This is a genomic window from Vibrio sp. 1180_3 (assembly GCF_029478545.1).
In the GTDB taxonomy this organism is placed as follows: Bacteria; Pseudomonadota; Gammaproteobacteria; order Enterobacterales; family Vibrionaceae; genus Vibrio; species Vibrio aestuarianus.
This window is the reverse complement of the sequence record NZ_SJFM01000001.1, coordinates 115344-230686: the sequence shown is the minus strand read 5'-3', so window position 1 is coordinate 230686 and position 115343 is coordinate 115344. Positions and strand designations below refer to the sequence as shown.

The window sequence follows — 115343 nt, the reverse complement described above, 5'->3', positions numbered from 1 at the left end:
CGTTCCAGCTCTTCTGGTGTGGTGCTTGGGCCGCCAGAGATAAACACATGTTCAAATTGCGGTTCAGTGCTAAGCGGGTCGGCACCGATCATTGAGTTGTCGGTAGGAAGAACACGGTAGCCAATTACTTCTAATTCTAGACGCTTAGCGTTGCGTTCTAAAATATCACGACATTGTGCGCGTTTGTGCTCATCTTTAGGAAACAGCACTACACCGACACCGTATTTTTCAAAAGAAGGCAGTTTAATACCTAGTTTAACAGCTTCTTCAAGTAAAAATTCATGAGGTTTTTGTAGCAAAATACCGGCACCGTCACCCGAGCATGGGTCACAGCCTTGTCCGCCGCGGTGTTCCATGCGAGCAAGCATGTCCAGTGCTTGAGTCACAACCGCGTGAGACTTACGGTTTTTTAAGTGAGCAACAAAACCGATACCACAAGCGTCATGCTCCAATTCAGGAGTATATAGACCTCGTGAATTCTGCTCTCTATCTACCATAGATACATCCTTCCAGTTCAATTTAGACGCACGTTGGCTAAGGCATACTTAGCGATGCGACTTGTCCTTTAATTGTTATCAATTTAAACCCACCGGTGATTGGCGAGTTCGAGTCCTTTCCGTTTCTCACAGGAAAAATATTGCGAGAAAAACATTCCTTAGTGATATTCAATTTATTAATGCCACTTTGTAGTGGTTTATATAGGTGAGTGCTGAATATCACCGATTTTTCCGCATTCATTTGTGTAATAAATATCACAAAAAATAGGGCGGTTGTGTAAGTATCCTACAATTTTGTTTATGGGAATTCCAACGAAAACTCGCTTTAGTCGCCCATTTTTTTCGTTAAAAATGCATATTTTGTTTAACAATGTCGCAACATTACGCAAATAACACTGTTTTTCTGCATGTTTATTGATTTTTATTAGGTGGCATTGTGTTTGAAAGGGGTAACCTTTGTGGATTTAATTTGCAAGGATGTAATTTAGTTACATTAATCGAATTGATATTCATTACTATCTATGAGTGGTTCTTCATCAATGCAATTGCACCAACTGGTTAATACTATTGGCCAAGATCTTCAGCGACGTTACGGCGAAAAAGTTCATAAGCTCACCTTACATGGTGGCTTTAGTTGTCCAAATAGGGACGGTACGATTGGTCGAGGAGGGTGCACATTCTGTAATGTCTCTTCTTTTGTTGATGAACAAACTCAAATCCAGAGTATTGAACAACAACTGACCGATCGGGCCGGTGAAATTAAGCGCGCCAAAAAATACTTAGCGTATTTTCAGGCTTACACTAGTACTTACGCTGAAGTTCAGGTGCTGAAAAATATGTATCAACAAGCACTTAAAGCGGCAGATATTGTGGGTTTGTGCGTAGGTACTCGTCCTGATTGTGTACCAGATGCCGTGTTGGATCTGCTTTCTGGTTACGTGCAACAAGGCTATGAGATTTGGCTTGAACTTGGGTTACAAACGGCTAATAACGACACGCTGAAACGTATCAATCGTGGTCATGATTTTGAATGTTATGCCAAGATTACTCAGCGGGCTCGTGCGCTTGGTATTAAAGTCTGCACGCATTTGATCGTTGGGTTACCTAAGGAGACCCGAGATGACAATGTAGAAACCTTACAGCGAGTGCTAGCGGTTGGAACCGATGGCATTAAGTTGCATGGGTTACATATTGTAGAAGGTAGTACTATGGCCAAAGCTTGGCGTGCTGGAAAGTTAGAAGCCCCAGCTTTGGAGGAATACGTTTCGATCGCGAGTGAACTGATTCGTATGACCCCGCCTGAAGTGGTGTATCACAGAGTCTCTTCTGCCGCCCGTCGGCCGACATTACTAGCCCCGCTTTGGTGTGAAAATCGCTGGTTAGCGATGACCGAAATTGGCCGAGCATTGGATAAAGATGGTGCTCAAGGTTCATTATTAAATAAACCGTTTATCTATTCCCTGCCAAATAGTTAAATATTTGACGTTTTAGCAAATCCCTGTGATTAACTTGGCTGACGAATTAGCGATAAACACGTTAGACTAGCCATACTGTTATCGCATGGAGCGTTTAATGAAACCCATGAAAAACCTTGCCCAGTATTATGTCGACCTGTTGGTTAAGCTGGGCATTCTTCGTTTCTCCATTCTGCTTGCTCTTGCGCTGGTTGCATTGGCGGTTGTGGTGCAAGTTGGAATCACTTTAGTTCTCAACGGTCACGTGGATGATATCGATATTGTACGTTCGGTATTCTTTGGCTTGTTGATCACGCCGTGGGCGGTTTACTTTTTGTCGGTCGTTGTTGATCAACTGGAAGAGTCACGTCAGCGTCTTTCCAAATTGGTTTCAAAATTGAAAGATATGCGTTTGCGTGACCAAGAATTGAACTACAAGCTGCAACAAAATATTGTCAAACTAAACCAAGAAATTGAGGAAAGAATCAAAGCTGAAGAAGCTCGTGAAGAGGCGATGGTAGATTTAGAAAATGAAGTCTATCAACGCGAAAAAACCCAGCTTGAACTTGCAGAGCGAACCGCCTTATTACGTTCGTTTATTGATGCCTCTCCTGACTTAATCTATTACCGCAATGCTAACGGTGTATTTTCTGGTTGTAACCGCGCTATGGAAGAGCTAACAGGTAAGCGCGAAAATCAATTGGTCGGCCTTACGCCTTGGGATGTCTACAGCAAAGAAGTTGCACAACAGATAGTCGAAACAGACGAAAGAGTGTTTGCAGACAACCAAGCTCTGACTTATGAACAGTGGCTCGAATACCCAGATGGTCGTAAGAACTATTTTGAATTACGTAAAGTGCCTTTTTACAGCAAAGATGGGCGTCATTTAGGCTTGGTCGGTTTTGGCCGTGATATTACTGAGCGTAAACGTAACCAAGAATCTTTAGAAAAGGCGAGTCGTGACAAGACCACCTTTATTTCGACCATCAGTCATGAGTTACGCACGCCGCTCAATGGCATTGTAGGGCTAAGTCGAATGCTACTTGATAGCACGTTAACTCCTGAACAACGTAAGCACATGCAAACCATCAACGTCAGTGCCATCACGTTGGGCAATATCTTTAATGACATTATAGACATGGATAAGTTTGATCGCCGCAAACTTGAGTTGCTTCCTGCGCCGTTAAATTTTGAAGAGTTTGTTGCGGAAATTGAAAGCATTTCTGCGTTGATGGCAGAGCAGAAAGGGCTAAGGTTTGATCTTGAAAGGCTCAGTGACTTACCTGTTGCGATCGAAGTTGATGCCACTCGCCTGCGCCAAGTCTTATGGAATTTAATCAGTAATGCGATGAAATTCACCAAAGAAGGTGGCGTAGTGATGACAGTAAGCGCCGATGTGGAAGATCAATTTGCCCATATTGTAATGGAAGTTGAGGATACCGGTATTGGGATTCCTGAAGCTGAACTTGATAAAATATTTGCAATGTATTACCAAGTTAAATCTGGTAAGGACAACCTACATGCAGTTGGAACGGGGATCGGTCTTGCAGTTTCTCGTCAGTTAATTAATTTAATGGATGGCGATATATCAGTAAGTAGTGAAGAAGGGTTCGGAAGTACGTTTACCGTGTCGATTCGCGTTCCTTTATCGCAAGATGCGCATTTTCAGCCACTAATTTCTGCCCCTCAAAGAAGTTTAAATATCTTTATGGTTGAAGATATAGAACTCAATGTCACCGTGGCTCGCTCACTACTTGAAAGTTTGGGTCATACGGTCTCCGTTGCAATGACTGGTGAAGAGGCCTTACAAATGTTTGTGCCCGAAGAGTACGACCTAGTCTTTTTAGATATTCAATTGCCGGATATGACGGGTTTTGATGTTGCGGCTTATTATCGAGACAAATATTCTAAATTGCCGCCATTGGTTGCACTAACGGCGAATGTACTGAAGAATAAAACGGAATACTTACAAAAAGGCATGGATGATGCGATAAGCAAACCGTTGTCTGTCTCTGCCGTTCAAATGATCATTGCAAAGTTTACAGACCGTGAGTTAGTGGCTGACTTGCCGCAACCTGAAGACAAGACGGTGGAAGATAGTAGTGAAGTAAGCACACACTTACTGGATATTGATATGCTTGAATCCTATGTTGATATCGTTGGACCAAAACCCGTTTTGGAAAGTATCCAGATGTTCGAAGAGATGATGCCCAGTTATATCGAAGTGCTTGATTCGAATATGGTCGCCAAAGATCAGGCTGGAATTGTCTCTGAAGCACACAAAATTAAAGGTGCAGCAGGCTCGATAGGCCTTAAACATATTCAAAATGTAGCTCAAAAAGCGCAATCGCCAGACTTGCCCGCGTGGTGGGAAAATATAGGTGATTGGGTTGATGAAATCAAAAATGGTTATCAGCACGATATCCAAGTATTAAAACAATGGTTAGCTCAAAGGTAATATTATGAAAAAAATCGCATTGGCTTCACTCGCTATGGCCTTGTTGGCTGGATGTAGCTCTCCACAAATCGATTGGCAACAAGATAATCTAGCGGTGGTATCAAATATCACCATTGGGCTAAAAAGTACTTTATGGATGAATCAAATGCCAGCAATCAGTGATGAAGAGACGCCGGCAGCACCAGCTTTACATGGCACTTTAAGATTAGATTCATCAGCGGTATTACCTGCTAATTTAACCGTTGATGCATTGGTTATTCAGCAAGGTAGCCGCAGTTGGATTGTGGATAGTGATTCACTGGAATTACGTACTTACAGTGAGAATCAGTGGGAAGTCGTCTTTGAACGTCAAATAGAGGCAAATACGGATGAAGCTGTCGATATCGCGTTGCAGTTGAGTGATGGCGAAAAAGCGCAGTGGTTGATTGACCGTGGCGTAATGATAGATAAAGTCTATTAAGCTTGTTGATAACAAAAAGCCCTTTAACGTGAGTTAAAGGGCTTTTTTAATCAGCATAATGAGAGGATATTAGTCCTCTAGGTCACCACAAAAGCGGTAGCCTTCGCCATGAATCGTAGCGATGATTTCAGGAGTACCTGATACTGACTCAAAATGCTTACGGATACGACGGATGGTCACATCAACAGTGCGATCATGAGGCTTAAGTTCACGACCGGTCATTTTCTTCAATAGATCAGCACGAGTTTGAATTTTACCTGGGTTCTCACAGAAGTGTAGAAGTGCACGGAATTCTGAACGTGGTAACTTGTAACCTTCGCCATCAGGATTAACTAAAGAGCGGCTGTTGATATCTAAAACCCAACCATTGAATTCGTACTTCTCAACACTACGCTTTTCTTCTTGCGTGGTATTGGCATTCATTGATCGACTTAAAAGGTTACGAGCACGAATGGTCAATTCTCGTGGGTTAAATGGCTTCGTGATGTAGTCATCCGCGCCAATTTCTAGACCAAGAATTTTATCGACTTCGTTGTCACGACCAGTCAGAAACATTAGCGCAACATTCGCTTGTTCACGAAGTTCGCGAGCTAACAGAAGGCCATTTTTACCTGGTAAGTTGATGTCCATAATTACCAAGTTTATTGAGTTATCAGACAGTGCGTGGTGCATTTCTTCACCGTTACTGGCTTCAAAAACAGCGTATCCCTCTGCTTCAAAAATACTCTTAAGAGTGTTACGAGTTACTTGCTCATCTTCAACGATAAGGATCTGCGGGGTTTGCATTGGCGGTACCTAAACTTGTGAAAAAATTGTGCTAATAGAATTAATTCTAGGCAAAAAACGTAACATACAGGTAATCTGTTGTTAAATCATAAACCAAAGTTTTGAAAAATACACTTACTTCAGTCGCCCGCCATCCATAGATATCTTTAGCATCGAGGTCTCCGTGCCCTCTACTGTTCTATTAGTTTCTGACGCGGATTCTATAATGTTAACAGCATGCTAACAATGACTGAATGTTAATTCCAATCACTTTGTTGATTTACATCAATAGTTCTAATGTAACAAATATTAATAGCCTTGCGCAGTTGTAAACTTACGGAATATTTCCCCAATACGAGATACGGGCTTTGAACATCACTCGATTTGATATTTTGTGTGAACAATAAGCACGTCAAGTCTTAACCTGCTTTTGTGATAAGGTGGAACCCGCTTGATAGATTCTTGTCAAAAAATGAGAATTGCGTAAAAAATCAACGTTTACAGATGTGAAATACGTACTATGATAAAATCCATTAGTATGAAAATCGAGTATTTTGCTGACATTTAGGTAGTAAATGTTGCCTATTCTATGCAAGTGTTGCTTTGCATCGTGTTTAGATTATTTGAGCAAAGTGTTATGCATTGTGGGAGTGAATTCCGTTCTTAGCTTTAACAAACCTTATCCACAATCGCTTGAATTCAAAATAATTAACAATAATCCAAGGAAGAATGATGATAGATATAACGCCAGATATTTGTGACAAATATGAGTCACAAGTGACTTTACTAAACTTACCTCTGCAAACGTTTGGTCTCAAAAGCGCATTTTGGGGAGAAATTGTTACCGTACGTTGTTATCACGACAACTCGAAAGTTCGTGATGTTTTGAGTCAAAATGGCAAAGGCAAAGTATTGGTTGTTGATGGCAATGGTTCTTGCCATAAGGCGTTGCTAGGTGATCAGTTAGCGATAATGGCCATAGAAAATGAGTGGGAAGGAATCATTGTGTATGGCGCTGTACGTGATGTGGGTATGCTTTCGCAAATGGACCTTGGGATTAAGGCTCTAGGTGCTTGTCCGATTAAGACTGAGAAAAAAGGAGCAGGTGAAGTAAATGTAACCCTGACTATTCTCAAACAGATGATTCAACCTGGTGATTACATTTATGCCGATTGGAATGGTGTTTTAACATCAACTCAAGCTTTGGATTGGAACTAAAAACGGAATCCGAGCCCAAACTCAACACCTTGCTGCCACTCTTGATAGTCGAGAGTGGCGTGCAAGTCGATATTTTCAGAGAGCTGCAGTCGGCTGGAAAGTTCAGCAGAAACTGCATCAGCTCGTTTATCATTTTCTGGTGTACTATTTGCTGAACGCAAGGTGCTTTTTAACGATAGCTTCGGGGTTAATTGATAACGAATGCCACTTAGAAAGCCACCACTTTCATTGTTCCCGGAATTATTGATCCTTGCTCCAACATACACATCCAAATCTTCAAATATGCTGTAAGAATAGCCACTATCAATTGTCCAGCTGTCAAAGCTTTGGCTATCATTTTCGCTTAAAACAAATAGTCGATGTGGTGACTTAACTTGCTCTGAAGGCAGTAACGGCAAGATGTTCGCCATACTAGATAAAGAGATAAAAAAAGACAAAGCAAGTGTGATCGTCAACTTCATTCATCTCTCCTTATGTTTATTATTTTTTGGTACTGCATCCACTGCACTGACCATAATTAAAGCACAAAATATCATCAATGACAGGTAGAGTTATATAGCATTTAGTTATTTGCTTATTAGATATGCTATCGAATTGGTTATGTAATAAGTTTCATTGCTGGGGTTTGGTTTTTGACTCACTACGCTGTGGCGTTAGTTAAAAAATAACAGATTTTAATTGACTAATGATCGCTAAATAAGGTAAACGTAGAGGCAAGCAAATACACGAGTATAGAAAGTTTTCCTATGTTACAGCACAGCCTAGTAGTAATGACCACCACCATTATTATTACCGACATTACACATGTTGGGGCGGGCTGCTAAGCGAAAAATTTTTTCAAAAAAGGCCTGTATCCCACCAGATACAGGCCTTTTTTTATACCAATTTAGAATGTTTTGGAGGAAGGGATGCGAGTATTAAAGTTTGGAGGTTCATCGTTAGCTGATGCTGATCGTTTTTTAAGGGCAGCTGATATCATTGCTAACAATGCGCAACAAGAAGAAGTCGCCGTGGTTTTGTCTGCACCAGGCAAAACCACCAATAAATTGGTAGCCGTTATTGAGAGTGCTTTACGTAATGGTGAGGCTGAACTGCAAATTGCAGAGCTTGAATCATCATTTCAAGCGTTATTTTCAGCCATTAAAGCACAAGTTCCCACTGTCGATGGCAGCGCATTTGATAACCAAGTAAATACATCACTCTCTCAATTGCGCCAGTTTGTGCATGGTATGAGTTTGTTGGGTATGTGCCCCGATAATGTTAATGCTCGTATTATCAGCAAAGGTGAACGAATCTCCATCCAACTGATGAAGGCTGTACTTGAAGCGAAGGGGCAAGCGGCATCGCTAATTGATCCTGTTGAGTATCTTTTTGCTCAAGGTGATCACCTTGAGGCGATGGTTGATGTTGAAATCTCTACGCAAAACTTTAAACAGAAACCTCTACCACATGATCACGTTAATATCATGCCTGGTTTTACCGCTGGTAATGAAAAAGGTGAATTAGTCTGTTTAGGTCGTAATGGTTCTGATTACTCAGCGGCAGTGCTGGCTGCTTGTTTACGCGCCGACTGCTGCGAGATTTGGACTGATGTGGATGGGGTGTATAACTGTGATCCGCGTCTAGTTGATGATGCTCGTTTACTCAAGTCGTTGAGCTACCAAGAAGCGATGGAGCTTTCTTACTTTGGTGCTTCCGTGTTGCATCCAAAAACCATTGCCCCTATTGCGCAATTCCATATCCCTTGTCTGATCAAAAACAGTTTCAATCCGCAAGGTGCTGGCACACTAATTGGCCAAGATACAGGCGAAGATAAGCTGGCGATAAAAGGTATTACCACACTTAATAACTTGACGATGGTTAACGTTTCAGGCCCAGGTATGAAAGGCATGGTCGGTATGGCTAGCCGAGTCTTTGGTGCTATGTCCGCAGCCGGTGTTTCGATTGTTTTGATCACTCAATCTTCTTCAGAGTACAGCATCAGCTTCTGTATTGAGGCGCAAGACAAAGCACTTGCGCAAAAAGCGTTGTCAGAAGCTTTTGAACTTGAGCTAAAAGATGGCTTACTGGAGCCTGTAGAGTTCATGAATGATGTAGCGATTGTAACGCTAGTGGGCGACGGTATGCGCACTTCTCGTGGTGTTGCTTCGCAGTTCTTTGCTTCGTTAGCCGAAGTTCACGTTAATATCGTGGCGATTGCTCAAGGCTCTTCTGAACGAGCCATTTCTGCTGTAATCCCTGAAGACAAAATTGCCGAAGCGATTAAAGCGTGCCATGAAAATCTCTTCAATTCTAAGCATTTCTTGGATGTGTTCGTGGTGGGTGTTGGTGGTGTTGGTGGTGAACTTGTCGACCAGATCAACCGCCAGCAAGCAACGTTGGCCGAAAAAGGCATCATTATCCGTGTGTGCGGCCTCGCTAATAGCAAAGGTTTGTTACTTGATAGTGATGGTCTTCCCCTTGAACATTGGCGAGACAGAATGTCTGCGGCGAGTGAAGAGTTTAGTCTTGCGAGGTTAATTTCTCTTGTGCAGCGCAACCATATTATTAACCCTGTGCTTGTCGATTGTACTTCTAGCGAAGTCATCGCTAATCAATATGCTGAATTTTTAGCGGCGGGTTTCCACGTCGTTACTCCGAATAAGAAAGCGAATACAGCGAGCATGGCTTATTACCATCAGTTGCGAGAGGTGGCCCGTAGCTCTCGTCGTAAATTGATGTATGAAACAACAGTTGGCGCAGGTTTACCCGTAATTGAAAACCTACAAAATCTAATTGCTGCAGGTGATGAGCTTGAAAAATTCAACGGTATTCTTTCTGGGTCGCTTTCTTTCATTTTCGGTAAGCTAGATGAAGGAATGACACTAAGCCAAGCTACTACACTGGCTAAAGATAAAGGGTTTACAGAGCCAGATCCTCGTGATGATTTGTCGGGTATGGATGTTGCGCGCAAACTGTTGATTCTCGCTCGTGAAGCGGGAATGCCTTTAGAGTTAGATGACGTACAAGTTGATCTTGCTCTACCACCAGGTTTTGATATTTCAGGAAGTGTTGAAGAGTTCATGGCTCGTTTGCCCCAAGCTGATGCGTATTTCCAAGATTTATCTTCGAAAGCGGCCGAAGAAGGTAAGGTTCTACGTTATCTAGGTGAAATCGCGGATGGGAAATGTAAAGTGCGTATTGCCGCCGTGGATGAAAATGACCCTATGTTCAAAGTCAAAGATGGTGAAAATGCTCTTGCCTTCTTCAGTCGTTATTATCAACCAATTCCACTCGTTCTGCGTGGCTATGGTGCGGGCACTGAAGTGACAGCAGCAGGCGTCTTTTCAGATGTGATGCGTACACTGGGTTGGAAATTAGGAGTTTAGTCAATGAGTTCAAGTGATATGGGAGTGGTGGTTTACGCTCCGGCTTCTATCGGTAATGTCAGTGTAGGCTTTGATGTGTTAGGTGCTGCTGTGTCACCGATTGATGGAAGCTTGCTTGGTGACCGCGTTCAGATCAAAGCGGGAAGCGAACCTTTTGTATTGAAAACTGCGGGTAGCTTCGTCGCCAAATTGCCAGAAAACCCAAAAGAAAATATTGTGTACGATTGTTGGGTCGTGTTTGCTCGAGAGCTTGAAAAGAAAGGTATTGCACTTAAGCCACTCGAAATGACGCTAGAAAAAAACATGCCGATTGGTTCAGGGCTAGGATCGAGCGCATGTTCAATTGTGGCTGCGCTCGATGCACTCAATCGTTTTCATGATTTACCTTTGAATGAAACTGAGCTTCTCGCGTTGATGGGCGAGATGGAAGGCCAAATTTCCGGTGGTGTGCATTATGATAATGTTGCGCCGTGTTATCTTGGTGGTGTGCAATTAATGCTCGAAGAACTTGGTATTATCAGCCAAGAAGTGCCTTGTTTTGATGATTGGTATTGGGTCATGGCTTACCCGGGTATTAAAGTATCTACTGCCGAAGCTCGCGCTATTTTACCTTCTCAATATCGTCGACAAGACATTATTGCTCATGGTCGTCATTTGGCTGGGTTTATCCATGCTTGCCATTCTGGACAGCCAGAACTTGCAGCGAAAATGATCAAAGACGTGATCGCCGAACCATATCGTGAGAAACTGCTTCCTGGTTTTGCTGATGCTCGCAAATATGCGATATCGGCAGGCGCATTGGCTACGGGTATCTCTGGTAGTGGCCCAACATTATTTAGTATTTGCAAAGAAAAAGATGTCGCGCAGCGTGTCGCTCGCTGGCTGGAACAAAATTACGTACAAAATGAAGAAGGATTCGTCCATATTTGTCGTTTAGACAAATATGGTTCGACCGTTACAGGAAGTTCGCTATGAAGCTCTACAACATAAAAGAAAATGATGAAAAAGTCTCTTTTGGTCAAGCTGTTCGCCAAGGTTTAGGTCGCAATCAAGGCCTGTTTTTTCCATCTGAATTACCAAAATTTGATGATATTGATGCGCTTTTAGCGGAAGACTTTATTTCCCGTAGCACTAAAATTCTATCCGCAATGATTGGTGATGAATTACCGGCAGAGCAAGTAAATGCGATGGTTGATGCTGCTTTCCAATTCCCAGCGCCAATCAAATCAGTGAAAGATGGTATTTATGCGTTAGAGCTTTTCCATGGTCCAACACTGGCGTTTAAAGATTTTGGTGGTCGTTTTATGGCGCAATCTTTAGCGGCAGTATCAAACGGCGGAAAAATTACGATTTTAACCGCTACATCTGGCGATACAGGTGCGGCTGTGGCACATGCATTCTATGGCATGGAAGATATTAATGTTGTCATTCTTTACCCGAAAGGGAAAATCAGCCCGCTACAAGAAAAACTGTTTTGTACACTTGGTAACAATATCCATACTGTTGCCATTAATGGTGACTTTGACGCGTGTCAGGCATTGGTGAAGCAAGCGTTTGATGATGCGAAGCTGCGCCAAGAAATAGGCCTTAATTCCGCTAATTCAATTAATATTAGTCGTTTAATGGCGCAAATTTGTTACTACTTTGAAGCGGCAGCGCAAATGAGCAAGTCAGAACGTGAAAACTTGGTTATTTCAGTACCAAGTGGCAACTTTGGTAACTTAACTGCCGGTCTATTAGCGAAAGCACTCGGCTTACCAATTAAACGTTTTATTGCCGCAACTAATGCTAATGATACTGTTCCTCGCTACCTAGAAACAGGCGTGTGGGATCCAAAACCAACGGTGGCAACGACTTCAAATGCGATGGATGTTAGCCAACCAAACAACTGGCCGCGTATTGAGGAGCTATGTCGACTCAAAGGTTGGGGGTTAGATACTCTTGGGAAAGGTGCGGTATCTGATGAGCAAAGTGCAGAGTCAGTACGCGAGCTTTATGAGTTGAATTACCTTTGTGAGCCACATGGTGCAATTGCTTATCGACTATTAGATCAACAATTACAAGAAGGTGAAACTGGTCTGTTCTTGTGTACTGCGCATCCAGCCAAGTTCAAAGAGGTCGTTGACGAAGTATTAGCAACAGATATTGAACTACCAGCACCATTAGCTAAACATGCTGCAATGGAGTTGTTGTCGGAAGAACTAGACAATAACTTTGATGCATTGAAAGCGGTACTCCGAAAAGTTCAGCCTTAAGGCACTACTTGATTTTCTGATGTAAAAATCAGGAAATCAAGTCCCATGCATTAGCTGTATTTTTTCTCTGATGTAAGTAATAAAAATGGCGCTCATAGAGCGCCATTTTTGTATCTAGCTAATCAATTTTATTGATTATAGAGTCTCAGTAAACGTACGAGCAATTACATCGCGTTGCTGTTCAGTTGTTAATGAGTTGAAGCGTACCGCGTAACCCGATACACGGATAGTTAGCTGTGGGTACTTTTCTGGGTGTGCAACTGCATCTTCTAGCGTTTCACGCTTAAGAACGTTCACGTTCAAGTGTTGACCACCTTCGATGCGAGGTGCAGTTTCGATCGCCACTTCACGGCTTTCGTATTCACCAAGATCGCTTAGTGCGATGATTTGATTTGCTTCGTAGCCTGCGTTTGCTGCAACACAACGAGCTTCGTTCTTTTCGTTATCAAGCAACCAGATAGAATTAAGTAGGTTGTCGTTTGCTGCTTTTGTAATTTGAATGCCTTGGATCATTACTATCTCCTAGTCCACCTTAGTGGTGTTATTGGTGTTAACTTTCGAATTTTGTTGAGCTTAGTATTATATAGCTAATATCCATAATATTAATATTGATTTAAGTCAAAAAACAACTAAAAACATTAAATTTATGGTGGTTAATTTTTTGATTTGAATCAATAAATCTTTTAAAAACAATGGTTTTAATTTTATTTTAAACTATAAAAAATATTTTAATGGTCATTTTGTTGTAATTTTACTACATAAATAGGGTGAGTTTGACCTGCTCAATGTAAAATCAGACAATTAGAAACTAATGTTGAAAGTATAAAGTGATTTAATGACAAACAGAAAACAAGGTATCGGAAATAAGTTTATTGGGGCTCATGTATCTGCCGCTGGTGGTGTCGATCAAGCCCCACTAAGAGCAAGAGAAATTGGGGCTAATGCATTTGCCTTGTTTACTAAAAATCAGCGGCAATGGGTGGCCAAGCCTTTAGAGGAGGCAACTATTCGTGCCTTTAAGGCCAATTGTTTGATGCTAGGTTTTAATTCAGAGCACATTCTGCCGCATGACTCCTATCTGATTAACTTGGGTGCTCCAGAAGCGGATAAGCTCGAAAAATCACGGCAAGCTTTTATCGATGAAATGGAGCGCTGCCAACAACTTGGACTGACGCTACTTAATTTTCACCCTGGCAGCCATCTAAAAAAAGTGTCGGAAAGCGAGTGTCTTGCCACTATTGCCGAGTCGATCAATTTGGCACATCAAGCTGTACCCGATGTGATTGCTGTTATTGAAAATACAGCTGGGCAAGGTACCAATTTAGGGTGGCGTTTTGAGCATTTGGCGCAAATCATTAAACAAGTGAATGACAAATCACGAGTTGGAGTGTGTTTGGATACTTGTCACACCTTTACTGCTGGTTATGACCTACGCACGACGGAAGCTTGTGAGGCGACGTTTGCTGAGTTTGATCGCGTCGTCGGTATGCACTATTTGCGGGCAATGCATATTAATGATTCAAAAGCAGAATTTGCTAGTCGAGTCGATCGCCATCATTCACTGGGCAAAGGGGAAATCGGTTGGGCCTGTTTTGAATATATTGCTAAAGACTCACGATTTGATGGTATCCCTTTGATTTTAGAAACGATTGATCCTGATATTTGGTCACAAGAAATTCAGAAACTAAGGCAATTTCATGTTGAATCGCTCTCTATAATTGAATCGTAACTAAAGTTGGCATCTTTCTTTCATAGTGGCTTATGCATAGCTAAGTCTGTAATGAAGGAGGATGCCACTATGTTTCATTCAATGCCACGTACTGTAAATACTCACAGACCTGTTCGACTACCAATACCTAACCGCCATGTTACGGGGCAAGGACATGCTCGAACGCCGCAACAAAAGTCTCATTAATCAGCTAAAGCTCTGTGAAGTTGACTCATGCAGTAATGAGTATTTGTGGGTACAATGTTAGCCATACTTACTTCACAGGGCTCTTTTATGACTCAATCACTGACTTGGCATGATGTTATCGGCCACGAAAAGCAACAAGACTATTTTCAGCAAACAATGGCGTTTGTAGAAAAAGAAAGGTCGTCAGGGAAAGTCATTTATCCTCCAGCTAATGATGTGTTCAACGCATTTCGTTTTACTGAATTTGATGAAGTCAAAGTGGTTATCCTAGGGCAGGATCCTTACCATGGACCAAAGCAAGCGCATGGGTTGTGCTTTTCTGTATTACCAGGGGTGAAAACGCCACCTTCTTTAGTCAATATGTATAAAGAACTGGCGCAGGATATTCCGGGTTTTCAAATTCCCTCGCATGGATATTTGAAAAGTTGGGCGCAACAAGGGGTGTTGTTACTCAATACGGTTTTGACCGTTGAGCAAGGTCAAGCTCACTCGCATGCCAATACGGGGTGGGAAACGTTCACAGATAGAGTCATAGATGCTGTTAATCAGCAGTGTGATGGAGTGGTGTTTTTATTGTGGGGAGCTCATGCCCAGAAAAAGGGCCGTATGATCGATCGCAGCAGACATCATGTATTAATGGCTCCTCATCCTTCTCCTCTATCGGCCCATCGAGGCTTCTTTGGTTGTAAACATTTCTCTCAAACGAATCAATTGCTTATCCAGCAAGATAAAGAGCCTATTAATTGGCAACCTCTGCTCGATGAATGATAATTTGATGTTTTTTCGAGCAGTGTCAAAGCGTGGAGTGCAATCCTTTTATACACTTGGCTAAAGTTATGTGTAATGGAGAAGCACAATGATGATTGAAAGGATCCGAAGAGAGCATGGCTACATGGCGCGCTTGCTTGCAATTTTGCGTAGTAAATTGCACCAACTCAAGAATGAGCAAAGTGTTAACTATGCGTTGCTCAGAGAAATTGTAGATTATCTGGGGAGCCACTCCGAAACAGTGCACCACCCGAAAGAAGACATCATTTATCACTACTATATTGAACACTATGGTCAACAAAATGAGATCGAAAATTTAGAGAAAGAACACTCGGAACTATCGGGTATAACCCATGATTTCCTAGATATTGTCGATATGATTTTGCAAGATGCAGTGGTTCCACAGCATGTATTCATTGAGCAGTTAGAAGCGTTCATCTCTTCCCAGAAGCGGCATTTAGAACTTGAAGAGCAGTCAATACTTCCATTGATTAGTCAAACCTTTACCATTGCGGATTGGCAAGCGGTAGAGGTTCAATGGAGTCAATCAGAGGATGACCCGGTATTTGGTGAAACGATTGCAGAACAGTATCAGCAACTGGCTCAGCGAGTGAGACAAACCGCTTCTGAATGCCAATAACGAGCAGTGAAAAAAGAGGCATCTACTCAAGATGCCTCTTTTTACGGTTAATTTTTGCTAAGTTCTGCTTCGAAGCAGACATCCATCTCCATCAATTCTCTTTGCAATCGTTTTTGATCTTGAATTAATTCTATTTCTCGCCACATTCGCTTTACTGGTTTAGCGCGGCTGGAGCGTATTTTCGTGATTTCCATTTCCAACATTTCGTCAAATTGCAAGCCTTCCATAAGCAACCTCTTGTTGTTGTGATTACGCCATGTCGTGCATTCTAGATAGCACATTTTCACTTAGCCTAACTATGATTTGTTTCTCATTTGTTTCCTTTTTATGAAGCTTTTATTGGATTTTGACCAGAATTTCACATTTTCAGTTGAGATGTTTGGTATGAAAAGCGAGCGATTAACCAAAGCAAACGATTTTATTCATATTTGAGAATGTTAACTAATTGTTGTTTTGAGTGTTTTGACGTGGGTGGGTGGTTTTTTTTTGAGCGCTTAACGAAAAATAATTATCTAATTATGCAAAATTCTTTAATCAATCGAATGAACCCTTGATTCTCAATGGCTGAGATTAAGTTGATGCAACTGAGTTTCTATGGTTGTTTTTTATTCTGTAATGTTGGTTTTTTGATTGTTATTTGTTTTGCTGTTGTTGGTGTTTTGATTGACTTAATGTTAATTGAAGGTGATTTTATGGTGAAAAATAACATTTTAACTAAACTTGATGCATATTGATTTTTAACCTTTCAGGTTGCATTATCCGTTCGTCAAAAAATACGCGGCCTCTGCAAAATGTGAGATCTCTCGCGTTTTGGATGAATAGAACACATCTAATAATATCGATAAAAGCATGCTCGAAAGGATGTTGAACGAGACATGTGTGTTCTTTCATTAAATTTTCTGCGGCCAGCGCTATCACTCTATGAGAGGTTCTTGTGACAGACTTAATCAATTTAATGAATGATCTACTTTGGGGATCAATTCTTGTTTATCTTTTAGTCGGTGTCGGGGTTTACTTCACCGTTCGCTTAGGGTTTATCCAGTTTCGCCACTTTGGCCACATGTTCAGTGTGCTAAAAAATAGCCGTAAAGCAGACAAAGCGGGTATCTCCTCTTTTCAAGCATTATGTACTAGCCTTGCTGCTCGTGTCGGTACCGGAAACATGGCGGGGGTTGCTGTTGCTCTAACCGCTGGTGGGCCTGGTGCTATTTTCTGGATGTGGTTAATCGCCATGTTAGGTATGGCCACTTCTTTTGCAGAAAGTACACTTGCCCAGTTGTACAAAACTCGTGACAAAGATGGTAACTATCGTGGTGGGCCAGCCTACTACATGGAAAAAGGTCTTGGCATGCGTTGGATGGGGGTCTTGTTCTCTATCTTCCTTATTATCGCTTTCGGTTTGGTGTTCAATGCCGTTCAAGCAAACTCCATTGCTGGAGCAATGAATAACGCATTTGGCTTTGAACCGCTTCATGTGGGTATTTTCATTGTTGCGATTTCAGCCTTTGTTATTTTTGGTGGTATTCGTAAAATTGCACGCACCGCTGAATTGATAGTACCTTTCATGGCATTAGCCTATCTAGCGATAGCAATGTTTGTGATGGTGACTAATATTGAAAAATTGCCAGCCGTGCTCACGTTGATTTTCAAGAGTGCATTTGGCCTGCAAGAAGCTGCTGCGGGTGGTCTGGGTTACGCAATTGCACAAGCGATGATCAACGGTATCAAGCGTGGTTTGTTCTCAAATGAAGCGGGTATGGGCTCTGCACCAAATGCCGCAGCATCTGCAACTCCCTATCCGCCGCATCCTGCTTCACAAGGTTATGTGCAAATGTTGGGTGTGTTTATCGATACTATCGTGATCTGTTCAGCGACGGTTGCCATTATCCTAATGTCTGGTGAATATGTACCACATGGTGAAATTACGGGTATTGAATTAACTCAGCGCGCGTTAAGTTCTCAAGTTGGTAGCTGGGGGAGCATCTTTGTTGCACTTGCGATTTTCTTCTTCGCCTTTACTTCCATTATTGCTAACTACTCCTATGCTGAAACCAACCTCATCTTTTTAGAGCATAACAATAAGAAAGGGTTAACAGTTTTCCGAATTGTATTCCTTTCTATGGTGATGTTTGGTTCTTTGGCTACGTTGCCAACCGTATGGGCAATGGCGGATGTTTCGATGGGCTTGATGGCGATTGTTAACTTAGTGGCGATTCTGCTGCTGTCTGGCATCGTAATTAAACTGGCGAAAGACTATAACCGCCAGTTAAAGGCAGGCAAGGTTCCAACCTTTGATGCCAATGAATATCCAGAGCTAAAATCCCAGTTAGAAGATGGTATTTGGGATAACAACAATAAATAACCATTGTTACGAACAATTGAATAGATTGGCAAAGCCATGCAGACACTGCATGGCTTTTTTTGTACTCTGTTATCCATAAGATGAATTGAAGCCGTTGACTGCTTTGATTAAATAACCTCAACTCGGGTTAAATAATAAATATAGAGGAAAGAAAGGTATGCTTATTGTTGTATCTCCAGCTAAAACGTTAGATTACGAATCCCCGCTAGTCACCAATAAATTCACTCAGCCTGAACTCGTCGATCATTCCGCGGAGCTCATTGAGGTATGTCGTCGTCTAACTCCTAGCGACATTTCTCAATTAATGAAGGTCAGTGATAAAATTGCTGGCTTGAATGTGGCACGTTTTGCTCAATGGAGTAAAACCTTCACTACAGATAATGCAAGGCCTGCTATTTTGGCTTTCAAAGGCGATGTTTATACTGGTTTTGAGGCTGAAACGTTATCAGATGCTGACTTTGATTATGCTCAACAGCATCTAAGAATGTTGTCTGGTTTGTACGGCCTGTTGAAGCCGCTTGATTTAATGCAGCCCTATCGTTTGGAAATGGGAACGAAATTGAGCAATGCGAGAGGAGCTAATTTGTATCAGTTTTGGGGAGATATCATTACTGATAAGTTGAACCAAGCTCTGCAAGAGCAGGGGGATAATGTATTGATTAATTTAGCCTCTAATGAATACTTTAAAGCCGTCAATCATAAAAAGTTAGATGGTCAGATCGTTACTCCCGTTTTTAAGGATTGTAAAAAAGGACAATATAAGGTCATCAGCTTTTATGCGAAAAAAGCGCGCGGCATGATGGCGCGTTATATCATCGATAATCAAGTGTCCTCGCTTGAGCAATTGACTCAGTTTGATCGTGCAGGTTACTACTTTGTTGAACAAGAATCTTCAGCGACTGAGCTCGTTTTCAAGCGTGAAGAGCAGTAGTGATATAGTTATACCCTTCCTACTTGAAGTTGCAGCGGTGTTGGCTACGTTCCCTCACCCCAATCACATAGTTTATCTATGCTCATGGGGATTCACTTACTTGCCGCCTACCTGCAACTTCAAGTGGTTTGGGTATAGGTGGTAATATGTGGCAGTGGTTGAAAAGGCAAATCTCACGTTATGATCGTTGGTGTGAAAGTATGGGGCTGACACCTGATAAAAAGCGCAGTTGTGTCCCTTATCGACAAGACCCGGCTACGGATAAAGAGACTAAACGTGAGCATCAGTAAGCTACGTCTGTTTGATACTCATTGCCATCTTGATTTTTCTGTTTTTTCTGAAAATGTTGACCTACACATTAAACTTGCTCAGAAATCTGGAGTTGAGAAATTATTGGTTCCAGCGATTGGTCCAAGCAATTGGCAGCGAGTTGCTCAGTTGGCGGAAAGTTATCCTGCTCTCTATTTTTCTTTAGGTTTTCATCCTTATTTTTTATCTCAATCATCACATTCTTATATAGATCAGTTTGAACAAGCGTTAGATAACAAACACGACAAGTGCCTGGCTTTAGGGGAATGTGGTCTTGATTTCGCTATAGATGTTGACTCTAAGTTGCAAGAATCGATGTTTGAAGTTCAAATTGAGTTAGCGAAAAAGACGGCTTTACCTCTTATAATACATAGCCGCAAAGCTCACAATCGTGTTCTACAGCTTTTGAAAAAACACCACTTTAACCAAGGTGGAATATTACACGCCTTTTCTGGAAGTGAGCAGCAAGCGAGGCAGTTTATTGATCTTGGTTTTAAAATTGGAGTGGGGGGAATCATCACCTATCCAAGGGCCAATAAAACTCGTTTGGCCATTTGTGCTTTGCCTATCGAAAGTTTAGTGCTCGAAACGGATGCACCAGATATGCCGTTGAATGGCTTGCAAGGTAAAGTGAATCACCCTAAATATCTGCCAATTATTATGCAAACGCTTGCTTTACTAAGGGGACAGTCAGAGCAATCGATTGCTGAAGCTTTATGGGAAAATAGCCACTCACTGCTATTTTCTTTGTGAATGAATTCGAAATGAAATGTATGGCTAGTGATTTTTGTATCAGTAAATGGTGAGTTGGCTCACATAAGCGAGTGAATGCGAGCTGAATCTTATAAGAAAGTGTGAGGCTGGCATTACTTTATCTAAGGAGGGATGAGTATAATCACCTCGCTTTATAGCTCCATTTTGTAACACGCCAATAAATAACTTATAAGGAAGTCATAAACTATGAGCCTGTTTATGAGCCTAGTCGGTATGGTAGTGCTTCTTGCTATTGCATTTGCATTCTCATCTAACCGTAAAGCTATCAATATCAGAACTGTGGGCGGCGCTTTTGCCATCCAATTTGTATTAGGTGCATTTGTTCTTTACGTACCTTGGGGCCGTGATCTTCTAAACGGTTTCTCAACTGGTGTATCTAACGTTATCAACTACGGTAACGATGGTTCATCATTCTTGTTCGGTGGTCTTGTTTCTAACAAGATGTTCGAAGTGTTCGGTGGTGGTGGTTTCATCTTCGCTTTCCGTGTTCTTCCTACACTGATCTTCTTCTCTGCACTTATTTCTGTACTTTACTACATCGGTGTTATGCAGTGGGTTATCAAGATTCTTGGTGGCGCGCTTCAAAAAGCTCTGGGTACTTCTCGTGCGGAATCAATGTCAGCTGCGGCAAACATTTTCGTAGGTCAAACTGAAGCACCACTTGTTGTTCGTCCGTTTGTACCTAAGATGACACAATCTGAACTATTCGCAGTAATGTGTGGTGGTCTTGCTTCTGTTGCTGGTGGTGTATTGGCTGGTTATGCTTCAATGGGTGTTCCTCTAGAGTACCTTGTTGCAGCATCATTTATGGCGGCACCTGGTGGTCTTTTATTTGCTAAGATTCTTCACCCAGAGACTGATAAGCCTCATGAAGATTTCGATGAAGCATTAGACGGCGGCGACGATAAGCCAGCTAACGTTATCGACGCAGCAGCGGGCGGTGCGGCATCTGGTCTACAACTAGCGCTAAACGTTGGTGCAATGTTGATTGCCTTCGTTGGTTTGATTGCTCTTGTTAACGGCATGTTGGGCGGTATCGGTGGTTGGTTCGGTATGCCTGAGCTAACTCTAGAGCTGATTCTAGGTTATGCATTCTCTCCACTAGCATTCCTTATCGGTGTGCCATGGGCTGAAGCGGTAACCGCTGGTTCATTCATCGGTCAGAAATTAGTGGTTAACGAATTCGTTGCTTACCTAAACTTCACACCTTACTTAGGTGAGAACGCGCAAGTTATTGCTGCAACTGGTCAAGTGATGTCTGAGAAGACGACTGCAATTATTTCATTCGCTCTATGTGGTTTTGCGAACCTTTCTTCTATCGCAATCCTACTTGGTGGTCTTGGTAGCCTTGCTCCAAACCGTCGTAGCGATATTGCTCGTATGGGTATTAAAGCTGTACTTGCTGGTACGTTGTCTAACCTTATGGCAGCGACAATTGCAGGCTTCTGCTTAAGCCTAGCTGCGCTATAATTTAGTTAGAAAGTAATTAATTTATAGACGCCATTTAATATCGCCCCGTAGCAAGAAATTGCTGCGGGGCTTTTTTGTTTCTGGGTTTAATTTCATTATTGAGCCATGCAAAAAAAGAGAGATAGTCTAAGGTTATTTAGACTCTTTTTGAGATACAAACCGTTTGCTCTATGAATGGTGCTACAGTTTTGTAGCGAAAATCTATACTGTATCGGTGAGATTAATTTTCAATGGAATATTGAAAGTTTTTAGCTAGCACTAATCAATACATGGAGTATGATCTGGAGCTAGGGCAACTGTGTTGCCTTGATATACGTTAGACACAGCAATAAAAGCTCAATATTGGAGCAACATTGTTTGTGCCATAGGCCAAATTGGTACTGTGCGGTGACAGGGATAGCAATTGGAATGTTCAACATTCCGAGTCTTCAGGGAACCAAGTCCGTTCATTTGTGGCTACTGGGAAAAAGCGCACCAACAACTCGCGTGCCAGTAGTGAACTATTTGAATATATTGATCGGAGATAGAAATGAGCGATTTAAAAGCAGCAGCACTTCGTGCACTAAAATTGATGGATTTGACTACGCTAAACGATGATGACACAGACGCGAAAGTGATCGCCCTTTGTCATGATGCGAAAACAGCAGTAGGCAATACAGCTGCAATTTGTATTTACCCTCGCTTTATTCCTATTGCTAAGAAGACACTTCGTGAGCAAGGCACACCAGAGATTCGTATTGCGACAGTAACGAACTTCCCTCATGGTAATGATGATATTGAAATCGCAGTGGCTGAAACAAAAGCAGCTGTTGCGTATGGTGCTGATGAAGTCGATGTTGTTTTCCCTTACCGTGCATTAATCGCAGGTAACGAACAAGTCGGTTTTGAGCTTGTTAAGCAATGTAAAGAAGCATGTGGCGATATCCTTTTGAAAGTGATTATCGAAACAGGTGAATTGAAAGAAGAAGCATTGATCAAAAAAGCGTCGCAAATTTGTATTGAAGCTGGTGCTGACTTTATCAAAACTTCAACCGGTAAAGTGCCAGTGAATGCTACGCCAGAATACGCACGTATGATGTTAGAAGTGATTCGTGATATGGGCGTTGCTAAAAGCGTTGGCTTTAAACCAGCTGGTGGTGTTCGTACTGCAGAAGATGCGGCATTGTACCTCGCTATGGCTGATGAGCTATTAGGTGCCGACTGGGCCGATAACATGCATTACCGTTTTGGTGCATCAAGTCTACTGACTAACCTTTTAAATACATTAGAAGTAACAGACCAAACAGCAGATCCTGCCGCGTACTAATCGTAGGTTACATCTGAACTGATAACAATAAGTCTGATTTGTGGGGCTGTTTTTATGGCTCCGCATTACCTCTTTACCCTACTGACCAAAGCGTATTGCTTGGGAGGATCTAATGTATTTACCACAAGAAATCATTCGTAAAAAACGTGACGGCGAAATACTTACCGCTGACGAAATTAACTTCTTTATTCAAGGCGTAGCAAAAAATACGGTATCTGAAGGTCAGATAGCTGCTTTTGCTATGACTATTTTCTTTAATGAAATGACCATGCCAGAGCGCATTGCATTGACTTGTGCGATGCGCGATTCAGGCATGGTGATCGATTGGGACTACATGAACTTTGATGGCCCTATAGTCGATAAGCATTCAACTGGTGGTGTGGGTGATGTAACCTCACTAATGCTTGGCCCAATGGTAGCTGCTTGTGGCGGTTTTGTGCCGATGATTTCAGGCCGAGGGCTTGGCCACACCGGTGGAACACTGGATAAATTGGAATCTATTCCTGGCTATAACATCACACCAACTAACGATGTTTTTGGTCAAGTGACGAAAGAGGCTGGGGTGGCGATCATTGGTCAAACGGGTGATCTTGCTCCTGCGGATAAACGTGTGTATGCCACGCGTGATATTACGGCAACGGTGGACAATATTTCACTGATCACAGCCTCTATTCTCTCGAAAAAACTGGCAGCAGGTTTAGATTCTCTAGTGATGGATGTCAAAGTGGGTTCGGGCGCTTTCATGCCAACCTACGAAGCTTCTGAAGAGTTAGCGAAATCGATCGTTGCGGTAGCAAATGGTGCTGGCACCAAAACTACGGCTATTTTAACGGACATGAACCAAGTGTTAGCCTCTTCTGCGGGGAATGCAGTTGAAGTGCGTGAAGCAGTTCGTTTCTTAACTGGAGAGTACCGTAACCCTCGCTTACTTGAAATTACCTTGGCTTCTTGTGCTGAAATGCTGGTACTCGGTCACTTAGCGAAAGATAGCGATGAAGCACGCACTAAACTGATGGCGGTGCTCGATAACGGTAAAGCTGCGCAGTGCTTTGGCAAAATGGTCAAAGGTTTAGGCGGTCCTGCTGATTTCGTCGAAAATTATGATCATTACCTTGATAAAGCCGAGATCATTAAACCTGTTTACGCACTAGAAAGTGGTGTGGTATCGGCAATGGATACTCGTGCAATTGGTATGGCTGTTGTGGGCATGGGTGGCGGACGCCGCGTTGCAACAGACAGCATTGATTACGCGGTGGGTTTTGACCAATTTATCCGTTTAGGCGAAGTCGCTGATAGCAACAAACCACTGGCTATGATTCATGCGCGTAACGAAGAGCAGTGGCAAGAAGCGGCAAAAGCCTTACAAAACGCCATTAAAGTGGGCGGAGAATATACACCAACACCAGATGTTTACCGTCAAATTCGTGCAGAAGACGTGTAACACGCTGGTTGGAGAGAGCAATGAAAAGAGCATTTATTTTAGTATTAGATTCATTTGGTATTGGCGAAGCGGCAGACGCAGAAAAGTTCGGTGATGTCGGTTCAGATACGCTTGGTCACATTGCAGAGCAATGTGCAAAAGGCGATGCAGATAATGCAGACCGTAAAGGGGCGTTAACCTTACCAAACTTATCCAAATTAGGTTTGGCGATGGCTCACAAAGAGTCAACTGGGCATTTTGCTCCAGGGTTGGATGCCAACGCTGAGATTATTGGTGCCTATGGTCATGCGGCAGAGTTGTCATCAGGTAAAGATACGCCATCAGGTCACTGGGAAATTGCCGGCGTGCCTGTGCTGTTTGAATGGGGCTACTTTAGCGATAAGCAAAACAGCTTCCCCAAAGAGCTTACCGACCGAATTCTAAAGCGTGCTAACCTTCCTGGCTTTTTGGGTAACTGCCATGCTTCTGGTACGCAAGTATTAGATGATTTAGGCGAAGAACACATGAAGACGGGTATGCCGATTTTCTATACGTCTGCTGATTCAGTATTCCAAATTGCTTGTCATGAAGAAACGTTTGGTCTTGATCGTTTACTTGAACTTTGCCAAATCGCTCGTGAAGAATTGGAAGATTACAACATTGGTCGTGTTATCGCTCGTCCATTCATTGGCCCTAAAGCGGGAGAGTTCGCGCGTACCGGTAACCGTCGTGATCTTTCTTTAGAGCCACCTGCGGCTACTGTGTTGCAAAAATTGGTTGATGAGAAACAAGGCAACGTCGTTTCTATTGGTAAAATTGCCGATATCTATGCCAACTGCGGTATTACGAAAAAAGTAAAAGCAACAGGTATTCCTGCGTTGTTTGATGCAACTTTAGAGCAAATTAAAGTTGCGAAAGATAACACCATTGTCTTTACTAACTTTGTTGATTTCGACTCAGCTTATGGCCACCGTCGCGATGTGGCAGGTTATGCGGCTGCACTTGAATATTTTGATAATCGTCTGCCAGAAGTATTGGCGCTTATGGAAGAAGACGACATCCTCATCCTAACGGCGGATCACGGTTGTGACCCAACTTGGCCGGGTACGGATCATACTCGTGAGCACATTCCTGTATTAGTGTATGGCCAAAAAGTGGCTGCAGGATCGTTGGGCTGTCGTGATACCTTCGCAGACATCGGTCAATCTATCGCGCAGTACTTTGGTACTTCGGCAATGGATTATGGTAAGAACTTTCTTTAAGTGCTCATTGCATTTTTGAATATGAATAGAGAGGGTACTCTCTATTCTTTCGTCAATTTTAGATAAAGGATATTTTCAATGGCAACTCCACATATTAACGCGGAAATGGGTGCATTCGCTGACGTCGTTTTAATGCCTGGTGACCCACTTCGTGCAAAATACATTGCAGAAACTTTCCTCGATGATGTCCTTCAAGTGTGCGATGTTCGTAACATGTTTGGTTACACTGGTACTTATAAAGGCCGTAAAATTTCAGTAATGGGACATGGTATGGGTATTCCATCATGTTCTATCTATGTGACCGAGCTGATTAAAGACTTTGGTGTGAAAAAGATTATCCGTGTTGGTAGCTGTGGCGCAGTAAGTGAAGACATCAAAGTACGTGATGTTGTGATCGGCATGGGCGCATGTACGGATTCAAAAGTGAACCGTATTCGCTTCAAAGATCACGATTTCGCTGCAATAGCCGATTACAAAATGGTAAAGGCGGCTGAAGAAGCAGCAACGGCTCGTGGCATTGATGTCAAAGTAGGCAACCTATTTTCAGCTGAGCTTTTCTACACACCTGATCCAGAAATGTTTGATGTAATGGATAAGTACGGTATCGTTGGTGTGGAAATGGAAGCGGCAGGTATTTATGGTGTTGCTGCTGAATACGGCGCAAAAGCATTGACGATTTGTACCGTATCTGATCATATCAAAACAGGTGAGCAAACGACTTCAGAGGAGCGTCAAAACACCTTTAATGAGATGATTGAAATAGCCTTAGATTCAGTATTAATTGGTGATGCACAGTAATTAATGTGCTCTGATTAAGATCTTTAATCATTAGCTCAAATAAAAAACCTCAGCGTTAACACTGAGGTTTTTTTATCGCTACATATTGATGGTTAAGAGAGGTCATCAACATTTTGTAGTAACAGGTTTTCGCCTTTATTTTTCGGTTTACGACGTAGTACTAACGTCAGTAACACTCCGCTGACAAAACTGGTTAGCAGCATCAGATACATATAGCGATCGCTTTTTCTGTAGTGGTGGTCCGAAATAGCAGTAACCTTGCCAGTTTCAAAGGTTATACGGACAAAACCAATAATGCTACCGTCGTGGTAAACGGGCTCTACAAGTTGCTGACGGCCGATGCGAGCGGTTTCCAGCGGTGTATCTAACCCTAACACTTCCCTAACGCTTAGCGCACTTTCGCTGGCTGCGAGCTTGATACCTTCTGCATCATAAATGGTGGCATCAAACACTAAGCTGTCTTGCGCCAACTGGTTGGTTAATGCAAGTAAGCGCTCTTGGTCTTGTTCGGCAATCATGTTACCTGCTGATAGCGAGGCTTGTGAAATGAGCACATTAGTGAGCGTCTCTAGCTGGTTGGCTTGAATTCGTTCATTTCCTTTGCTGATCACGACACTGTTTTGTACGGTAAAGAAAAACATCCCGGCTAAGAAAACAACCGTGATCACGCGGATTGCGACACGAAATGAAAATAATGAGCCATCCATAATCAACCTAACGGAATTAATTGAAACTTTGCCCATATTGATACTTGCGTTTTTAAATTGCAATAGGGTAACGTCTTGCTAATAGAGCCTGATGAGAGATACTCGAAATAAAATAAAGTGGCGATCAATTTTTTTGATGACACCTTGTTCATTGAGGCTGAAAGCATTAACTAAGGAATGATAAACATGGATGCGCTAAAAACCTTGCCAATTAAAAGGCATACCACACTACTTAACCGTTTACCTGAGACTCGTTTCTCTTCTCAATTAGATAAGTCTAAAGCGAGCTGGATTATTTTCGCACCGTATTTATCGACCCAATGTTTTGATGATATTGACTTCTTTACCGGATATTACAATCCGGTGCTTGATATGTGGAAGGTCGGTCACTACGAAGTCGCGTTAATGGCGGGGAAGTTCACTAATGAACATGAAAAGGTTTTACAAGGTCTTGAAATCGACTATGCGCGCTTAAATGAAGTGCCTGACTTATCGAAACCGGGTCTTATTGTGATGGATATGGATTCAACGGCTATTCAAATTGAATGTATTGATGAGATTGCCAAGTTAGCCGGGGTTGGAGACGAGGTTGCTGAAGTGACAGAGCGAGCGATGCAGGGGGAGTTAGATTTTGAGCAAAGCCTGCGCCAGCGGGTAGCTAAGCTCGCCGGAGCGGATGAATCGATTCTTGAAAGTGTACGCTCCACATTGCCTTACATGCCAGATCTCAAAGAATTTGTTGCCACTTTAAATGCATTGGGCTGGAAAACGGCGATAGCATCGGGCGGTTTTACCTATTTCTCGGACTATTTAAAAGAGGTTTTACAGCTCGATCATGCTCAATCAAATACGCTTGAAATTATAGACGGCAAGCTAACGGGCAAGGTGTTAGGCGATGTTGTCTCTGCTCAAACCAAGGCTGATATATTGCATGAACTCGCCGAAAAATATGATATTGAAGTGCACAATACGGTGGCAGTCGGTGATGGTGCCAATGACTTAGTAATGATGTCAGCCGCTGGGTTGGGGGTGGCTTATCATGCAAAACCGAAAGTAGAAGCACAAGCGCAAAGCGCAGTGCGTTATGCTGGTTTGGGGGGCGTGTTGTGTATTCTTTCTGCTGAACTGGTCAAAAAACAAAAAATCAGTTGGCAAGCGAAGCCTTAGTCTGTTGCTGTCACTAATGATGAAAAGAGCGCAGAAAACAGCGCTCTTTTTAAAGAGTTAGTTCTAAACGAATTAATATTTCATCAGTAATATCAACAAGTTCCCCATATCCGACAATGGCAGTGATCTCTTTTTCTAAAGCTCGGGCGTGGTGAATGCTGATTTGTGCAAGCTCATTAAGATCACTGCGCAGTAGTGTTGTTATGGGGTCAAATACTGGTGCACTGCAAATACGCAACACGTAGATTTCCCCCATCAGCTGCGCTTTTTGAATGAAGGCAATGCGTTCTTTGGTGCTTTCAAAATCACTCAACAGCTTAGATTGGATTGATTGAATACGCCCGCCAAATTTGATCGCCGCGATATACACTTCATTATATTGAGGTGTTGCCCCCTCGATACGCTTCATAGGTTTGGCTAGCAATGTATTGGTGTGGTTTTTAAAAATCGGTTCCAATGAAATTCGATGCTCTTGTCCAAGTTTAGCAAGCAATACCAAATGCGGGGGAAGCGGGTAGTTAACGCCGATTACTTTCGGTCGGAGGTTCACCCCATGTTTATCAATAAATATCGGGGTGCTGATCATCTTATCCAATAAAATATTGTGTAGCCCTTCCAAAAGCTGGTGGCTTGGCAAAACTTCTTCTTTGGCTGGTAGTTTGTCTTGATTATTTTCAATAAGACTATTGAAAAAAGCGATCGTTTTGGTTGTTTGAGTATTGTCTTCGATCATCAATTGCAAACGACGGCCTTCAGGACCAATGCGCACTACGCTGTAAGGAACACGATTGAGTGGTAATTTTTTATCATAGAGTTGCAGCTCGCGGAAATTGACGCTGACTGTATCTCCAGCCTTCACTGTTAGCGGCGTATCTACAATTAAGCTTAGCCCTCGCTTTGATAAGTCGACAGTATAACCTTCAGCCGTAGCATCCCCTTTGCTTGATATAATGAGAGGTGATTTGAGACTATAGCGGGGTTCTTTTCTACGCGAGCGAGCATCGAAATAAATACCGGTTGGTTCACCAATGATTTTTCTTGAGTGTCTGAACGCATTGAGTTCGCTATTCGCTAACTTAGGCTTGTCGATCAGTAGATAATCTTTGGCGGACTGTTCATCACCAATTTCTTGCAATATCCCGCAGTGGGTCAGCTCACTGGAGCGATCTGATAGTTCACTGGCATGATTAGCAAGTTCTTTGCGTTCTTCATCTGAAAGCTCAAAGACGAATAAACGAAATGCTTTCCAGCTGTCGCGACGAGCTCCGACATGCCAGAACATTTTACGTTGTTCACGACTTGCTTCTGGCATCATCATTGAGAAGAACAGCGTCTTACCTTGATGCTCATGCTTGAATGAATACATCACGTTATTACTACCGCGAACTCCCGGTTTAGTCAGTTGCTGCATGCGCTCTTTTTTAAATAAAGAACCGAGAGCCTGCTGATTGCGCTCATCATGCCAATATTGCCAGATTGGTTGATTATTCTCTGTCAGCAATACGAGTTTTAGTTCATCACCGCTAAAAAAGACGGGTAGGTTACAGGTATGTTTAAGATAAGTATGTTCGTAACCACGGGTGCGAGCTCTAATTAACTTGTCTTGGTTATCATGACGCGCTTTTTGCGAATTATTCTGAAGAGCTTCGTCGATAACCTTTTCGATGACATCGGTGTCAGAAAGCTTCAAGGTTCGTAAAAACTTAACCGCATCGTTATCGTAGGACTCTTCAATCCCAAGGATGCGATATTCAATGGTATTGTGTAGGCCAACTACTTCAGACGATTTATTAAGCTCTGAAAAATGAACCTTAATAACTTCGCCCAATTTGTAGTCGAATGCAGCCGGAACTTTGAACTTTGCACCTGAAGCTGAGAGATCAACACTTAAACCATTCACTAGCTGCTTATTTTGTAAGTGGATTTCAACTTGAGATGTCACTCTTAAGCGATTTTCTTGACGTTTAAGGTCATAACCAAGTTTGACGGGCTCTGCTTCAAAGAGGGAATTCGCATTGGCTGATTTTTGTGGATTGTTAGTGCCGCGCTGCTGCATGACTCGAAAGTTATTACGAGTATTATTTAACGCTTCCCATACACCATCGGTATAAGAACCAAATTTTTTAATGCTCTTATGATAGGCATTGAATGCAACATCATCTAACCAATGCTTACGACCATCTAATAAGTATTCTCGGCACTCGCCCTGCACTCGTCCTCGTAAGTCGATACTTCTAATACAAGGAGCCATAAGGCGGTTGAGTTCCATCTTTACCAATAATTTGACCGACGGCGGCTCATCTTCTGTCATTTGTAACAAAAGGTATTCAAAATCGGTGGAACCATAAGCCGGAATCAAACGCTCGGCGATTGATAGAATTTCAGATTGCTGCATACTTTTCTGCTAAAGTGTTGCTCTCATAGGTTAATCGGCACAGTTATCATAATCTTTAGTTATCTGTAGCGAAGGTTCAACCTTTATTTAAACAGAAATTAACCTGCATCACTGCAATATATTTTATTGGCTTACTATTTGAGCCAATTGATTATAAATGAACGGCAATAAATCAGAATGGTTGAGGGCACATGGCAAAAGTAAAACGCGCATATGTTTGTAATGATTGCGGAGCCGATTTCCCGCGTTGGCAAGGTCAATGTGGCGCATGTGGTGCTTGGAACACCATCTCTGAGGTTCGTTTGGCAGCATCTCCCCAAGTTGCGCGTAATGAGCGTTTAAGTGGTTATGCCGGCGCGGTGTCTGAATCGCAAGTACAAGTGCTTTCGGAGATCAACTTACAGGAAGTGCCTCGCTTCTCCAGCGGCTTTAAAGAGCTTGATCGCGTATTGGGTGGTGGTGTCGTTCCTGGTGCCGCGATACTGATTGGTGGTAATCCAGGAGCAGGTAAATCAACCCTGTTACTGCAAACCATGTGTCAGCTTTCAGCTTCAATGCCAACCTTATATGTGACCGGTGAAGAGTCGTTGCAGCAAGTTGCGATGCGCGCTTCAAGGCTAGGACTGCCCAAAGATAATCTGAAAATGTTGTCTGAAACTAACGTTGACCGCATTTGCCAAATAGCAGAAAAAGAACAACCGCGAATTATGGTGATAGATTCTATTCAGGTTATGCATGTCGCTGATGTTCAATCATCACCGGGTACGGTTGCTCAAGTTAGAGAGTCTGCAACAGCGCTCACTCGTTATGCTAAGCAAAATAACGTAGCAGTGTTTTTAGTCGGACACGTAACCAAAGATGGAACGTTAGCTGGACCGAAAGTTCTGGAACACATTATTGATTGCTCGGTATTGCTTGATGGTGGAACCGATACTCGTTTTCGAACCTTGCGTAGCCATAAAAATCGATTTGGTGCGGTTAATGAACTCGGTGTGTTTGCGATGACTGGTCAAGGTTTACGTGAGGTAAGTAACCCTTCTGCTATTTTCCTATCACGCGGTGAAGAAGATACATCCGGCAGTTCTGTGATGGTGGTGTGGGAAGGAACTCGCCCATTACTGGTTGAAATCCAAGCACTGGTCGATTACTCCCAACTTGCTAATCCAAGACGAGTCGCGGTTGGTTTGGAGCAAAACCGTTTGTCATTATTGCTTGCGGTGCTGCATAAGCATGGCGGTTTACAAATGGCAGACCAAGATGTATTTGTGAATGTCGTTGGTGGAGTGAAAGTAACGGAAACGAGCGCCGATTTAGCATTATTAATGGCCCTGCTTTCTAGTTTTCGCGATAAACCGCTGCCCAAAGATGTGGTCGTATTCGGTGAGGTAGGGTTGGCTGGCGAGATTCGGCCGGTGCCTAGTGGTCAAGAGCGTCTCAATGAAGCATTTAAACATGGTTTCAAAAGGGCAGTAGTACCTATGGCAAATATGCCTAAAGGTGGCATTGCTGGCATGCAAATACACGGAGTGAAAAAATTGTCAGAAGCAATAGAAGCGTTTGATGAGTTGTAATTTCGTATGAGCTTTAGTTTTAAATGCAGCAAATGATGTGAATTTAGCTATCCTTCTTAGGTAGTGAAATACGCTGAAATTACGTAAATCAGATAAATTGATATCGTTTGATTTTGGCATGCAGTAACATAGACAAGTTTTTTTTCTTCTAGAGCACGCAGAGCTATCAGTCTTGACAGATTGTGGTATACTCTGCGCGCAATTTATATCCTATTAACAGAGTAAGACAATGGCAGATTTATCGAAATACAGAAACATTGGTATTTTCGCGCACGTTGATGCGGGTAAAACAACTACCACTGAGCGTATCCTTAAGCTAACTGGTCAAATCCACAAAACTGGTGAAGTACATGATGGCGAATCGACCACTGACTTCATGGAACAGGAAGCTGAGCGCGGTATTACAATCCAGTCAGCAGCTGTAAGTTGTTTCTGGAAAGGCCACCGTTTCAACGTTATCGACACCCCGGGACACGTTGACTTCACTGTTGAAGTTTATCGTTCTCTTAAAGTGCTTGATGGCGGTATCGGTGTATTCTGTGGTTCAGGCGGTGTTGAACCTCAGTCTGAAACTAACTGGCGTTACGCGAACGATTCAGAAGTATCTCGTCTGATCTTCGTTAACAAACTAGACCGTATGGGTGCAGACTTCTACCGCGTTGTTGAGCAAGTTAAAAAGGTTCTTGGCGCTCGTCCACTAGTGATGACTCTACCAATCGGTATCGAAGACAACTTCGTCGGTGTGGTTGATATCCTAACTCGTCAAGCTTACGTTTGGGATGAAACAGGTCTTCCTGAAAACTACACAATTCAAGATATCCCAGCGGATATGGTTGATGACGTTGAAGCTTACCGCGAAGAGATGGTTGAAACGGCTGTAGAGCAAGACGACGATCTTATGGAAGCTTACATGGAAGGTGAAGAGCCTTCTATCGAAGATATCAAACGTTGTATCCGTAAAGGTACTCGTGATCTAGCATTCTTCCCAACATTCTGTGGTTCTGCATTTAAGAACAAAGGTATGCAACTAGTACTTGATGCTGTGGTTGATTACCTACCAGCTCCAACAGAAGTTGATCCACAACCTTTGATGGACGAAGAAGGCAACGAAACTGGCCGTCACGCTATCGTTTCTGCTGATGAAACTTTCAAAGCACTAGCATTTAAGATCATGGACGACCGTTTCGGCGCCCTAACTTTCGTTCGTATTTACTCAGGTAAACTGAACAAAGGTGACACCATCCTTAACTCGTTCACTGGTAAAACAGAACGTGTTGGCCGTATGGTTGAGATGCAAGCGAATGATCGTAATGAACTGACTTCTGCACAAGCGGGTGACATCATCGCTATCGTGGGCATGAAAAACGTTCAAACTGGTCACACGCTATGTGATCCAAAAGACGAAGTTACTCTAGAGCCTATGGTGTTCCCTGCACCTGTAATCTCTATCGCAGTACAGCCTAAAGATAAAGGCGGTTCTGAGAAAATGGGTATCGCGATCGGTAAAATGGTTGCAGAAGATCCAACGTTCCAAGTTGAAACTGACGAAGATTCAGGCGAAACCATCCTTAAAGGTATGGGCGAACTTCACCTAGACATCAAAGTAGATATCTTGAAGCGTACTTACGGCGTTGACCTAATCGTAGGTAAACCACAAGTAGCTTACCGTGAAACTATCACTCAAGCAGTTGAAGATAGCTACACGCATAAGAAACAGTCTGGTGGTTCTGGTCAATTCGGTAAGATCGACTACCGTATCAAACCTGGTGAAGTGAACACTGGCTTTACGTTCAAATCAACAGTTGTTGGTGGTAACGTACCTAAAGAATTCTGGCCTGCAGTTGAGAAAGGCTTCAAGTCAATGATGAACGAAGGTGTTCTAGCTGGCTTCCCAGTTCTTGACGTTGAAGTTGAACTGTTCGACGGTGGTTTCCACGCAGTTGACTCATCAGCTATCGCATTTGAAATCGCAGCGAAAGGCGCATTCCGCCAGTCTATGCCTAAAGCAGGTGCACAACTTCTTGAGCCTATCATGAAAGTTGACGTGTTCACTCCAGACGATCACGTTGGTGATGTTATCGGTGACCTTAACCGTCGCCGTGGTATGATCAAAGACCAAGAAGCTGGTGTAACTGGCGTTCGCGTTAAAGCTGACGTACCACTATCAGAAATGTTTGGCTACATCGGTACACTACGTACTATGACATCAGGCCGTGGTCAGTTCTCTATGGAGTTCTCACACTACTCTGCATGTCCTGCTAACGTTTCTGAGCAAGTAATTGCTGAAGTGAAAGCACGTAAAGAAGCTGAGAAGAAGTAATTCTTTAAATAAGCTAATACGTAAAAACCCCGCAAGCGAAAGCTTGCGGGGTTTTATTTTTTATAACAGTGAATTAGTGTTGATTTAAACAAAGGAATGACGTTTCTGAATTGATACCAATCGTAGTAAATAACGGTGCAACCTAGTTTACTTAGCCTTTTAGATTGACATAAATCTCTTCTACTTTAACGCGTGCCCATTCCGTTTTCCGTAAGAACTTAAGGCTAGACTTAATGCTAGGGTCTTTTTTAAAACAGTTGATGTTGACCATATAGCTGAGTTCTTCCCAACCGTAATGTTCAACCAGTTCTGTCAGTAGCTTTTCCAAAGTAATGCCGTGTAGCGGATTGTTGGTTTGTGTCATGGGATATCTTTTCTGTTTGATTTTTTCTCAGTATAACAGCCAAGGTTATGCTATCTAGAGTAGAAAAGCTTCTCGAATCGAAAAATGGGTAAATACGCTTTAAAACAAGCATAGAAAAAAGGCTAATAAAATTATTAGCCTTTACTTGTAGCCTGTTAGATATGGTTATTCTTCCCACACAATAAGTTGACCTTTCGGCCAGTTATGGCCAATCTCATGATATTTCTGCTCCAATACATGACGTTTGATTTTTAATGTTGGAGTAAGGACGCCGTTTTCTATCGACCATGGATCTTTGATCATTAGGACTCCTTTAATTTGCTCATGAGATTCCAGCTCTGAATTCATGCGAGTAATGACTTTCTTCGTAGTTCGCTCATATCGGGCGCGATCGAAATGAGGAAAATTATGTGGAACGACAAGTAAGATAGGTGCGGGAAGCCCTAAACCTATCAAGCACATCATTTCAACTCGACTGTATTCAAATAACTTATTTTCAATTGGGACAGGGGCAACAAACTTACCTTTGGCGGTTTTGAAGGTGTCTTTTTTACGACCCTGAATGGTTAGATAACCTTCTGCGTCAATAAAACCAATATCTCCAGTGTGTAGCCAACCTTCTTTATCAAATGACTCTTGGGTTGCAATGTCATTTTTGTAGTAACCAGAAAATAAGCCGTTACCACGAACCATGATTTCATTGTCACTAGCAATCTTTAGTTCAATACCTGGGCCTGCTTGTCCAACGGAACCAATTTTATCGGCTCTAAATGGGTAGTTGAGGGTGCTATAGGCAAATGACTCTGTCATCCCCCACGCTTCGGTAATATTTAATCCAATACTGTGGTACCACTCTAACAGTGATGGCGATACCGGAGCACTACCGCAGCCTAAAACACGTGCATGATTTAATCCTAAACCCTCGGCTAGTTTCTTTTTGATCAGTGAGTTTACAAAAGGAATTTTAAGCAGAAAATTGAGCTTTTTCTGGGGCAGCTTATCTTGAATGCGTTGTTGGAACAGTGTCCATAAACGAGGCACTGAAATAAACAGAGTAGGACGCTGCATTTTTACATCTTCAATAAAGGTGTCCAATGACTCTGGAAATGCAGTAGGAACCCCGCCCATAATTGATGACCCAAAGATATAAACCCGTTCAGTGATGTGTGCCAATGGTAAATAAGAAAAAAGGCGATCATCTTCTTGGATACCAATGTGATTAATCAATTGTTGGGCTGACCAGCAAAAGGCACCATATGTCAGCATAGCACCTTTTGGTAAACCAGAAGTTCCAGAGGTATAGACTATCGACATCAGCTTGTTGTCGTGATGTTGAGGTCGTAATTGACTTGGTTGATGCTGTTCCATGAGTGAAGTGAATTGATATTTGCACTTTGGCGCAGAATCGTAGGGCAAAGCGATACTGATGAGATCAGGCATGTCTTGTAAAACCTGACTTGTCGCCTTGGCATCATCAAGCTTTCCCGCGAGCAAAATTTTACTTTCACTGTGCGTGATACAATACTCGATGGTATCGGCCCCAGCGGTTGGGAAGATAGGAACGCTGATAAAGTCACCGAGCATCATTGCCAAATCACAAATAAACCATTCGGCGCAGTTTTTTGAAATTAAGGCGATTTTATCTTGCGGCTTGGCCCCCAGTTCTTGTAGCGCAGACACCAGCGTAAGGGCTTTGTCGGCCACTTCGGCATAGGTGTATTCAACAAATTTCCGGTTGATAATTTGTTTTAGATAAACCTGATTTGGGCGTTCCTGTGCCCATTTTAAGATCATCTCATTGGGTGGTGGGAGAGAGCAGGTTTGTTTGCTTAACTCGTTAGGCTGAATCATTCTCTAACTCCATGTTATTGGCAAAATCATTATTGTTGTTATGTTAATTTCTTGTTAACTCTATCATGCTGAAATGATTGAGTGAAAGGAGATTTTCTCTTTGTTTGTCGGAATTTTGACCAAGGTAAAATTTAATGAAATGAATGTGTTTGTCGAAACACACCTGGGCTAACCCCTGTTTTTTTCTTAAACATTCGTGAAAAATAGGACACATCTTTGTAGCCACATTGGTAAGCAATATATTCAATTTTACAGTTAGGCTCACTGATCAATAAACGCTTTGCATTAGCAATTCTTTTAAAAGTTAGATAATCAATAAAACTTCTTCCCGTATATTTGTGAAATATTTTCGAAAAATAAGTGACTGAATAGTGACAATGATCAGCAATGTCTTTTTCTTGTATAGGGTTAGCTATGTGTTGTTCAATGTATTGAATGGCTTTGACTAAATCGTCACTAACTCGGTTATTTAGTGTTTGGTTATGATCATTTAATCTTGCTTTGACTTTATCAAAATCATAAATTAGGTAACTTTGAATCCTATCTAGCTCTAAATTATAATCTAATTGATTTGTTTTTATTTTTTCGAAAATAAAATCGCTATTCGTTATTTTACATTCACCATGGTGTACAATAACTAATTTGCGATTTAAATTTTTACACAAATTAATAGCAGAATTAAGTAACTCACGGTTTATATCTTGGTTATAAAAAAAGAAACATAGCCTTACCTTAGGATTACTGAGAACAGAAACATCGTCACCACACTCAATAAAGGTGAATCTTTCATTTAGGACTCTAAATATTCGTTTTGGCAGCAGAGCCAGTGGCTGTCCTATCCAATAGAGTGTATTGTCTGCCATCATGCATTATCCATCGCATCATACTAACTTCAAACTACTCCTTTTAGGTTAGATGTAGCTTAAGAAAGTACAAGTCATACCAGCAAAATGCCATAGATAATTATCTTAAAAAGTAAGTTGTATTGGATTTTTTGTAAGATTTCATTGAGTAAATTTCTTTTTATATCAATGAAATGGTTAATTTTATGGTAATGGAAGTAGTTGCCTAAACGTTTGTGTTGCTTTATGGCAATAAAGTACCAAAACTAGACATAAATATCATAACTGATAGTTTTATTTTTAACTAACGTTGTTAGTAGCAATCAATTTGTTGTATTGCAGTTTGGAAGGAGACCGAGCGATGAAACGATTTTATGAGCAAGTAAAGACCTTTATGCAAGATGAAGAAGGCCTTTCTGTTGTCGAGTATGTGGTAGGTGCCGCATTGTTGGTTGGTGCTTTGAGTGCAGTCTTCAGCACTTTAGGTACGAGCTTAACAAGTAGCTTATCAAGTAGCTTAAGTAGCATTGGTAGTTCTGGTTCATAGCTTGTTGAATATTAAAGACTCTTAATGTGGTGTTTAACTTTTTTTGACCAAAGAAGGGAATTTATTTCCTTCTTTGCTAATCAGCTAATTAATCGAGGTTAAATATGTCATTTTTGCGTAAGCTATACTTTTTCCTCGAAGATGAATCGGGTTTGTCAGTTGTGGAGTATGTTGTAGGTGCGGCATTATTGGTTGGCGTTTTGACCGCGTTTTTCAGTTTTCAAGGTGATCTACTTAACCAGACTCTGGCTGGTGTTTTTAACTAAGGTAACTGATTGGCTAAATTTATCATTATCTATTAGATTTTAACTATTAATTATTTATCCCTAAGGTATTTGCTATGAATACTTACATGATGTTGGTTATATGGGGATTACTTATTGTTATTGCTATCTTTGACTTAAAAGAGAATCGTATTCCAAATAAATATTTATTACTGATTATTTTTTTTACGTCTATGCTTAAATTAACGAATCAAGAAGTCATATCAACCTCTTTTATTAATGGTTTTCTCGGTGCGAGTATAATGTTTTTTGGCGCATTAATTTTACACTTGATTAAAGCGTTAGCGCCTGGTGACGTCAAACTTTTAGGTTGTATTGGCTATTTAGTCGGATGGGGGAATTTAGCCACTACCAGTTACTGGTTAGTTATTGCTAGTGGAATGATTGCTGCTCTTTTTGGTCTTTTTATGGTTGCCGGTGAGGGTGCCATCATTCGCAGCAAAAAAAATCACTATCTCTCTCTTTTTTTAGGTGGCCGTTTTAATTTTTTTCATGGTGATACCGGTGGGAAATTACGTATGCCATTAGCACCTTCTGTGGTTGTCGGCCTAGCGCTTAGCCACTATTTTTGATTGTTATCTGGGGGCACTATGGAAAGTCATGCCAATAGCCAGCATAGGGAAATCTTAATTCCGCAGACCGAACCACCGAAAGTGCCCACCGCGTTTGATGAACTAAAGATACCTAAAGTTGTACTAGAAAACCTGCTGATCAAACACTTGGCCGCTTATCCAAAATCAGACCTGTTAGCTTTAACAAAGCTGATGGCGATTAGTAGCTATATGATCGAAGATCTACTCGCGAGTCTAAGAAAAAAATCACTGGTTGAAGTTTTCCAGCCGGATATTGGAAGTTTTGCGGCTCAATCTACAGGGCAAGTGCGTTATGGTTTGTCAGAAATGGGTAGCCAAGAGGCGGATGCCGCCTTCATCAAGGATGCCTATCTAGGTCCCGCTCCAATATGCCTTGCTGATTACCATGATATGGTTGAAGCGCAGGATGTGAGAAAAAATCCGATAACAAGGCCGGATGTGGAATACGCACTTAAAGATGTTTTAGGTGTGCAACGAATGATTTCAGTTCTAGGGCCTGCGATAAATTCAGGTCGAGCGTTACTTTTATACGGTGGTGCTGGGACAGGTAAAACATTTGTTGCAACACGCATTCTCAATTCATTAAATACTTCGGTTTACATTCCTTATGCTGTATATGCGGCAGGGAACATCATCAAAGTTTTTTCCTCTCAGCACCATCACAAAGTTTCTCAACAAGACAGCCAATCTATTGCTTACAAAGAACAGTATGATCGGCGCTGGGTTTTGTGTGAAAGACCCAGCGTACAAGTAGGTGGAGAGCTGACCATGGAGATGCTTGAAGTCAATCATACGGAACATAATCGTGTATGGATGGCTCCACTGCAAATGATGGCAAATAATGGCATTTTGATTATTGACGATTTAGGTCGTCAGCCGATGCCTGTGGATACTCTATTGAATCGCTGGATAGTGCCGATGGAGTATTTTTACGATTACTTATCACTACCCAATGGTCAACAAATATCCATTCCATTTATTTTGACACTCGCATTTTCAACCAATTTGGATCCTGAAAAGATCAGTGATCCTGCATTTCTAAGACGGTTGGGTTACAAGATTCAGTTCCAGCCGTTACCTCAAGAAAGTTACATCGAGCTTTGGCAGCGAGTATCGAAAAGTCGTTCGCTAGCCATTAATGATGCAGTTCTTGATGCGGTACTTAATCTTCATAAAAATCATAACATCGGCTATTTCCCATGTTTACCTAAAGATCTGATCGGTATTTGCAGAGACATTATTGTGTTTGAAGCCTCTGAACTGGTGTTAACGCCAGATCTCGTCCAACAAGCTTGGGAAGTGTATTTCACAGCCGATGGCAACGGAGGTGGTGCAAGATGACTAGAAAACAAGTGATAATATTGTTTTTATTGTCGATTTTATTTGGTCTTGGCGCTGTGTTCTTTGCCAAGAAATGGATGGAAGGACAGGCGCAACCTCAAGTTGAGGTCGAAGTTGTTGAACGTGAACCTGTCGTTATTGCAGCTCAAGATATTGAGGCAGGAGCCGTAATTGAAGAGCAACATGTGATGACTAAATTATTGGAGAAAAGTTGGCGCAATGACGATCAATTTACCTCTAGTGAATTGCTGGTTGGCAAAGTAGTTGCCACAACGATATATCAAGGTGAAATATTGTCATCGTTAAGGCTTAGCACGCCAGGTGAAGGGTCAACACTAGCAGCATTAATTCCAGAAAATAAAAGAGCGGTAACCATCCGTGTAAATGACGTTATCGGTGTGGCGGGTTTTCTATTGCCAGGTAACCGAGTCGATATTCTTAATACTATGAAGTATGGCGCTAATTCTGCAACCACACTGACTGTGCTTAAGGACATTAAAGTGTTGGCGGTTGACCAAACAGCGAAAACCAAAGAGAACAAGCCAATCATTGTTCGGGCTGTGACTTTGGAAGTGACCCCTAAAGAAGCGGAAAAATTATTGTCAGCTCAGAGTAAAGGGCTAATACAGCTTGCATTACGAAACCCTCACGAGCCTGAAGAAAAAGTGGTGAAGCGCTACATTCCACCGCCAAGCGTTACCATTATCAAAGGGACTAATTCTTCAAATATTAAAGTCAAGGATTGAGGTGGAATATGAAAATTATCACAACAGTATTATTGACCACCTTATTTATCTGCACTTCAGCTTTCGCTGTGTCACAAGTCGGTAAGGTGGTTAGTGTACCGCATCACAAATCCACTTATGTGAAACTCCCCGCCAAAGCTAGTAGGGTTTCTTTAGGTGACCCTGAAGTGCTGGATATTGTGATGCTCAAATCGAATGAGCTCTTTTTGATCGGTAAAAAACTCGGGTCAACAAACCTAATGGCTTGGAATCGAAGTGGTGAGTTAATTGAGTCGATTGATATAGAGGTGACACATGATTTGAATAGTTTGAAAGCCAAGCTATACGAATTTTTACCCGACGAGAAAATAGAGGTGCACAGTACTCAGAATCGCCTTATTTTAAGCGGTCAAATTAGCTCTCAAGCACAAATGAATATTGCATTAAGAGTCGCAGAAACGTACACCTCAGGTCAGTCTATTGATAAGGAAGGAGAGTCACTCAGCCAACAGGTTGATAAAACGGGTGTGATTAACCTGATGACTATTGGTGGTGCTCAACAAGTAATGCTTGAAGTCACGGTCGCGGAGGTTCAGCGCAGTTTAGTGAGAAAATTTGATGCTAATTTTGCCTTTTTTCAATCTAGCGGTTCAAATTTCAAATGGGGGGCATCTTCGGTTGCATCTGGAATTGCAGGGGCTACGCCTATTTTTGGTGTCCCTAGTATCGGCAATTACGGGATACTAGGCTCTTTTTTGGATGAGAATACTTTTTTTTCATTTTCATTAGATATGGCGAAACAAAATGGAACCGCAAAAGTATTGGCGGAGCCGAATTTAACGGCATTAAGTGGTTCCAAGGCTGAATTTCTCGCCGGTGGTGAGTTCCCTATTCCTGTACCCAATCAAGACGGAATTACCATTGAATATAAAGAATATGGTGTGGGGCTTAAATTTATACCAACCATTTTAAGCGATAAAAAAATCAATTTATCACTGGCGGTTGATGTCAGTGAAATTGCTAACTCAAGCGCTTTAACCTTAGCGCCCGGGGAAACCAATGGGACTTACGTTATTCCTCCGATCACGCGGCGCAGTGCCTCTTCGACGCTAGAGCTTGCTGATGGACAAACTATCGGTATCGCTGGTTTGCTCAGTGAGAATGTACGGGATGTGGCCAGTAAAATGCCGGGCTTTGGTGATATTCCAGTGTTAGGGCAATTATTTAATAGCCAAGAGTTTGTTTCCGGTGAAACGGAATTAGTGATCTTGGTTACCCCAAGGCTTGCACAGCCTATTGATAGAAACCGAATCACCTTACCTACCGATGCCTATGTTGAGCCTACCGATGTGAAGTATTACTTATTAGGTCAAGGCGCCTATATTAAAGCTCCGAATGCACAGAAAACAACAAAGACAGAAGAAGCAATTGAAGGGCTTAATAGCAACCAAGGTGGTTCAGAAGGGTCATTTGGCCACAGTCTGTAGGAGCAAAATATGAAGGTTCAATTAAGAGTATTGATAACTTTATTGACTATACTATTAATATCGGGTTGCGCCAATGAAACCAAGTTGGGGCATCATGTATCGCTCGTCCGTGCTGAGCAAACTTATAATCCTAAAGCATCACAAGATAATTTAGGTGTAGTTCCTACAGGGAGCGGTGAACGAATGGAAGGGGCGTATCAAAGCTATACCGGAAAATCTGAAAGTGATTTATCCAGTAGTGAAAGTGAAAGCCAATTCCTTGATGGGTTTAGTAAATGACCCTAAGGATGCATTATGAGCCACAGAACGAGATCGACATTAGCTCATAAACAGTCGGGATTAGTGTTGGTAGTGATAACGGCAGCGATGGTTGTTTTTATCGCAATTGCCGCCTTTGCAATTGATATTACCCATGTAGTGGTTAACAAAACACGCTTGCAAAATGCTTTGGATTCAGTGGCATTAGCCGCCGCCTCTATTGCCAACTCGACTCGCTCGGAAAGTGACACACAAGCTACGGTTATTCAGGTTTATCAGAAGGTAGTCGCGGCTTCGGGTAATGGTGAACTTGCACTTTCCTCTTCGGGAGATGGTGCCACGCTCAATTTATTAGCCACTGAATACTCATCGACACCCAATAGTGGTTTTTCTGCCGCTTTTCCCCCTTCATCAGCAGAACACATTTATGTACGAGTGAGTGTGAGTGGTTTAGGCATGCCCGAATTTCTCATTCAAGCGTTTAATTTGGAAAAGAGTGTTTCAGCCAGTGCTGTTGCTGGTCCGACTTATGTTAATGATACGACCAATATATTGCCAATTGGCATGTGTGAAGGTGATGAAGCGGGGCCTTCTGGTTACAGCATTGGAACAATCTATGAAATTAAGTCAGGCAGCCAATCATCAGGCGATGGATTAGGCGCAGGAAACTACCATCTGCTTGATATGGGCAGCGGTAAAAGTGACGTCAGTGATGCATTGGTGGGTAAAAATACAACCGTTGTTACTATTGGCGAAGACCTATATACAGAGCCTGGTAATGCTGTTGGGCCAACAGGAAGTATCGACAGCCGTTTTGAAGGGGAAACCTTGGACGGGATCTACTACCCGCCAGATCTGATCATCACCGAACCTAGCACGACCATCACCTTGGATAACCTAGCCAGTTACAACGACTCGGTTGATCCAGATAAATGGTCGTTCGATAAATATCAAACTGACACGAGCGAATGCCTGCTTGATGCTAATTGCGATAAAAGCGGAGCCGTGGCATGGCGGCGCATTCTTCCCGTGCCAATTTTAGACTGTGCATCCTCGACTAAGTCGGGAGGAAAAATCGAATTTCAAGTAAGCAATATTGGTTGTTTTTTCTTGATTCAGCGTTATTCCAGTAATTCTGGTGGGGCGGGTAAACAGAGTATTTTCGGTGAATTTATTGAGCATTGTAGTGTGGTTGAAGGGGGGATTTCGGAAACCACAACCGGTGTGACGCGCATGGTTCTCTTCAAGGACCCTGTAGGGGGTGGGGTATGAGTAGCGTTTCTCAAAAAGGGTTTGCTGCCATTGAGTTATTAATCGCACTGCCGGTTTTACTTTTAATTTTGGTCGCGGTAATAGAGCTATCACGGATGATGCTTGAGCTAAACACGCTCAATAAAGCGGTTCGTATTGGCGCTCGCTATGCGTCTACTCAAACGGATGCGTCTGGCTGTGGTCCTGTCATCGCGATTACTAGCGATATTCAAAAAATGGTCGTTTATGGAACCGTTAATGGCAATAAGTCGCAGCTACGTAATTGGCAAGTCAGTGATGTAGCGGTGAGCTGTGTCGATAATCAATACGTCACGGTGACGACCAGTTATCAGTTTAAACCAAGTATTGCATCGACATTACCATTTTCAGATGCCAGTTTAACGGTGCCGATGAGCTCTTCTTCGATCATGAGGATAAGTCAATGATTAGACGAATCCAACCTATTCAAGGTATCGCGGTGATCGAATTTACCTTGGCCTCATCAGTGCTATTTGTATTGCTGTTTAGCATAATTTCTATTGGCTACTTAATGTTTTCGCTACAGGCGATAAATGATGTCACCCGAAAAGCAGCCCGTTTAGCAGCCGTTTGTCAAATCAGCCAAAGTCAGCAAATTGCATCGTCAGTGGCCGCTAGTAGCGTGATTGCAGGGATTGATGCCGATAGCATTGAAATTGAATATTTAGACCAAGATGGTGCGGTGTTGGCATCACCTACCGCGCAAAATGTGAGGTTTGTCCGAGCAAGGGTTGTCAGCTTAACCTATCAATTGCTCTCGTTATTAGATTTTTTGGGTGAGAGTGGCTTGATCGATATTCCCAGCTTTGAAACGACCATTCCTAGTGAAAGTCTAGGTATTGTTCCGAATGGAACTAACACCAATTGTTAGGAGTTATTTATGGGTGAGGCCGTCCAATTTCCTCGAAACGATAGTAACAAAATAAGATTCAAAACCAATTTATCGATTTGGGTTATCTATTCGAGTGATGTTTTTAAAGTCCATATCCAAAATGAACTTGGACAATGTAGGAACGTGAACTTTGAGCTGATATTTCTTGCCGACTTAGTGGCCGCTAATCTTAGTAAGTTTTCTTCACCAGATTTGATCTTTGTCGAGACAGGGCTTAATTGGGCTCAAAAAGTGGTGGAATTGCATAACTATGATGACAATTCGTCAGAGCAAAATCATGAGGCCGCTTTGGTTGTTTTTGGTGATGAAAGTGATAGTGCGGCATTAAAAATGGCGCTGAGAATTGGCGCGGCTGACTTTATGTCAGACCAAGCCATGCTCGATGAATTCTTGCCGCTGTTAACAAATATCGCGGATGAAAAAGTGATGAATCGGCATTTTGGTGAGCTGTTCATCTTCTTAAATACCAAAGGAGGATCGGGCGCATCAACATTATCGGTCAATACCGCTGTCGACATCGCTCATCGCTATCCAGGCAAAGTGCTGCTATTGGATCTCGATTTGCAGTTTGGAACTATTGACGATTACTTGAACCTGATCCCTAGTTATGGGTTGTCAGATGTCATTGCCAGTGTCGCTGATCTTGATGAAGTCTCGCTTAATAGCCTAGTAACAAAACACTCCAGTGGACTGCACGTACTGAGTTTTAAACATGGAAATAGTCACGATAATTACGATAAAGCCAAAGATATCAGCAAACTTCTTCCTCTATTAAGAGAGATCTATCCCTTCGTTATTATTGATCTTTCGCGAGGGGTCGATCGTCTATTTTCATCGGTTATTTCTCCTGCCACGAAAATATTTCTCGTTACGCAACAAAATCTTGCGGCACTAAAAAATACTAGCCGTATCGCTAAGTCACTGGTGTTTGATTTTGGTTTATCAAAAGAGCAGATGGCGATTTTGGTCAATCGTTATGAAAAACGCCAATCTATCAAGCTCAAAGATGTTCAGGAAACGATTGAAGGGATCGATGTGCAAGTTTTTCCGAACGATTTTAAAGTTGCTGTTGAGGGGGCGAACTTAGGCCGTCCATTCGTCGAAACGAAGAAAGGTAGCCCATTATCCAAATCCGTTATCCAATTTGTATGTAGTCAGCTACCGGATGTTGAGGTTAAGCAAGGATGGTTTAAACGCATTTTCTCTTAGCAGAGCAAGGAGGCACTATGTTTTTCAAACGAAAAAATATAAGCACAGAACTTCAAGAAAAACTCGCAGCGGCAGAACGGCTAGAAGCTCAAGAGGTCAAGCCGAGTGTGGATGAAGGGGAAAATAGGGACCTTTTGCGACATGAAAAAAAGCAACAAGAATCAGAGGCAAAAGATCGCGCAGTCGATGAGGCGAAAAAACAGCTTAGCCAAGAATTAGAAACCAAACATTATTACCATCAAAAGCTGTTGGAGACGTTAGATCTAGGGTTGTTATCAAGCTTAGAAAAAGGCCGAGCAAGAAAAGACCTCCATGATGCAATAGTACAGTTAATGGCCGATGATCAGGCTCATGCTCTGAGTGCCGAAGGGCGTAAAAGGGTGATTAAGCAGATTGAAGATGAAGTGTTTGGTTTAGGGCCTTTAGAGCCACTGCTCAATGACCAAACGGTTTCCGATATTTTAGTTAACGGCCCCAAAAATGTGTTTGTTGAAAGAAAAGGCAAACTTGAAAGAACACCCTACACATTTTTAGATGAGCGCCACCTAAGAAACATCATTGACCGAATTGTCAGCCAGGTTGGACGCCGGATTGATGAGGCATCTCCAATGGTAGATGCCCGCTTATTAGATGGCTCTCGTGTCAATGCGATTATACCGCCTCTCGCCTTGGATGGTTCGTCCATTTCTATTCGCCGTTTTGCTGTCGATCGGCTGACGATGGATAACTTACTTTCGTTTGATTCACTCTCAAAGCAAATGGCCACCTTCGTTGAAGCTGCAGTGAAAGGGGAGCTCAACATCTTAATTTCTGGTGGTACAGGGTCAGGAAAAACTACCACTTTGAATATCTTTTCAGGGTTCATTCCACGCGATCAACGAATTATTACAATTGAAGACTCCGCCGAACTGCAACTTCAACAACCTCATGTTGTGCGTCTAGAAACCAGACCGGCTAACTTAGAAGGCAAGGGTGAAATTAGCCAGCGAGAGTTGGTGAAAAACTCATTACGTATGCGGCCTGATCGCATTGTGCTTGGCGAGGTTCGTGGTAGTGAAGCCGTCGATATGCTGGCGGCAATGAATACTGGGCATGATGGTTCCTTGGCGACCATACATGCTAACACACCAAGAGATGCACTCAGCCGTGTTGAAAATATGTTCTCAATGGCTGGGTGGAATATTTCGACTAAAAACTTACGCTCTCAAATTGCATCGGCTATCCACCTTGTTGTGCAGATGGAACGTCAAGAAGATGGTAAGCGTCGGATGGTGAGTATTTGTGAGATCAATGGCATGGAAGGTGAAGTGATTACCATGTCAGAGCTGTTCAAATTTAAGCGACAAGGTCTTGATGAAGACGGGAACGTGATCGGCTACTACACTTCAACTGGTGTGGTACCAAGCTGTCATGATCAGCTCTCTAAACGTGGCTTTCATCTGCCCTTTGAGATCTTTAATGAAGATTTCCCACAGGAGAGATAACCATGGCAACTGATGATATTACTTTTTTCTTGGTGTTGTTGTTTTTCGCGGTGGTGTTTATTTCTCAAGCATTAATCCTTCCCGCCGCAGGTTCTAAAGCCAAGCATAAAGAGCTGGCTAATCGTCTCAAAGCCACACACTCCAATTTGGATGAAGAAACGCAGACGTTACTTAAAGAGCACTATTTAAAAAGTTTGTCACCGATTGATCGAAAATTGGTGTCGATAAAAATACTGTCTGAATTTAGAAAGTCAGTTGAATTGTCAGGCTTGCATTGGACGTTAGCGCAAACTTTAGGGATAACTACGTTGATGGGCTTTGTGTTAGCGCTGGTGGTTTTGATTATTGGTCAGCCATGGTTTGTCGCTGTTGCCACATTTATCGGTTCTTTCGTCGTGGTTCACTTTTATATCCAGAAAAAAATATCCGACCGACTAGCAAAGTTTGAATCACAATTACCAGAGGCTCTTGATGTTATTCGACGCATGCTACAAGCCGGACAGCCGGTGACACAAGCGTTCAGTGAAGTCGGCAATGAAATGCCTGATCCTGTCGGTGTTGAATTCAAGAATACCTTCAATTTGCTTAATTATGGCTACGATATGCGCTTGGCGATCATGCAAATGGCGGATCGTACCCCGACGGTATCGATGCTCGCCTTTGCCAGTGCAGTATTGCTGCAAAAAGAGACTGGGGGCAATCTCTCTGAAAATTTAGACAAAGTAGGGGCTGTATTACGCTCGCGTTTTAAGTTAGCCAGAAAAATCAAAACCATCTCCGCCGAGAGTCGCATTTCTGCTTGGATATTGGTGCTATCGCCCTTTGCTCTCTTTGTTGGTTTAGCCATTTTTAACCCAACCTATGTTGAACCTCTGTATATGGATCCTCGAGGGATGAAAATCGTCAGTATCGGGGTGGTGAGTCTTGCGATTGGCGCAGTGTGGATCCGTAACATTATCAATTTTGAGGTGTAATGATGGATAACATACTCAACATTCTCTCTAGTTTTAACTTGGATGAACAGACCATGATTCTGAGCCTCATTCTTGTTTCCGTATCTATGCTGGTTTTAACGGCGGGTTTTATTGTTATTGGTTCTAAATCGCCGCTTAAACGTAAACTTCATTCACTGCGAGAAAGTAATTCGTCAGGAACATTAAGAAAATCAGAGCGGTTTGGTAACACATTGGAATCGCTGGTGCCCATTGTGGCGCCTAAAAGTGGCCGTGAACGGGAATCGATTCGTCAAAAGTTGATGCATGCGGGCTTCCACGACAGCTCTACTCTTACCTTTTTTTATGCGGTAAAAGTGATGACATCAGCGGTTGGTGTCGGACTTGCTGGTGGGGTGTTTTTTTTCCAGCCTGATCTCGCTCATCGTGATTTATTGATGATAATTCTAGTCGCTTTGGGTCTATTTGCCCCTAACTTTGTGTTGGGGCGTATGGTCACCAAACGGCAAAGAAGAGTGAGAGCAGGGGTCCCGGATGCCTTAGATTTACTCGTGGTTTGTACAGAATCGGGGCTTGGGTTTAAGGCCGCACTAAGACGTGTTGGTGATGAAATGCTGATTTCTCACCCGGATTTTGCCGATGAATTGCTGACAGTATGTGCCAAAATTAAAGCGGGTGTCGAAATGTCTGATGCCTTTCAAGAGTTGATTCAACGTACTGGTGTGACGGAAATTCAAGGGCTAGTCAGTATGTTGGCTCATGCTTCTCGCATTGGTGGTAGTTTATCTAAAACATTAAGGGATTACACCGAAGATTTTCGTGATAAACGTAACCAAGAAGTGGAAGAAATTGCAGCGAAGATACCCACTAAAATGATATTTCCATTGCTTATGTTTATTTGGCCATGTTTCTTCATTGTTGCTGTGGGACCCGCCATCATAAAATTGCTAGACGCATTAAGCTAATGGAGTGGCTATGAATATCAATAAATCAAATTACATTGTTGGATTATTAATATCGCAACTGTTATACGGATGCGCTTCACAACCCAAAAATTCAGACTTTAACGAAGCTCTATACAGTGGAAAGCCGATTGATACCTTGACCTCTGAGGCGATGCCGTTGAATGAGAAAGAGGCAATAATGCGCGGTGATCTCGCCTTGCAGAATAACAATGTTGATTTAGCCTTGTATGAATATATTCGCTCACTGACCTTTCCCCAAACACAGTTTAAAGATAAAACGCTCTACAATATTGGACAGATACACAATTCGAAAGGTAACCAAGAGCTTGCTGAACGAGCCTACCTATTAGCGCTTGATGATAATGCCAATAATATAAAAGTATTGGAGCAGCTTGGGATGATTTATATGAAATCTGGAAGCGTTGAGTCTGGTTCGACCTATTTTTATCGTGCGCTTAATGCTGATCAGGTTCGTTTAAATAGTGGTAAGAGTATTAGTGCGAATCAAGAACTAACGGTAGAAGAAGTGTCAGCGTTGTCAATTGACAACTATTCACCAGCTAAAGCGTATATGGGTATTGGCATATTGGCGGATATAAAAACGCATCATAAATTGGCGCAAGCTTTTTATAATAAAGTTCTGCAAATCGAACCAAAATCAGTCGATGCCTTGCTCAATACTGGTTACTCATATTACATGGCAGGAGATTACAAAACGGCTCAACGTTTTACCGTTCTCGCGTTAGAGAAAGAACCCGATAATGAAAAAGCGCAAAATAATTTGGCTCTTATTTATTTGGCCAAAGGTGAAGAAACTCGTGCTGTTAACGTATTTATGCGTCATATGGATGCCGCCGAGGCTTTGAATAACGTCGGTTATTTCTTGATTTTGCAGGGCGAATCAGAAAAAGCTATTCCTTACTTACAGCAAGCGATTAATAAGAAAGCATCCTATTACGCGATTGCGAACCAAAACTTAGAAAGAGCGTTGGCTGAAGTGAGAGCCAAAACAGATAATAAGCCAACAGAATAACAGTTGTGGTCGTTGTTAATGCTTTATGGCCGCTAAGTAATCCTAGTCATGATAGGCATTTATAAAAGGCGGCTGAAGGCTTTGAGGGCAATTTAAGCCTAACCAAAATTTGGGCTTTAATTGCTCATTCACAGTCAGAATCTCATACCTATCCCAGCGGGTATACATCTGTTCTGCGACAAAATAGACGCTACAAATACAGATCAATATGATGATTTGATGCGGAACAGTACGCCACTTGCAGCATGAAGTCTTGCCCATTTTTTTGTATGAACACCAAAACAGAGCTAATGCGATGATGGCCATTAACTGACTGAGAGCATTATCTAAGACTGATGAAACCAAACTATAAGCTATGCCGACAAGAAGGTTGATACCCATCATTCTTTGAAAGCGTTTTTTCGTTTTAATCACACTCAGCAGTAGATAGATTGATATACCGATAAAGCCAAGGCTAGGAATGAGGCCCCAATTGACGAGCAGCAGTAAAACTGAATTGTGTGGCCCGTAATACCCTGTAGATTTACAAATATAGCCGTCGCCCCCCAATCCCCAAAAGCTTGATAGTCTCAATACTTCTTGCCAAATATCCCACCTTCCTGAAGAAGAAGTCCGAATTGAACCAAGCTCAAATGCTTGGTCTGAAAATAACATGGAGGGAATAGGGTACAAAAAGAGTAGTTTGATTGCATAGCCGATCAAGATAGCTTGCATTACGATAGTTAATATCTGTTGGCGTTTTTTCGGTTCTAACCATATTAACAAGACAATACCGCCAGTTAATGCAATTGCCGCCCCTCTCACATCGGTAATGATCAATAATGCCGCATCAATCGATAAGACAATTTTGAGTAGAGTTCGAGCTTTGGGCGTACGTGCAATCAGGTAAAGATACAGCGCCGGAATAATTAACCAAATATGCAGGCGATTAAGAAAGCGAATGTTCGCAAAACCAAATACGGAATGTACGCTAAGTGGGTATGTGAAGTAGACCTGTAACCAGATCATAAGTGCAATAGAAAGCATCAATAATAAGCTTATCCATACTAATGAGACCAGTAATTGACTTTTATGGTCAGAGATATAAATCATTAGTATGGGGGCGGTAAGCAGCAGCGTTAAAGTAAAGAAGAAATCAAGATGAGCAAGCCAAAAATAGTCACTAACAATGTTAGATATACTGGCAAAAAGAAAAATGGCACTGATTAATAATTGAATGTTTTTCGGAATGCTTGAGAGTGTTGCTATCACATTTGCTCGCACAGCTGCGCTAAATATGAGTAATAGAGAGCTGAAGATAACGATTGAACAGACAAAATATCGTTTGGAGTCATACAGCAGCACTAGGTTATTTCTTGGCATGAAAATATTGAAGCTGAAAAGAAATAGACCTAATAACACGTAAATATAGAGGGATTTTGATAATTGCTTTTCAATATTCAAATTTCATGATCCATTTATTATCCCCTTCCTACTTGAAGTCGCAGCGGTGTTGGCTACATTCGCTCACCCCAATCACATAGTTTATCTATGCTCATGGGGATGAACTCACTTGCCGCCTACCTGTAACTTCAAGCTGTTTGGGTATATTTCATTATTTATTCAGGCACTATTAATTTATCCTATCTTTGGGGTCCATTTCAGGGTGGGCGGCTATGACTTGTTTAAGATAGTCTTGATGGTAGCGCAGCGCATTAACACAATGCCTATCCAGTTTTCCATCGACAACCATCTTTTCTAGCTCTAACAGTGCAAACGGTACAGACCATGCTTGTTTATACGGTCGATGACTGGTGAGCGCGTCAAATACATTGGCTACAGCGATGATACGAGCTGAAACCGGAATATCATCTTTACTTAAACCGTAGGGGTAGCCACTACCATCTAAAAATTCATGGTGATAAGCGACAATCTCTTTCAGTACTGATACGCAAGGGTGATGAGGTGAACCCACGTCATCAATAATATGGTTAATGATATCAATCCCTTTTTCGATGTGGCCATAGAGTTGTTGGCGTTCGTTGGCCCCAAAGGTTTCCGTTTTCAATAACATCGAAAGTGGTAACGAGAGTTTTCCTATATCGTGATATCGAGAAAACTGCGTAATGTTGTCAATCATCTCATCATCTAGCTGATAAATATCGGCAACCTCAGTAGCAATCACTTTGGCATAGCTGCTGATCCTTACTTGATGTTCTAGGCTTTCTTGTAAGTGCTTAGGTGAGCGCTGCTGGGTATGACGCGCCGTTTCTAAAATCGTATGGATTAAATGATACTCAGAGCAGACAGCAAAGCGCACCATGTCAATAAAGGGCTCTAATGTTTCTTGGAGAGATTCACTAAAATATTGTGCTTGTTTAGAATTGAGGAAGATGAAACCGATAAAACAACCATCGTGATAAGTTGGTATCGCCATTGAGGAGATAAAACCTTGTTTAATCAACCACTTTGTGTGAGGGTGATTTGGCTTTAGTTGACTCGGTATATTGCCAATGCTACGAATTTTTTCGGTTGTTGAGCACTCTTTTAAGGCCGGTAAATCAGCAAGGGGAAATTCATAATGCTGTAGCTCATAAGCGTTGTATGTGCTGTCTGCGTAAGTTTTAAGATGCTCGGAGTCTGGGTCGTACAATGCAAAAGAAATACGATCAATATGAGGGACACTGACACGCAATCGGTCATGAAGGTCGGACAGTTGCTTATTGAGTGTACCGACATGTTGAAAAAATGAATGATCACCATTTTTGCTGTGCGTGTCCATTGCTCGTTCCTCTACCCTTTATTCGCCAGCTTATGGGGCTGAAAATTTTTATGCCTAATGAATAAGTTTAGGATAGAGAAGCGAGGTTTGTGGGAAATTACTCAAATAATTTCCCTTTGATTGATCTAGATTAGCTCAACAGCGATGCCACCCAACATAAAAAAGATGACCATCCAAATAATCGGCAATTTAAGCTGTCTTAGCAAATAAAAACCGATCAGAATAAGTGCCATATCTACGCTAGCTGACACGGCACTGCTAAATACAGGTTGATAAAGGGCTGCTGCCAATAACCCGACTACGGCAGCGTTCACTCCATTGATTGCGCCAGCGATTTTGGGTTGATTCGCCAATGCTTGCCAGTTTTTTAACACACCTAAGAGCAACAGAAACCCCGGCAGAAAAACCGCTAGGGTGGCGAGTATCGCTCCAAGAATAGGCGAGTGTGGTAAAAGTTCGTAGCCAATATAAGTGGCGAAAGTGAACATTGGCCCTGGTACAGCTTGCGCCGCAGCATAACCGGTTAAAAATACATCTGAAGAGAGTTGGTCGCCGACTAAGTTTTGTAACAAAGGAAGTACGACATGACCACCGCCAAAGACTAAACTACCCGCTTGATAGAAATGGTTAAACAGCGCGAGTTCAGGCATAAAATGAGCGACTAGAGGCAAGCCGAACAGTAAACCGACAAATAGAATTAATGGTAACACTGAAGGGGAGAATGATTTTGTCGGGAGTAAATCCTGGCTCGGTAGCCATCTTGCGCCAATGAGAGCTGCGACAATCAACACACCGATTTGAGTACTAATACTGGGCGCAATCAGCAACATCACCGCTGTTGCAACGCACAAAGCAACGGCAATGCGATGGCTACAGAAATTTTTGTACATTCCCCAAGTCGCATCAGCGACTACCACTACGGCAAGCAGTTTTAGGCCGTGAACAATATGCTGGAACAGCGGCATTTCAGTCAATTGGCTACTGACCATCGCCAACAACACCATGATGATCACTGAAGGCAGAGTAAAGCCAATAAAGGCCGAACATGCTCCGAGTAAGCCGCCACGTTGATAGCCGACCGCAAAACCAACTTGGCTTGAGCCAGGTCCCGGCAGGAACTGACTTAAAGCAACGAGCTGGGCGTACTCTTTATCTTCGAGCCACTTTAGCTTGTCGACGAACGTGTTACGAAAATAGCCAATATGCGCCGCAGGGCCACCAAAGCTAATCCATCCAAGCCAAAAGAAGGTTTTGAAAATCGTGAACATGGGTGAAAGTACTCAAAGTTTGGTATAGAACTACTTTAAAGGCTCGATTTTACAGATTCAAATTTATTGATTAAGCAATTGTAAATCAAACCACTTTAAAAGAAGGATGATTAACTGAGCTTAAACTTGGTCCATGCTTTAGATCGCCAACGTTTGCACATGATAACGCCACGAAACCATTCGTCTACGGAAATCGCGACCCACGCTCCCACCACGCCCCATCCCCAATGCAAACCGAATAAATAGGTCAAACCAGCACCAAAGATCCACATGCTCAATATGCCCATTTGTACCGGAAAACGAATGTCACCAGCACCTTTTAAGGCTGCGATAAAAATCAGGTTAAATGCTCGTCCTGCTTCCATCACAATCGACCCTGTAATCAACATGGCAACTAACAGTGTGATTTCTGGATCGGAAGTGAAAAGGGCAATAATATCAAAACGCAACAGGTAAATAGAGACGGTTAACGCCGTTGAAACCAGAAAACCGACCACGAAGTACTTCTGCACTTTAGTCAGAATTTCATCCACCCAACCTTTACCGATATAATAGCTAGTTTGAATTTGCCCTGCTTGCCCTAGTGCTACTGAAAATGCAAACGCAATGCGGGCAATATTTTGTGCATAGGTAAATGCTGCCAGTGAAGCCGTGCCCATTTTCACCACGAAGAAAATCACCGTCAGTTGCATCATATTGTAAGAGAGGATCTCGCCAGCATTCATCATGCCGATTTTAATGATCTTCTGGTAAAGTTTTTTCGGGATGATGTTCCATTCTGAAAATGGCAAAGCAATGTGATAGTGCTTTGCAGTGAAGTACAGCAATATGGTGCTGACTATTTGGCTAAATACCGTTGAAATGGCTACCCCTTCCACCCCATAAACTGGTAAGCCAAACGGTTGGAAAATAGCAATATAGTTACCAATGACGTTGAGCAAGCCCGCAAATAAGTTAATAAACATCGGAGCTTTAGAGTAGCCATTACTGCGTAAGATTGTCGCAAACACGATGCCAATGGTAACGTTTACCGTAAAGCTGCCACTGATGATGAGATACTCATACCCGTATTGGGCTACTTGTGCTTCGAGTCCATAGGCGTTCATCACCGCATTAGCACTTAAAAATGAAGCTAAACTCAAAGCACTGCCAATAGCCAGCCCCAATAATAAGCTTGCGATATTAACATGTGCCGATTCACTTTGGCGGCCAGAGCCATTGTACTGACCAATCAGAATGCCCGTGCCGCTGCTAACCATCATCGATACAATCAAAAGAAAGAAATTGATTTGAGTAATTACCCCAACCGCAGAGACAGCCTTGTCTGAATAGCTACTAAGCATAAAGACATCGCTAGTGTTAATTGCGGTGCGCAATAAAATTTCGATGAAAATTGGCCAAGTTAAGGTGACGATATTCATTCGAGTATTAAGATCGATACTGCTTTTTGTCATGGGTTATAGCTCAAAAGAGAAATCAAATATGGTCAGGAATGACCACAAATTTTTTGGTGGCGAAGGATTGCACAGAATTTATCCTATTGTGTTAATTAACGGAAAGGAATTCGCTTTGAAACGGCGATACGATGTACTTACCCCTAAGCTTCGATTTATGTATCTTCTGTTCAAAGTCAATAAAGCAGTATCCATGATTTCAGGCTATGATTTGTATGATGATGCTTCTTCTTTTTTTTAAAAAAAAAGCGCCATTTATAGGCGCTTTAGTCGAGAATAATTAGTGAGTGTCAGTAAAGAAATCGTTGTAAAGCATGTACAAGTGAGCCGCACTCCAAGAGAAGTTTGGTGCACCTTGCTGTTTACCGTTTAGTGGGTTGTAGTTCTCACGGATAGGGCCGTCTTGTACTAAACCATCGGCGTGGTCAAAGAACGCGCTTGCCATTTCAATCGCATCGTCACGGTAACCGTAGCTGTCCATACCTTTTAGGCCGAAGTAGAATTGGTCTACCCATACGCGTCCACGCCAGTAAATATCTGGGCCGAATGCTGGGCTAGAAAGCGCCGCTGTGCCCAGTGGAACGTAGGTGTTGAACTCAGATGTATCTTTCATCACAGAGACAACCGCATCAGCGTGCTCTTGAGTTGCCACGCCGTTGAATAGTGGTGACCAACCTTCAGGGCCTTTGCCACGTTCTACAATCGGTTTACCTGCACAGCCATTGGCGAGTGGTTTGTCTTCGATGCGAATGTCGTAAAAGAAGTTAGTGCCTTCGTCGAACATACAAGTGTTGATGTAGTTCGATAGGTGCTCCGCTTTTTCGCGGAACTCTTTCGCTTCAGCCTTTTTACCTAGAATGTCAGCCATTTCTGCTAGGTACTTGTTATCGCTGTACATGTAGCTGGCTTGGTCAACAGACTCTTGCAGTAGTGAATAGCCTAGCAATGTGCCGTCTTCAGCGCGGTTTTGAGCGAACTCAACGTCCCAATCGCTGCGCTTGCCGCCGTTAGCAACGTATGCGTCTAGCTGATCTTTATCGATGAAACCAAATGCTGCGGCATCGTCACGACCAGACTCCCAAGAAGCGGCTGTTTGAGCTGGGCTTTCGATGCGATCGTAATCACCTTTAGCCATCACTTCATTTAGTGCTTTTTGGCCAATGATGGTCTCGTGTTTATCGCCACGAACTACGGTGAAGTACATTTCGCCTTCAGGTGTGTTGTGTGCTTTGTCGCGCGCTGCACCATATTCAGGTACACCGTTGCCGTTGTGATCACGGTTACGTAGCCACCAATCATGGTACGCGACTAGCTTTGGATACATTTCTTCCAACCAAGCTTTATTGCTGGTGGTCTTGTAGACTTCCATTACCGCCCAAGCAGCAAGGCTAGGCTTAGTGTTACGCTCGTTCCAGTTGCCACCGTCACCGCCACGTTCAGGGCTTAGGTTGTAAGCGAGTAGATCTGGTACGTAACCTTCATCCCAAGGACGAACCGCATCGTCTGCTTGGATTTGGTAAGCGAACATCGCGCGGATGTTGTCTTTTGCTACGTCTGGGTTGAAGTGAGCCATTGCGTAAGCTTGCTTCCATGTGTCCCACGGCCAAGTTTGGTTGCCTGAAAACCAACGCGCCGTTACTGATGGGGTCACAGAATCAAACTTCATTGCACCTGCTGCGCCACGCCAGTTACCGTTTAGGGTTTCCATCGCTTTAACCGCAACACGCTCTTGTTCTGGCGTTGCATTCGGGTTGGTCAGACCCATCTCTAGGTAACCTTCCCAACGTGCTTCAGATGCGGCTAAGAAGTCGGTAGGGTTTGCCATGATCTTTTTGATTTTAGGTTGTTCCGCTTGCGCTTCTTTTGCGGTTAGCACATGCGAGTATGTGGTGTAGATGGTCGTTGATTGTTCAATGCTTGCGGTTGAAGTAAACGCTAGGCCATCCACCTTGGTTTGGGTTGGAATCGATTTATGAACTTGGTACTCAGACTCACCTGAGGTCAGTAGATCCCACGTTGAACGTACTTTACCGAACGTTACCTTTAGGCCATCATCTGTTGCAATGATTTGACGGTCGTACTCAGGGTAAGTCTCTGCAATGGTTTTATCGGTTTGCGCTACGCCTTCTTTCGCGTGTGTTTTTTCAAGCAGTTCTCCATCCCACACTAACTCAACAGGAGAGTCTGTGGTGACTTTAGTCTCTAGCAGAGAGGTACGGTTAGAAGCAAAACGCATCGTCAACTCGACCGTTACGTCATCTGATTTGAGTATCTGAACCAATGCGCCCGGTAAGCTGTAAGCTTCCATGGTGAACGCGACTTTTTTGCCATCTTTGAACACGCTTAGGCGGTCAAAGTTATCAGCCATGAAGTTGATGTACTCTTCGGTAAGCAGTGCAGTCCCTGGGAAGCCCCCCATGCCCTCTGCTGTGTCTGGTAACAAGTGACCGTGCCATGCTCCTAGGTCGAAGAACGGGTTGAAGCGTTGATGGTCATCGAAGTCGTAGTCACGCATGTATTCAGGTGAGCCAGTACGGTCGATAACGTTCTTAAATTGGTTTGCTTGAAGCTCTTCAGAGCCTGTATTTGACGCGCAACCAGTAACAACAAGTGCTGCACCAATAGCGATAGCTGCGAATGATTTGTTCAGTTTCATAGTGAGTTCCTGTTATTACCAGTAGAAGTATTGCATTGCGAACACTTGCGCGTCGCCAATTTCAGTGTCGCTGCCGACGCCAAAGCGGCTATCGAAAGCAGTCGCAAACGCGCCGTTTCCGTATTCGTACCAAACACCGGCATTGATGTAAGAGGTGATCTCTTTGTCGCCATTGTCGCCATCAAAGTTTGCGTAGTTGTAAGCGGCTGATAGGTAAACGCCCTGAGCGGCTTCGTACCAAGCACTGGTTTGAAAGCCTGATTCACTACCGAACGATTCTTGGTTGCCTTTGTCTGTGTCGTGCCATACGCGGGCTGCCACATTTTTGTATTCCACCCCCAATAATAGAAGTTCACCGCCATCGTTATTACGAACTTCACCGCCGCCCATTAGGGTTAAGCCGTCAGTAAGGTCGTATTGAAGATAGCCATTGACCATGGCGTTCTTATCTTTCCATTGGTCTGCGAATCTGTCGTATTTACCGAAGTGAATCAGAGCATCATCTTCAGAGAAGTCAGATTCTGGTGCGAAAGAAACGCTGTAGCGAAGCTTGCCTTCTAGGTTTTGAATTTTTATACCTACGTTTACATCACGGGTGTTTGAGATCGTATAGCCATACTCAACTGTTGCATCTCCCCACCATTGAACATCATCCAATGAGGAGTCCATACGACCTACGATGAATTCAGTTTTACCATCGGTGCGGTAGCCCGCGTAAAAGCGGTTAAAACCACCTTCAAAGCCACCCCAACTATGGCCTGTAGCCCATGGATTCCCTTCATTGTCGACTTGTACTGTCCACCCTTCTAGGTAAGCAAGACCAAACCAGTTACCATTGTCGATGGCTAAACCTGCTTCTATGTAAGTTCCATCGGCATAACGACCTTTGTCATCACCTTCTAGTGCAACATGACCACCAAGGCCAAGTTCACCATAAAAGTTAAATAGGGTTTCAGTTTCTGTTTTAGGCGGCTGAGTATCACTGTGGTTTGCTGCGGACTCTTCCGCGTGAGTAGTGGTGCTTAAGGCAGCAAGAATACAGCTTGTAATAAGAGTGGTTTTAGTAAAACTACTTTTCATTTTAATCACTTCTGTGTCGGGGCTATGAATGAAGGTTCGCAAGCAGTTCTGACTTCTAATATGGGGTGCTCTTCAGGCGTATTGGTCAGGTTACTTACGATCGCAAAACCGATATTAATGATAATTTTGATGTTTAAAATTAATTTAGTTTAAAAGTGTGATCTATTTTTAGTAAATATTTACCTTATTTTTGTTTTGACTTTAAGTTGAATGTGTAGAGGTATGACTGGGTGGGGTAGCTATTCGAGAGGTGAGTCATTTTATAGGCGGTTCGATTGTTGACTCGAATATCTTCTTGCTTGAATGGCTTTGATGAAATGGAGCTATTGAGTGGAAGTGTACCGACAAATAAAAAGGCACTCACTAAATGGGAGTGCCTTAAATATTCAATCAGAGTGCAGGGTTAAACTAAGCGTTCGCCGGTTCAGGTTTTGCTTCTAGTTTTTTCTCTTCTGGAGATAAGCTTTTTTCATATTTGCCGTACTTCCACCACGCGTAGCCAAGGAAGATAATAATCCCGCCCATGTTGTAGAAGATGATTGTCATGATGTCTGCACCTGTTGGGAAGGTCGATGCAAAGAAGCCAACCGTAAAGATACCGATAAGAATCGACACTGCTGTAATACCGACCGTACGGGAGCCCATGCGGAAATCACGTGGAAGATGGTCGAGTTTCACGCGCAAGTGAAGGTAAGCGATCATGATGAACAGTGGCGGTAGCATAGAAGCTGCTGCTGTCATGTTGATGATGGTGCTCATCAAGTCTTGAACGGTGTCTGACGCCAACGTTGGGATGAACATCAGTGGAATCACAATTAAGAACTGAATCCATGCTGCACGTTCAGGTACACCTTGCTTGTTAAGTGCAACGGTTTTTTCACCGAAGATACCTTTAGGGATTTCAGAGAAGAATATCTTAACCGGAGTCGCCGTCCACATCAGTAAAGAGCCTAGCATCGCCGTGAATGAAACCACGCCTACAAAGCGATTCATCAAAATTTCAGACAAGCCAAAGTGTCGTGCTAAACCTTCGAAGACCTGTACTGAGCCACCGGTAAATTTAAGTTCTTCACGAGATACAAATACGTTTGCTAGTACTGAACCAACAGAGTAAAGCGCGCCAATAAAGATACCCGCGATGATGATTACTTTAACAAAAGACTTGTGACCTCCTTTGATGTCGTTAACGTAAACCGCCACCGATTCTGCACCGCCTGCCGCCATGAAGATCCAAGTGATTACGCCAAGGAATGCCCAGTTGAAGCTTGGTGTCATTGCTTCGATGGTGATTGGGTCTGCAGGTTCAATACCACCGATTAATGCACCGCCAGAAAGCAAGATGTAAGAGAGAGTCAGTAACAACATTAACGACGATGTTAGTGAAGTGATTGGGCCTAGTAGTTTCGCGCCATTGTTTGAAATATGCGTAGCAACTGCAAATAAAATCGTGCTTAAGATCGCCGTGGTTATCGGCGTAAATATATACTCAAAACCTAAGAATGCATACGACGCGTAGGCGATGATGCGAGGTAATAGAGAAGTGAAGAAGAACAGGTTAACAAACCAGTAGGTGTAAGCTGAAATAAACGCCCAACGACCACCCAATGAACTTTTAACCCAAGAGTAAACGCCCGCCTCAGAGTCTTTATTCAATGACACAAACTCAGCAACGATCAAACAAAATGGCACAAAGTAAAAGATGGTTGCTAGAAAGAACATCGGTGCCGAGGAAAGGCCGATCTCGATGTTGTTATTAATGATATTATTGAAGCTGTATACCGCCGCGAAGGTCATAGACAGTAGGGCAAATTTGCCTATCGTACTGCGTTTATTTTCGGACATGATGTTCTCCGGTGAATCACGTTGATGATCGTTATAATTTGGTCCTAGAGAGGGAAGCTCTAGGCCGCACTTTTATTGTTATGTTGGTTTGGCAAACACCCGCTTTGTTTTGTCAGGGGGTTCATTGTTGTTTTGATAGATTTACGGTCGGACTTCTTTTTACTTTCCTTCTCTGGTGTTTCAGTAAAGTTATTACCAAAACAAAGAGTTAAAGATTAAGACGTTCGTTGAAGAGGTTGCTTGTTTCATGAACGACTATTTATAAGGCTTGTAGGGGCTTTGTGTCGCTTTTTTATATTAGTCAGTTTGTCTCTTCAGCAAGAAGATTAAAGATTAAGCGGCGGGAAGTTAATCTAAATTGATCAAATATGTGACCTTGGGTAAATAAATTTAGTTAATGTTTTACCTTTATTTTTATTCGAGTTTTATTACCTATTAATTGGTGTTTTTCGTGAAGTGAAACCTTGACGGAACAACGTTTTTATTTCTCTATTTCATATTTAATTGTTTGATTTAAAACAAAAAAGCGCCCTCATAGGCGCTTTGGGATTTGAGCTAATACGGAGTGTTACGATTGCTTAGCCGTTTCTAGCTTTGCGTCTTTACCTGCCTGCTTTTTTTCAAAACGGGAGATCCACCACCAAGCAATACCAGAGAATACCGCTGTCATGAATACGTTGATAAAGAAGGCTTGAACTAGGTCAACACCTGTTGGGAATGCCGATGCAGTCATGCTCACAACGAAGATACCAATAAGTACAGATACAACAGCCATACCTTGAACTCGAGTACCCATGCGGAAATCACGCGGTGTATCGTCATGCTTCAAGCGGAATACAAAGTACGCCACCATGATGAAGATAGGCGGTAACATTGCAGTACCTGCTGTCAGGTTGATTGCAGTGTTCATCATGTCTTGTACTGATTCAGAGCCGAAGCCGTTAACTACAAGCATCACGAATACGAACGCAAACTGCCACCATGCTGCACGAACTGGAACACCGTGTTCGTTAAGCTCTGTCGTTTTCTCACCGTAAACGCCTTTAGGAATCTCAGAAAAGTGGATTTTTACAGGCGCTGCCGTCCACATCATCATCGAGCCAAACATAGCAACGAACAGTACGATACCAACGAAACGGCCAACGAGAGATTCAGAGATATTGAAGAATTGCGCCATACCAGTAAAGATTTCAACCATACCACCGGCGTAAGTTAAGTCTTCACGAGCAACGAACACGTTTACCAGTAGCGAACCTACGGCGTACATTGAACCGATAGCGATGCCCGCACCGATAATTACTTTGATGAAAGACTTGTGACCGCCTTTTACATCGTTTAGGTATGCCGCTGCAGTTTCTGCCCCCCCGGCTGCTTGGAAGATCCAGCACATGATACCTAGTGTTGCCCAGTTAATGGTCGGTGTCATTGCCTGAAGTGTGATTGGTTCTACTGGTTCATGGTTGCCGCCCAGTGCCATTAGTGCACCAATAACGTAGATCGCGAACAGTGCGAATACACCGTAAGCCACTATTTCAGAGATCTTACCTAGCCAGCTCGCCCCCTTGGTTGAGATGTGTGTTGCTGCTGCAAACAGAACAATCGAGATCACTGATGTGACAAATGGAGAGAAGGCGTATTCGTAGCCAAGCATCGCGTAAGACGCATAAGCGATAACATTAGGTAGCAGAGATACAAACCAGAATAGGTTTACGAACCAGTACAAAAATGAGCCCAAGTATGCAGCTTTAGAACCCAGTGGCTTTTTAAGCCAGTCGTACATGCCTGACTCTGAATTTTTATTTGCTGATACGAATTCTGCAATGATGAACACAAACGGAATGAAGTAAATAAGGGTCGCAAGCAAAAAGATAGGAGCAGAACTTAATCCCAATTCGATGTTGTTGTTTACGATGTTGCGAACGTTAAATACCGCTGCGAATGTCATGGAAAGCAAGGCAAATTTGCCTAACTTACCGCGCACAGATTCAGACATAGTGTCCTCCAAGGAATCACGTAATTATAGTCGTCATTTCTCTATGCTTCCTTGTAGGGAAGAAGCATAAAGGCGTTTGCAGTGTGACTGAGCCTTGAACGGCAAGCCTCAGTCACACTGTGAATAGATCTTGTTGTTGCTACTTTCGGCTGTTTGGCTTCAGTAACTTAATGTCGGTTATTTATTGAGGAAGTAACCGTCTTCGATAGTCACTTTCAGCACCACTTTGCGAACTCGGTTGTCACCGTGAAAGCGGTAGGCTTTGCTGTTATCAAAGATCGCCACTTGGCCTTCAACTAACTCGCAAGTCTCGCCGTTACCCATGAGATGTTCACGGTCGGTTTCATCGCTGTAAGCTTGGGTCTGTTCAAGCTGAGACTTATCTGCGAACTCAACCGTTTCACGACCTTCTAGGTAGTAATGCACGTCGAAGTAACGACGGTTACCAGTGAAGCTTTCTGTGTTTCGAGCCACACCGTCTTCAATCATGTAAGCCAGTGAGTCACCAATGGAATACATCACGCCATCTTTGATGTTGCCAATGTTTTCAATCGCTTCTATACAGCGTTGCCATTTACGACCGTCGCGGTAAACGACTTTAAATTGCTCTAGGTTGTCTAAAACGATCATCGCTTATGCCTCGTTTTGTTGTGGTTGAGTTTTTGGCGTATTCACCGTGAAGAACTCGTCACCAAAGTTGTGATTGATTAGGTGTTGCGCGCCGCAATCGCCTGCTTGGAATGGAATTAGCGTTAAGCCGTAACGGAACTCATCCATGTACACGCGGTAAGAATCCAACACTTCACTGCCCCAAGAGTTTGAACCTAATCCCATCACTTGGTGGTCTAGATTTAGCGTGATGTAACCGCTCTTCTCTAGCTCAATCGTGTGTTGTGCTTGATGCAAGTTTTGGTTGGTGTAGAACCACGCGCTGAAGTTGATTTCTTGTTGTGGTTTCACCGCAATACCATTGCCAGCACGGCTTGAAAGCGCAGCCCAACGAACGTGTTGGCGGTTGCCGTTGTTTTGTGGGAACGGGTAGTTCTCAAACATATCTGCAACCGTTGATTGGTATACATCAATCATGTTGGCTTGCTTGCTGTCTTGGTAGTTTTCTTCTGGGCCGCGGCCATAGTATTGAACTTGGTCGAAGTCGCCATTGATGCCCATATCGAAACCAATTACTGGAATCACGTGCGGGTACTCACCGTAGCGTTCGCCACTCAGTTCCACGTTCAGGTGGCCTTCAGTATTGATTTGGTAACGGTATTCACAACGCATACCGAAATCGAAGACTGGCGGAGCAATGATGCTTGTTGTGGTGATTTCAATCTTGCCGTTAACCTGTTCAACATCCAGTGTGCGGAAGTGCTCCTGCATGATCTGTAGGTGTGCAGGTTGCCAGTAACCATCGTGCTCTTGCTTGTGGTTATCGATCATTGGCTTGAAGAAGTTGATTCGTGGTTCAGACTTAATCATCTCTTCGCCATTGACTAACCATGACGTCAGCTTGCCGTTCACTTTCGAGAAGTTCAGCACAAAGTTGTGACCTTTGATTAAGTAAGCGAGACGAGACTCTTCAACATTCAGTACTGTTGCATTGTTATTGGTGAACGCATCTAGTTGTGCTGTGTTCTCTTTCACTTGGAATTGGTAAACAGCGATGTCGTGGTTCGCTTCGCTGTATGAAGTCCGGGAATTCTTACGAACCGTAAAGTTCACAAACACTTCTCGCTCATCAAGCTCTGGCAAGTTTAAAGTCAGTTCGCGGCTAGAGTTTTCAGCGAGATCTTCAACCTTGATGTGTTGTACCACAATGGTTTCACCCTCAGCACGGATCTCCGCTGTGATGGTGTAGTCATCGATATTTGAGAACCAAAATTTGTTATCGACGGTGAAGGTGCCCGTTTGTGCATCAAAATCGCGAATCTTCACTGGGGCAATAACTTGCTTGTACTCTTTCAAGCCTGGGCTTGGAGTTTGGTCTGAGTAGATCAAACCATCCATACAGAAGTTGTAGTTGTTCGGGTAGTCACCGTAGTCCCCCCCATACTTGTAGAATTCAGTGCCCGCTTCATCACGCGCTAGAATGCCGTGGTCACACCATTCCCAAACATAGTGGCCTTGAATCGCATCATGCTTGTAGAACACGTTTTGGTATTCGGTTAGCCCGCCTGGGCCGTTACCCATTGCGTGTGCGTATTCACAGATGATGCGTGGTTTTTCGTGAGGGAATTCACCGAAGGCATTCATCAGTTGAGCACGTGAGTACATGGTTGAAATGATGTCGACTACTTCAGCATCACGGTCTTCTTCGTAGTGAACCAGACGCGTGTCATCAATTGCTTTTGCCGCATCGTACATAGCACGGATGTTGCAGCCGTAACCCGACTCGTTGCCCAGTGACCACATGATGATTGAAGGGTGGTTCTTTTGAGCGTGGATGTGACGTTCGATACGTTCGACAAACACCGCTTCCCATGCTGCATCGTTAGTGATGCGGCTTAGGTCGCCAACGTTAGCAAAGCCGTGTGTTTCGACATCGGTTTCGCCCATCACGAATAGGCCGTAGATGTCACACAGTTCGTAGAAGCGTGGGTCGTTCGGGTAGTGCGCAGTGCGTACTGAGTTGATGTTGTGCTGTTTCATCAATATCAAGTCTTTCTCTACGCGATCCATGCCGACAGCACGACCTTTTAAATGGTCGTTGTCGTGACGGTTCACGCCGTGCAGCATCACGTATTTGTTATTGATGTAGAACAGACCATCGCGAACTTTAATGTCACGGAAACCAACGCGTTGTGGAATCACTTCCAGCACCTTACCGTCAGCGTCTTTCAGCGTCAGTAGCAGTTGGTACAGGTAAGGGTTTTCAGCGTTCCATTGAACCGGGTTAACCACATCAATAGAGAATTGAGTATTCGCACTGCCGTCGACGGTGAGGTTATCTACTGAGCCTTGCGAGATAACTTGATTGCCATCAAGCAATGCGTACTCAAGGGTTGCGTTTGTCGCTGCGGCTAAGTTTTCTAGTTCCACTTTGCACGATAGGGTAGCGCTTTGGTAAGCATCGTCGAAGTCAGTGCGAACTGTAACGTCTTGAATGTGCAGTTGTTCTTTACCTACAAGGTAAACGTCACGGAATATACCGCCCGTCCACCACATGTCTTGGTCTTCAATGTAGGTTGAATCGGCCCACTGCATTACACGAATAGAAAGTAGGTTGTTGCCTGCTTTTACGTGACTAGAGATATCGAACTCGGCGGTTAGGCGGCTGCCTTTGCTGAAACCTACGTACTCACCGTTTACGTAAACTTCGAAGTAAGTCTCAACGCCATCAAATTTGATGATGGTTTGCTTCTTGTCCCAGCTTTCGCCAAGGAAGAAAGAGCGTTGGTAAGCGCCTGTTGGGTTGTCTGATGGTACGAAAGGTACATCAATTGGGAATGGGAAACCTTCATCTGTGTATTGAAGATCGCCGTGGCCTTCCATTTGCCACATGTTTGGAACCGTAATGTGGCCCCAGTCTTTCATTTCTTGAGAGTAGAACTCTTCAGGAACCAATAGTGGATTGGTGAAATAGCTGAAATTCCATTGGCCACTCAATAGTTGGAAGTGGCTGCTAAGTTCACGCTGAAACGTTTTTGCATTCTTTTCTGATGCGTATGAGAAGAAGTATGCACGCGGTGCCATACGGTTCTCATGTAAGTTCAGGAAGTTTTCCCAGTTGTTCACGTTGCCTCTCTCTCGGCCTAAATGCAATTTGCTGACCGACGTTCTTATGCGTAATTGGGTCGTAGTGAATACGATCATGTTGGACTGGGGTAATTATTAGTAAAAGTTTTACTAAATAAAATTAGTGAAAACGTTTTACTTTAACTCCATCACGTTTTTTATGGTTTTTTTGTGGTGCTGTGTGATCCACTTAAAAGAATGCTATTGACTGTTTTATGAAGCAGGTTAAAGAGGGGGGGGAGTGTGTACATTGATGTATGTGATGGGCACAAAAAAGGCCACCTTTAATAAAGGTAGCCTTGGCTTATCTATTTGATATATTTAGTTATTTTGTTGTGTCTCGCAGCTTGAGTTTGCTTGGTACATAGACGCGTAATGGGATGGTACGGCCGTCGCGCGCTTTCTCTATCAGAAGGTTAACACCTTGAATTCCCATCAGTTCAGAGTGGATACGAACTGTTGATAAAGATGGGAAGGTAAACTTAGCGGTTGGGATGTCGTTTACACTGATCAGCGCAATGTCTTCAGGAATGTGCAATCCGTGTTCATGAATCGCTCGTAAAACGCCAATTGCGATGGAATCTGACGCAATAAACATGGCTTTCGGGTAGTCGCCCGTCGCGAGCATCTGTTTTGCAAGCTTGTAACCTGAAGAGCTAGAGAAGTCACCACGATAGATATCTTGTTCACTGACAACGTTCTTGAGGCTGCCATATTCAGCAAAGGCGACTTCACGAATGTCAGGGGTGTTGACGTCGTCTTGTCCACCAATAAAGCCGATGCGCTCATAGCCTTGGTTGATAAAGAAGTTGGTGATCTCTTTGCTGATCAAAGCCAAGTCGATATCGACAGAGTCATAAGGTTCTGAATGATCAGTAAAATCGACATAACAGATATTATCGCTCAGCTTTTTGGCTTGCTCGATAACCTCTGGTGTCATTCTGCCTACCAGAAGTACACCGGTGATAGGGCTTGAGTTGATGTGTAGTTTACTTTCATAACAGTTGGTTAGCTTAACTTCCATTTTTTCACACTGAGTTTCAATCCCGTGGCGAATCGATAGGTAATAAGGGTCGTTAACCTCAGCTTCTTGTTTGTAGTTATACAAGGCAAGGAAGTGGTGATTTTGTTTTTTATTGCTAACTGCTTTTCGTGAGCTGCTGGTTTTGTATTCCAACTTCTCTGCAATTTCAAAGATACGCCTTTTAGTCTCTTCCTTGACGTTTAATGTAGGATCTTCATTGAGAACCCTTGAAACTGTAGCCAATGATACATTCGCTTCAGTCGCGATATCTTTTAATGTTGCCATATTCACTTCCTGTTATTGGAACATTGCGTTGCTTTGAAATTGGTATTTAGTAAAAAAGCAATGTACCTCTTTATTCTGCAGACCTATTGTAATCAAACTGAAAGTCATTGCATTAACTTTTAGTAAAATAAATGCTTAACTCCTCTATGATGTCCAAAATCTAACCATCTATAATTATCTTATTAAAATTCAATAGATTAGCTTTAATTTAACCTGGATTATCTCTATGCCATGTTCAATTACAATGATGAAAGTTAGTGTAAACGTTTACACTTCGTGGTTTTGATCACAGAATTATAGTCAAAATGGCTGCTACTATTTCTGATATACGGTGCTACTGAGCTGAATATCAGTTCGAGTTAGCCCACGAATGACGACAAAGAGAGGTTGATTGTGAAAGTACTGGTTACAGGCGGCATGGGTTACATCGGAAGTCATACATGCATTCAAATGATACAGGCAGGTATGGAGCCAATCATTGTTGATAACCTTTGCAATAGCAAAGAGCTAGTGCTGGAACGAATCGAATCCTTAACTGGCAAGCGGCCAACTTTTTATCTTGGCGATATTCGTGACCAATCTTTTCTAGATAGCGTGTTCTTAGAAAACGATATCCAATCTGTTATTCATTTCGCAGGCTTAAAAGCAGTCGGTGAATCGGTTGTTAAACCACTGGAATATTACGATAACAACGTCAATGGCTCATTGGTGTTAGCTCGAAGCATGAAGAAAGCGGGTGTGAAAAGTATCGTATTTAGTTCTTCTGCTACCGTTTACGGTGACCCAGAAGTGGTGCCCATTACCGAGAACTCACCAACTGGCGCAACAACCAACCCGTATGGTCGCAGCAAATATATGGTGGAAGAGTGCTTAAGCGATCTGTTCAACGCGGAGAAGGATTGGAGCGTGACTTTACTGCGTTATTTCAACCCAGTCGGAGCACACCCATCAGGCACAATGGGCGAAGATCCTCAAGGTATTCCCAATAACCTGATGCCGTTTATTGCTCAGGTTGCAGTTGGCCGCAGAGAGAAGCTTTCTATATTTGGAAACGATTACCCAACGATTGATGGTACTGGTGTTCGTGACTACATCCACGTGATGGATTTAGCCGATGGTCACGTTGCAGCACTAAAAGCGGTTGGTGAGAAAGCGGGGTTGCATATTTACAACCTAGGTACAGGCAAGGGGTCGAGTGTGCTTGAGATGGTTGACGCCTTCGCACAAGCATCAGGTAAGCCCGTACCTTATGAACTTTGCCCACGCCGCGCTGGTGATATTGCAGAATGTTGGGCAAGTACAGAAAAAGCAGAGCGCGAGTTAGGTTGGAAAGCGACTCGCAGCGTGATGGAGATGACGGCGGATACGTGGAATTGGCAGTCGAATAACCCGAACGGCTATTCCCCTTCGTAATTGAAGCCGCAGCGTTGTTAGCTGCGCTTACCAATTCCAATCACATAGAAGATCTATGCTCATGGATATTGGAAATCTTGCTGCCTAGCTGCAACTCCAATTTCTTTGGGGAATACAGATGAAGAGAGATTCCAGATATCTCGAACCTCGATTCTGGAATGACGAATTTTAAAACTACGATTTCTGAACGTCATTCCCTACAGCGAGGGACGAGCGTGATAGGGAATCTACTTGTAGAAGAATTATTCATCTTGGTGAATTGACCAAGACACAAAATTTGAGAGCAATCTAAACATGTCAAAAGTTGAATTTAACCCAGTAGACCATCCACACCGTCGTTATAACCCATTAACGGATCAGTGGATCTTAGTATCGCCGCACCGTGCGAAACGTCCGTGGAGTGGCCAAGATGAAAAGCCATCGACCGCGCAGCTTCCTGTGTACGAGAAAGAGTGTTTCTTGTGCCCAACCAATACGCGTATCTCGGGTGATGAAAACCCAGATTACGACGGTACTTATGTATTCAATAATGATTTCGCGGCGCTGATGCCTGATTCACCTGACGCTCCAGAGTCTGATAACCCTCTATTCAAGACTCAAGGTGTACGTGGGTTGAGCCGCGTGATCTGTTTCTCTCCGGACCACAGCAAAACGCTGCCAGAGTTACCGGTAAACAAGATTCGCGGTGTGATTGATACGTGGAATGAACAGATTGAAGAGCTGGGTAAGGATTATCTGTGGGTTCAAGCTTTTGAAAACAAAGGCGAGACAATGGGCTGCTCTCAGCCACATCCACATGGTCAAATTTGGGCAAATAGCTTTTTACCCAATGAAATTGAACGCAAAGAAAAATTGCTAAAAGAGTACTTTGAACAACAAGGTTCTAATCTATTAGTGGATTACGTTGCAGCTGAAATGAAAGACGGCTCTCGTACGGTGGTTGAAACTGAACATTGGATTGCTGTGGTTCCTTACTGGGCTGCGTGGCCATTTGAAACCATGTTGCTACCAAAAACACATATTCGCCGTATGAGTGAGCTCACCGATGAGCAGCGTGATGATTTAGCGGTTGCGATTAAGAAGCTAACCAGCCGTTACGACAACTTGTTTCAATGTTCATTCCCATATTCCATGGGCTGGCACTATGCGCCATTTTTCGAAGAAGGCACTGATATCGATCACTGGCAGTTGCATGCGCTGTTCTACCCGCCACTGTTACGTAGCGCCTCCGTTCGTAAGTTCATGGTCGGTTATGAAATGCTAGCAGAAAGTCAACGTGATCTTACCGCGGAACAAGCGGCGCAGCGTCTGCGTGAACTGAGTGATATTCACTATAAAGAACAATAAAGAACAATATTTAGAGTCACTTCAATAAGGCTCAATGAAGTGGCTCGCCATAATTAAGTACGAAGAGAGAACACTACTATGTCTGACCTAATCCAAAATGTGAAAGCATCTTTTGAGCAAGTCCTTGGTTACCAAGCGACCCATATTATCCAAGCTCCAGGCCGTGTGAACCTGATCGGTGAGCACACTGACTACAACGATGGTTTTGTTCTACCGTGTGCCATTAACTACCAAACGGTAGTCGCAGCGGCTAAACGTGACGACAACATTGTACGTGTAGTATCGGTGGACTACGGTAATGCAGTCGATGAGTTCGACCTAACTCAAGAGATCACCTTCCAACAAGACAAGATGTGGGCTAATTACATTCGTGGTGTGGTGAAGTGCTTAAAAGGTCGCGGCTTCGAATTTACAGGTGCAGATATCTCTGTAACGGGCAACGTTCCTCAAGGTGCGGGTTTAAGTTCTTCTGCGGCACTGGAAGTGGTTATTGGTCAGACATTCAAGGTGCTTTATAACCTAGAGATCAGCCAAGCTGAAGTGGCGCTTAATGGTCAGCAAGCCGAAAACGAATTCGTCGGCTGTAACTGCGGGATCATGGACCAAATGATCTCTGCAGAAGGTCGCGCAAACCACGCGATGCTTTTGGATTGTCGTAGCCTAGAAACAACGGCAGTCTCTATGCCCGAAGATATGGCGGTGGTGATCATCAACTCAAACAAGAAACGTGGTTTGGTTGACAGTGAATACAACACGCGTCGTGAGCAGTGTGAAGAAGCCGCGCGCATTTTTGGTGTTCCAGCACTTCGTGATGTGACTATTGAACAGTTTAAAGCGAAAGAGTCTGAGTTAGATGAAATGGTCGCGAAACGCGCTCGTCACGTGATTAGTGAAAATGACCGTACGGTTGAAGCGGCTCAAGCTCTGCGAACTCATGACATGAAACGGATGGGCGAGTTGATGGCTGAATCGCATGCTTCAATGCGTGATGATTTTGAAATCACGGTTAAAGAGATTGATACGCTGGTTGATATGGTCAAAGACGTGATCGGCGAGCAAGGTGGCGTGCGTATGACTGGTGGCGGTTTTGGTGGTTGTATTGTGGCCTTGGTGCCACCAGCCTTGGTTGATGAAATCAAAACAACCGTTGAGCAGAAATATCAAGCAGCGACTGGCTTAAAAGAATCGATTTATGTTTGCCAAGCGAAAGAAGGTGCAGGCTTGGTTGAGGTTTTATAAGTGATGTCTGACTATTTTTCACAGCTAGAAGAAGCGATGGCGAGTGCGCCATCGTTTGATGGCATGCCAGCTCGCTTGGTTCATTTGACCAATGCTAATGGTATGAGTGTTTCATTGATGGATATTGGCGCGACTTGGCTTAGCTGTGTGTTGCCTGTGAAAGGTAAACCGCGTGAGGTACTGCTGCGTTCACCGGATATGTGCGAACACATGAAGCAGGGCGCGTATTTTGGTTCTATTGTCGGTCGCTATGCTAACCGTATCGCAAAAGGGCAGTTCACCATCGGCGATCATACCTATCAAGTGGGGGTCAATAACGGCTCTAACTCACTGCATGGTGGGCTGATTGGTTTTGATAAGCGCCGTTGGGTGATTGAGTCTCAACAACACAACAGAGCGATTTTTTTATTGCATTCCGCTGATGGTGACCAAGGCTACCCGGGGAATCTAGATATTAAAGTGTGTTATACGCTTACTGACGATAATGCACTCCACATTGATTATTACGCAGAAGCTGATCAAATCACTCCTGTGAATCTAACAAACCACGCTTATTTTAATTTGGCTGGGGAAAACTCGGATGCGAAGAGTATCGATCATTGTTTGCATATGGATGCTGATCGCTATTTGCCAACCAGTGACGATTTAATACCAACCGGTGAGTTACGTGCTGTTGCTGGTACGAGTTTTGATTTCACCCAGAGTAAAGTTATTGGCCGTGATTTTTTATCGGATGATGATCAGAACATGGCCGGAGGCTATGACCATGCTTTTATTTTTTCTGACGGTAAAAATGATGGCAAAGAAACCGTGGTGACTCTGATCTCTCCGAGTAAAGACGTGGTAATGAAAGTTAAAACTACCAAGCCTGCGATACAGTTTTATTCGGGTAACTTTCTTGCAGAAACGCCTGGGGCATCTAAGTTATACCAACGTTATGACGGCTTAGCGTTAGAGACCCAATATTTCCCTGATGGGCCGAATCACCCCGAGTGGGGAAAAAATAACGGGCTACTCAATTGCGGGGAGCACTATCAACATCAAACGACTTATCTGTTTGAGTTTTAATGAAGTTAAGAGGCAATGATTGTACTGAGAGGGAGCGCAATCATCGCTCAAATGGTGTTGATGGCCTATTTGGCGAGCTAAATTAGCTCGCCTTTTTTGTTGAAGAGTGGCGAATAATAAGTTCGCCCTCGACTTTTAGCCTCATTGATAATAGTGGTTGTTTCTCTATTAGCGTCATTAATGATTCTATCGATTTTTTGCCCATGTCGGAGTAGGGCAAGTCTACCGAGGTTAAAGAAGGGAAGCTCTCTGAGGCAATCTGCTGGTTGTCATAACCGACCACAGCAACGTCTTGTGGAATATGTAAACCCAATTCAGCGATAGCTTGGTAGCACCCCATCGCCATGTAGTCACTGCTGCAGAAAATAGCATCTGGTGGTGTTGGCATAGCCAGTAATCTAAGCGTTTGTTGGTGTGCTTCTTTGAGTGACCAGTTTGCTTCTAATACATACTGTTCATTGGGGATTAAATCAGCATCAAGTAATGCTTGTCGGTAACCCTCTACACGTTGCACCGTAGCTTGCATCCAGCTTTCACCAGTCAGCATCGCAATTTTACGATATCCCTGAGCGGTTAGGTGTGTCACGGCTTTGTAAGCTCCCACCATGTCGGCAGGCAAGATGCTAGGTGCGGACGACTTGTCATTCGTACAATTGAGCAGTACGGTCGGTAGCTCAGTATTGACTCGTTGTTGTTCGAGTTCCCGAGTCATACTCGATGCATAAACTAACCCTGTGTAGTCGCCCCCATTGATTTCAGTTTCAATCTTACTGGCTAAGATTGGGTCATGGCTGTAGTTGAAGGTGACAAGAATATGGTCATTAGCCCACGCTTCTTCACGTGCAGCATTGAGTGCGTCAATAAATGGGTCGTAGCTTGCTAGACCATTAATTACCATTGCTATTTTCTTCGGCCGTCCTAATGCGTGAGCAACTTTTTTGTTGTGATAACCAAGTTCTTGTGCAGTATCGAGCACTTTTTTCTGAGTAGTTTCGGCTATTTTTACTGATGTTGAACCATTGAGTACCAAAGACACCGTTGACTGAGATACCCCAGCAGCTGAGGCGATGTCACTCATCGTTACTTTTTTCATTTTATTCATTGCAATGAGTCATCACTAATTTACATAGCTAAAGATATTAGCTAATTCATTTCTTAAGATCATTATCAAAAGACAAAGATCACAAAATTTCTTGATCTAGAAAAGAATGGTGTGATTGCTGACACGTTTATATCATCTTATTCTGGCTATTAAAATATTAATAAACACATTAGCTAATAATATTAGTTAATGTGTTTTTTATGGTGAGTAAGATGAAAAAATGGTCAGAAGAGAAAGCGTGGCAGTGGCAGAAAGAGCATGGTTGGTTACGTGGCTTTAATTACCTTCCTCGCACCGCTGTGAATTGGAATGAGATGTGGCAAGCGGAATCCTTTGCACCTGAAGTTATGGAGCAGGAATTGGCGTGGGTGAATGAAGTCGGCTACAACACGGTACGCACCAACTTACCATTTATCGTTTGGCAAGCTGATCGTGAAGGTTTACATCAACGCATTGAGCGCTTTCTTGATATTTGTGAACGTAACCAGCTCAAAGTCATGATGACTCCGATGGGTGACTGTGGGTTTTCTGGTGATCACCCTTACCTTGGTGAGCAGAAAGCGCCAACGCCAGATCTTCACAACAGCCAAGCGGCAGCAAGTCCTGGCCGTAATATAGTTATGGACCAATCACAATGGGGGGATGTTGAAGCTTACGTTAGAGATATTATTTCAACCTACAAAAATGACTCACGTATTGTGATTTGGGATCTCTACAACGAACCAACGAATCGTATGATTTTCACCACAAGTGGTGAATTAGCTTATGATCAAGTGATGGAAGGTTTTAGCCATCAATTGATGGAAAAAGCGTTTGAGTGGGCTAGAGATGAAAACCCAACGCAGCCACTAACGGTGGGTGCTTGGCATGCTCCAAGTATTTTAGATCGTTCTTTGCCTATGTATGAACACCCGACAGATCGTCGTGCATTAGAGCTTTCGGACATCATTACCTTCCATGCCTATCTACCTCTGGATCTATTTGCTAAGGCTCTTGAGATTATCGAAGCTTATAACCGTCCTGCGATGTGCACCGAGTGGCTAGCGCGTCATGCTGAATCGCATTTACATGAGCAACTGCCTATTTTCAAGCAAAAACAAATTGGATGTTATCAGTGGGGTTTAGTCAAAGGCAAAACTCAGACCCATCTCCCTTGGCCGGAAATCAAACGCAATGATGCGGACTACGCGAGTCGATGGTTCCATGATCTGCTCGATGAACAGGGGCAGCCATACGATCCAGCCGAAGTGCAGTTAATCAAAACACTCGCAGAAGTGGATTAGCAGCCTGTGAGCCGATTCTAGGAAATGAATCGGCTACCAAACTACAATTAACTCAATTGGAACGTGAATATGACTACTCTACACAACAAATTATCCAACAAAGAGCTGATGTCTTACTTTGGCTACGGTATCGGTCAATGCTTCAGCTTTGGTCTGGTTGGTTCTTTCATTCTCTATTTCTATACCGATATTTTGGGCATTTCACCATTAGCGGCTAGTTCTATTTTCTTGATTGCACGTGTATGGGATGCCGTAAACGACCCATTGATTGCAGGGTATATGGATACTTTAGAGTCTCGCTTCGGTAAATTCCGTCCCTATATGCTGTTTACCCCATTTTTGATTGTGTTGGTCACGATCGCTTCGTTTTACAATATTGATGCAGATACTTCGACTAAGGTGATGTATGCCGGTATTACCTACCTATTATGGGGAACCCTATACACCATTTCAGATGTGCCATTTTGGTCAATGTCTTCAGTGATGACAGATGAACCCCAAGAGCGAGCAAAAGCTGCAACATGCGCAATGCTTGGAGTGAATGCCGGTATTGGTGCAACCCTTGTTATCTTTCCTAAGTTAAGTGCTTTTTTTGCTGATGGTCGTACCGATCAAGGTTATTTACCAGCGGTGATTGTGCTGATGATTGCTGGATTACTGTTCATGTTAAATGGCTTTTATAACACTAAAGAACGAATCTCGACGGCAAACTGTGAGAAAGTGACATTAAAAGACACCTTCCAGGCGGTACGAAAAAATAAACCACTATTTTTTATTCTGGCTGCATTCTTTATGAATGTATTCTTCAACTTAGTGAATGGCTTATATATTTTCTTCTTTACTTACAATATGGGCGATGTCAGCTTAGTTTCGTTGATTGGTACGATCACTCTCGTCAGTGCGATTGCTTGTTTAGCCACTCCTATATTAACTAAGCGTTTTAAAAAGCGAGATATTTTTATCACTTTGTGTGTGCTTGAAATTATTGCTCGTATTGGTTTTTATATGACAGGTTATGATAACCCAACCGTTGTAATGAGTTGGTTGGCAGTGGTTACTGGTATCTTTATGATGACTAACCCTTTGATATCAGCAATGATAGCCGACACGGTTGAATACTCTTATTACCATAGTGGTAAACGTACAGCGGCAATTACTTTTTCTGGACAAACGTTTACCGGCAAACTATCGGTAGCCGTTGCTGGTGGATTAACCGGTGTTATTCTAACCATGATCGGCTATGTGCCAAATGTAGAGCAAACAGAGACTGCACTTAATGGTATGTTTTTCTGCGTGGCATTACTTCCTGCCCTTGGTGCATTGGTGCGAATTTTTATTATGTCTCGCTATACATTTACTGAAGACCAACATGCTATTTTACGCGAAAAGCTCAGTCGTGGTGAGTTTGCTGAAGGGGTTGAGAGGGCGATGCCTGAAGTTCGAGAAGCAAGTATCTAAAGATTATTGACTCCTAAAAACAAGCCTGATCATTGCGTCAGGCTTGTTTTCTTTATTGGTCACATTTCTCTACAGAGTTACGTCTGACTAGAGTAGGGGAAAAGATCATCGGCTCTTTTTCTATCACATCGCCACGAGCTAAATGTAATGCCAATTTGGCAGCTTTTTCTGCCATCATCTCAATTGGGTAACGAATGGTGGTTAGCCTTGGGCGCACATAGCGCGCAATTAAAGCATCATCAAAGCCGATCACTGAAATCTCTTCAGGGCTTTTGACGCCATTTTCTTCTAGGATATTTAATGCACCAGCAGCCATATTGTCGTTGTAGGCAACGATGGCGGTGATATCGAGTGATTTGATCAGTAAGTTGGTCATCGCTTGTTCACCGCCTTCACTATTAGGGTCTGACGACTCGATATAACTCGCGGTCAGCTCAATAGCGTGATCTTTCAATGCAGCTTTGTAGCCTGTGCAGCGGTCAGTCGCATCTTCAATGTTATGTGAAGAGCCTATGTAGGCGATCTTGCGGTGTCCGTGGCGTATCAGATATTCGGTTGCCAAGTAAGCACCTTTGGCATTATCAAGTGAGATACAGCGCTCTGCTAATTCAGGGATATATCGATTGATTAGCACCATTGATTTCACTTCCGTTGCATAAGCAACCAATTCTTGATCGGATAAGCCTTTGGAATGAATAACGAACGCATCACAGCGGCTGTTGATTAATAGTTCAATAGCTTGGCGTTCTTCTTCTGCGCGGTGGTAGCCGTTACCAATCAGCAGATGTTTGCCATTATCGTGAGCTACGTTATCGACCGCTTTGACTAAAGTGCCAAAAAATGGGTCTGAAACATCACTGACCAATACACCGATGGTATCAGTACTTTGACTTACCAAAGCTCGAGCGGCCGCATTAGGGCGATAACCTAATTTACTCATTGCCGCCGTCACTGAATCAATCGATGTTTGACTCGCTTTTGGAGATTTATTGATCACACGTGAAACTGTTGCTACTGAAACTCCAGCTTCACGAGCCACATCTTTAATCGTCGCCATGTTGTGCCTCTCTATTTTATGTAGGCATTTAACAATGGCTGTGAAAATAACGCAAATGAACAATGCACTCATATTGATATTTGCGATCTCAAACACTGATGGAATCGGGCTTAGTTGTAGTGTAAACGTTTCTAAAAATGCCGTTATCTTTTAGTGGGAAGCCTGTTTTAGTCCTCGTGTGTAGGTTGGTGCACTGTTAACGAACTTTGGCAATTAAATCATCGATAATAGAGTGGTGACTAGGTTGTACACCTGCAAGGTTGCCGTATTTAGGATCATGACGGTCATTCTCTAAAGGATGTTGCCAACCAAGGGTATGCTCGACAAAGTGATGGGCAAATGATTCTGAGAACTCTAAGCATCCGGCTAAAACCGTATCGACATAAGTTTGTACTATCGGGTTGTGTACACATGGTGGTTGTGGCGAATCTTTGACATAAACCCAAATCGGAAGTTGTGGATTAAATGCATGCTCGGTCTCTATTTGATTGGCAGAAATGGATATTCGCTCGTAACCACGCTCACGGTGATCAAATTCTGCTAAGGCGAATTCATCTATTTCTAGTAGCACCCCATTTACTTTTCCTTGGCCTATATTGACCACTAGCGGTGATAATACATAGCTGTCATCAATTTTCCCCCAGCAACGCACGAGACCATGAGCAACGACTGGAATCGCTTGCCCAGTTTGCCCTGTTAGTTGGCGAGAAGCGGAATTGATTAAACTACCGTAGCCAAAAATATACATACCGACCCTCGAGAGTGGTTAATCTTTATTAAAAAAACGCAAACGGTGAAGAATCCAAAACTCCACCGCAAATATGCCCACTAACGCTGCACAAAACAGACCAAAGGCAACGGGGGATTCAGTTCCCGGAATACCACCTACATTGACTCCGAGTAAGCCAGTTAAGAAACTAGTGGGTAGGAAAATAGCCGCAATAACCGAGAACAAATAGGTATTTTGGTTCATCTTTTCGGCGTGATATTGGCGCAATTCACCTTTGATGATTTCCAGTTCACCAAGAAAGAAGTCGAGTGTTTCATTGATACGAGTAATGGTGTTAACGCTGTGCCGTAGGCGCAAATTTTTGCTATTGGCTAGCGCAACGTCTGAGTTGCAGTAGTCATCAATTGCGTACAGCTGTGGCTTAATAAAGCGTTTAATTTTGAGCAATGCTTTATGGGTTTGCATTAGATCTTCGCTCAACTCTATTTCGGTATCGTATTGAGTGATTTTTTCTTCAATGCTGCTTAAGTAGTGATCAATATTTTTATTCAGGCCATCGATCACTTGTACAATAACCTCAGATAAGGTTTGAGGTCCTTGCCCTGCCAGTAGAGCTTCTCGAATAGCATTGATGGCTTTGGATGGAATTTTACGTGTGGAAAAGAGCGCACCATTGAAATAAAGAATCCGCACACTGAGCATGTCTTCAGGGTTTGCGTTGTCGTTCATGTTGACACCACGCAAGATCAACAAAAAATTGTCATCCTCATATTGCTCGAACAACGGCCGCGTATCTTCAGCTAATAAGCTATCGACTATCGTGCTGGGAATTTGATACTCCAATAGCCACTCACGTAGCCCTTGCTTATCTCGTTGACAGTGATACCAGTTATTCGGTTCTATAGTTGAAGCGTTATTTGTGTGTTGTATTGGCGGAGAAGAAGAAAAGCGCCAATGATCAATCAAGAATTCCATATTTATCCTTAATTAATGCTCCTCAAAACTTGCTGTTTTGAGGAGCATTTCCGTTATGTTTGATGGTTAGAAGCCACGCATTTGAATGCGGCGCAAGAACTCCGTCATCACTCGGTCATAAAGTAGATCACCTAAGAATGCATCTTCAACTTGGTGGTCAATACTTGGGTTGTCGTTGACTTCAATCACATATACTTGGCCATCAATTTCTTTTAAGTCAACGCCGTATAACCCTCCACCAATAAGGTTAGCCGCTTTTACTGCTACATCGACCACATTTTTAGGTACTTGTTTGAGATCCAAAGTTTCAAAGCCGCCAGATGAAACTCGACCACTGTTATGGTGTTGGTAGATCTGCCAGTGACCACGGCTCATCATATATTTACAAGCGTAGATCGCTTGGCGGTTCATGACTCCGATACGCCAGTCAAAATCGGTTGGCATAAACGCTTGCGCGAGAATCAAGGCACTTTTTTCAAACAATACGCCAGCTTCGCGTTCAAGCTCTTCTTGGTTGCGCACTTTTACGACACCGCGAGAAAATGCACCATCAGGAATTTTTAACACCATTGGAAAACTCAGTTCTTCCATAACGTGCATTTTCCAGTTCTCATCAAAGCTTTGTAATATTACGCCTTTTGGTGCAGGCACATTATTGCGTTGCAAAAGCTCGGTTAAGAAAACCTTGTTGGTGCATTTCATGATCGATTCAGAATCATCCATCACCACTAAGCCCATTTTTTCTGCGGTTTTAGCAAAGCGATAGGTGTAGTTACTGATGTTGGTCGTGGCGCGAATAAATAAACCATCAAACTCGCCTAAACGGGAAAGATCATCCGATGAAATCGTTTCAAGGTTGACGCCTAATCGGTTTGCTGCACGGCGAAAACGCTTCAGTGCCGATGCATCAGATGGCGGCATTTTCTCTTCTTCATCCACTAGCATGGCGATGTCGTAGCGATATTTCTTTTCTTGTTTAGGTTTGCGCCATACTTTGGTGGAGAACAGCTCAAGTGACTCAACAAAGAAGTCTTGTTCGTGGTCGTTCAGATCTTGGAATGGGAATGGTCCAATTTTACTGATTTGCCACTGACCTTGGTGCTTATTCATCTCAAGCTCAATCACCGGCACCATAAACTGCTCGAACAGATGCCGTGCCAGTTTATCTAACCCTTTTTCTTCGGTACGGCCAAAATAAATTTTGCATTGAATATGGTCAGTTTCGGTACACAGCTTATTGAGTTTTAATAAGCCCGATGACAACAAAAATGGTTGGTTAATATCATTGATAGCCATGACCCGTGGGATCACGCGGTGACCACGAGCTTCTGCCATCAACGAGCAGTAATAGCCACTGCTCATGTAGCTATAATCGCGACATAGATTCACCACTTGTAAACTGCGGTGAGTCTGTTTCCAATCGGTGTTGAGGTATTGATCGACACTCACCACTTGCTCAGAAGGGAAATATTGTTGCCAGTCACTTGACTGGTCAGTCACGATCAAAAGGTTTGCCATTGCTATTCTTTTCCTTAATCAATAGGAATAATATTGAGCTGCAATCTTGCCAACCACTTAGGGACGTCGTATGGACTTTCGTCTTGCGAAAAGTGCTGATCTCACTGCTCTTAATGCGCTAGAACAACAGCTGTTTGAGGGAGATAAAATTTCTCCGCGCCAAATGAAGCGTTTTTTACATTCCAACCAAGCCGTGTTCTTTGTGGCTGATGCCGGAACAGAACTGGCGGGTTATGCATTGCTACTATTTCATCAAGGTACACAGCTATCAAGGTTGTATTCGATTGCCGTAAAACCTGATTTCAGAGGCCGAAGGATTGCTCAAAATTTAGTTGAGCAATGCGAGCGTGCTGCTCTTGATCAAGGCGCGACTACATTACGATTAGAAGTGCGTGAAGACAATACGGCAGCGATAAATTTATATGAAAAAATGGGCTATAAAACCCTTAAATTATTAATCCATTATTACGATGACCTATGTAATGGGAGGCGGATGCAAAAACGCCTGTCACCGCAAGGGCCAAAAGTGCAATTGCCGATGCCACTTTACGTGCAAACCACCCCGTTTACTTGTGGTGCCGCTTGTTTATTGATGAGCTTTTCCTGCTTATCGACATCGTTTGAACCAAGCCGCACTGAAGAGCTACAACTGTGGCGCGAAGCAACCACCATATTTATGGCAGCAGGTCACGGAGGATGCAGTGGTCATGGGCTGGCATTGGCCGCGACAAGGCGTGGTTATCACGTTGAGTTGTGGAGTCAGTCGAAGAGCACACCATTTATTGATAGCGTGCGTGACCTAAATAAAAAGCAAGTGATTGAATTGGTTCATCAAGATTTTTGTGAACAACTGACTCATGAGGATGTGACGATGATTGATGCACCACCCACTCAAGAGCAGCTTGAGCAATGGGTCAATCAAGGTGCATGTGTTTTACTCTTGATTAGTACTTATCGATTTGACGGTAAAAAAGAGCCACATTGGATTGTGCTCAGTGGTATGAGTGAAAAGTTCTTCTTCATTCACGATCCACATGCTGAAACAGAAGCTGACGCTATGGCTTCAGCATTCATTCCTGTGGGTAAAAAAGCATTGTCGCAAATTATCGGGTTTGGCAAGCAAAAACAGACTGCTTGTGTGGTGATTAGTAAGAGTAAGTCATAAAAACCCAAAGGAGTCTTTATGACTTCATTTGATTGTGTCGCTTTAACTCTTTTGTTTGGTGGGTTTTTGTTATCCCATTGTTTTTATTAATTATTAATGTTGGCGTGGTTCATGCTTTCTAAGAGTGAATAAGCCGCACTCTATTTAATTAGAACAATGAGGATTCATCGTGCTCAATATCACTGATAAAAAAGTCGAAGAACGTATTCCTGCATGGTTACGTCTTGGTTTTCGACCTTTCTTTTTACTGGGCAGTCTCTATGCCATTATTGCTATTTCATTATGGGTGTGGATGTTTCAAACAGGCCAGCCGTCAATGCTGCAAGTTCCTGCGTTGTGGTGGCATGTGCATGAAATGCTGTTCGGTTTTGCTATGGCGATTGTGGTCGGTTTTTTACTTACCGCGGTGCAAAATTGGACGGGTATAAACGGCACTAAACATTACCGTTTGTTGCTGCTAGTGGCGTTATGGTTAGCGCCTAGAGTGCTACTGTGGACACCAGTACCATTGTGGTTAACTTCATCTATCGAAGCGTTATTTTTAGCGTTGGCCGCGTATGAAATTGGGAGCCGAGTCGTCAAAGCAAAAGGGTGGAAGAATCTCTTTTTTGTGCCGCTATTTGTGCTAGCCATTGCCGCGAATTTTGCCAGTTACGCTACCATTAAAGGCATGCCACCGTTTAGCTCCGCAGCGGTCTGGCAAGCCATGCTGTGGTGGTTCACGTTGTTATTGTCAGTAATGGGCGCGCGCGTGATTCCTTTTTTCACCGCTAGACGTTTTAATTTTGAAAAAGCACAGCCTTTGCAGTGGCTTGATTGGTTAGCGAATGCACCCATAGCAGCACTATTCATTTTGAGCTTTTTCCCAATGACGATGGATCAACTAGGGCAACCTTTAATGATTGTGGCTGGTGTTGCTCAATTAGCTCGCTTTATTCGTTGGAAACCGTGGTTAACATTAAGTGAACCGTTAGTTTGGTCTTTGCATGCCGCTTATGTTTGTTTGCCGTTGAGCTTGTTACTTCGTGGTTTGATGGATAATACTTATGTCGCACACAACTTAATTCATCTATTTGCGATTGGTGCTTTGGCTGGGGTGATTTTAGCGATGATCACGCGCGTTACTATGGGCCATACTGGACGCGCTATATATCAAGGACCAAATATGAGTGTGGCCTTTTTTGCTTTAGTCATTGCTGCCTTTATTCGCAGTTTTGGTGTGGCATTTTTTCCAGCTCAACTGTTTATGATGGTTAACATTAGCGGCGCATTATGGGTACTAGTTTTCAGCCTATTTGTTTGGAAATTCGGCTCGATGTTAATCACCCCAAGAGTAGACGGGCACCCAGGTTAGGCATTTTTAGAGGCAGTGCAAATAAAGCGCGCAGAAAAAAGGCTTGGTGATGTGCCAAGCCTTTTTCATTATTTGTTATGGGGAATTGATCAGTTATTGCTGTGTAGCATGCTGTTGAGTTCAACGGCAGATTTATTCGCAAGACACTCAATTTGACCCGTAATAGAGTTACGACGGAACAGCAAATCAGACACACCAGCAAGGTCACGTGCTTTAATGATTTCTACTTCGTTCCCTTGGTTATCGAGCATGCGCACTTTCGTTCCAGCCGTCACGTATAGGCCTGATTCAACTGTACAACGATCACCTAGCGGGAAGCCCAAACCTGCATTTGCGCCAAGCAGAGAGTTTTCACCGATAGAAACCACCACTTTACCGCCACCAGAAAGCGTTCCCATAATCGATGCGCCGCCGCCGATGTCAGAACCGTTACCAACTACTACGCCAGCAGAGATACGACCTTCAACCATGCTCACTCCAGTGGTACCTGCGTTGAAGTTAATGAAACCTTCGTGCATCACGGTCGTGCCTTCACCCACGTGTGCGCCAAGGCGAACGCGTGATGTATCAGCAATACGAATGCCAGTTGGAACCACGTAGTCCACCATTTTAGGGAACTTGTCTACGCAATCTACGGTTAATGCACGACCTGCAAGGCGAGCTTCGATTTGACGATCTGCTAGCTCTGGTAGGTCGATAGGGCCTTCATTAGTCCATGCGATGTTGTGCAGTAGACCGAAGATGCCGTCCAGTACTGTGCCGTGTGGCTGAACTAAACGGTGAGAGATAAGTTGCAGTTTCAAGAAGCCTTCAGCAACCGATTGAGGTTGAGCATCAGCGGCTAAAATCACAAGTACCAATGGTTGTTCTGAGTTTGCAGCTTTATCGGCAAACGCCGCATTTTTGCTATCGCCGTTGTCGGCAAAAGCAGTTGCGAGTTGTGCGCTTTGTGTCGCTGAAATTTCAATGGCTTGGTTGCCTTCACTGTAACCAGCGATTTGCGCAAGTGCGCTAACGAACTCATCACTTGGGTTTAGAACTGGGGCTGGGAAAAATGCTTCAATGATTTTTCCATCACGGTTTTTCGTTGCTGTACCAAAGGCAAGTGCAAAGTAAGCCATCTTGTATCTCCATGTTGCAATTATAGGAGCGCAGTATGTTGATGAGTTGAGCATCATCACTACGCTGTCAATTCACTTGTCAAATATCATAAAGAGTGGGGAAGAGGGTGGAAAGGGCAAAAGGGGAGAAAGTCCGTAAAACGATACGTTTTGTCTTTTTACCGATATATTTCTTTAGATGGAAATAAAAAACCGCTGGTCGTCCAGCGGTTTGAGCAAAGATAAAGAGAGTTAAGCTGCGTCTTCTTCAGGCGTTTCGTTTTTCGCTGCCTTCACCGCTTTTGGTTTTGCTGGTGCAGGTTTACGTTTTGCACCCAATGCATAAAGCACTTCTTCTTTGTTGTGTGCTAGGAACATGGCAAGTTCTTCTTGCTTCGCTTCATCTTCTAGCAGTTCACTTTTACCCAGCAGTTCGAAAAGCTCATCTGCCATATCGAGCATTTTGTCATAAGCGTCAGCGTCTGCTTTAGAGGTAAAAGTCATCTTTTCTTCTCCGTTGCGTTCCACCACGTACTTGACGATTACAGCCATGGTTAATCCTCTAACTTAGTCGTAAATTCTACTGGCTGTTTATACAGCTTTTAATCACTGAAGTCTAGGCGATGAGAGAAAAGTGAGAGGTGGATGGTCACTATCTACTCCGCCTTAACTAATGGTGGAAGTTTTGAGTATGGCAAAATTCGATGAAGCGTTTTAACAGCGGACTTTGGTATTTTTCTTTATGCACTAAAAGCCAGAAACGGCGCTTCATATCCAGTGGTACCTTGAGCATTTTTACTCGCCCATGTTGCACTGCTGAATGGGCTGCTAGTGTCGATAAACACCCTAAGCCAAGGCCTGCAGATACACTGTTGATCAAGGCTTCTGTTGTATTGAGTTCAAATGCTTCATGCCACTGTTCCAGTCGGGGCGCGACGGTACGTAAGAAAAATTCTCTGGAACCAGAACCAGCTTCACGCAGAACCCATTCGCTATGTTCAAAATCACTTAACGTTATTTTAGTTTTTTGCACCAGTGGATGATCAGTGGCGCAGATGATGCACATTTTGTCTTGGCTAAACTGAGTTGACATTAATTCAGGATGCAAGGTTTTTCCTTCGATCAATGCAATGTCCAGTTCATAGTCAACTAACTTTTGGCAAATCAAAGCCGAATTAGAGATAAACAAACTTTGTGATAAATGCTCCGTTTCTGCTCGAAAAGCACTGAGCAAATAAGGCGCAACATGGTTGCCAATCGTATCACTTGCGCCAATACGAAGTTTGCCTGATAGGGCTTGTTCACCATCAAATAATTGTTGGATGTTATTGGCTCGGTTGAGTAATTCATCCGCTAGCGGTAGTAATTTTTGCCCCTCTTGATTAAGGATTAGGCGGTTATTGACCCGGTCGAACAGCGCATGCCCGAGCTGCTTTTCCAATTCAGATAGCGCCATGCTGACCGCAGCTTTCGATAAAAAAAGTGCATTGGCAGCCTCAGTTAACGTTTTATGCTGAGTGATAGCGGTAAAGACTTTGAGTTGTTTTAACGAGATATTAGCAGCCATAATGATCGTTTAGTTTATCTGAACGTGTGTTCCATATATTTAGATATATTAGAACAAAGTGCAAGCGTATGATGGCGACATTAAGTAGTAAGTTCGTCAGCGTTAATAAGAGGTCAATATGATTCAAGCAGCTAAAGCAAAAGTGATGGGAGCCCCAACACCAATGGCGGGTTTAACGCTAGGGATTGCGAGCTTAGGATGGTGCTGGGAAAACTTCACTACATTGAACGGTTACGGCCAATGGTTGGGCGCTAGTGTTGCAAGTGTTTTGATCGTAATTCTAGCGATCAAGTTTCTATTTCATCGCCACTTATTACGTCAAGATCTCGCACATCCGGTCGTCGGCAGCGTGGTTCCTACTTTCGCGATGGGGATGATGATTATCTCTAATTCACTTGGCCATTTTTACCCAATGGCGGGGGACGCATTATGGCTATTTGCAGTGGCTTTGCACATTATCTTCTTGGTGAGTTTTTTGTACCATCGCGCCAAAGTTTTTGAGCTTCACCACATGGTGCCAAGCTGGTTTGTGCCACCGGTTGGTATGGTGGTGGCTGACGTTGCTTTCTCTGGCAACCCTGCGCTTGCTCCCATTGCCCAAGGCACGTTGGTATTTGGTTTAACCGCTTATGCGGTGATGTTACCAGTCATGATTTATCGTTTTATGTTTCGTCATGAAATTCCTGATGCCGCAAAACCAACCATGGCGATATTGGCCGCACCGGCAAGTTTATCTTTAGCTGGTTATTTAACGGTCACAGCAAATCCATCGCCAGTGATCATTGCTTTGTTATTTGGCATCGCGGTATTGATGACAGCGATCATTTACTTAGCCTTTTTTAAATTACTACGTTTACCTTTCAGCCCAGGTTATGCCGCATTTACCTTCCCAATGGTGATTGGCGCAACTGCGTTGTTTAAAATGGCTCATTGGATGGAAAGCATCGGTATGAATGCTGAATATGTTCAACAAGTGCATGGTTTAGCTAACATAGAACTGATAGTAGCAACATTGGTTGTGGGTTATGTGGCGATTCGTTATTTGCATTTCTATCAACCTCATCGCGTATTGCTGAACAGCACTGATGAGTTAGATAGGTTGGATGAACACCAACTCGATTGTCAGATGAAATAGCCAGCAATTTAAGTAATCCAAAAGATAAAAATCTCAAGTATAGAATGCACTTATGCTAATCTCAGTCCTAATTACGGTGAGATTAGCGTGAGTGCATTTTGTTTACTGTTTACCATTCCAATAAAGTCGATACTTTAAAAATTTTGTTAGTGCATTTAATTAAAAATGCGCCGCTGGTTAATCCATTTGAAAAAGAGCAGATTTTGGTACAAAGCCCTGGGATGTCACAGTGGCTCAAAATGGCACTGGCTAAAGATTTAGGTGTTGCAGCTAATCTTGAGTTTCCGCTACCAGCGACTTTTATTTGGGAGATGTTTACTAAAGTACTGCCTGATGTGCCAAAGCGCAGTGCATTCAACAAAGAAGCCATGACGTGGAAGTTGATGCACTTGCTGCCAACGCAGCTCACTTACGCCGAATTTGCTCCTTTACAACGTTATCTTGACGATGATGAGGACCAATCGAAGTTGTATCAACTGGCAGAAAAAATAGCCGATATTTTTGATGGTTATTTAGTGTATCGTCCCGACTGGATTGCCAAGTGGGAAGCCGGGGAAACGGTCAGCGAGTTAGGTGATGAACACCCATGGCAACCTATGTTGTGGCAAGCCTTATACCAATACACATTAGAACAAGGTCAGTCGCACTATCACCGTGCCAATTTATATAAAAGTTTTATTGAGCAATTAGCAAGTGGTGCTTTGGATATCTCCACACTGCCTAAACGCTTGTTCATCTTTGGCATTTCTTCCCTGCCGCCGCGCTATATGGATGCGCTTAAAGCTTTAGGTGAACATATCGATGTACATCTCATGTTTACCAACCCCTGCCAACACTACTGGGGGGAAATTCGCGACCGAAAAACCCTCGCCAAACTGCAAAGTCAGCAGCGTAAACAGTTTGCCTTACAAGGCAGTGATGTTCGATTTGAAGGTGAGCGTTCGCCACTCAAAGGTGATATTGAAGCTAACCTTGTGGATGAACTGCATACTGAAGCGGCGGTGGGCAATGGCTTATTAGCGTCGATGGGCAAATTGGGACGTGATAACCTTTATTTACTGTCTCAAACTGAAAACGAAGAGCATGAATTTTTTATCGATGTGCCACGTGACAGTTTATTGCATCAATTGCACGCCGATATTTTACATTTAGAAGAACATCAAGACGATGACAGGCTTGAAAGTAGCACCCATAAGCAAGTGATTGCCCTAGGTGATCCTTCCTTAACCCTTCATGCTTGCCATAGCCCAATGCGTGAAGTAGAAGTGTTGCATGACCAACTGCTGGCGATGTTTGATAGCGATCCTGAACTGAAACCACGCGATATTATTGTGATGGTGGCGGATATCAACGCCTACAGCCCAGCCATTGCAGCGGTATTTGGTAACGCACCGGGCGAGCGCTTTATTCCTTATTCCATTTCGGATCGCAGTGCCGATCAAGAAAGCCCGATCTTGGCCGCATTCATGCAGTTAGTTAATTTGCCGCACTCACGCTGCCTAGCATCAGAGCTGCTTGAGCTATTAGAAACGCCAGCCATGATGGCAAAATTTGCGTTGGATGAACATGAATTTGCTCAAGCTAAACTGTGGGTGGAAGAGTCGGGTATTCGTTGGGGGCTTAACGCAGCCACGGCGCAACAATTTGAATTGCCACACACAGAGCAAAATACATGGCAGTTTGGCATTGAACGTATGTTGCTTGGCTACGCGATGCCAGAATCTGTAGGGCTTTTTGAGCAAGGTGAGTGTGCACTGGCGCCTTACAATGAAGTACAAGGGATGGGCGCGGAACTTGCTGGCAAACTCGCGTACTTTATTGAGCAAGTGAGCCATTATCGCGAACGACTGGCTCAAACCCAAGCAGTGGACGAGTGGCGAGCTTTACTTGGTGAGGTGCTTGAAGGCTTCTTTAGCGTTGAGTTAGAAGGTGAAATGGCGCTAAAGTCCATCCGCGATACCTTGTCGCAACTAAAAGAGCAACTGACTGATGCAGGTTATGAACAAGCTCTTGCACCCAGTATTATTACCCAATACCTGCAAAACAAGCTGTCAGGTACACGAGTCAGCCAGCGCTTTTTAGCTGGGCAAGTCAATTTCTGTACATTAATGCCAATGCGCTCTATCCCTTTTAAAACAGTTTGTTTGCTAGGGATGAATGATGGTGTTTATCCGCGCACCATGCCAGCGGAAGGATTTGATTTAATGAATGGCCGTACGCGAGCAGGCGACCGCTCGCGACGTGATGATGACCGTTATCTGTTTTTGGAAGCGATGCTCTCGGCGCAGCAGACGTTATACATCAGCTATGTGGGTCGCTCAATTCAAGATAACAGCGAGCGTGTCCCCTCGGTGTTGGTATCAGAGCTTTTAGAGTATTGCCAACAAAACTATTGTCTCGCAGGGGATCAAGAACTCGGCAGTGATCAATCTGGTCAAAGGTTAGTCGATGCGTTAATGACTACCCATGCCATGGTGCCGTTTAGCCCTAACGCTTTTTTGAGTGAAACGGGCAGCTATGCCAAAGAGTGGTTACCTGCGGCCAATCGCCAAGGGCAAGCCAGTGGTCAATTTAATCGAGCGCTCGATAATTACTTGTTAGATGCAACCTATCCATTAGAGTTGGATCTGGTTGAGCTGCAACGTTTTTGGCGCTTGCCAGTGCAGTATTTCTTTAATCGCCGCTTAAAAGTGACCTTTGAACCACCACTACCGGTGATGGAAGATGATGAGCCTTTTGTTTTAAACGGCCTTGAAAGCTATCAATTACGTGACGCCTTGCTAGAGGTACTACTTGAGCATCCAGATTCGCCACAAGCACTGGATGACTTTACTAAACAACAGCGCGCGCAAGGCAAATTACCGATTGGTGCTTTTGGGGAGTTGGAGTTTGAAACCAACCGTGTGCAAGCGCAGGACTTAGCTGAAAAAATCGCTTTCTTATGTCAATCGCCAATTGATGATCAAGAAATCGACTTACGTTTTGATGTTCTCGGTGAAGGCAAATGTGTGCATCTAACGGGGTGGTTAACCAAGTATTATCAAGCTGGCCTTGTGCGTTACCGCAGCGGTGCTATTCGTTCGCAAGATTACCTCGCAGCGTGGATTGATCACCTTGCTTTAGCTGCGATGGGCAAATGTCAGTCAACGCATGTGATTGGCTATGACCGTAAAGCGGGGGCGCAACACTTAATCTACCCACCAATGCCAGATGCCGAACGAGCTAAAAGCTTGCTCGCAGAACTGGTGCGTCTGTTTTACCAAGGCATGACTGAGCCACTAGCCTATTTCCCGAAAACTGCGTTAGCCAGCATTGAAGCGGGCTTTAATCGAGGAAAATGGATTGAGGATCAAGATAAATCGCTGAAGAAAATGGCGGAATGTTTTAATGATGGTTATATGACAACGGGTGAAGGCGGTAATGTTTATATTGCGCGAATTTGGCCGCAATGGAGTGATGAACTTGCTCAACAAGTGCACCTATTGGCAACTTTAGTGATGCAAGGTCCAAGGTTGTGGATCAAAGATGCAGCTGATGCTGAACGTGATTAGTTTTTATGACTATCGCTTTGGTGTTTGTGTTGAGTTGTGTAATGAGAAGCAAGGTGGCCGCCAGTAAATCATTATTGTGTAGGGCGTTCGCTGTACGGCCACAGGTCAGAGGGACCATTATTCGGTGGGTTAGAGTAACTCTGCAGGTTTACTCAACTCGTGGCGCGGATAGTAAAGGCTGCTGGCAAGGCGAACCGTGAGAAAGATCGCACAACTTCTTAATTAATAAAATATTTTCGATTATTCATACAATTATTCAAGCGTGATCACACTCGCTTGCGCATTCAAAGGCTAACCGTTTATGAGTATGACCTCGACAACAGTTGCAACACCACTGGAAACTATGACCTTCCCATTGCATGGGGCAAGGTTAATTGAAGCCTCGGCTGGTACGGGAAAAACCTTCACCATTGCGGGTTTGTATTTGCGCTTGCTGCTTGGACATGGGAGTGATGAATCACGCCACCAAGCACCGTTGACGGTGGATCAAATTTTAGTGGTGACTTTTACTGAAGCGGCAACTGCCGAGTTGCGTGACCGTATTCGTGCTCGTATTCATGATGCGCGAATTGCCTTTTCTCGTGGTTGTAGTGATGACCCAGTGATCCAACCGCTGCTGGAGAACATCAGCGATCATAAACAAGCGGCTCAAATTTTACTGCAAGCCGAAAGACAGATGGATGAAGCCGCTGTCTATACCATTCATGGCTTTTGCCAACGGATGTTAACCCAAAATGCTTTTGAATCGGGCAGTCGTTTTAATAATGAATTTGTCACCGATGAAAGCCATCTCAAGTCGCAAGTGGTTGCCGATTATTGGCGCCGTCAATTTTATCCGTTACCGATCAACCTGGCTGCGGAAGTTCGCCGTTTGTGGTCATCGCCAGCGGTCTTGCTTGAAAAAATAGGCGGTTACCTAACAGGTTCACCGCTTAAGTTGTCCATTGATGCCATGCAAGATGACTTGGCGGCGCTCTATCAATCGTCTCTTGCGCGCGTTGAAGCACTAAAGCAGCAATGGTTGACTGTGTGTGATGAATTTGAAGCGTGTATCAATGAGTCAGACTTACACGCTGCGACGAAAAAAGCGCTTCACAAACGACTGGTTTTCTTGGCGCAGTGGGCGAGTAATCCTAGCCATGAACTGAGCGTACCTACAGAGCTGCAAGAGTTTGCTCAAAGTGCGTTGGATGCTAAATCTAAAAAGGGCAATCCTCCACAGCATGCAATGTTTACCGCTATTGATGACTTTCTTGCAACCCCGATCAGTATAGAAGCACCGCTGCTGGCGCACGCGATTACTCATTGCCGCACGATGCTTGCCAAAGCGAAAGCACAAAAGCAATGGTTATCGTTTGATGATCTGTTGACTCAGCTTTCTGCTGCAATGGATAACGATGAACTGGGTTTGCTGGCTGAGCGCATTCGTACCCTTTACCCGGTTGCGATGATCGATGAATTCCAAGATACCGATCCACTGCAATACAGTATTTTTAGCCGTATTTATCTGCCTAAAACCGAATGTGGTTTGTTTATGATTGGTGACCCCAAGCAGGCTATTTATGCGTTTCGTGGTGCAGATATTTTTACTTATATTAAAGCGCGAAAACAAGTGAGCGCGCATTACACCTTAGGCACCAACTGGCGATCAAGCGCTGATATGGTTAAGGCGGTGAATCAAATTTTCACCACAGCCGATAGCCCATTTATTTACGACCAGGACATTCCTTTTTTGGCGGTCAACGCGAGCCCGAATGCAGAAAAGCGTCACTGGTGGCTTAATGGAAAAGCCCAACCAGCGTTAACCTATTGGTTGCAAGCTGCGGAGGATAAACCGCTACCCAAAGGCGAATACCTCAAATGCATGGCGCAAGCGTGCGCAAGTCAAATTCAAACCATTTTGACAGCAGCACAACAAAAGCAAGCGTATTTTGAAAATGGAAAAACGCAGAAAACAGTGCAGGCAGGGAATATTGCGGTATTAGTGCGAACTGGTAATGAAGGGCGAATGATCAAAGAAGCATTGGCAAAACAAGGTATTGCCAGTGTGTATTTGTCGAACCGAGACAGCGTGTTTAGCAGTGCCGTTGCGCAAGATTTACAACGCGTGCTGCAAGCGGTCCTGACGCCAGAAAACGACCGTGCTCTACGTGCCAGTTTGGCTTCGCAACTTTTTGCTTTAGATGCCGCTAGCCTTGATGATTTAAACAACGATGAAATGGTGTGGGAAAACGCGGTTAACGAATTTAAAGAATATCGCAAATTATGGATTGAGCGTGGTGTGCTGCCGATGCTGCGCAGTGTGATGAGTAAGCGCCATATTGCCGAGCGTTGGCTTGAAGAAGAGGACGGTGAACGTGCACTGACTGACTTCATGCACATTGGCGAATTGTTACAACAAGCGAGCCAAGAAATCGATAGTGACCACGGTTTACTGCGTTGGCTCGCGCAAGCCATCAGTGATGCGGAAAATGGCTTAGGTGGTGGTGATGAGCAAATTCAGCGTTTGGAATCTGAACGTAATTTGGTGCAGATTGTCACCATCCATAAATCAAAAGGTTTGGAATATGACTTGGTCTTTTTACCGTTTGTGGTCAGTTACCGAGAAGCCAGTGAGGGCAAATATTATGATGCCGCGAATGATGAAACCGTACTCGATATTACAGCCTGTGATGCCTCGATTAAGCAAGCCGATAAAGAGCGTTTAGCTGAAGATCTGCGCTTAATTTATGTGGCATTAACTCGCGCCGTCTACGGCTGTTTTATTGGCATTGCGCCGCTGCGAAATGGCCGATCAACCAAAGAGCCGACCGGCGTCCATTTAAGTGCAATAGGCTATTTACTGCAAAATGGGCAAGAGGCGGGAATTGCCCAATTGAGCTCTGCATTGAGTGCACAGGTTAATGAGCAAGTGGTGATTGAAGAGCCGCCCGCTCCACAGGATCAAATGTTTAAAGCATCCGATGGAGCAACACCGCTCTTAACGGCTAAAACTCTGCAAGCACAGATTGATCGCTTATGGCGCATTACCAGTTATTCAGGACTGGTCAAACAAGGCTCGAAACATGTTAGCCATGACGCGACCCTTGAAATCTCAGGCTTTGATATCGATTCTGCCGACGAGCAAGATGAAACCTTATTACTTGAGCCTGAACGTTCCATTTTTACCTTCCCACGCGGTGCAACGCCAGGCACTTTTTTACACTCATTATTTGAAGAGGTCGAATTTACTGAGCCTGCCAGTAGCGATGCCAATCAGCAAGTAATTATTGAGTTGATGCAACGAGAGCAAATTGATCTTGAGTGGCTACCAATATTACAAACGCTGGTGGATACAGTGTTAGATACGCCCTTAGATGGCAAAACACTTCGTTTGAACCAAAAGAGTGCCGAGCAGCGTTTGGTTGAAATGGAATTCCTTTTGCCGATTGAAGTGCTCACCGCTCCAGCGTTGAACCGTGTCATTCAGCGTCATGATCCTTTATCAGCAAAAGCGGGAGATCTCGGATTTTATAGCGTACAAGGAATGTTGAAAGGCTTTATTGATTTGGTGTTTGAGCATCAAGGTAAGTATTACGTATTGGACTGGAAATCGAATCATTTGGGCAATGAAGTAGCGGCTTATCATGGCGAGCGTCTAAAAGTGGCTATGGCCGATCATCGTTATGACCTGCAATATCAAATTTATGCGCTAGCATTGCATCGTTTCTTACGCAGTCGTTTAGCGAACTACGATTATCATAGCCATTTTGGTGGCGTCTATTATCTCTTTTTACGCGGTATGGATGGTGAGTCTGAACATGGGATTTTCTCAACCAAGCCCAGTTTTGAACTGCTCGATGAGATGGATAGATTGATTGATGGAGAGGTGATTGATGCACGTGCAACCAATGCCGGTCAAATGGAGTTAGATCTATGAAACTCACTTTGATGATGACACTTAAGCAGTTGGCAGAGAAAGGCTCACTTCGTCAATTGGATTATCAATTTGCTCGCTTTATTGAGCAAAAAAGTCGTCAACAATTCGCCACAGAGCAAAGTGAAGCGTTAGGTTTTATCGCCGCTGTAGTAAGCAGTGAATTAGCCAAAGGACATATCTGTTTGTCTTTAACGGAAACTTCCTCAGTGCAAAGCATTGACCTTGCAGCCAAGTTGGGGCTGTTTGGTGAAGCAGCAACCTTGCTGAATCAACAATTACTGACGATTGATTGGCTTGAACTGTTGAAAACGTCGTCGTTGGTAGGCGAGCGCGGTGAAGCGGTACCATTAATGTTTGATGGGCAGCGATTATACCTGCACCGTTATTGGAATTATGAAGTGACTTTGGCTGAGCGTTTAACAAGCTTTGGAACACCAATGAGCTTAAAGCCTACCGATGTACAAAAGCTCAAATCGTTGCTCGATATATTGTTTGCTCGTCAGTATCATTTCTTGTTCAACGCACTCGTGAAATTACCCGATACCAGTAATGCGGTAGTGCGTCAGCAATTGGTGTGTGATTTTCTCGATGTGATCGCAGCTGATGAGCTCGATTGGAGTGCTATTGATCGCGTTGTTAGCTCGGCTAGTAGCGTCAGTGAATTGTATTCATTGGAGGAATTAATTCCGCAGGCTTCGTGCGTTAACTGGCAAAAAGTTGCGGCCGCTGTGGCATTAACTCGTCGCTTTGCGGTCATTTCTGGCGGCCCGGGAACCGGTAAAACCACCACGGTCACCAAACTACTGGCCGCCTTGATTACTCAAGCCCAGCAACACGGTGAAACGCCAACGATTAAATTAGTGGCTCCTACCGGTAAAGCCGCTGCGCGTTTAACGGAATCGATTGGTAAAGCAGTGTCAGAACTTGCGGTCGAACCGCAGCTCAAAGCTGCGATTCCGACTGAGTCGAGTACTATTCATCGCTTACTGGGGGCGATTCCAAACAGTGTTGAATTTCGACATGATCAGCGCAACCCATTACACCTTGATATTTTGGTGGTTGATGAAGCTTCCATGGTCGATTTGCCGATGATGGTCAAATTGGTCGATGCACTACCCAAACACGCACGCTTGATTCTACTGGGGGATAAAGATCAGCTTGCTTCAGTCGAAGCCGGAGCCGTGTTGGGTGATATTTGCTCATTTTTAGACTACGGCTATAGCCGCTCACATAGCCAGCTATTATCACAGCTAACGGGATATCAACGTTTAACTTTGAATGCTCACATTCAAGAAAGTCATGTTTCAGATAGTTTGTGCATGCTGCAAAAAAGCTACCGTTTTGATGCGCGTTCCGGTATTGGTCAGCTTGCCAAAGCGATCAATGCTGGGCAACTGGCCATGGTCGATGAAGTTTTCAAACGCGATTATGCCGATATTACGCACCATTCGCTCAGTAGCGAAAACTACAACCTCATGCTGCAAACCTTAGTTAAACAATACGGTCGTTATTTGACTCGTATTGATGAGGTGGTGATTGATAGCAGCACCAAAGTACCTGAGACTCAAGCACAAAAAGCCAAAGCTGTGCTTGATTGTTTTAATCAATGTCGATTGTTATGTGCAATTCGGGAAGGTGATTTTGGGGTTACCGGGCTAAACCTACGCATTGAACGTGCATTAGCTGCGCGTAAGCTGATTAAAGCTCAAGATGAGCTGTGGTATCACGGCCGTCCTGTGATGGTGACGCGCAATGATCATGGCTTAGGGCTTTACAACGGTGACATTGGGATTTGTATGCGCGATAGCAGCGATGAGCAGCAGCGTCTAAAAGTTTATTTTGAATTACCTGACGGCAGTGTAAAAGCGATTTTACCAAGCCGAGTGCCCGAACATGAAACGGCCTACGCAATGACCATTCATAAATCACAAGGCAGTGAATTTGATTTAACCTTGATGATCCTACCGCCTGACTTTAGCCCGATCCTAACCAGAGAGCTTATTTATACAGGGATCACACGGGCTAAGAAACAATTGATGTTATTTGCTGATATGGCAACCATGAAGCGAGGGATCAAAGTCAAAACTGAGCGCGCGAGTGGCTTAGTGGCAAGGCTAAAGAATTAATTGAAGTTAATATACCCTTCCCACTTGAAGCTACAGCGGTGTTGGTTACATTCGTTCACCCCAATTACATAGTTTATCTATGCTCATTGGGATGCACTCATTTGCCGCCTACCTGCAACTTCAAATAGTTTGGGTATAGCACCAGATAATGCTTACTGCATTTTCTGGTGCGTGAATCTGCTATTTTTCGAGCGCTAATTTACGCAAAGGCATGAGTGAATGAGATACTCTTTATCTTGTAGCGGTCTTGAGAGCTGAGAATAAAGCCTCGTAGTTTGTTGTTTGCTGGGAATACGCAGTGGACATTGTGTCCTTCGAGAAACTGGTGGTCTCCCATATCCCAAAAGCTTTGTAGTGAGTTACAAATGATCGTTTTCATAGAGTTTTGCTCTTAAGTACGTGAGTAGTAAAAGCAATCCGTGCAAGCCATTTAGTCTCTTGTTCGTTAAAACCTCTGTATAAGTCAGCGCATGATCGTGCGGGCTAACAGCGGTTATAATTTATTGAGATCTACATATGAAGCCAAGTTCCTGAGCTATTCATTAAATGTACACATCTAATGATGTCGGCGGATTCTACACACAATAACAAGGTAAATAAAGCGATTATTTTATGAACAAAACAATGAAATCGTTTGCATTAAATTATATGTGTTTATTTAACAGTATACTGACCGATTATCCCCTTCCTACTTGAAGTTGCAGCGGTGTTGACTACGTTTGCTCACCCCAATCACATAGTTTATCTATGATCATGGGGATGCACTCATTTGCCGCTTACCTGCAACTCCAAGTAGTTTGGGTATAGTAGATAAAACTGACGTTAAAGGTGCAGGACTAAAATTTTTGAACGACGCTGATAGTTGTATAAACTTTGCTTAGCAATTGGCAATGATTCCACACCAACCTCATTAAAACCTTGCTCTCTAAACCAGTGTAAACTGTGTGTCGTCAGTACAAAAAGCCTATCTAGACCCATGTTCTTTGCCTGTTGCTTCATGTGGTTAAGCAATAATAGTCCACGGTTGCCATCTCGATATTCCGTATGAATTGCCACGCAAGCCATTTCTGCCATCCCCTCTTCTGGGTACGGATAAAGCGCAGCGCAACCAATCAGCAAGCCATCTTTATCGATGATGGTGAATTTATGGATCTCTTGCTCTAGTTGTTCACGAGAACGACGTACTAAGATGCCTTGTTCTTCTAGAGGACGAATGAGATCGAAAATTCCTCCGATATCGTCTATTTGTGCCAAGCGCACTTGTTCAGCGCTCGCCATAACAATTTGTGTACCAATACCATCAAAAGAGAACAGTTCTTGAATCAAAGCCCCATCTTCTTTGTAGCTAATTAAGTGACTGCGCGGTACACCAGCTCGACATGCAGAGACAGATGCCCTTAAAAAACGCAGCGTGCCAGAGCTGCTGTCTTGAGAGTGGTCAATGTCGGTTTCCAAACGTTGTAGCAGTTGTTCAACGTCTGCGGGAAACAGTTCGGCAATCGCATTACCTTGTTCATCGATGATCCCTTGTTCTGAACAAAAGCCAATCAGTTTTTCTGCTTTTAGTCGTATAGCGACTTGAGTCGCGACTTCTTCGGAAAGTAAGTTGAAACATTCCCCTGTGACTGAGCTAGCGATAGGACCAAGTAACACAATAGAGCCTTGGTCTAGCATGCGATTAATGCCTTCAATATCAATACGGCGAATACGGCCACTGTGGCAATAGTCGACACCATCATCTATACCTAAAGGTTGAGAGATGACAAAATTGCCACTAACGACGTTAAGTTGAGTGCCAGCCATTGGTGTGTTGTTTAGGCTCATTGATAAGCGCGCTGTGATGGCATGCTGTAATTGACCAGCAGCCTGCATAACTAAACTTAATGCGTCTTCATCGGTGACTCGAATACCTTTATGATAAGGCGTGGTATAGTTGTTTTTCGCCAAAATATGATTGATCTGTGGGCGAGCGCCATGGACCAATACAATTTTTACCCCTAGGCTGTGAAGAAGAGCTAGGTCGCTGATTATATTTGTAAAATTCTTGTCTGCGATCGCCTCTCCGCCTAACATGACAACCATGATCTTACCTCTATGGGCATTAACATAAGGTGCGGATTGTCTAAAACCTTTAACGAGAGCAGTACTACGAATTTTCACGATGGGAACACTCTTTTTGTTTAATTATGCTTTTATAGTGACTTTTTATTCCTTTGTCGGCAAGTGGTTTTTTGAGTTTGCTGCAATTATTTGAGACATAATTTTTTCTGTCATAATGAATAGGTTAGAGTACTTGCAGTACAAAGGCTTAACGTGGCCAAAATAAGATTTCGAACCGAGATAAGATGATAGAAGATCAAACCATAGAGCTGGTCACGCAGGGAACTCATTTGCGTAGAAGAAAAGTAATAGAACGAGTATTAATGGCATTAGCATTGGTGGGAACGCTTTCCGTTTTCTCTTTATATGGTGATATTTTTTCTCGTATCTCAGATTATTTAACCCCCAAAGAGCAGGTGTATGGTGTTTGGGTTGAGCAAAATGTCGCCCCCTATGCGGCCAAACATATTGAGCTGAGTAAACAAGGCGTAATGAGTGGTGGGCGAGTCTTAGCTACTTCTTTTGATTTTGATGGCCATTATATTGAGTATCAAATTGGCGATGAACACTATCGCTACAAAATGCTCAATGAAAGGTACTCTGAAATGACGCTTGTATCGTCAGAGCACTACAATCCTACTTTCCAATTGTCAGAAAAACACAAAAAAAACCTTCGCTAACAATTCGCTAATTGCGGTTTGGGTGGGAGTTTGTCATGCTTCCAGTTAATGAAAAATAATGGATGACTCCTGTGATTAAACCCATTCTCCCTTTTGTCGTTATTGCGCTTTTAGCCGGTTGTGCTCAACCAACCGATCGCGCGCAACAATATAATGATGGTGAATTTCCGCAAATACTCAATAAGACGACGGTTATTGATTCGAATACGCCTCGTGATTTCACCGAGTTTTCTAAGCAAAGTGAGCAAGTGATCAGCAACTCACCGTCGATGGCTGCAATTTATCAACCTTTATACGAGCAGATCAGTGAGTGGGCACTGCAAAGTGGTGAGCCTAAAGATCTTGCCAATTTTGGTATTCAAGCGGCGCAATTAGGTGGTGGTGACAAACAAGGTAATGTGCTTTTTACTGGCTATTTTTCTCCTGTAATGGAGCTTCGTCACTACCCTGACGCGACCTTTAAATATCCAGTCTACTCTTTGCCGCAATGCGATATTGATTGTCCAACGCGAGCACAGATTTATGATGGTGCTTTGGCTGGCAAAGGGTTGGAATTAGGGTATGCCGCGAACTTGATTGACCCATTTATTATGGAAGTTCAAGGCAGTGGTTTTGTGCATTTTGAAGATGACGATAGCTTAGAATACTTCGCTTACGGCGGCAAAAATAATAAAGCTTATGTCAGTATTGGGCGTGTGTTGATTGATCGTGGTTTAGTGCCACGAGAAAAAATGTCCCTCAAAGCCATAAAAGAATGGGTACTTGCTAACGATGAGGTGACAGTGAAAGAGTTGCTTGAGCAAAACCCATCGTTTGTCTTTTTTGAACCACGAGCCGCAGCGCCTGTGACTGGCTCGGCTGGTATCCCATTATTACCGATGGCGTCAGTGGCGGGGGACCGTTCTATTTTCCCAATGGGTACGCCAATTTTAGCCGAAGTGCCACTATTGAATGCCGACGGTACTTGGAGTGGAGCGCATCAATTGCGTATTCTTATTGTGTTAGATACTGGTGGTGCGGTGAAGCAAAACCACCTAGATTTGTATCATGGCATGGGGGAACGCGCTGGAACTGAAGCTGGGCACTACAAACATTTTGGCCGCGTTTGGAAGCTCGGATTAGAAAATTCACCGACACAAGCTCCTTGGGCATTACCACCAGAAAAGCTACAATAGCGGCGTGACTACCTTATGATGATTTGAAGCTACAACGTTGTTAACGGATGATTCAAGTCACTAACAGGGAAGCTAGACTTTTAAATAAAGAGTGCGTATAAATCGCACTCTTTGTGTTTTTATCGATTTAATCGGACTTCTATTTATGCGCGAACTCGATACCCCAGCTTCTGATAACTACAACCAACGCTTTGGCGGAACGCGTCGCCTATATGGCAATCACGAGGTGGATATTCTACGCGCCGCTCATGTGTGTGTGATTGGTATTGGTGGCGTTGGGTCATGGGCTGTCGAGGCGTTAGCCCGTACTGGTATTGGTGAGTTAACTTTGATCGATATGGATGACGTTTGCGTGACCAATATCAACCGTCAAATTCATGCAATGAGCGGTACGGTTGGGCAAAGTAAAATTGAAGTGATGGCTGAGCGAGTAAAGCTGATTAACCCAGAGTGCGTGGTGAACTTAATCGATGACTTTATTACTCCAGATAATCAACATCAATACTTGAGTAAAGAGTTTGACTATGTGCTTGATGCCATTGATAGCCTGAAGGCGAAAGCTTCACTGCTTGCTTATTGCCGTAGTAATAAAATCAAAGTGATTACGGTTGGGGGCGCTGGTGGTCAGGTTGACCCGACACAGATCAAAGTGGCAGATTTAACGAAGACGATTCAAGATCCGCTAGCTAAAAAATTAAAAGATACGTTGCGTCGTCAGCACAATTTCCCGGTTAACCCTGCGCGTAAATTTGGTATAGATTGTGTTTTCTCCACTGAGCACCTTAAATATCCGCAAGCCGATGGTAGCGTTTGTGCGGTGAAATCAACCGCGGAAGGACCGAAACGGATGGATTGTGCTAGTGGTTTTGGCGCGGCAACGGTCGTGACGGCAACTTTTGGTTTTGTTGCAGTGGGACGAATTGTTGAAAAGCTAATTCAGAAACATAAGGTGTAACGGTCATGAGTACTTTCCCTAACTCTCCCTTTGGTTGTGATATAAATGCCGATGATATTGTCGCCACTATGCAAAACTTCAAAGGTTGGGAAGACCGCTATCGTCAAGTGATCCAGTGGGGGAAATTGCTTCCTCAAATGCCTGAAGCGTTGAAATCTCAACAAGTGACGGTTGCGGGCTGTGAAAGCCAAGTTTGGCTAGTTGGCGAAGAAATCGATGGAGTTTGGTTTTTCTGCGCCGATTCAGATGCCCGTATCGTGAGAGGTTTAATTGCACTCGTGATGGCTGCTTATAACGGTAAGCGTTCTGAGCAAATTCAATCATTTGATATTGATGGCTATTTCGACAAGCTCGGTTTGATCGCTCACTTAAGCCCTTCACGTGGCAATGGTTTGAAGGCGATTATCGAGAAGATAAAAAGTGTCGCTTAGTACTATCTATTTAACAGTACTATCTATTTAAAAGTATTCCCTATCTAAAAATACTCCCCTAATAAAGGGGAGTGCATTACAGTATATCGACCGCTTTGGTGAGCGCAGCGATCAATTTTTCTACATCTTGCTCGTTGTTGTAAACACCGAACGAAATTCTTACTGTTCCCGTTAAACCTAGTGCATCCATTAGCGGATGAGCACAATGATGTCCCGCTCGAAGTGCGATACCTTGTTGATCAAGTAGGGTGGCAATATCTTGATGGTGAACGCCTTCCATCACAAAACTAATCACACTGGCGTGGGGTTGATAACCAACGACGCGAATATCATCGAGCTGTTGCAGCGCTTGGTAAGTGAGTGCTTGTAAATGATGCAGGTGCGCTTCAACCGCTTCTCGATCACAGCCTTGATACCATTCAATCGCTTTAGCCAGTGCAATGGCTCCGGCTACATTCGGTGTGCCTGCCTCAAATTTGCCGGGAAGATCGGAGTAAGTGGTACCGTCAAAGGAAACTTTCTCGACCATTTTGCCACCGCCATGCCATGGTGGCATGGATTCAAGCAGAGATAATTTTCCGTAAAGCACACCAATACCCGCTGGAGCATAAAGCTTATGCCCGGAGAATACATAAAAGTCAGCCTGTAATTGCGCCATATTGACTGACTCATGAACAATGCCTTGTGCGCCATCAACCACTACAATGGCACTCACTTGATGCGCCTGTTCAATCACCGCTTCGATCGGTTGGTACGTGCCAGTTACGTTGGTGACTTGAGCGATTGCCACAATTTTCGTTTTGTTCGTGAGTAGTTTATTGAAAGCGTGTTGATCAAAGTGACAGTCTGCTGTCATTGGGACTTTAACGACTTTAGCCCCAGTCTGCTGCGCGACAATTTGCCAAGGAACAATATTGGCGTGATGTTCCATCTCACTGACTAAGATTTCATCACCTACTTGCAGGGTATTACGTGCATAAGTTTGCGCGATGAGGTTTAACGCCTCTGTCGCCCCGCGAGTCCAAATAATTTCTTTACTTGATTGCGCGCCAATAAATTGCGCCACGCTATCGCGCGCGGCTTCAAATTGACTGGTGGCTTGAGCCGTTAAACTATGGCTGCCACGGTGTACGTTCGCATTTTGTGCGCTGTAATAGTGGGTGAGGGTATCAATCACTATTTGTGGCTTTTGCGTTGTGGCGGCACTGTCTAAATAGACCAGAGTTTCTCCATTCACCGATTGTTTTAACGCAGGAAACTGTTCGCGAATGGTTTGCACGTCAAACATTATCGTTCACCTAACTCGTGATAATGCAGCGTTGGCAGCGTCACCATTGGCTCTGCAATTGACCATGCATGCGCTTTACCAGAGAGTAAAATGATGATCTCCATTGCGAATTCAAGCGCCGTTCCTGGTCCTTGGCTAGTGATCAACTTGTGGTTTACATCAAGGGTTACGCGTTTATCTCGCCATAAATCGGTGGGAATGTGCTCGCGAAAAGCAGGGTGCCCAGTCATGATAGCTTGTGGGAAAAGCTGATGATGCTGAAAGACCAAGGCGGGCGTGGCGCAAATAGCGGCTAACCAGCGACCATCATAATGCTGCTGCTTGATCATTTCGATTAACAGCGGGCTGTCGCGAAAAGTCTCTGCGCCACCAATACCACCAGGCAGAGCAATGACGTCAAACTCTTCATCGGCCACATCTACCAATTTGCAGTCTGCGGTTAACGTTACTCCGCGAGAGGCTTTCATTGTCAATTGTCCGTCGAAAGCGGCACTGGCTACAACGACTTGGTAGCCCGCTCTGACCATCATATCGATGATGGTGATCGCTTCCATCTCTTCGCTGCCCGGTGCTATCGGGACTAAAATTCGTTTGCTCATTGGCTTTCCCAACTGTGTTCTATCTGTTGAATTGCGTGGTATAGCTTACTATTTTCTGTTGTTGAGAGTTGGTGTTTCTCAGCTTTCTTTAATAAATAGCCAGTAATAAAGTCTATCTCGGTTTTCCGCTGATAGAAAATATCTTGATGCATTGAAGAGTGGTTCACGGCAGTGGCTTGAATAACCAGTTTAACCTTAGTCAGGAGCGATGACGGTGTGACCGAAAAGCCTTCAGCGTTCATCACAGAAGCCACTTCTGCAACAATATTCTCAAGTTGCTGTTGGAAGCGCTGATTGGCTAAATCACCATTGCGACATTGCTCTAACGCGGTAATCGGATTAATTGCGCAGTTAATCGCAAGCTTATGCCATAAGGCTTCTTCAATGGTGTTATTCCACATAACTTCTGGTAATGCATGTGCAAGGACATCCACCAAAAACTGGCATTGTTCGCCTTTGGTGTTATAAGCCCCCAATTGAGTCACGCCTTTACCAGTATGTAACACCTGATTGATTGATGGTTTTAATGCGCCGTGAGTAGTCGTGGCTAATAGTAATGGAAATTCACTAATTAAGGCTGCAATGTTATCCACCGCCCCCATACCGTTATGCATAAATAGTAAAATAGTGTCGCGGTTTAATTGCGCTAATAGAGGGAGCAGTGCTTGTTCGACTTGCCATGCTTTGACGGTAATCAGTAATAAGTCCGCCTTTTTTAAGGCGTTGTTATCACAGTAAGGGAAGCTCACTGTTAGGTTGTTATCTTGGATAATAGAGAGGTGTTGATGTGGTGCTCTTCCCCATAAAGAGACGCGGTGCCCCGCTTGATGAAGTTGAGTTGCCCATAGTAAGCCGATAGCTCCCGGGCCAAGCACGACAATATTCATGATACCTCTCTATTTTTGACTTTGCGCCAAGGATAATGAGGTAGAAATGGAAAGCAATAAAAATGGCGCTCAAGAGCGCCATTTAATGTTATTTTTCGAACTATTAGAAGTTGTATTGTACGCGGTAGATAACAATATCTTGGTAATCACGGCGTGCAAGTTTATTTACTGTATAACGGTATAAGATGCCAGTTGACCAATTACTCGTTACATTCCACATCGCATTGATGCTACCGTTTAAGCCCCAGCTTTCCGAGCCATCACCTTTAGCCATATAAGTGCTTTGTAGATCTGCATATTCTTTATTACGAGCGAACTCTAGTTCATTCCAAGTAGCGAACGTAAAGTTTTGACCTGCTATATCAGTGTTGTAGTAACCAACGTAACCAAACATACCGCCGTTGTTACCACTGATGCCACCTTCTGTATTGATTTGATGTAGACCTAAGAATGGAGTGAAACCCCACCCATCTCCTTTAAGGCCTGTATAACCAAGTCCAAGAACACGGTTTTGTTCGTGAAGTACAGGCCCCTTATCTTTATCTGTGTTGTACACTTGAGCGTAAAGAGATACACCTGATTCAGTTAAGTTGTAGTGGATAGTGCCTTTTAGTGATGCACCACGGTCATCACCAGCACGATCAACACCTTCATAATCGTAGAATCCGTAAATTTGACCCCAATCAAATACAGCACCACCTTCAATACCAATTACAGCTTGGTTGCGTTCTGATATTTCTTGATCAAAGTTTGATGCGTCGTTGCCGATACCGTGGTTCCAAGCTTGGTAATCAATGTACATACCACCAAAACCAAATAAGTATTCTGCTTGAGCTGGAACTGCAGATACTGCCGCTACAACACCTAGAGCTAAAAGTGATTTACGCATAAGGGGGACTCTCTATGTATTTTAAAAATTCAGCAAACAGATATTTCTGTAGTGCTTTCAATTGGCCGGAATGATAGCGATAAAATTCTCAATTGAAAGTGACTGGTCGCTAAATATTGCATGAAAATAGTGATTAAGATCTCTATTTTGATCTTTAGTTTGGAACTAAATTATTATTTCATTTTATTGCATTGTTAATGTGATTTTTGTCGCATTATCGATTGCGTTGTCATTGTTTTATGCAAATCGATAAACCAACATTTTTGGTTAGTGATCGTTTTTTGCTTGGTATCGTATTGATAGATATTAATTATGAAGAGTGGTGAATAATGGAAGAACTAATGTTGTTCCCTCTAGCCTCAGTCGTTCTGCCAGAAGGGAAGATGAAGCTAAGGATATTCGAATCAAGGTACAAGAGAATGGTCACTAAGTGTTGTCAAACTGACTCTACGTTTGGTATTTGTTTGTTTGATAATAAAGCGAAAAATAAGTCAAGCTACTTATCTGAGTTTGGGATATTGGTAAAAATTGTTGATTTTGAGGCACTTGATGATGGGCTATTAGGAATAACGGTTTTAGGCATCAAGCGTTTTAAGATAACTAACCTAAGAACAGAGTTTGATGGATTGAGAGTTGCTCAAGTTTCGAGCTTGCCGAATTGGTCAGTCAGGGAACTACAAAAGCATGAGTTTTATTTAAGTGAACAATTACAGAAGGTTTATAAACAGTTTCCTAAGCTTGCTGAAATGTATCCCCTCTGCTTTTTTGATGATGCAAGTTGGGTTGCTCAGCGGTGGTTAGAATTACTTCCCTTATCTAACCAACAATTTGATTATTTAATACAACAGCAAGATGCGAGCGATGCGTTAGATTTTCTTTTGGGAGTGATCGAAGTCTCTCATTAACGAAGTGATAAAAGAAAAGCTATAGTTACAAGAGTGATCGATTTAGCCTTATCATTCGTACATAGAGTCTAACGGTCAAAATCATTTTTCAAAAAAATGAGACTTCTAAGGAAAGAGCGTAGCATCATGAGTGATTCTCAACATAACGTGCAACCAACAGAGCGCTATACCAAGCAAGATTGGGCCGAGTGTATGGAGCGAGTAAAACTGAGAGACAAACAAGCGTTTGCTGTCGTGTTTCACTATTTTTCCCCACGCTTGCAGCAATTTGCTTATAAACATGTCGGCAATGAACAAGTCGCCTTAGAAATGGTTCAAGAAACCATGGCAGCGGTTTGGCAAAAATCGCATCTATTTGACAGTGCTAAAAGTGCGTTATCTACATGGATATATACTATCGCCAGAAATTTATGCTTTGACTTGTTACGCAAGCAAAGAGGGCGGGAGTTGCACGTTTATGCTGATGATATTTGGCCAACTGATTATTGCCCACCGGATTTGGTGGAACATTACAGCCCCGAGCATGAAATGCTCAAAGAACAGGTGCTGAAGTTTTTAACCCTGCTTCCTGAGGCTCAGCAAGCAATAGTGAAAGCGGTTTATCTAGAAGAGCTGCCACAGCAGCAAGTGGCTGAAATGTTTAACATTCCTTTAGGTACAGTCAAATCGCGGTTGCGATTGGCTGTAGAAAAATTAAGACAATCGATTCAAGCGGAGCAGTTATGAGCCATCATCCAACTAACGAGTTACTTAAAAGTTATGCCAATGGTTCGATTGATGCCGCGCACGGCCTTATGGTATCAGCTCACATCGAACATTGTGCTCATTGCCGCAACGTGGTCGAACAGTTTGAAGCTGTGAATGCTCGAGCTGCTTTTGAATCGAATTCACAACCGATCGGTGAACAGTCAATAGCCGTGACAGATTTTGATCGAATGTTTGACAATATCGTGTGTTTAGAGACCATTAGCCCATCAGCGATGATGAAGCGCCCACCTAAATATGTTGAAGTTAACGGTAAAAGGTTCGAGTTACCTAGTTCACTTGGTAACTTACTTGACCGAATGGGTGAGTGGCGAAGTTATGGGGGCAAGGTGTTCAGTGCTCATCTTGATCTCGATGAAGAAGCACGGGTTAATTTTATGTACATCAATCGTGATGTTCATATTCCACAACACACTCATAAAGGGATTGAATCAACGCTTGTTCTACACGGTGGTTTTAGTGATGAAGATGGCCACTACGATACAGGGGCTTTTATTCAGCGTGATGCTAGTGTTAAACACAGTCCTTATACTAAGGCGAGTGAAGATTGCTTGTGTTTGACAGTCTTAACCGAACCGATGTTGTTCACGCAAGGTGTAGCGAGAGTCTTTAATTTATTTGGTAAAGGGCTTTATCCATAGCGCTAACAATGCAGTGGTGTTGGCTACGTTCGGTCACCCCAATCACATAGCATGCCTATGTAATTGGGGATTCACTCACTTGCCGCCTACTGCAACGCCAAGTAGTTTTTCCTCGTAATCCAACATCATCTGTGAGTAACAGAATATGGGCAAGGATTAGAGTTGAGTTTCTTGTTGCTGCTGACTTTCATCTGTATCTCTTTGCCGAGCTTTATCGAGTAAATCGGTAAAGTAATGACGCAGTGAGTAAAGCATGATCAAACTTGGAATGACCATCAAAGCGGTAACTACAAAGAATATTGACCAATTATCTAAGTAATCCACTAACTCACCACTAAATGAAGCCAAGGTCGTTCGGCCTAAATTACCGAGTGAAGCCAGCAGTGCATATTGAGTGGCAGAAAAAGCTTGCCCAGTGAGCACCGTTAGGAAGGAAACAAACGCAACGGTGGAAAAGGCTGTGGTGAAATTGTCAACAATGATGGTGGCAAGGAATAGATGCTCATTTGGCCCAACTTGCGCGATCCATGAAAACATCAGGTTACTAGCTGACATCGCGATACCGCCGATCATCAAGCCACGCACAATACCAAATCTAACATTGAACATGCTACCGACTAAGGTAAAGAACAATGTTGCTCCCCAACCAATGAGCTTCGAATAATGACCGATTTGCTCATTGCTAAAGCCGATCTCCTTATAGAAAGGAATCGACATACGGCCTAGGAAGGCTTCACCAATCTTAAATAAGAACACGAACAACAGCAAAGTGAGTGCGACTTGAACACCGTTGCGTTTGAAGAAGTCTAAAAATGGTTCAACAACGGTCACGGTAAACCAAGCAGCAATTTTAGAACCAACCACTTCGCTATGTCTTTGTTCCGCTTGGCGCTGCAGAGTTTCACGTAATGTTTTTGGTTCCCCCACAAGTAGGGTAAACAGCATTAATACGGCCACGCAAACAGCCATCCCGTAGTACACACCATTCCAACCAATAGCATCGGCATTAACAAAAGCAAGGTAGCCTGGGAGTGAATAACCTGTCCACCATCCCATCACCGCCATTGCTGAAGCTTGAGGAAGTTTACTGGCTTGCGATTTTGGAAATGAATCAATACGAAATGCATCAATAGCGATATCTTGAGTCGCTGAAGCAATCGCAATAGCCAATGCTAGCATTGACGTGAACATTAAATCATTGGCCGGGTTGACCCCTGCGATAAATAATGTGCAGGCAAGAATGATCGATTGACAAAAGAAGACCCAACTACGCCGCTGGCCAAGCAGTGGAGTGAGGAGCGGTAGCTTAACGCGGTCGACTAATGGGGCCCATAAAAAGTTTATCGCATAGACCGCAAATACACTGCCAAAATAACCGATAGCGGCGCGAGTTAAGCCAGCATCTTTTAACCAACCAGACATATTGGAGCCGATAAGAACCCAAGGGAAACCGCTAGAGCAGCCCATCATAAATACCCACAGCAAGCGCTTATCAAGATAGCTACGAATGGTTTCCATCCACGTTAAGGCTGGAGTAGTTGAAGGCATAAAACAAATCCTTATGATGAAAGTAACGTGAGTGTGGTTATTTTCAGAAAGTGAAACGCCGATGAAATCGGCGTTGGTATGGTTATTTTTCTAATGTCACTTTGGTTATCACAATTGGCTCAACGGGGACGTCTTGCATTCTACCTTTTGAATGGGTGGGTTGTTGCGCCATTTTTTTTACAACGTCAAAACCTTTTGTGACTTTACCAAATACGGCGTAGCCTGGTGGGCGAGCACCATAGTTAAGAAAATCATTATCAACTAGGTTGATGAAAAATTGGCGAGTCGCTGAGTTTGGATCATTGGTACGAGCCATAGCAATGGTAGCAGCGTCATTCTCTAAACCGTTATTTGCCTCATTTTTGATCGGGGCGTAGGTATCAAGCTGATTTAAATCCGCATCGAAGCCGCCACCCTGCGCCATAAAACCAGGGATAATACGGTGAAATTGACTTCCTACATAACTACCATCTTCAACATATTTGATAAAGTTGGCTACCGAAACTGGCGCTTTCTCTTGATTAAGCTCGACAGTAAATGAACCTAAGTTGGTTTCAAACTGCACGTTTGGTGCTGCAAATACTGAACAACTGGCCAGTGCTAAGGTTGTGATAAGTGAACGTAACATTAAAAACGCTCCTGCATGTAGCTTTTCAGTTCACTGTCATTGGCAATTTCTTTAAGCACTAAGTTGACGACATCATTGAGTACCATTTCAATATCTTCGTTAGATGCGCTGAGTTTTCCAGAGCGTTTGGCGGTGCCATTGAAGGTTTTTACTAATTTACCCTTAGGCGTTTCGGCGGTTATCTCTAGCGTCACATTGCCATCCATTTCATTGGCCATCACACTGTGTTTTACCGTGACCAGAGCTTCTTGGATCTCTAAAGTGACGTTATTTTCACTATTAACGGTTAAGCGGAAACCTTGGGAGCCAAATTGTTCAGACAATGCGTTTTCTAATGCAATACGCACATTTTGTTTAGAGTGAATAGGCTCGATGTTTGAGCGGCCATTATCCACAAGAGCGACATATTGTGCTGAACGTACGTCTTTGCTCACAAAAGTAAAAGTGGCGTCTTTTACTAAGTCACTTTTGCTCATTGTGGCGGTCGGCATAAAGTTAATTTGCTCTTGTTGAGGCGCAGCACAAGCGGTGAGTAATGCGATTGAGGCTGCTAGAACCAGTTTTTTCATGGTTATTTCCTTTCCTATCTTTGCCTATTTAGTTGCTTGTAAGATAACAAATTTATTGTTGGTTGCGACAGTTTTAACCTGATCTTGGCCAAACAACCTTGCTAATTTTACATCGTAGCCGAGGTGACGATTACCGATCACTAATAATTGTCCACCTTTGTTAAGAACATGCTTTGCATCACAGAACATCTGCCAAGCGATGTGATCTGTAATGGTTTGTTGCTGATGAAACGGCGGGTTACACAATACTAAAAATGCACTGTCTTGTTTAAATCCATCCAAGCAGTTGTTAGTAATACATTGAATATTGCGATCTTCTCCCAAATTATCCATCAAGTTTTGTCTTGCAGATTCGACCGCCATGAAGCTTTCGTCAACGCAGGTAATTCGGGCCTGAGGGTTGAGTTGTCCCATTTTGACTGATAAGACGCCATTGCCGCAGCCGAGATCGATAACATGACGCAGACTCGGGTCTTGAGGCAAGTGCTGCAGCAAAAAGCGCGCACCTAAATCCAGGCTTTCACCAGAATAGACATTCGGTAAATTTTTAAGATGAATTGATTCGCCATCAACATCCCACTCGACGAAAGAGTTGACCTCTTGAATCGGTGTGCAATTGGGGACGGAAAAGACGAGACGATGTTTTTTCCATGCAAGGGATGTGGTCGTTTCACCTAAATATTTTTCAAATAATTTAAGTGTGGATGTATGAATCTCTTTCGCTTTATTTACTGCTATCACCGGACAGCCTGCGGGGAGCTGATTGCGCAATTGGACAAGCTGCCATATTAAATGACGATTACTTTTAGGTAATTGAAATAAAACGAGATCAATATGCTGTGGAATGTCATCCATAGTAGTGAGCAACTCGATTTCATTACTACCATTATTGTGTAAGTTTTTTAATGTCCCACGATGAGATATAAAAGAATCACTCATCATGGTGACGTGATGATTTTGTGAAAACCAACACGATAAGGCGCCAAAACTATCGTTTAGAATCAGAATCCGTTTGCCAGCATCTAAACCTTGATCCTCAACGTAATTAATTACATATTCATCACCGGCGTCCCATGCTTGTAATGTTTCATTGGCACGTTTAGGGAAGCGATGTAAGCTCAATGAGCGTTCATGCAACGTTAGCTCTGTTTTCATCATGTGTGTATGTCATTGTGTGAATTGCTGCCACATTGTCGCAAATGGCAAGGAAACAAGAAACCAAAACCTTTCTCAATCCTAGTGGTCTAGGTAAACTAATCAACGTTATGTTCCGTATTTAAGTATCTCGTCCATCCTTTGACGTGATAAGGAAAAGGTATGATTCAAAGCATCATTGAAAAAAAGCTGCACCAAGCGTTTAACCCTGACTATTTAAAAGTCGAAAACGAAAGTTACATGCACAATGTTCCGGCAGGTTCTGAAAGTCATTTTAAAGTGATCATTGCGAGTGAACTTTTTGAGGGCGCTCGTTTGATTGCTCGACATCGACAAGTTAACCAAGTACTCGCGGAAGAATTGGCGAGCCATATCCATGCATTATCAATGCATACTTACACCCCTCAAGAATGGAAAGAACAGACAAGTGGCGCGTCTGATAGCCCAATGTGCATGGGGGGCGGTAAATAAAAAATCATTGGATGTTTGATTGGTTTGGTGAGTGTTTGATTTGTTTTTGAGCTGAATATTAACAGTGTGACAACAAATTCTTAGGTTAGGCAGGTTAAGACAGGTTGTTTCAATTGGTGATTAAAAATAAACACCTAGTTAGATTGTGGAATTGACTATTTGTGCGATGCTTCAAACTTATGACTATTCGCTAGCCTTTGATATTCAATATTTTCGAAATAAAACCCGTTATCAGGGGATTGGTCGTGGCATCGAGTTCCGAAAAAATGCTAGACTACCGCACCTAATGGATCTGTCGCATCGTATGTGATGAGATTATTAAAAGGATGTTGCGATTTTGGCGTTTTAAACAAGCCGAAAGCGGACACAAATAAATGTCGTGTCTAAGGCTGGTTTAACTTTCATTTGGCCTCTTTCCAAGAACGACCATGAAAGATAAACAAGCTTTGAATTTACGCAAATTAAAAGAATCTTTTTCCCGATAAAATAGTGCAAGTGCGTATGATTACAATAAAAAAGGGTTTGGACCTTCCTATTGCAGGAACTCCATCCCAGGTGATTAATGATGGTAAAACCATCACTAAAGTCGCCTTGCTTGGCGAAGAGTACGTCGGCATGCGTCCTACAATGCATGTTCGCGTAGGCGATGAAGTAAAGAAAGCTCAAATTCTTTTCGAAGATAAAAAGAATCCCGGTGTGAAATTTACTTCACCAGCAAGCGGTAAAGTTATTGAAGTGAATCGTGGTGCTAAGCGTGTTCTTCAATCTGTAGTGATTGAAGTAGCAGGTGATGAGCAAATCACGTTTGATAACTTCGAAGCCAACCAATTGGCAAGTCTTGACCGTGCAACGGTTAAAACTCAGTTAGTTGAGTCTGGTCTTTGGACTGCGTTGCGTACTCGTCCGTTCAGCAAGGTTCCAGCAATTGAGTCTTCAACTCAGGCTATTTTTGTCACAGCAATGGATACAAATCCATTAGCGGCAAAACCTGAAGCGATCATTAACGAACAGTCTGAATCGTTCGTTGCAGGGCTTGATATTCTCTCAACGCTAACAGAAGGTAAGGTTTACGTTTGTAAATCAGGTACCAGTCTGCCGCGATCTTCTCAATCAAACATTGAAGAACATGTTTTTGATGGTCCTCATCCAGCAGGTCTTGCTGGTACTCACATGCATTTCCTCTATCCAGTTAGTGCTGAAAATGTGGCGTGGAGCATCGGTTACCAAGACGTCATTGCTGTTGGTAAATTGTTCCTAACCGGTGAGCTATACACTGACCGTGTAATATCACTTGCTGGCCCTGTGGTAAATAACCCTCGTCTTATTCGTACTCAGATCGGCGCTAGCCTTGAAGAGCTAACGGATAACGAATTGATGCCTGGTGAGGTTCGTGTGATTTCTGGTTCAGTACTTTCGGGTACTCATGCTAGTGGTCCACATGCTTATCTTGGTCGTTATCATTCTCAGGTTTCCGTCCTTCGTGAAGGCCGTGACAAAGATTTTCTTGGCTGGGCGATGCCTGGTAAGAATAAATTCTCTGTAACTCGTTCTTTCCTTGGTCACTTATTCAAAGGTCAGTTGTTCAATATGACAACGACTACCAATGGTAGTGATCGTGCAATGGTGCCAATCGGCAACTATGAAAAAGTGTTGCCATTAGATATGGAACCAACATTGCTACTTCGTGATCTATGTGCCGGTGACATCGATAGCGCTCAGCGTTTAGGTGCTTTGGAACTAGACG

Annotated in this window: 99 protein-coding genes and 1 other annotated feature (2 of these 100 cut by a window edge); of the genes, 60 read left to right on the top strand and 39 right to left on the bottom strand. The window is 43.3% G+C overall.

Annotated features, from left to right (window positions below):
- Nucleotides 1-497, bottom strand: the 5' portion of a protein-coding gene (gene gltB, locus EYW48_RS01055; RefSeq protein WP_277431770.1) for a glutamate synthase large subunit. 4051 nt of this gene lie to the left of the window's left edge; 497 of the gene's 4548 nt are visible here — the first part of the coding sequence; its start codon is at nt 495-497; its stop codon lies beyond the left edge, outside the window.
- Between the two features lie 539 nt (nt 498-1036).
- On the opposite strand from gltB, the gene EYW48_RS01050 reads away from it, so the two are divergent.
- From EYW48_RS01050 to EYW48_RS01040, 3 genes are all read left to right on the top strand, one after another.
- Entirely contained in the window at nt 1037-1972 is a 936-nt protein-coding gene (locus tag EYW48_RS01050; RefSeq protein WP_171979514.1) for a TIGR01212 family radical SAM protein, read from the top strand.
- A gap of 97 nt (nt 1973-2069) precedes the next feature.
- Nucleotides 2070-4409, top strand: coding sequence for an aerobic respiration two-component sensor histidine kinase ArcB (arcB, locus tag EYW48_RS01045; RefSeq protein WP_171979513.1), 2340 nt, complete (start codon nt 2070-2072; stop codon nt 4407-4409).
- Nucleotides 4410-4413: 4 nt separating this feature from the next.
- Nucleotides 4414-4869 (top strand): hypothetical protein, encoded by a 456-nt coding sequence (locus EYW48_RS01040; protein WP_053310805.1) that lies wholly within the window; start codon nt 4414-4416, stop codon nt 4867-4869.
- A gap of 69 nt (nt 4870-4938) precedes the next feature.
- Here the strand turns inward: EYW48_RS01040 and arcA are convergent, their stop codons facing one another.
- Entirely contained in the window at nt 4939-5655 is a 717-nt protein-coding gene (gene arcA, locus EYW48_RS01035; protein ID WP_053310806.1) for a two-component system response regulator ArcA, read from the bottom strand.
- A 711-nt stretch (nt 5656-6366) separates the two neighbouring features.
- Here arcA and EYW48_RS01030 point away from each other — a divergent pair.
- Entirely contained in the window at nt 6367-6852 is a 486-nt protein-coding gene (locus EYW48_RS01030) for a putative 4-hydroxy-4-methyl-2-oxoglutarate aldolase (protein WP_053310807.1), read from the top strand.
- On the opposite strand, the gene EYW48_RS01025 is transcribed toward EYW48_RS01030, so the two are convergent.
- Nucleotides 6849-7277 (bottom strand): hypothetical protein, encoded by a 429-nt coding sequence (locus tag EYW48_RS01025; RefSeq protein WP_274695880.1) that lies wholly within the window; start codon nt 7275-7277, stop codon nt 6849-6851. The two genes, EYW48_RS01030 and EYW48_RS01025, sit on opposite strands and share 4 nt — an antisense overlap.
- A gap of 321 nt (nt 7278-7598) precedes the next feature.
- On the opposite strand from EYW48_RS01025, the gene thrL reads away from it, so the two are divergent.
- From thrL to thrC, 4 genes are all read left to right on the top strand, one after another.
- The gene (gene thrL / locus EYW48_RS01020; protein ID WP_080996368.1) at nt 7599-7676 is read left to right on the top strand and encodes a thr operon leader peptide; all 78 of its coding nucleotides are present in this window, start codon (nt 7599-7601) and stop codon (nt 7674-7676) included.
- Nucleotides 7614-7731 (top strand) — a sequence feature (Thr leader region). It overlaps the preceding gene by 63 nt.
- 29 nt (nt 7732-7760) lie before the next feature.
- Nucleotides 7761-10220, top strand: coding sequence for a bifunctional aspartate kinase/homoserine dehydrogenase I (thrA, locus tag EYW48_RS01015; RefSeq protein ID WP_274677176.1), 2460 nt, complete (start codon nt 7761-7763; stop codon nt 10218-10220).
- An 18-nt stretch (nt 10221-10238) separates the two neighbouring features.
- Nucleotides 10239-11195, top strand: coding sequence for a homoserine kinase (gene thrB, locus EYW48_RS01010; RefSeq protein ID WP_274701958.1), 957 nt, complete (start codon nt 10239-10241; stop codon nt 11193-11195).
- Nucleotides 11192-12475, top strand: a complete 1284-nt coding sequence (gene thrC, locus EYW48_RS01005; protein WP_277431769.1) for a threonine synthase — start codon at nt 11192-11194, stop codon at nt 12473-12475. The genes thrB and thrC overlap by 4 nt, the downstream gene beginning before the upstream one ends.
- 135 nt (nt 12476-12610) lie before the next feature.
- Here the strand turns inward: thrC and grcA are convergent, their stop codons facing one another.
- Nucleotides 12611-12988, bottom strand: a complete 378-nt coding sequence (gene grcA / locus EYW48_RS01000; protein WP_277431768.1) for an autonomous glycyl radical cofactor GrcA — start codon at nt 12986-12988, stop codon at nt 12611-12613.
- Nucleotides 12989-13310: 322 nt separating this feature from the next.
- On the opposite strand from grcA, the gene nfo reads away from it, so the two are divergent.
- The 3 genes from nfo (at nt 13311) to EYW48_RS00985 (ending at nt 15798) form a co-directional block, all read left to right on the top strand.
- A complete protein-coding gene (nfo, locus tag EYW48_RS00995) occupies nt 13311-14204 on the top strand; it encodes a deoxyribonuclease IV (RefSeq protein ID WP_053310812.1) in 894 nt (297 codons plus the stop codon).
- 273 nt (nt 14205-14477) lie between these two features.
- On the top strand, nt 14478-15158 hold the full coding sequence (ung, locus tag EYW48_RS00990; RefSeq protein ID WP_277431794.1) for a uracil-DNA glycosylase: 681 nt from the start codon (nt 14478-14480) through the stop codon (nt 15156-15158).
- Between the two features lie 88 nt (nt 15159-15246).
- On the top strand, nt 15247-15798 hold the full coding sequence (locus EYW48_RS00985) for a hemerythrin domain-containing protein (protein ID WP_277431767.1): 552 nt from the start codon (nt 15247-15249) through the stop codon (nt 15796-15798).
- Between the two features lie 47 nt (nt 15799-15845).
- Here EYW48_RS00985 and EYW48_RS00980 read toward each other — a convergent pair whose 3' ends face one another.
- Nucleotides 15846-16025, bottom strand: a complete 180-nt coding sequence (locus EYW48_RS00980) for a DUF3545 family protein (protein WP_171979510.1) — start codon at nt 16023-16025, stop codon at nt 15846-15848.
- Between the two features lie 333 nt (nt 16026-16358).
- On the opposite strand from EYW48_RS00980, the gene EYW48_RS00975 reads away from it, so the two are divergent.
- The 10 genes from EYW48_RS00975 (at nt 16359) to deoD (ending at nt 26430) form a co-directional block, all read left to right on the top strand.
- On the top strand, nt 16359-16532 hold the full coding sequence (locus EYW48_RS00975; RefSeq protein ID WP_171822921.1) for a hypothetical protein: 174 nt from the start codon (nt 16359-16361) through the stop codon (nt 16530-16532).
- Nucleotides 16533-16732: 200 nt separating this feature from the next.
- Entirely contained in the window at nt 16733-18160 is a 1428-nt protein-coding gene (locus tag EYW48_RS00970; RefSeq protein WP_172531975.1) for a sodium:alanine symporter family protein, read from the top strand.
- 157 nt (nt 18161-18317) lie between these two features.
- The gene (yaaA, locus tag EYW48_RS00965; protein WP_053310816.1) at nt 18318-19091 is read left to right on the top strand and encodes a peroxide stress protein YaaA; all 774 of its coding nucleotides are present in this window, start codon (nt 18318-18320) and stop codon (nt 19089-19091) included.
- Nucleotides 19092-19237: 146 nt separating this feature from the next.
- Entirely contained in the window at nt 19238-19381 is a 144-nt protein-coding gene (locus EYW48_RS00960) for a DUF5363 family protein (protein WP_168521133.1), read from the top strand.
- Entirely contained in the window at nt 19368-20153 is a 786-nt protein-coding gene (locus EYW48_RS00955; protein ID WP_277431766.1) for a TatD family hydrolase, read from the top strand. Before EYW48_RS00960 ends, EYW48_RS00955 begins: the two co-directional genes overlap by 14 nt.
- A 207-nt stretch (nt 20154-20360) precedes the next feature.
- Nucleotides 20361-21644: a NupC/NupG family nucleoside CNT transporter gene (locus tag EYW48_RS00950; RefSeq protein WP_261917395.1), complete on the top strand. Its 1284-nt coding sequence runs from the start codon at nt 20361-20363 to the stop codon at nt 21642-21644.
- Nucleotides 21645-22173: 529 nt separating this feature from the next.
- Nucleotides 22174-22950 (top strand): deoxyribose-phosphate aldolase, encoded by a 777-nt coding sequence (deoC, locus tag EYW48_RS00945; protein WP_176246767.1) that lies wholly within the window; start codon nt 22174-22176, stop codon nt 22948-22950.
- A 112-nt stretch (nt 22951-23062) separates the two neighbouring features.
- Complete coding sequence (deoA, locus tag EYW48_RS00940; RefSeq protein ID WP_261917396.1) at nt 23063-24391, top strand: thymidine phosphorylase; 1329 nt, start codon at nt 23063-23065, stop codon at nt 24389-24391.
- A 20-nt stretch (nt 24392-24411) separates the two neighbouring features.
- Complete coding sequence (deoB, locus tag EYW48_RS00935; protein WP_176246765.1) at nt 24412-25632, top strand: phosphopentomutase; 1221 nt, start codon at nt 24412-24414, stop codon at nt 25630-25632.
- 78 nt (nt 25633-25710) lie between these two features.
- Complete coding sequence (gene deoD, locus EYW48_RS00930; protein WP_277431765.1) at nt 25711-26430, top strand: purine-nucleoside phosphorylase; 720 nt, start codon at nt 25711-25713, stop codon at nt 26428-26430.
- 92 nt (nt 26431-26522) lie between these two features.
- Here deoD and EYW48_RS00925 read toward each other — a convergent pair whose 3' ends face one another.
- Nucleotides 26523-27137 carry a YtjB family periplasmic protein gene (locus EYW48_RS00925; RefSeq protein WP_071233057.1) on the bottom strand — a complete coding sequence of 205 codons (615 nt, stop codon included), beginning with the start codon at nt 27135-27137 and terminating at the stop codon, nt 26523-26525.
- Between the two features lie 186 nt (nt 27138-27323).
- Between EYW48_RS00925 and serB the strand changes: the two genes are divergently transcribed.
- A complete protein-coding gene (gene serB, locus EYW48_RS00920; RefSeq protein ID WP_261915164.1) occupies nt 27324-28304 on the top strand; it encodes a phosphoserine phosphatase in 981 nt (326 codons plus the stop codon).
- A 49-nt stretch (nt 28305-28353) separates the two neighbouring features.
- Here serB and EYW48_RS00915 read toward each other — a convergent pair whose 3' ends face one another.
- On the bottom strand, nt 28354-30699 hold the full coding sequence (locus EYW48_RS00915; RefSeq protein ID WP_171979500.1) for a PilZ domain-containing protein: 2346 nt from the start codon (nt 30697-30699) through the stop codon (nt 28354-28356).
- A gap of 191 nt (nt 30700-30890) precedes the next feature.
- Between EYW48_RS00915 and radA the strand changes: the two genes are divergently transcribed.
- The gene (radA, locus tag EYW48_RS00910) at nt 30891-32270 is read left to right on the top strand and encodes a DNA repair protein RadA (RefSeq protein WP_171979499.1); all 1380 of its coding nucleotides are present in this window, start codon (nt 30891-30893) and stop codon (nt 32268-32270) included.
- A 229-nt stretch (nt 32271-32499) separates the two neighbouring features.
- Nucleotides 32500-34590, top strand: coding sequence for an elongation factor G (fusA, locus tag EYW48_RS00905; protein ID WP_171979498.1), 2091 nt, complete (start codon nt 32500-32502; stop codon nt 34588-34590).
- A gap of 151 nt (nt 34591-34741) precedes the next feature.
- Here fusA and EYW48_RS00900 read toward each other — a convergent pair whose 3' ends face one another.
- The 3 genes from EYW48_RS00900 to EYW48_RS00890 all read right to left on the bottom strand — a co-directional run bounded on the left by EYW48_RS00900 (nt 34742) and on the right by EYW48_RS00890 (nt 37671).
- Complete coding sequence (locus EYW48_RS00900; protein ID WP_168521152.1) at nt 34742-34954, bottom strand: VF530 family protein; 213 nt, start codon at nt 34952-34954, stop codon at nt 34742-34744.
- A gap of 165 nt (nt 34955-35119) precedes the next feature.
- Entirely contained in the window at nt 35120-36805 is a 1686-nt protein-coding gene (locus EYW48_RS00895; RefSeq protein WP_176246761.1) for an AMP-binding protein, read from the bottom strand.
- Nucleotides 36806-36936: 131 nt separating this feature from the next.
- Nucleotides 36937-37671 carry an AraC family transcriptional regulator gene (locus EYW48_RS00890; RefSeq protein ID WP_274677247.1) on the bottom strand — a complete coding sequence of 245 codons (735 nt, stop codon included), beginning with the start codon at nt 37669-37671 and terminating at the stop codon, nt 36937-36939.
- Between the two features lie 337 nt (nt 37672-38008).
- On the opposite strand from EYW48_RS00890, the gene EYW48_RS00885 reads away from it, so the two are divergent.
- The 15 genes from EYW48_RS00885 to EYW48_RS00815 all read left to right on the top strand — a co-directional run bounded on the left by EYW48_RS00885 (nt 38009) and on the right by EYW48_RS00815 (nt 50708).
- On the top strand, nt 38009-38194 hold the full coding sequence (locus EYW48_RS00885; protein ID WP_277431764.1) for a Flp family type IVb pilin: 186 nt from the start codon (nt 38009-38011) through the stop codon (nt 38192-38194).
- A 104-nt stretch (nt 38195-38298) separates the two neighbouring features.
- Entirely contained in the window at nt 38299-38460 is a 162-nt protein-coding gene (locus EYW48_RS00880) for a hypothetical protein (protein WP_053310832.1), read from the top strand.
- A 74-nt stretch (nt 38461-38534) separates the two neighbouring features.
- The gene (locus EYW48_RS00875; RefSeq protein WP_274671593.1) at nt 38535-39050 is read left to right on the top strand and encodes an A24 family peptidase; all 516 of its coding nucleotides are present in this window, start codon (nt 38535-38537) and stop codon (nt 39048-39050) included.
- A gap of 18 nt (nt 39051-39068) precedes the next feature.
- On the top strand, nt 39069-40412 hold the full coding sequence (locus tag EYW48_RS00870; RefSeq protein WP_274671594.1) for an AAA family ATPase: 1344 nt from the start codon (nt 39069-39071) through the stop codon (nt 40410-40412).
- Nucleotides 40409-41158 (top strand): Flp pilus assembly protein CpaB, encoded by a 750-nt coding sequence (gene cpaB, locus EYW48_RS00865; protein WP_168521162.1) that lies wholly within the window; start codon nt 40409-40411, stop codon nt 41156-41158. The genes EYW48_RS00870 and cpaB overlap by 4 nt, the downstream gene beginning before the upstream one ends.
- An 8-nt stretch (nt 41159-41166) precedes the next feature.
- Nucleotides 41167-42624 (top strand): type II and III secretion system protein family protein, encoded by a 1458-nt coding sequence (locus EYW48_RS00860; RefSeq protein WP_053310836.1) that lies wholly within the window; start codon nt 41167-41169, stop codon nt 42622-42624.
- A gap of 9 nt (nt 42625-42633) precedes the next feature.
- Nucleotides 42634-42903 carry a hypothetical protein gene (locus EYW48_RS00855; protein WP_168521166.1) on the top strand — a complete coding sequence of 90 codons (270 nt, stop codon included), beginning with the start codon at nt 42634-42636 and terminating at the stop codon, nt 42901-42903.
- Between the two features lie 15 nt (nt 42904-42918).
- Nucleotides 42919-44154: a pilus assembly protein TadG-related protein gene (locus EYW48_RS00850; RefSeq protein WP_277431763.1), complete on the top strand. Its 1236-nt coding sequence runs from the start codon at nt 42919-42921 to the stop codon at nt 44152-44154.
- A complete protein-coding gene (locus EYW48_RS00845; RefSeq protein ID WP_277431762.1) occupies nt 44151-44579 on the top strand; it encodes a TadE/TadG family type IV pilus assembly protein in 429 nt (142 codons plus the stop codon). Before EYW48_RS00850 ends, EYW48_RS00845 begins: the two co-directional genes overlap by 4 nt.
- A complete protein-coding gene (locus EYW48_RS00840; RefSeq protein WP_261915168.1) occupies nt 44576-45043 on the top strand; it encodes a TadE family protein in 468 nt (155 codons plus the stop codon). Before EYW48_RS00845 ends, EYW48_RS00840 begins: the two co-directional genes overlap by 4 nt.
- A gap of 9 nt (nt 45044-45052) precedes the next feature.
- Nucleotides 45053-46273: an AAA family ATPase gene (locus EYW48_RS00835; RefSeq protein WP_053310840.1), complete on the top strand. Its 1221-nt coding sequence runs from the start codon at nt 45053-45055 to the stop codon at nt 46271-46273.
- 17 nt (nt 46274-46290) lie between these two features.
- Nucleotides 46291-47757, top strand: coding sequence for a CpaF family protein (locus EYW48_RS00830; protein WP_053310841.1), 1467 nt, complete (start codon nt 46291-46293; stop codon nt 47755-47757).
- 2 nt (nt 47758-47759) lie between these two features.
- A complete protein-coding gene (locus tag EYW48_RS00825; protein ID WP_277431761.1) occupies nt 47760-48731 on the top strand; it encodes a type II secretion system F family protein in 972 nt (323 codons plus the stop codon).
- Nucleotides 48732-48733: 2 nt separating this feature from the next.
- Nucleotides 48734-49675, top strand: coding sequence for a type II secretion system F family protein (locus tag EYW48_RS00820; protein ID WP_277431793.1), 942 nt, complete (start codon nt 48734-48736; stop codon nt 49673-49675).
- Between the two features lie 10 nt (nt 49676-49685).
- Nucleotides 49686-50708, top strand: a complete 1023-nt coding sequence (locus EYW48_RS00815) for a tetratricopeptide repeat protein (protein ID WP_172531992.1) — start codon at nt 49686-49688, stop codon at nt 50706-50708.
- A gap of 42 nt (nt 50709-50750) precedes the next feature.
- Here the strand turns inward: EYW48_RS00815 and EYW48_RS00810 are convergent, their stop codons facing one another.
- The 11 genes from EYW48_RS00810 to ebgR form a co-directional block, all read right to left on the bottom strand.
- Entirely contained in the window at nt 50751-52151 is a 1401-nt protein-coding gene (locus EYW48_RS00810) for an O-antigen ligase family protein (RefSeq protein ID WP_277431760.1), read from the bottom strand.
- Nucleotides 52152-52320: 169 nt separating this feature from the next.
- Complete coding sequence (locus EYW48_RS00805; protein ID WP_176312461.1) at nt 52321-53469, bottom strand: HD domain-containing phosphohydrolase; 1149 nt, start codon at nt 53467-53469, stop codon at nt 52321-52323.
- A gap of 125 nt (nt 53470-53594) precedes the next feature.
- On the bottom strand, nt 53595-54737 hold the full coding sequence (gene chrA / locus EYW48_RS00800) for a chromate efflux transporter (RefSeq protein ID WP_176246662.1): 1143 nt from the start codon (nt 54735-54737) through the stop codon (nt 53595-53597).
- A gap of 110 nt (nt 54738-54847) precedes the next feature.
- Nucleotides 54848-56158 (bottom strand): MATE family efflux transporter, encoded by a 1311-nt coding sequence (locus EYW48_RS00795; protein ID WP_080996370.1) that lies wholly within the window; start codon nt 56156-56158, stop codon nt 54848-54850.
- Between the two features lie 313 nt (nt 56159-56471).
- The gene (gene ygjK / locus EYW48_RS00790) at nt 56472-58847 is read right to left on the bottom strand and encodes an alpha-glucosidase (RefSeq protein WP_277431759.1); all 2376 of its coding nucleotides are present in this window, start codon (nt 58845-58847) and stop codon (nt 56472-56474) included.
- Nucleotides 58848-58862: 15 nt separating this feature from the next.
- On the bottom strand, nt 58863-59927 hold the full coding sequence (gene ygjJ / locus EYW48_RS00785) for a protein YgjJ (RefSeq protein WP_176312805.1): 1065 nt from the start codon (nt 59925-59927) through the stop codon (nt 58863-58865).
- Nucleotides 59928-60335: 408 nt separating this feature from the next.
- Nucleotides 60336-61769, bottom strand: coding sequence for an amino acid permease (locus tag EYW48_RS00780; protein ID WP_277431758.1), 1434 nt, complete (start codon nt 61767-61769; stop codon nt 60336-60338).
- 568 nt (nt 61770-62337) lie between these two features.
- Nucleotides 62338-63762 carry an amino acid permease gene (locus tag EYW48_RS00775; protein ID WP_172532000.1) on the bottom strand — a complete coding sequence of 475 codons (1425 nt, stop codon included), beginning with the start codon at nt 63760-63762 and terminating at the stop codon, nt 62338-62340.
- 177 nt (nt 63763-63939) lie between these two features.
- Nucleotides 63940-64392, bottom strand: coding sequence for a beta-galactosidase subunit beta (locus EYW48_RS00770; protein ID WP_277431757.1), 453 nt, complete (start codon nt 64390-64392; stop codon nt 63940-63942).
- A 3-nt stretch (nt 64393-64395) separates the two neighbouring features.
- Complete coding sequence (ebgA, locus tag EYW48_RS00765; RefSeq protein WP_277431756.1) at nt 64396-67497, bottom strand: beta-galactosidase subunit alpha; 3102 nt, start codon at nt 67495-67497, stop codon at nt 64396-64398.
- A gap of 325 nt (nt 67498-67822) precedes the next feature.
- Complete coding sequence (gene ebgR, locus EYW48_RS00760; protein ID WP_168786561.1) at nt 67823-68806, bottom strand: transcriptional regulator EbgR; 984 nt, start codon at nt 68804-68806, stop codon at nt 67823-67825.
- Between the two features lie 393 nt (nt 68807-69199).
- On the opposite strand from ebgR, the gene galE reads away from it, so the two are divergent.
- The 4 genes from galE to galM all read left to right on the top strand — a co-directional run bounded on the left by galE (nt 69200) and on the right by galM (nt 73873).
- Nucleotides 69200-70219, top strand: a complete 1020-nt coding sequence (gene galE, locus EYW48_RS00755; protein WP_176312807.1) for a UDP-glucose 4-epimerase GalE — start codon at nt 69200-69202, stop codon at nt 70217-70219.
- Between the two features lie 294 nt (nt 70220-70513).
- Complete coding sequence (locus EYW48_RS00750; RefSeq protein WP_277431755.1) at nt 70514-71566, top strand: UDP-glucose--hexose-1-phosphate uridylyltransferase; 1053 nt, start codon at nt 70514-70516, stop codon at nt 71564-71566.
- A gap of 78 nt (nt 71567-71644) precedes the next feature.
- Nucleotides 71645-72805 carry a galactokinase gene (gene galK, locus EYW48_RS00745; protein ID WP_171979486.1) on the top strand — a complete coding sequence of 387 codons (1161 nt, stop codon included), beginning with the start codon at nt 71645-71647 and terminating at the stop codon, nt 72803-72805.
- Nucleotides 72806-72808: 3 nt separating this feature from the next.
- Nucleotides 72809-73873 (top strand): galactose-1-epimerase, encoded by a 1065-nt coding sequence (gene galM / locus EYW48_RS00740; protein WP_176246659.1) that lies wholly within the window; start codon nt 72809-72811, stop codon nt 73871-73873.
- Nucleotides 73874-73955: 82 nt separating this feature from the next.
- On the opposite strand, the gene EYW48_RS00735 is transcribed toward galM, so the two are convergent.
- Entirely contained in the window at nt 73956-74975 is a 1020-nt protein-coding gene (locus EYW48_RS00735; protein ID WP_274699230.1) for a LacI family DNA-binding transcriptional regulator, read from the bottom strand.
- Nucleotides 74976-75187: 212 nt separating this feature from the next.
- On the opposite strand from EYW48_RS00735, the gene EYW48_RS00730 reads away from it, so the two are divergent.
- A complete protein-coding gene (locus EYW48_RS00730) occupies nt 75188-76258 on the top strand; it encodes a cellulase family glycosylhydrolase (RefSeq protein WP_277431753.1) in 1071 nt (356 codons plus the stop codon).
- 69 nt (nt 76259-76327) lie between these two features.
- A complete protein-coding gene (locus EYW48_RS00725; RefSeq protein ID WP_141652867.1) occupies nt 76328-77716 on the top strand; it encodes an MFS transporter in 1389 nt (462 codons plus the stop codon).
- Nucleotides 77717-77768: 52 nt separating this feature from the next.
- Here EYW48_RS00725 and EYW48_RS00720 read toward each other — a convergent pair whose 3' ends face one another.
- From EYW48_RS00720 to EYW48_RS00705, 4 genes are all read right to left on the bottom strand, one after another.
- The gene (locus tag EYW48_RS00720) at nt 77769-78773 is read right to left on the bottom strand and encodes a substrate-binding domain-containing protein (protein WP_274695010.1); all 1005 of its coding nucleotides are present in this window, start codon (nt 78771-78773) and stop codon (nt 77769-77771) included.
- A gap of 196 nt (nt 78774-78969) precedes the next feature.
- On the bottom strand, nt 78970-79521 hold the full coding sequence (locus EYW48_RS00715) for a gamma-glutamylcyclotransferase family protein (RefSeq protein ID WP_171979482.1): 552 nt from the start codon (nt 79519-79521) through the stop codon (nt 78970-78972).
- 18 nt (nt 79522-79539) lie between these two features.
- Nucleotides 79540-80478: a zinc transporter ZntB gene (locus tag EYW48_RS00710; RefSeq protein WP_053310863.1), complete on the bottom strand. Its 939-nt coding sequence runs from the start codon at nt 80476-80478 to the stop codon at nt 79540-79542.
- A gap of 66 nt (nt 80479-80544) precedes the next feature.
- Entirely contained in the window at nt 80545-81996 is a 1452-nt protein-coding gene (locus tag EYW48_RS00705) for a RimK family protein (RefSeq protein ID WP_171979481.1), read from the bottom strand.
- A gap of 70 nt (nt 81997-82066) precedes the next feature.
- On the opposite strand from EYW48_RS00705, the gene EYW48_RS00700 reads away from it, so the two are divergent.
- Both EYW48_RS00700 and EYW48_RS00695 read left to right on the top strand, forming a co-directional pair.
- Nucleotides 82067-83161: a GNAT family N-acetyltransferase/peptidase C39 family protein gene (locus tag EYW48_RS00700; RefSeq protein ID WP_053310865.1), complete on the top strand. Its 1095-nt coding sequence runs from the start codon at nt 82067-82069 to the stop codon at nt 83159-83161.
- A gap of 169 nt (nt 83162-83330) precedes the next feature.
- Nucleotides 83331-84515, top strand: a complete 1185-nt coding sequence (locus tag EYW48_RS00695; protein WP_277431752.1) for an NnrS family protein — start codon at nt 83331-83333, stop codon at nt 84513-84515.
- A gap of 89 nt (nt 84516-84604) precedes the next feature.
- Here the strand turns inward: EYW48_RS00695 and dapD are convergent, their stop codons facing one another.
- The 3 genes from dapD to EYW48_RS00680 form a co-directional block, all read right to left on the bottom strand.
- Entirely contained in the window at nt 84605-85636 is a 1032-nt protein-coding gene (dapD, locus tag EYW48_RS00690; RefSeq protein ID WP_171979479.1) for a 2,3,4,5-tetrahydropyridine-2,6-dicarboxylate N-succinyltransferase, read from the bottom strand.
- Between the two features lie 231 nt (nt 85637-85867).
- A complete protein-coding gene (locus EYW48_RS00685; RefSeq protein ID WP_168521212.1) occupies nt 85868-86167 on the bottom strand; it encodes a YebG family protein in 300 nt (99 codons plus the stop codon).
- A gap of 118 nt (nt 86168-86285) precedes the next feature.
- On the bottom strand, nt 86286-87182 hold the full coding sequence (locus EYW48_RS00680; RefSeq protein WP_053310869.1) for a LysR family transcriptional regulator: 897 nt from the start codon (nt 87180-87182) through the stop codon (nt 86286-86288).
- 118 nt (nt 87183-87300) lie between these two features.
- Between EYW48_RS00680 and EYW48_RS00675 the strand changes: the two genes are divergently transcribed.
- The 4 genes from EYW48_RS00675 (at nt 87301) to recD (ending at nt 97913) form a co-directional block, all read left to right on the top strand.
- Nucleotides 87301-88317, top strand: a complete 1017-nt coding sequence (locus EYW48_RS00675) for a TDT family transporter (protein WP_277431751.1) — start codon at nt 87301-87303, stop codon at nt 88315-88317.
- Nucleotides 88318-88415: 98 nt separating this feature from the next.
- On the top strand, nt 88416-91868 hold the full coding sequence (gene recC, locus EYW48_RS00670; protein ID WP_277431750.1) for an exodeoxyribonuclease V subunit gamma: 3453 nt from the start codon (nt 88416-88418) through the stop codon (nt 91866-91868).
- A 307-nt stretch (nt 91869-92175) separates the two neighbouring features.
- Nucleotides 92176-95787 carry an exodeoxyribonuclease V subunit beta gene (recB, locus tag EYW48_RS00665; RefSeq protein WP_277431792.1) on the top strand — a complete coding sequence of 1204 codons (3612 nt, stop codon included), beginning with the start codon at nt 92176-92178 and terminating at the stop codon, nt 95785-95787.
- Nucleotides 95784-97913, top strand: coding sequence for an exodeoxyribonuclease V subunit alpha (gene recD, locus EYW48_RS00660; protein ID WP_277431749.1), 2130 nt, complete (start codon nt 95784-95786; stop codon nt 97911-97913). Before recB ends, recD begins: the two co-directional genes overlap by 4 nt.
- A 199-nt stretch (nt 97914-98112) precedes the next feature.
- Here the strand turns inward: recD and EYW48_RS00655 are convergent, their stop codons facing one another.
- Both EYW48_RS00655 and argA read right to left on the bottom strand, forming a co-directional pair.
- Nucleotides 98113-98292 carry a hypothetical protein gene (locus tag EYW48_RS00655; protein ID WP_080996362.1) on the bottom strand — a complete coding sequence of 60 codons (180 nt, stop codon included), beginning with the start codon at nt 98290-98292 and terminating at the stop codon, nt 98113-98115.
- A 443-nt stretch (nt 98293-98735) separates the two neighbouring features.
- A complete protein-coding gene (gene argA / locus EYW48_RS00650) occupies nt 98736-100073 on the bottom strand; it encodes an amino-acid N-acetyltransferase (protein ID WP_261915190.1) in 1338 nt (445 codons plus the stop codon).
- 185 nt (nt 100074-100258) lie between these two features.
- Here argA and EYW48_RS00645 point away from each other — a divergent pair, with 185 nt between their 5' ends.
- The 4 genes from EYW48_RS00645 to csdE all read left to right on the top strand — a co-directional run bounded on the left by EYW48_RS00645 (nt 100259) and on the right by csdE (nt 103254).
- Nucleotides 100259-100693: a DUF2850 domain-containing protein gene (locus tag EYW48_RS00645; protein ID WP_277431748.1), complete on the top strand. Its 435-nt coding sequence runs from the start codon at nt 100259-100261 to the stop codon at nt 100691-100693.
- Nucleotides 100694-100764: 71 nt separating this feature from the next.
- Entirely contained in the window at nt 100765-101868 is a 1104-nt protein-coding gene (mltA, locus tag EYW48_RS00640) for a murein transglycosylase A (RefSeq protein WP_171375421.1), read from the top strand.
- Between the two features lie 145 nt (nt 101869-102013).
- Nucleotides 102014-102823 (top strand): tRNA cyclic N6-threonylcarbamoyladenosine(37) synthase TcdA, encoded by an 810-nt coding sequence (tcdA, locus tag EYW48_RS00635; RefSeq protein WP_277431747.1) that lies wholly within the window; start codon nt 102014-102016, stop codon nt 102821-102823.
- 5 nt (nt 102824-102828) lie between these two features.
- Entirely contained in the window at nt 102829-103254 is a 426-nt protein-coding gene (csdE, locus tag EYW48_RS00630) for a cysteine desulfurase sulfur acceptor subunit CsdE (RefSeq protein WP_168780571.1), read from the top strand.
- A 76-nt stretch (nt 103255-103330) separates the two neighbouring features.
- Here csdE and csdA read toward each other — a convergent pair whose 3' ends face one another.
- The 4 genes from csdA to EYW48_RS00610 all read right to left on the bottom strand — a co-directional run bounded on the left by csdA (nt 103331) and on the right by EYW48_RS00610 (nt 106917).
- The gene (gene csdA, locus EYW48_RS00625) at nt 103331-104542 is read right to left on the bottom strand and encodes a cysteine desulfurase CsdA (RefSeq protein ID WP_277431746.1); all 1212 of its coding nucleotides are present in this window, start codon (nt 104540-104542) and stop codon (nt 103331-103333) included.
- On the bottom strand, nt 104542-105141 hold the full coding sequence (locus EYW48_RS00620; RefSeq protein WP_171979470.1) for a DJ-1 family glyoxalase III: 600 nt from the start codon (nt 105139-105141) through the stop codon (nt 104542-104544). The genes csdA and EYW48_RS00620 overlap by 1 nt, the downstream gene beginning before the upstream one ends.
- The gene (gene panE / locus EYW48_RS00615) at nt 105138-106028 is read right to left on the bottom strand and encodes a 2-dehydropantoate 2-reductase (RefSeq protein WP_277431745.1); all 891 of its coding nucleotides are present in this window, start codon (nt 106026-106028) and stop codon (nt 105138-105140) included. The genes EYW48_RS00620 and panE overlap by 4 nt, the downstream gene beginning before the upstream one ends.
- Before the next feature lie 103 nt (nt 106029-106131).
- Nucleotides 106132-106917, bottom strand: coding sequence for an outer membrane protein OmpK (locus tag EYW48_RS00610; RefSeq protein ID WP_171979468.1), 786 nt, complete (start codon nt 106915-106917; stop codon nt 106132-106134).
- 329 nt (nt 106918-107246) lie between these two features.
- On the opposite strand from EYW48_RS00610, the gene EYW48_RS00605 reads away from it, so the two are divergent.
- The 3 genes from EYW48_RS00605 to EYW48_RS00595 all read left to right on the top strand — a co-directional run bounded on the left by EYW48_RS00605 (nt 107247) and on the right by EYW48_RS00595 (nt 109228).
- The gene (locus tag EYW48_RS00605) at nt 107247-107822 is read left to right on the top strand and encodes an LON peptidase substrate-binding domain-containing protein (RefSeq protein ID WP_277431744.1); all 576 of its coding nucleotides are present in this window, start codon (nt 107247-107249) and stop codon (nt 107820-107822) included.
- 123 nt (nt 107823-107945) lie between these two features.
- Nucleotides 107946-108548 (top strand): RNA polymerase sigma factor, encoded by a 603-nt coding sequence (locus EYW48_RS00600; protein WP_261914617.1) that lies wholly within the window; start codon nt 107946-107948, stop codon nt 108546-108548.
- Nucleotides 108545-109228 (top strand): ChrR family anti-sigma-E factor, encoded by a 684-nt coding sequence (locus EYW48_RS00595; protein WP_171979466.1) that lies wholly within the window; start codon nt 108545-108547, stop codon nt 109226-109228. The genes EYW48_RS00600 and EYW48_RS00595 overlap by 4 nt, the downstream gene beginning before the upstream one ends.
- 156 nt (nt 109229-109384) lie before the next feature.
- Here the strand turns inward: EYW48_RS00595 and EYW48_RS00590 are convergent, their stop codons facing one another.
- From EYW48_RS00590 to EYW48_RS00575, 4 genes are all read right to left on the bottom strand, one after another.
- On the bottom strand, nt 109385-110776 hold the full coding sequence (locus tag EYW48_RS00590; protein WP_053310884.1) for an MFS transporter: 1392 nt from the start codon (nt 110774-110776) through the stop codon (nt 109385-109387).
- Nucleotides 110777-110858: 82 nt separating this feature from the next.
- Entirely contained in the window at nt 110859-111404 is a 546-nt protein-coding gene (locus tag EYW48_RS00585) for a peptidylprolyl isomerase (RefSeq protein ID WP_274672604.1), read from the bottom strand.
- The gene (locus EYW48_RS00580) at nt 111404-111973 is read right to left on the bottom strand and encodes a YajG family lipoprotein (protein ID WP_053310886.1); all 570 of its coding nucleotides are present in this window, start codon (nt 111971-111973) and stop codon (nt 111404-111406) included. Before EYW48_RS00580 ends, EYW48_RS00585 begins: the two co-directional genes overlap by 1 nt.
- 24 nt (nt 111974-111997) lie before the next feature.
- Nucleotides 111998-113128 (bottom strand): methyltransferase, encoded by a 1131-nt coding sequence (locus EYW48_RS00575; protein WP_277431791.1) that lies wholly within the window; start codon nt 113126-113128, stop codon nt 111998-112000.
- Nucleotides 113129-113290: 162 nt separating this feature from the next.
- On the opposite strand from EYW48_RS00575, the gene EYW48_RS00570 reads away from it, so the two are divergent.
- Complete coding sequence (locus EYW48_RS00570; RefSeq protein ID WP_277431743.1) at nt 113291-113599, top strand: BolA/IbaG family iron-sulfur metabolism protein; 309 nt, start codon at nt 113291-113293, stop codon at nt 113597-113599.
- Between the two features lie 501 nt (nt 113600-114100).
- Nucleotides 114101-115343, top strand: partial view of a Na(+)-translocating NADH-quinone reductase subunit A gene (locus tag EYW48_RS00565; protein ID WP_168786571.1) — the 5' portion only. Its footprint extends 98 nt past the window's final position; 1243 of the gene's 1341 nt are visible here — the first part of the coding sequence; its start codon is at nt 114101-114103; its stop codon lies beyond the right edge, outside the window.

Excerpts from the sequence above, each read along its gene's own strand:
- EYW48_RS01050 (WP_171979514.1), top strand. The coding sequence starts at position 1,037 with ATGCAATTGCACCAACTGGTTAATACTATTGGCCAAGATCTTCAGCGA.
- arcB (WP_171979513.1), top strand. The coding sequence starts at position 2,070 with ATGAAACCCATGAAAAACCTTGCCCAGTATTATGTCGACCTGTTGGTT.
- EYW48_RS01040 (WP_053310805.1), top strand. The coding sequence starts at position 4,414 with ATGAAAAAAATCGCATTGGCTTCACTCGCTATGGCCTTGTTGGCTGGA.
- arcA (WP_053310806.1), bottom strand. The coding sequence starts at position 5,655 with ATGCAAACCCCGCAGATCCTTATCGTTGAAGATGAGCAAGTAACTCGT.
- EYW48_RS01030 (WP_053310807.1), top strand. The coding sequence starts at position 6,367 with ATGATAGATATAACGCCAGATATTTGTGACAAATATGAGTCACAAGTG.
- thrL (WP_080996368.1), top strand. The coding sequence starts at position 7,599 with ATGTTACAGCACAGCCTAGTAGTAATGACCACCACCATTATTATTACC.
- thrA (WP_274677176.1), top strand. The coding sequence starts at position 7,761 with ATGCGAGTATTAAAGTTTGGAGGTTCATCGTTAGCTGATGCTGATCGT.
- thrB (WP_274701958.1), top strand. The coding sequence starts at position 10,239 with ATGGGAGTGGTGGTTTACGCTCCGGCTTCTATCGGTAATGTCAGTGTA.
- thrC (WP_277431769.1), top strand. The coding sequence starts at position 11,192 with ATGAAGCTCTACAACATAAAAGAAAATGATGAAAAAGTCTCTTTTGGT.
- grcA (WP_277431768.1), bottom strand. The coding sequence starts at position 12,988 with ATGATCCAAGGCATTCAAATTACAAAAGCAGCAAACGACAACCTACTT.
- nfo (WP_053310812.1), top strand. The coding sequence starts at position 13,311 with ATGACAAACAGAAAACAAGGTATCGGAAATAAGTTTATTGGGGCTCAT.
- ung (WP_277431794.1), top strand. The coding sequence starts at position 14,478 with ATGACTCAATCACTGACTTGGCATGATGTTATCGGCCACGAAAAGCAA.
- EYW48_RS00985 (WP_277431767.1), top strand. The coding sequence starts at position 15,247 with ATGATGATTGAAAGGATCCGAAGAGAGCATGGCTACATGGCGCGCTTG.
- EYW48_RS00980 (WP_171979510.1), bottom strand. The coding sequence starts at position 16,025 with ATGGAAGGCTTGCAATTTGACGAAATGTTGGAAATGGAAATCACGAAA.
- EYW48_RS00975 (WP_171822921.1), top strand. The coding sequence starts at position 16,359 with ATGGCTGAGATTAAGTTGATGCAACTGAGTTTCTATGGTTGTTTTTTA.
- yaaA (WP_053310816.1), top strand. The coding sequence starts at position 18,318 with ATGCTTATTGTTGTATCTCCAGCTAAAACGTTAGATTACGAATCCCCG.
- EYW48_RS00960 (WP_168521133.1), top strand. The coding sequence starts at position 19,238 with ATGTGGCAGTGGTTGAAAAGGCAAATCTCACGTTATGATCGTTGGTGT.
- EYW48_RS00950 (WP_261917395.1), top strand. The coding sequence starts at position 20,361 with ATGAGCCTGTTTATGAGCCTAGTCGGTATGGTAGTGCTTCTTGCTATT.
- deoC (WP_176246767.1), top strand. The coding sequence starts at position 22,174 with ATGAGCGATTTAAAAGCAGCAGCACTTCGTGCACTAAAATTGATGGAT.
- deoA (WP_261917396.1), top strand. The coding sequence starts at position 23,063 with ATGTATTTACCACAAGAAATCATTCGTAAAAAACGTGACGGCGAAATA.
- deoB (WP_176246765.1), top strand. The coding sequence starts at position 24,412 with ATGAAAAGAGCATTTATTTTAGTATTAGATTCATTTGGTATTGGCGAA.
- deoD (WP_277431765.1), top strand. The coding sequence starts at position 25,711 with ATGGCAACTCCACATATTAACGCGGAAATGGGTGCATTCGCTGACGTC.
- EYW48_RS00925 (WP_071233057.1), bottom strand. The coding sequence starts at position 27,137 with ATGGATGGCTCATTATTTTCATTTCGTGTCGCAATCCGCGTGATCACG.
- serB (WP_261915164.1), top strand. The coding sequence starts at position 27,324 with ATGGATGCGCTAAAAACCTTGCCAATTAAAAGGCATACCACACTACTT.
- EYW48_RS00915 (WP_171979500.1), bottom strand. The coding sequence starts at position 30,699 with ATGCAGCAATCTGAAATTCTATCAATCGCCGAGCGTTTGATTCCGGCT.
- radA (WP_171979499.1), top strand. The coding sequence starts at position 30,891 with ATGGCAAAAGTAAAACGCGCATATGTTTGTAATGATTGCGGAGCCGAT.
- fusA (WP_171979498.1), top strand. The coding sequence starts at position 32,500 with ATGGCAGATTTATCGAAATACAGAAACATTGGTATTTTCGCGCACGTT.
- EYW48_RS00900 (WP_168521152.1), bottom strand. The coding sequence starts at position 34,954 with ATGACACAAACCAACAATCCGCTACACGGCATTACTTTGGAAAAGCTA.
- EYW48_RS00895 (WP_176246761.1), bottom strand. The coding sequence starts at position 36,805 with ATGATTCAGCCTAACGAGTTAAGCAAACAAACCTGCTCTCTCCCACCA.
- EYW48_RS00890 (WP_274677247.1), bottom strand. The coding sequence starts at position 37,671 with ATGATGGCAGACAATACACTCTATTGGATAGGACAGCCACTGGCTCTG.
- EYW48_RS00885 (WP_277431764.1), top strand. The coding sequence starts at position 38,009 with ATGAAACGATTTTATGAGCAAGTAAAGACCTTTATGCAAGATGAAGAA.
- EYW48_RS00880 (WP_053310832.1), top strand. The coding sequence starts at position 38,299 with ATGTCATTTTTGCGTAAGCTATACTTTTTCCTCGAAGATGAATCGGGT.
- EYW48_RS00875 (WP_274671593.1), top strand. The coding sequence starts at position 38,535 with ATGAATACTTACATGATGTTGGTTATATGGGGATTACTTATTGTTATT.
- EYW48_RS00870 (WP_274671594.1), top strand. The coding sequence starts at position 39,069 with ATGGAAAGTCATGCCAATAGCCAGCATAGGGAAATCTTAATTCCGCAG.
- cpaB (WP_168521162.1), top strand. The coding sequence starts at position 40,409 with ATGACTAGAAAACAAGTGATAATATTGTTTTTATTGTCGATTTTATTT.
- EYW48_RS00860 (WP_053310836.1), top strand. The coding sequence starts at position 41,167 with ATGAAAATTATCACAACAGTATTATTGACCACCTTATTTATCTGCACT.
- EYW48_RS00855 (WP_168521166.1), top strand. The coding sequence starts at position 42,634 with ATGAAGGTTCAATTAAGAGTATTGATAACTTTATTGACTATACTATTA.
- EYW48_RS00850 (WP_277431763.1), top strand. The coding sequence starts at position 42,919 with ATGAGCCACAGAACGAGATCGACATTAGCTCATAAACAGTCGGGATTA.
- EYW48_RS00845 (WP_277431762.1), top strand. The coding sequence starts at position 44,151 with ATGAGTAGCGTTTCTCAAAAAGGGTTTGCTGCCATTGAGTTATTAATC.
- EYW48_RS00840 (WP_261915168.1), top strand. The coding sequence starts at position 44,576 with ATGATTAGACGAATCCAACCTATTCAAGGTATCGCGGTGATCGAATTT.
- EYW48_RS00835 (WP_053310840.1), top strand. The coding sequence starts at position 45,053 with ATGGGTGAGGCCGTCCAATTTCCTCGAAACGATAGTAACAAAATAAGA.
- EYW48_RS00830 (WP_053310841.1), top strand. The coding sequence starts at position 46,291 with ATGTTTTTCAAACGAAAAAATATAAGCACAGAACTTCAAGAAAAACTC.
- EYW48_RS00825 (WP_277431761.1), top strand. The coding sequence starts at position 47,760 with ATGGCAACTGATGATATTACTTTTTTCTTGGTGTTGTTGTTTTTCGCG.
- EYW48_RS00820 (WP_277431793.1), top strand. The coding sequence starts at position 48,734 with ATGGATAACATACTCAACATTCTCTCTAGTTTTAACTTGGATGAACAG.
- EYW48_RS00815 (WP_172531992.1), top strand. The coding sequence starts at position 49,686 with ATGAATATCAATAAATCAAATTACATTGTTGGATTATTAATATCGCAA.
- EYW48_RS00805 (WP_176312461.1), bottom strand. The coding sequence starts at position 53,469 with ATGGACACGCACAGCAAAAATGGTGATCATTCATTTTTTCAACATGTC.
- chrA (WP_176246662.1), bottom strand. The coding sequence starts at position 54,737 with ATGTTCACGATTTTCAAAACCTTCTTTTGGCTTGGATGGATTAGCTTT.
- EYW48_RS00795 (WP_080996370.1), bottom strand. The coding sequence starts at position 56,158 with ATGAATATCGTCACCTTAACTTGGCCAATTTTCATCGAAATTTTATTG.
- ygjK (WP_277431759.1), bottom strand. The coding sequence starts at position 58,847 with ATGAAACTGAACAAATCATTCGCAGCTATCGCTATTGGTGCAGCACTT.
- ygjJ (WP_176312805.1), bottom strand. The coding sequence starts at position 59,927 with ATGAAAAGTAGTTTTACTAAAACCACTCTTATTACAAGCTGTATTCTT.
- EYW48_RS00780 (WP_277431758.1), bottom strand. The coding sequence starts at position 61,769 with ATGTCCGAAAATAAACGCAGTACGATAGGCAAATTTGCCCTACTGTCT.
- EYW48_RS00775 (WP_172532000.1), bottom strand. The coding sequence starts at position 63,762 with ATGTCTGAATCTGTGCGCGGTAAGTTAGGCAAATTTGCCTTGCTTTCC.
- EYW48_RS00770 (WP_277431757.1), bottom strand. The coding sequence starts at position 64,392 with ATGATCGTTTTAGACAACCTAGAGCAATTTAAAGTCGTTTACCGCGAC.
- ebgR (WP_168786561.1), bottom strand. The coding sequence starts at position 68,806 with ATGGCAACATTAAAAGATATCGCGACTGAAGCGAATGTATCATTGGCT.
- EYW48_RS00750 (WP_277431755.1), top strand. The coding sequence starts at position 70,514 with ATGTCAAAAGTTGAATTTAACCCAGTAGACCATCCACACCGTCGTTAT.
- galK (WP_171979486.1), top strand. The coding sequence starts at position 71,645 with ATGTCTGACCTAATCCAAAATGTGAAAGCATCTTTTGAGCAAGTCCTT.
- galM (WP_176246659.1), top strand. The coding sequence starts at position 72,809 with ATGTCTGACTATTTTTCACAGCTAGAAGAAGCGATGGCGAGTGCGCCA.
- EYW48_RS00735 (WP_274699230.1), bottom strand. The coding sequence starts at position 74,975 with ATGAATAAAATGAAAAAAGTAACGATGAGTGACATCGCCTCAGCTGCT.
- EYW48_RS00730 (WP_277431753.1), top strand. The coding sequence starts at position 75,188 with ATGAAAAAATGGTCAGAAGAGAAAGCGTGGCAGTGGCAGAAAGAGCAT.
- EYW48_RS00725 (WP_141652867.1), top strand. The coding sequence starts at position 76,328 with ATGACTACTCTACACAACAAATTATCCAACAAAGAGCTGATGTCTTAC.
- EYW48_RS00720 (WP_274695010.1), bottom strand. The coding sequence starts at position 78,773 with ATGGCGACGATTAAAGATGTGGCTCGTGAAGCTGGAGTTTCAGTAGCA.
- EYW48_RS00715 (WP_171979482.1), bottom strand. The coding sequence starts at position 79,521 with ATGTATATTTTTGGCTACGGTAGTTTAATCAATTCCGCTTCTCGCCAA.
- EYW48_RS00710 (WP_053310863.1), bottom strand. The coding sequence starts at position 80,478 with ATGGAATTCTTGATTGATCATTGGCGCTTTTCTTCTTCTCCGCCAATA.
- EYW48_RS00705 (WP_171979481.1), bottom strand. The coding sequence starts at position 81,996 with ATGGCAAACCTTTTGATCGTGACTGACCAGTCAAGTGACTGGCAACAA.
- EYW48_RS00700 (WP_053310865.1), top strand. The coding sequence starts at position 82,067 with ATGGACTTTCGTCTTGCGAAAAGTGCTGATCTCACTGCTCTTAATGCG.
- dapD (WP_171979479.1), bottom strand. The coding sequence starts at position 85,636 with ATGGCTTACTTTGCACTTGCCTTTGGTACAGCAACGAAAAACCGTGAT.
- EYW48_RS00685 (WP_168521212.1), bottom strand. The coding sequence starts at position 86,167 with ATGGCTGTAATCGTCAAGTACGTGGTGGAACGCAACGGAGAAGAAAAG.
- EYW48_RS00680 (WP_053310869.1), bottom strand. The coding sequence starts at position 87,182 with ATGGCTGCTAATATCTCGTTAAAACAACTCAAAGTCTTTACCGCTATC.
- EYW48_RS00675 (WP_277431751.1), top strand. The coding sequence starts at position 87,301 with ATGATTCAAGCAGCTAAAGCAAAAGTGATGGGAGCCCCAACACCAATG.
- recB (WP_277431792.1), top strand. The coding sequence starts at position 92,176 with ATGACCTCGACAACAGTTGCAACACCACTGGAAACTATGACCTTCCCA.
- recD (WP_277431749.1), top strand. The coding sequence starts at position 95,784 with ATGAAACTCACTTTGATGATGACACTTAAGCAGTTGGCAGAGAAAGGC.
- EYW48_RS00655 (WP_080996362.1), bottom strand. The coding sequence starts at position 98,292 with ATGAAAACGATCATTTGTAACTCACTACAAAGCTTTTGGGATATGGGA.
- EYW48_RS00645 (WP_277431748.1), top strand. The coding sequence starts at position 100,259 with ATGATAGAAGATCAAACCATAGAGCTGGTCACGCAGGGAACTCATTTG.
- tcdA (WP_277431747.1), top strand. The coding sequence starts at position 102,014 with ATGCGCGAACTCGATACCCCAGCTTCTGATAACTACAACCAACGCTTT.
- csdE (WP_168780571.1), top strand. The coding sequence starts at position 102,829 with ATGAGTACTTTCCCTAACTCTCCCTTTGGTTGTGATATAAATGCCGAT.
- csdA (WP_277431746.1), bottom strand. The coding sequence starts at position 104,542 with ATGTTTGACGTGCAAACCATTCGCGAACAGTTTCCTGCGTTAAAACAA.
- EYW48_RS00620 (WP_171979470.1), bottom strand. The coding sequence starts at position 105,141 with ATGAGCAAACGAATTTTAGTCCCGATAGCACCGGGCAGCGAAGAGATG.
- panE (WP_277431745.1), bottom strand. The coding sequence starts at position 106,028 with ATGAATATTGTCGTGCTTGGCCCGGGAGCTATCGGCTTACTATGGGCA.
- EYW48_RS00610 (WP_171979468.1), bottom strand. The coding sequence starts at position 106,917 with ATGCGTAAATCACTTTTAGCTCTAGGTGTTGTAGCGGCAGTATCTGCA.
- EYW48_RS00605 (WP_277431744.1), top strand. The coding sequence starts at position 107,247 with ATGGAAGAACTAATGTTGTTCCCTCTAGCCTCAGTCGTTCTGCCAGAA.
- EYW48_RS00595 (WP_171979466.1), top strand. The coding sequence starts at position 108,545 with ATGAGCCATCATCCAACTAACGAGTTACTTAAAAGTTATGCCAATGGT.
- EYW48_RS00590 (WP_053310884.1), bottom strand. The coding sequence starts at position 110,776 with ATGCCTTCAACTACTCCAGCCTTAACGTGGATGGAAACCATTCGTAGC.
- EYW48_RS00585 (WP_274672604.1), bottom strand. The coding sequence starts at position 111,404 with ATGTTACGTTCACTTATCACAACCTTAGCACTGGCCAGTTGTTCAGTA.
- EYW48_RS00580 (WP_053310886.1), bottom strand. The coding sequence starts at position 111,973 with ATGAAAAAACTGGTTCTAGCAGCCTCAATCGCATTACTCACCGCTTGT.
- EYW48_RS00575 (WP_277431791.1), bottom strand. The coding sequence starts at position 113,128 with ATGAAAACAGAGCTAACGTTGCATGAACGCTCATTGAGCTTACATCGC.
- EYW48_RS00570 (WP_277431743.1), top strand. The coding sequence starts at position 113,291 with ATGATTCAAAGCATCATTGAAAAAAAGCTGCACCAAGCGTTTAACCCT.